Annotated in this window: 104 protein-coding genes and 4 tRNA genes; 75 read left to right on the forward strand and 33 right to left on the reverse strand. The window is 38.2% G+C overall.

Annotated elements, in window-relative coordinates:
- The first annotated feature begins 96 nt into the window (after window positions 1–96).
- The 5 genes from ACIQZG_RS11730 to ACIQZG_RS11750 all read left to right on the forward strand — a co-directional run bounded on the left by ACIQZG_RS11730 (window position 97) and on the right by ACIQZG_RS11750 (window position 1,990).
- Window positions 97–172 (forward strand) — tRNA-His (locus ACIQZG_RS11730).
- A 24-nt stretch (window positions 173–196) separates the two neighbouring features.
- Window positions 197–271 (forward strand) — tRNA-Gln (locus tag ACIQZG_RS11735).
- A gap of 6 nt (window positions 272–277) precedes the next feature.
- Window positions 278–349: transfer RNA gene (locus tag ACIQZG_RS11740), tRNA-Gly, on the forward strand.
- 16 nt (window positions 350–365) lie between these two features.
- A tRNA-Cys gene (locus tag ACIQZG_RS11745) sits at window positions 366–439 on the forward strand.
- Window positions 440–898: 459 nt separating this feature from the next.
- Window positions 899–1,990, forward strand: a complete 1,092-nt coding sequence (locus ACIQZG_RS11750; RefSeq protein ID WP_402755370.1) for an S-layer homology domain-containing protein — start codon at window positions 899–901, stop codon at window positions 1,988–1,990.
- Window positions 1,991–2,037: 47 nt separating this feature from the next.
- Here ACIQZG_RS11750 and ACIQZG_RS11755 read toward each other — a convergent pair whose 3' ends face one another.
- On the reverse strand, window positions 2,038–2,781 hold the full coding sequence (locus ACIQZG_RS11755) for an arylamine N-acetyltransferase family protein (RefSeq protein ID WP_402755371.1): 744 nt from the start codon (window positions 2,779–2,781) through the stop codon (window positions 2,038–2,040).
- Between the two features lie 214 nt (window positions 2,782–2,995).
- Between ACIQZG_RS11755 and nagB the strand changes: the two genes are divergently transcribed.
- Window positions 2,996–3,709 carry a glucosamine-6-phosphate deaminase gene (gene nagB, locus ACIQZG_RS11760; protein ID WP_402755471.1) on the forward strand — a complete coding sequence of 238 codons (714 nt, stop codon included), beginning with the start codon at window positions 2,996–2,998 and terminating at the stop codon, window positions 3,707–3,709.
- Window positions 3,710–3,752: 43 nt separating this feature from the next.
- Here the strand turns inward: nagB and ACIQZG_RS11765 are convergent, their stop codons facing one another.
- Window positions 3,753–4,631 (reverse strand): DMT family transporter, encoded by an 879-nt coding sequence (locus ACIQZG_RS11765; protein WP_402755372.1) that lies wholly within the window; start codon window positions 4,629–4,631, stop codon window positions 3,753–3,755.
- A 133-nt stretch (window positions 4,632–4,764) separates the two neighbouring features.
- Here ACIQZG_RS11765 and ACIQZG_RS11770 point away from each other — a divergent pair, with 133 nt between their 5' ends.
- A complete protein-coding gene (locus ACIQZG_RS11770) occupies window positions 4,765–5,667 on the forward strand; it encodes a S66 peptidase family protein (protein ID WP_402755373.1) in 903 nt (300 codons plus the stop codon).
- An 82-nt stretch (window positions 5,668–5,749) separates the two neighbouring features.
- Here ACIQZG_RS11770 and ACIQZG_RS11775 read toward each other — a convergent pair whose 3' ends face one another.
- The 3 genes from ACIQZG_RS11775 to ACIQZG_RS11785 form a co-directional block, all read right to left on the reverse strand.
- Window positions 5,750–7,336, reverse strand: coding sequence for a catalase (locus tag ACIQZG_RS11775; protein WP_402755374.1), 1,587 nt, complete (start codon window positions 7,334–7,336; stop codon window positions 5,750–5,752).
- A gap of 414 nt (window positions 7,337–7,750) precedes the next feature.
- On the reverse strand, window positions 7,751–8,899 hold the full coding sequence (locus ACIQZG_RS11780) for a site-specific integrase (protein ID WP_402755375.1): 1,149 nt from the start codon (window positions 8,897–8,899) through the stop codon (window positions 7,751–7,753).
- 51 nt (window positions 8,900–8,950) lie between these two features.
- Window positions 8,951–9,490 (reverse strand): helix-turn-helix domain-containing protein, encoded by a 540-nt coding sequence (locus ACIQZG_RS11785; RefSeq protein WP_402755376.1) that lies wholly within the window; start codon window positions 9,488–9,490, stop codon window positions 8,951–8,953.
- 108 nt (window positions 9,491–9,598) lie between these two features.
- On the opposite strand from ACIQZG_RS11785, the gene ACIQZG_RS11790 reads away from it, so the two are divergent.
- From ACIQZG_RS11790 to ACIQZG_RS11855, 14 genes are all read left to right on the forward strand, one after another.
- Window positions 9,599–9,796 (forward strand): helix-turn-helix transcriptional regulator, encoded by a 198-nt coding sequence (locus tag ACIQZG_RS11790; RefSeq protein WP_402755377.1) that lies wholly within the window; start codon window positions 9,599–9,601, stop codon window positions 9,794–9,796.
- Window positions 9,797–9,837: 41 nt separating this feature from the next.
- Complete coding sequence (locus ACIQZG_RS11795; RefSeq protein ID WP_402755378.1) at window positions 9,838–10,107, forward strand: DNA-binding protein; 270 nt, start codon at window positions 9,838–9,840, stop codon at window positions 10,105–10,107.
- Between the two features lie 64 nt (window positions 10,108–10,171).
- Complete coding sequence (locus ACIQZG_RS11800) at window positions 10,172–12,574, forward strand: phage/plasmid primase, P4 family (protein WP_402755379.1); 2,403 nt, start codon at window positions 10,172–10,174, stop codon at window positions 12,572–12,574.
- Between the two features lie 328 nt (window positions 12,575–12,902).
- The gene (locus ACIQZG_RS11805) at window positions 12,903–13,106 is read left to right on the forward strand and encodes a YozE family protein (protein ID WP_402755380.1); all 204 of its coding nucleotides are present in this window, start codon (window positions 12,903–12,905) and stop codon (window positions 13,104–13,106) included.
- A 2-nt stretch (window positions 13,107–13,108) separates the two neighbouring features.
- Window positions 13,109–13,312, forward strand: a complete 204-nt coding sequence (locus ACIQZG_RS11810) for a YozE family protein (RefSeq protein WP_402755381.1) — start codon at window positions 13,109–13,111, stop codon at window positions 13,310–13,312.
- Window positions 13,309–13,500 (forward strand): hypothetical protein, encoded by a 192-nt coding sequence (locus ACIQZG_RS11815; RefSeq protein ID WP_402755382.1) that lies wholly within the window; start codon window positions 13,309–13,311, stop codon window positions 13,498–13,500. The genes ACIQZG_RS11810 and ACIQZG_RS11815 overlap by 4 nt, the downstream gene beginning before the upstream one ends.
- A gap of 7 nt (window positions 13,501–13,507) precedes the next feature.
- Window positions 13,508–13,888, forward strand: coding sequence for an HNH endonuclease (locus tag ACIQZG_RS11820; RefSeq protein WP_402755383.1), 381 nt, complete (start codon window positions 13,508–13,510; stop codon window positions 13,886–13,888).
- Between the two features lie 147 nt (window positions 13,889–14,035).
- Window positions 14,036–14,497, forward strand: coding sequence for a phage terminase small subunit P27 family (locus tag ACIQZG_RS11825; RefSeq protein ID WP_402755384.1), 462 nt, complete (start codon window positions 14,036–14,038; stop codon window positions 14,495–14,497).
- On the forward strand, window positions 14,490–16,205 hold the full coding sequence (locus tag ACIQZG_RS11830; protein ID WP_402755385.1) for a terminase large subunit: 1,716 nt from the start codon (window positions 14,490–14,492) through the stop codon (window positions 16,203–16,205). The genes ACIQZG_RS11825 and ACIQZG_RS11830 overlap by 8 nt, the downstream gene beginning before the upstream one ends.
- 147 nt (window positions 16,206–16,352) lie before the next feature.
- Window positions 16,353–17,465: a phage portal protein gene (locus tag ACIQZG_RS11835; protein ID WP_402755386.1), complete on the forward strand. Its 1,113-nt coding sequence runs from the start codon at window positions 16,353–16,355 to the stop codon at window positions 17,463–17,465.
- Window positions 17,462–18,964: a phage major capsid protein gene (locus ACIQZG_RS11840; RefSeq protein WP_402755387.1), complete on the forward strand. Its 1,503-nt coding sequence runs from the start codon at window positions 17,462–17,464 to the stop codon at window positions 18,962–18,964. The genes ACIQZG_RS11835 and ACIQZG_RS11840 overlap by 4 nt, the downstream gene beginning before the upstream one ends.
- Before the next feature lie 62 nt (window positions 18,965–19,026).
- Window positions 19,027–19,323 carry a head-tail connector protein gene (locus ACIQZG_RS11845; protein WP_402755388.1) on the forward strand — a complete coding sequence of 99 codons (297 nt, stop codon included), beginning with the start codon at window positions 19,027–19,029 and terminating at the stop codon, window positions 19,321–19,323.
- Window positions 19,310–19,633 carry a phage head closure protein gene (locus ACIQZG_RS11850; RefSeq protein ID WP_402755389.1) on the forward strand — a complete coding sequence of 108 codons (324 nt, stop codon included), beginning with the start codon at window positions 19,310–19,312 and terminating at the stop codon, window positions 19,631–19,633. The genes ACIQZG_RS11845 and ACIQZG_RS11850 overlap by 14 nt, the downstream gene beginning before the upstream one ends.
- Before the next feature lie 71 nt (window positions 19,634–19,704).
- Window positions 19,705–19,872: a hypothetical protein gene (locus tag ACIQZG_RS11855; RefSeq protein ID WP_402755390.1), complete on the forward strand. Its 168-nt coding sequence runs from the start codon at window positions 19,705–19,707 to the stop codon at window positions 19,870–19,872.
- 65 nt (window positions 19,873–19,937) lie between these two features.
- On the opposite strand, the gene ACIQZG_RS11860 is transcribed toward ACIQZG_RS11855, so the two are convergent.
- Window positions 19,938–20,120 carry a helix-turn-helix transcriptional regulator gene (locus ACIQZG_RS11860; protein ID WP_402755391.1) on the reverse strand — a complete coding sequence of 61 codons (183 nt, stop codon included), beginning with the start codon at window positions 20,118–20,120 and terminating at the stop codon, window positions 19,938–19,940.
- A gap of 118 nt (window positions 20,121–20,238) precedes the next feature.
- Here ACIQZG_RS11860 and ACIQZG_RS11865 point away from each other — a divergent pair, with 118 nt between their 5' ends.
- On the forward strand, window positions 20,239–20,436 hold the full coding sequence (locus tag ACIQZG_RS11865; RefSeq protein WP_402755392.1) for a hypothetical protein: 198 nt from the start codon (window positions 20,239–20,241) through the stop codon (window positions 20,434–20,436).
- Window positions 20,437–20,452: 16 nt separating this feature from the next.
- Here ACIQZG_RS11865 and ACIQZG_RS11870 read toward each other — a convergent pair whose 3' ends face one another.
- A complete protein-coding gene (locus ACIQZG_RS11870; protein ID WP_402755393.1) occupies window positions 20,453–20,671 on the reverse strand; it encodes a helix-turn-helix domain-containing protein in 219 nt (72 codons plus the stop codon).
- 157 nt (window positions 20,672–20,828) lie between these two features.
- Between ACIQZG_RS11870 and ACIQZG_RS11875 the strand changes: the two genes are divergently transcribed.
- The 3 genes from ACIQZG_RS11875 to ACIQZG_RS11885 all read left to right on the forward strand — a co-directional run bounded on the left by ACIQZG_RS11875 (window position 20,829) and on the right by ACIQZG_RS11885 (window position 21,792).
- Window positions 20,829–20,954, forward strand: coding sequence for a hypothetical protein (locus ACIQZG_RS11875; RefSeq protein ID WP_402755394.1), 126 nt, complete (start codon window positions 20,829–20,831; stop codon window positions 20,952–20,954).
- Window positions 20,955–20,976: 22 nt separating this feature from the next.
- Window positions 20,977–21,354: a hypothetical protein gene (locus ACIQZG_RS11880; protein WP_402755395.1), complete on the forward strand. Its 378-nt coding sequence runs from the start codon at window positions 20,977–20,979 to the stop codon at window positions 21,352–21,354.
- Between the two features lie 219 nt (window positions 21,355–21,573).
- On the forward strand, window positions 21,574–21,792 hold the full coding sequence (locus ACIQZG_RS11885) for a hypothetical protein (protein ID WP_402755396.1): 219 nt from the start codon (window positions 21,574–21,576) through the stop codon (window positions 21,790–21,792).
- 245 nt (window positions 21,793–22,037) lie between these two features.
- Here the strand turns inward: ACIQZG_RS11885 and ACIQZG_RS11890 are convergent, their stop codons facing one another.
- Window positions 22,038–22,550: a hypothetical protein gene (locus ACIQZG_RS11890; RefSeq protein ID WP_402755397.1), complete on the reverse strand. Its 513-nt coding sequence runs from the start codon at window positions 22,548–22,550 to the stop codon at window positions 22,038–22,040.
- Window positions 22,551–22,562: 12 nt separating this feature from the next.
- The gene (locus ACIQZG_RS11895; RefSeq protein ID WP_402755398.1) at window positions 22,563–23,252 is read right to left on the reverse strand and encodes a B3/B4 domain-containing protein; all 690 of its coding nucleotides are present in this window, start codon (window positions 23,250–23,252) and stop codon (window positions 22,563–22,565) included.
- 104 nt (window positions 23,253–23,356) lie between these two features.
- Between ACIQZG_RS11895 and queG the strand changes: the two genes are divergently transcribed.
- Complete coding sequence (queG, locus tag ACIQZG_RS11900) at window positions 23,357–24,487, forward strand: tRNA epoxyqueuosine(34) reductase QueG (protein WP_402755399.1); 1,131 nt, start codon at window positions 23,357–23,359, stop codon at window positions 24,485–24,487.
- A 14-nt stretch (window positions 24,488–24,501) separates the two neighbouring features.
- Entirely contained in the window at window positions 24,502–24,975 is a 474-nt protein-coding gene (gene trmL, locus ACIQZG_RS11905) for a tRNA (uridine(34)/cytosine(34)/5-carboxymethylaminomethyluridine(34)-2'-O)-methyltransferase TrmL (protein WP_402755400.1), read from the forward strand.
- Window positions 24,976–25,042: 67 nt separating this feature from the next.
- Here the strand turns inward: trmL and ACIQZG_RS11910 are convergent, their stop codons facing one another.
- Window positions 25,043–25,888 (reverse strand): VOC family protein, encoded by an 846-nt coding sequence (locus ACIQZG_RS11910; RefSeq protein WP_402755401.1) that lies wholly within the window; start codon window positions 25,886–25,888, stop codon window positions 25,043–25,045.
- 396 nt (window positions 25,889–26,284) lie between these two features.
- On the opposite strand from ACIQZG_RS11910, the gene ACIQZG_RS11915 reads away from it, so the two are divergent.
- The gene (locus ACIQZG_RS11915; RefSeq protein WP_402755402.1) at window positions 26,285–26,464 is read left to right on the forward strand and encodes a hypothetical protein; all 180 of its coding nucleotides are present in this window, start codon (window positions 26,285–26,287) and stop codon (window positions 26,462–26,464) included.
- A 78-nt stretch (window positions 26,465–26,542) separates the two neighbouring features.
- Window positions 26,543–27,373 carry an aldo/keto reductase gene (locus ACIQZG_RS11920; protein WP_402755403.1) on the forward strand — a complete coding sequence of 277 codons (831 nt, stop codon included), beginning with the start codon at window positions 26,543–26,545 and terminating at the stop codon, window positions 27,371–27,373.
- 61 nt (window positions 27,374–27,434) lie between these two features.
- Here the strand turns inward: ACIQZG_RS11920 and ACIQZG_RS11925 are convergent, their stop codons facing one another.
- From ACIQZG_RS11925 to ACIQZG_RS11935, 3 genes are all read right to left on the reverse strand, one after another.
- On the reverse strand, window positions 27,435–29,606 hold the full coding sequence (locus tag ACIQZG_RS11925; protein ID WP_402755404.1) for a 5'-nucleotidase C-terminal domain-containing protein: 2,172 nt from the start codon (window positions 29,604–29,606) through the stop codon (window positions 27,435–27,437).
- 203 nt (window positions 29,607–29,809) lie between these two features.
- Window positions 29,810–30,652, reverse strand: coding sequence for an RluA family pseudouridine synthase (locus tag ACIQZG_RS11930; RefSeq protein ID WP_402755405.1), 843 nt, complete (start codon window positions 30,650–30,652; stop codon window positions 29,810–29,812).
- Window positions 30,653–31,034: 382 nt separating this feature from the next.
- The gene (locus ACIQZG_RS11935) at window positions 31,035–31,457 is read right to left on the reverse strand and encodes a disulfide oxidoreductase (RefSeq protein ID WP_402755406.1); all 423 of its coding nucleotides are present in this window, start codon (window positions 31,455–31,457) and stop codon (window positions 31,035–31,037) included.
- 245 nt (window positions 31,458–31,702) lie between these two features.
- Between ACIQZG_RS11935 and ACIQZG_RS11940 the strand changes: the two genes are divergently transcribed.
- Window positions 31,703–32,818, forward strand: coding sequence for a GAF domain-containing sensor histidine kinase (locus ACIQZG_RS11940; RefSeq protein ID WP_402755407.1), 1,116 nt, complete (start codon window positions 31,703–31,705; stop codon window positions 32,816–32,818).
- Window positions 32,819–32,831: 13 nt separating this feature from the next.
- Window positions 32,832–33,482, forward strand: a complete 651-nt coding sequence (locus ACIQZG_RS11945; RefSeq protein ID WP_402755408.1) for a response regulator — start codon at window positions 32,832–32,834, stop codon at window positions 33,480–33,482.
- 47 nt (window positions 33,483–33,529) lie between these two features.
- Here the strand turns inward: ACIQZG_RS11945 and ACIQZG_RS11950 are convergent, their stop codons facing one another.
- The 4 genes from ACIQZG_RS11950 to ACIQZG_RS11965 form a co-directional block, all read right to left on the reverse strand.
- Window positions 33,530–34,438 carry a cation diffusion facilitator family transporter gene (locus tag ACIQZG_RS11950; protein ID WP_402755409.1) on the reverse strand — a complete coding sequence of 303 codons (909 nt, stop codon included), beginning with the start codon at window positions 34,436–34,438 and terminating at the stop codon, window positions 33,530–33,532.
- Window positions 34,439–34,520: 82 nt separating this feature from the next.
- On the reverse strand, window positions 34,521–35,834 hold the full coding sequence (locus ACIQZG_RS11955; protein ID WP_402755472.1) for a hemolysin family protein: 1,314 nt from the start codon (window positions 35,832–35,834) through the stop codon (window positions 34,521–34,523).
- 423 nt (window positions 35,835–36,257) lie between these two features.
- Window positions 36,258–36,674, reverse strand: a complete 417-nt coding sequence (locus ACIQZG_RS11960) for a hypothetical protein (RefSeq protein WP_402755410.1) — start codon at window positions 36,672–36,674, stop codon at window positions 36,258–36,260.
- 165 nt (window positions 36,675–36,839) lie between these two features.
- Window positions 36,840–37,043, reverse strand: a complete 204-nt coding sequence (locus ACIQZG_RS11965) for a YheE family protein (RefSeq protein ID WP_402755473.1) — start codon at window positions 37,041–37,043, stop codon at window positions 36,840–36,842.
- A 223-nt stretch (window positions 37,044–37,266) separates the two neighbouring features.
- On the opposite strand from ACIQZG_RS11965, the gene ACIQZG_RS11970 reads away from it, so the two are divergent.
- The 3 genes from ACIQZG_RS11970 (at window position 37,267) to ACIQZG_RS11980 (ending at window position 39,617) form a co-directional block, all read left to right on the forward strand.
- Window positions 37,267–38,409, forward strand: a complete 1,143-nt coding sequence (locus ACIQZG_RS11970) for a DUF445 domain-containing protein (protein WP_402755411.1) — start codon at window positions 37,267–37,269, stop codon at window positions 38,407–38,409.
- A 16-nt stretch (window positions 38,410–38,425) separates the two neighbouring features.
- Entirely contained in the window at window positions 38,426–38,770 is a 345-nt protein-coding gene (locus tag ACIQZG_RS11975) for a YlbF family regulator (RefSeq protein WP_402755412.1), read from the forward strand.
- 184 nt (window positions 38,771–38,954) lie between these two features.
- Window positions 38,955–39,617: a ribonuclease H family protein gene (locus ACIQZG_RS11980; RefSeq protein ID WP_402755413.1), complete on the forward strand. Its 663-nt coding sequence runs from the start codon at window positions 38,955–38,957 to the stop codon at window positions 39,615–39,617.
- A 142-nt stretch (window positions 39,618–39,759) separates the two neighbouring features.
- Here the strand turns inward: ACIQZG_RS11980 and ACIQZG_RS11985 are convergent, their stop codons facing one another.
- The gene (locus tag ACIQZG_RS11985) at window positions 39,760–40,137 is read right to left on the reverse strand and encodes a hypothetical protein (protein WP_402755414.1); all 378 of its coding nucleotides are present in this window, start codon (window positions 40,135–40,137) and stop codon (window positions 39,760–39,762) included.
- Window positions 40,138–40,337: 200 nt separating this feature from the next.
- Here ACIQZG_RS11985 and ACIQZG_RS11990 point away from each other — a divergent pair, with 200 nt between their 5' ends.
- The 15 genes from ACIQZG_RS11990 to ACIQZG_RS12060 all read left to right on the forward strand — a co-directional run bounded on the left by ACIQZG_RS11990 (window position 40,338) and on the right by ACIQZG_RS12060 (window position 56,148).
- Window positions 40,338–41,843, forward strand: a complete 1,506-nt coding sequence (locus ACIQZG_RS11990) for a coproporphyrinogen III oxidase (protein ID WP_402755415.1) — start codon at window positions 40,338–40,340, stop codon at window positions 41,841–41,843.
- A gap of 185 nt (window positions 41,844–42,028) precedes the next feature.
- Window positions 42,029–43,159, forward strand: coding sequence for a glycerate kinase (locus tag ACIQZG_RS11995; protein ID WP_402755416.1), 1,131 nt, complete (start codon window positions 42,029–42,031; stop codon window positions 43,157–43,159).
- Window positions 43,156–44,331 carry an MBL fold metallo-hydrolase gene (locus tag ACIQZG_RS12000; RefSeq protein ID WP_402755417.1) on the forward strand — a complete coding sequence of 392 codons (1,176 nt, stop codon included), beginning with the start codon at window positions 43,156–43,158 and terminating at the stop codon, window positions 44,329–44,331. The genes ACIQZG_RS11995 and ACIQZG_RS12000 overlap by 4 nt, the downstream gene beginning before the upstream one ends.
- The gene (locus ACIQZG_RS12005; protein WP_402755418.1) at window positions 44,318–44,563 is read left to right on the forward strand and encodes a DUF3006 family protein; all 246 of its coding nucleotides are present in this window, start codon (window positions 44,318–44,320) and stop codon (window positions 44,561–44,563) included. The genes ACIQZG_RS12000 and ACIQZG_RS12005 overlap by 14 nt, the downstream gene beginning before the upstream one ends.
- A gap of 145 nt (window positions 44,564–44,708) precedes the next feature.
- Entirely contained in the window at window positions 44,709–45,497 is a 789-nt protein-coding gene (locus ACIQZG_RS12010) for an HAD family hydrolase (RefSeq protein WP_402755419.1), read from the forward strand.
- Window positions 45,498–45,819: 322 nt separating this feature from the next.
- Window positions 45,820–47,604: a XylR N-terminal domain-containing protein gene (locus tag ACIQZG_RS12015; protein WP_402755420.1), complete on the forward strand. Its 1,785-nt coding sequence runs from the start codon at window positions 45,820–45,822 to the stop codon at window positions 47,602–47,604.
- 190 nt (window positions 47,605–47,794) lie between these two features.
- Window positions 47,795–49,333, forward strand: a complete 1,539-nt coding sequence (locus ACIQZG_RS12020) for a 4-hydroxyphenylacetate 3-hydroxylase N-terminal domain-containing protein (protein ID WP_402755421.1) — start codon at window positions 47,795–47,797, stop codon at window positions 49,331–49,333.
- A gap of 22 nt (window positions 49,334–49,355) precedes the next feature.
- Window positions 49,356–50,321 (forward strand): catechol 2,3-dioxygenase, encoded by a 966-nt coding sequence (locus ACIQZG_RS12025; RefSeq protein WP_402755422.1) that lies wholly within the window; start codon window positions 49,356–49,358, stop codon window positions 50,319–50,321.
- A gap of 114 nt (window positions 50,322–50,435) precedes the next feature.
- Entirely contained in the window at window positions 50,436–50,915 is a 480-nt protein-coding gene (locus ACIQZG_RS12030; RefSeq protein WP_402755423.1) for a flavin reductase family protein, read from the forward strand.
- 10 nt (window positions 50,916–50,925) lie between these two features.
- On the forward strand, window positions 50,926–51,699 hold the full coding sequence (locus ACIQZG_RS12035; protein WP_402755424.1) for a 2-keto-4-pentenoate hydratase: 774 nt from the start codon (window positions 50,926–50,928) through the stop codon (window positions 51,697–51,699).
- Window positions 51,700–51,716: 17 nt separating this feature from the next.
- Window positions 51,717–52,592 carry an acetaldehyde dehydrogenase (acetylating) gene (locus tag ACIQZG_RS12040; protein WP_402755425.1) on the forward strand — a complete coding sequence of 292 codons (876 nt, stop codon included), beginning with the start codon at window positions 51,717–51,719 and terminating at the stop codon, window positions 52,590–52,592.
- Between the two features lie 25 nt (window positions 52,593–52,617).
- On the forward strand, window positions 52,618–53,631 hold the full coding sequence (dmpG, locus tag ACIQZG_RS12045; RefSeq protein WP_402755426.1) for a 4-hydroxy-2-oxovalerate aldolase: 1,014 nt from the start codon (window positions 52,618–52,620) through the stop codon (window positions 53,629–53,631).
- 21 nt (window positions 53,632–53,652) lie between these two features.
- Complete coding sequence (locus tag ACIQZG_RS12050; protein ID WP_402755427.1) at window positions 53,653–54,444, forward strand: 2-keto-4-pentenoate hydratase; 792 nt, start codon at window positions 53,653–53,655, stop codon at window positions 54,442–54,444.
- Between the two features lie 17 nt (window positions 54,445–54,461).
- Complete coding sequence (locus ACIQZG_RS12055; RefSeq protein WP_402755428.1) at window positions 54,462–54,659, forward strand: 2-hydroxymuconate tautomerase family protein; 198 nt, start codon at window positions 54,462–54,464, stop codon at window positions 54,657–54,659.
- A 13-nt stretch (window positions 54,660–54,672) separates the two neighbouring features.
- On the forward strand, window positions 54,673–56,148 hold the full coding sequence (locus ACIQZG_RS12060) for an aldehyde dehydrogenase (protein WP_402755429.1): 1,476 nt from the start codon (window positions 54,673–54,675) through the stop codon (window positions 56,146–56,148).
- Between the two features lie 658 nt (window positions 56,149–56,806).
- Here ACIQZG_RS12060 and serA read toward each other — a convergent pair.
- On the reverse strand, window positions 56,807–58,420 hold the full coding sequence (gene serA / locus ACIQZG_RS12065) for a phosphoglycerate dehydrogenase (protein ID WP_402755430.1): 1,614 nt from the start codon (window positions 58,418–58,420) through the stop codon (window positions 56,807–56,809).
- Between the two features lie 744 nt (window positions 58,421–59,164).
- On the opposite strand from serA, the gene ACIQZG_RS12070 reads away from it, so the two are divergent.
- The gene (locus tag ACIQZG_RS12070) at window positions 59,165–60,820 is read left to right on the forward strand and encodes an FAD-binding dehydrogenase (protein WP_402755431.1); all 1,656 of its coding nucleotides are present in this window, start codon (window positions 59,165–59,167) and stop codon (window positions 60,818–60,820) included.
- Between the two features lie 53 nt (window positions 60,821–60,873).
- Here the strand turns inward: ACIQZG_RS12070 and trhO are convergent, their stop codons facing one another.
- Window positions 60,874–61,845 carry an oxygen-dependent tRNA uridine(34) hydroxylase TrhO gene (gene trhO, locus ACIQZG_RS12075; protein WP_402755432.1) on the reverse strand — a complete coding sequence of 324 codons (972 nt, stop codon included), beginning with the start codon at window positions 61,843–61,845 and terminating at the stop codon, window positions 60,874–60,876.
- A 138-nt stretch (window positions 61,846–61,983) separates the two neighbouring features.
- On the opposite strand from trhO, the gene ACIQZG_RS12080 reads away from it, so the two are divergent.
- Entirely contained in the window at window positions 61,984–62,766 is a 783-nt protein-coding gene (locus ACIQZG_RS12080; protein ID WP_402755433.1) for an enoyl-CoA hydratase, read from the forward strand.
- A 58-nt stretch (window positions 62,767–62,824) separates the two neighbouring features.
- Here the strand turns inward: ACIQZG_RS12080 and ACIQZG_RS12085 are convergent, their stop codons facing one another.
- On the reverse strand, window positions 62,825–63,010 hold the full coding sequence (locus ACIQZG_RS12085; RefSeq protein ID WP_402755434.1) for a YhzD family protein: 186 nt from the start codon (window positions 63,008–63,010) through the stop codon (window positions 62,825–62,827).
- Between the two features lie 207 nt (window positions 63,011–63,217).
- Here ACIQZG_RS12085 and ACIQZG_RS12090 point away from each other — a divergent pair, with 207 nt between their 5' ends.
- Genes ACIQZG_RS12090 through yhaM form a run of 3 tightly spaced genes read left to right on the forward strand, consistent with a single transcriptional unit; the run spans window position 63,218 to window position 68,270 of the window.
- On the forward strand, window positions 63,218–64,435 hold the full coding sequence (locus ACIQZG_RS12090) for a metallophosphoesterase family protein (RefSeq protein ID WP_402755435.1): 1,218 nt from the start codon (window positions 63,218–63,220) through the stop codon (window positions 64,433–64,435).
- Window positions 64,432–67,335, forward strand: a complete 2,904-nt coding sequence (locus ACIQZG_RS12095; protein WP_402755436.1) for an ATP-binding protein — start codon at window positions 64,432–64,434, stop codon at window positions 67,333–67,335. The genes ACIQZG_RS12090 and ACIQZG_RS12095 overlap by 4 nt, the downstream gene beginning before the upstream one ends.
- Window positions 67,332–68,270 carry a 3'-5' exoribonuclease YhaM gene (gene yhaM / locus ACIQZG_RS12100; protein ID WP_402755437.1) on the forward strand — a complete coding sequence of 313 codons (939 nt, stop codon included), beginning with the start codon at window positions 67,332–67,334 and terminating at the stop codon, window positions 68,268–68,270. Before ACIQZG_RS12095 ends, yhaM begins: the two co-directional genes overlap by 4 nt.
- A 50-nt stretch (window positions 68,271–68,320) precedes the next feature.
- Here yhaM and ACIQZG_RS12105 read toward each other — a convergent pair whose 3' ends face one another.
- Window positions 68,321–69,283, reverse strand: coding sequence for a peptidylprolyl isomerase (locus ACIQZG_RS12105; protein ID WP_402755438.1), 963 nt, complete (start codon window positions 69,281–69,283; stop codon window positions 68,321–68,323).
- A 144-nt stretch (window positions 69,284–69,427) separates the two neighbouring features.
- Here ACIQZG_RS12105 and ACIQZG_RS12110 point away from each other — a divergent pair, with 144 nt between their 5' ends.
- Window positions 69,428–69,547 carry a YjcZ family sporulation protein gene (locus ACIQZG_RS12110; RefSeq protein ID WP_402755439.1) on the forward strand — a complete coding sequence of 40 codons (120 nt, stop codon included), beginning with the start codon at window positions 69,428–69,430 and terminating at the stop codon, window positions 69,545–69,547.
- Between the two features lie 60 nt (window positions 69,548–69,607).
- On the opposite strand, the gene ACIQZG_RS12115 is transcribed toward ACIQZG_RS12110, so the two are convergent.
- The 6 genes from ACIQZG_RS12115 to ACIQZG_RS12140 form a co-directional block, all read right to left on the reverse strand.
- Window positions 69,608–69,793 (reverse strand): hypothetical protein, encoded by a 186-nt coding sequence (locus tag ACIQZG_RS12115; protein WP_402755440.1) that lies wholly within the window; start codon window positions 69,791–69,793, stop codon window positions 69,608–69,610.
- Window positions 69,794–69,864: 71 nt separating this feature from the next.
- Window positions 69,865–70,410 (reverse strand): DUF3267 domain-containing protein, encoded by a 546-nt coding sequence (locus ACIQZG_RS12120; protein ID WP_402755441.1) that lies wholly within the window; start codon window positions 70,408–70,410, stop codon window positions 69,865–69,867.
- A gap of 203 nt (window positions 70,411–70,613) precedes the next feature.
- Window positions 70,614–71,174, reverse strand: a complete 561-nt coding sequence (locus ACIQZG_RS12125) for an HTH-type transcriptional regulator Hpr (RefSeq protein ID WP_402755442.1) — start codon at window positions 71,172–71,174, stop codon at window positions 70,614–70,616.
- A gap of 166 nt (window positions 71,175–71,340) precedes the next feature.
- Window positions 71,341–71,727 carry a YtxH domain-containing protein gene (locus ACIQZG_RS12130; protein ID WP_402755443.1) on the reverse strand — a complete coding sequence of 129 codons (387 nt, stop codon included), beginning with the start codon at window positions 71,725–71,727 and terminating at the stop codon, window positions 71,341–71,343.
- A 123-nt stretch (window positions 71,728–71,850) separates the two neighbouring features.
- Window positions 71,851–72,384 carry a tryptophan transporter gene (locus ACIQZG_RS12135; RefSeq protein WP_402755444.1) on the reverse strand — a complete coding sequence of 178 codons (534 nt, stop codon included), beginning with the start codon at window positions 72,382–72,384 and terminating at the stop codon, window positions 71,851–71,853.
- Window positions 72,385–72,510: 126 nt separating this feature from the next.
- Entirely contained in the window at window positions 72,511–72,924 is a 414-nt protein-coding gene (locus ACIQZG_RS12140) for an HIT family protein (protein ID WP_402755445.1), read from the reverse strand.
- Between the two features lie 151 nt (window positions 72,925–73,075).
- Here ACIQZG_RS12140 and ACIQZG_RS12145 point away from each other — a divergent pair, with 151 nt between their 5' ends.
- Complete coding sequence (locus tag ACIQZG_RS12145; RefSeq protein WP_402755446.1) at window positions 73,076–73,816, forward strand: ABC transporter ATP-binding protein; 741 nt, start codon at window positions 73,076–73,078, stop codon at window positions 73,814–73,816.
- Window positions 73,809–74,993, forward strand: a complete 1,185-nt coding sequence (locus ACIQZG_RS12150) for an ABC transporter permease (RefSeq protein WP_402755447.1) — start codon at window positions 73,809–73,811, stop codon at window positions 74,991–74,993. Before ACIQZG_RS12145 ends, ACIQZG_RS12150 begins: the two co-directional genes overlap by 8 nt.
- A gap of 161 nt (window positions 74,994–75,154) precedes the next feature.
- Here ACIQZG_RS12150 and ACIQZG_RS12155 read toward each other — a convergent pair whose 3' ends face one another.
- Together ACIQZG_RS12155 and ACIQZG_RS12160 are read right to left on the reverse strand one after the other, a co-directional pair.
- A complete protein-coding gene (locus ACIQZG_RS12155) occupies window positions 75,155–76,315 on the reverse strand; it encodes a M20 metallopeptidase family protein (RefSeq protein WP_402755448.1) in 1,161 nt (386 codons plus the stop codon).
- A 67-nt stretch (window positions 76,316–76,382) separates the two neighbouring features.
- Complete coding sequence (locus tag ACIQZG_RS12160) at window positions 76,383–76,904, reverse strand: antibiotic biosynthesis monooxygenase family protein (protein WP_402755449.1); 522 nt, start codon at window positions 76,902–76,904, stop codon at window positions 76,383–76,385.
- A 440-nt stretch (window positions 76,905–77,344) separates the two neighbouring features.
- On the opposite strand from ACIQZG_RS12160, the gene hemE reads away from it, so the two are divergent.
- The 3 genes from hemE to hemY all read left to right on the forward strand — a co-directional run bounded on the left by hemE (window position 77,345) and on the right by hemY (window position 80,869).
- Complete coding sequence (hemE, locus tag ACIQZG_RS12165) at window positions 77,345–78,394, forward strand: uroporphyrinogen decarboxylase (protein ID WP_402755450.1); 1,050 nt, start codon at window positions 77,345–77,347, stop codon at window positions 78,392–78,394.
- A 106-nt stretch (window positions 78,395–78,500) separates the two neighbouring features.
- Entirely contained in the window at window positions 78,501–79,421 is a 921-nt protein-coding gene (gene hemH, locus ACIQZG_RS12170) for a ferrochelatase (protein ID WP_402755451.1), read from the forward strand.
- A 23-nt stretch (window positions 79,422–79,444) separates the two neighbouring features.
- Complete coding sequence (gene hemY / locus ACIQZG_RS12175; protein ID WP_402755452.1) at window positions 79,445–80,869, forward strand: protoporphyrinogen oxidase; 1,425 nt, start codon at window positions 79,445–79,447, stop codon at window positions 80,867–80,869.
- A 207-nt stretch (window positions 80,870–81,076) separates the two neighbouring features.
- Here hemY and ACIQZG_RS12180 read toward each other — a convergent pair whose 3' ends face one another.
- Complete coding sequence (locus ACIQZG_RS12180) at window positions 81,077–81,550, reverse strand: hypothetical protein (RefSeq protein WP_402755453.1); 474 nt, start codon at window positions 81,548–81,550, stop codon at window positions 81,077–81,079.
- Here ACIQZG_RS12180 and ACIQZG_RS12185 point away from each other — a divergent pair.
- Window positions 81,528–84,008: a hypothetical protein gene (locus ACIQZG_RS12185; RefSeq protein ID WP_402755454.1), complete on the forward strand. Its 2,481-nt coding sequence runs from the start codon at window positions 81,528–81,530 to the stop codon at window positions 84,006–84,008. The genes ACIQZG_RS12180 and ACIQZG_RS12185 overlap by 23 nt on opposite strands.
- Window positions 84,009–84,376: 368 nt before the next feature.
- Here the strand turns inward: ACIQZG_RS12185 and ACIQZG_RS12190 are convergent, their stop codons facing one another.
- Window positions 84,377–85,474, reverse strand: a complete 1,098-nt coding sequence (locus ACIQZG_RS12190; RefSeq protein WP_402755455.1) for a tetratricopeptide repeat-containing glycosyltransferase family 2 protein — start codon at window positions 85,472–85,474, stop codon at window positions 84,377–84,379.
- A 160-nt stretch (window positions 85,475–85,634) separates the two neighbouring features.
- On the opposite strand from ACIQZG_RS12190, the gene ACIQZG_RS12195 reads away from it, so the two are divergent.
- The 6 genes from ACIQZG_RS12195 to ACIQZG_RS12220 all read left to right on the forward strand — a co-directional run bounded on the left by ACIQZG_RS12195 (window position 85,635) and on the right by ACIQZG_RS12220 (window position 92,167).
- On the forward strand, window positions 85,635–86,597 hold the full coding sequence (locus ACIQZG_RS12195) for a YncE family protein (protein ID WP_402755456.1): 963 nt from the start codon (window positions 85,635–85,637) through the stop codon (window positions 86,595–86,597).
- A gap of 2 nt (window positions 86,598–86,599) precedes the next feature.
- The gene (locus ACIQZG_RS12200; RefSeq protein ID WP_402755457.1) at window positions 86,600–87,283 is read left to right on the forward strand and encodes a response regulator transcription factor; all 684 of its coding nucleotides are present in this window, start codon (window positions 86,600–86,602) and stop codon (window positions 87,281–87,283) included.
- Window positions 87,280–88,668: a sensor histidine kinase gene (locus ACIQZG_RS12205; RefSeq protein ID WP_402755458.1), complete on the forward strand. Its 1,389-nt coding sequence runs from the start codon at window positions 87,280–87,282 to the stop codon at window positions 88,666–88,668. Before ACIQZG_RS12200 ends, ACIQZG_RS12205 begins: the two co-directional genes overlap by 4 nt.
- A 3-nt stretch (window positions 88,669–88,671) precedes the next feature.
- A complete protein-coding gene (locus ACIQZG_RS12210) occupies window positions 88,672–89,181 on the forward strand; it encodes a FixH family protein (RefSeq protein ID WP_402755459.1) in 510 nt (169 codons plus the stop codon).
- 122 nt (window positions 89,182–89,303) lie between these two features.
- On the forward strand, window positions 89,304–89,873 hold the full coding sequence (locus ACIQZG_RS12215) for a TetR/AcrR family transcriptional regulator (RefSeq protein ID WP_402755460.1): 570 nt from the start codon (window positions 89,304–89,306) through the stop codon (window positions 89,871–89,873).
- A gap of 104 nt (window positions 89,874–89,977) precedes the next feature.
- Window positions 89,978–92,167, forward strand: coding sequence for a YhgE/Pip family protein (locus ACIQZG_RS12220; protein WP_402755461.1), 2,190 nt, complete (start codon window positions 89,978–89,980; stop codon window positions 92,165–92,167).
- Window positions 92,168–92,525: 358 nt separating this feature from the next.
- Here ACIQZG_RS12220 and yhfH read toward each other — a convergent pair whose 3' ends face one another.
- On the reverse strand, window positions 92,526–92,651 hold the full coding sequence (yhfH, locus tag ACIQZG_RS12225) for a protein YhfH (RefSeq protein ID WP_402755462.1): 126 nt from the start codon (window positions 92,649–92,651) through the stop codon (window positions 92,526–92,528).
- A gap of 141 nt (window positions 92,652–92,792) precedes the next feature.
- Here yhfH and lplA point away from each other — a divergent pair, with 141 nt between their 5' ends.
- The 8 genes from lplA to ACIQZG_RS12265 all read left to right on the forward strand — a co-directional run bounded on the left by lplA (window position 92,793) and on the right by ACIQZG_RS12265 (window position 101,281).
- Window positions 92,793–93,785 carry a lipoate--protein ligase gene (gene lplA, locus ACIQZG_RS12230; protein WP_402755463.1) on the forward strand — a complete coding sequence of 331 codons (993 nt, stop codon included), beginning with the start codon at window positions 92,793–92,795 and terminating at the stop codon, window positions 93,783–93,785.
- A gap of 94 nt (window positions 93,786–93,879) precedes the next feature.
- Window positions 93,880–94,584, forward strand: coding sequence for a response regulator transcription factor (locus tag ACIQZG_RS12235; protein ID WP_402755464.1), 705 nt, complete (start codon window positions 93,880–93,882; stop codon window positions 94,582–94,584).
- Window positions 94,584–95,567, forward strand: a complete 984-nt coding sequence (locus ACIQZG_RS12240) for a sensor histidine kinase (protein ID WP_402755465.1) — start codon at window positions 94,584–94,586, stop codon at window positions 95,565–95,567. The genes ACIQZG_RS12235 and ACIQZG_RS12240 overlap by 1 nt, the downstream gene beginning before the upstream one ends.
- Before the next feature lie 11 nt (window positions 95,568–95,578).
- On the forward strand, window positions 95,579–96,010 hold the full coding sequence (locus ACIQZG_RS12245) for a hypothetical protein (protein WP_402755466.1): 432 nt from the start codon (window positions 95,579–95,581) through the stop codon (window positions 96,008–96,010).
- Window positions 96,011–96,021: 11 nt separating this feature from the next.
- Window positions 96,022–96,798, forward strand: a complete 777-nt coding sequence (locus ACIQZG_RS12250; RefSeq protein ID WP_402755467.1) for an ABC transporter ATP-binding protein — start codon at window positions 96,022–96,024, stop codon at window positions 96,796–96,798.
- Entirely contained in the window at window positions 96,770–98,704 is a 1,935-nt protein-coding gene (locus ACIQZG_RS12255; protein ID WP_402755468.1) for an ABC transporter permease, read from the forward strand. Before ACIQZG_RS12250 ends, ACIQZG_RS12255 begins: the two co-directional genes overlap by 29 nt.
- Window positions 98,705–98,846: 142 nt before the next feature.
- A complete protein-coding gene (locus ACIQZG_RS12260) occupies window positions 98,847–100,397 on the forward strand; it encodes a fatty acid--CoA ligase family protein (protein WP_402755469.1) in 1,551 nt (516 codons plus the stop codon).
- Between the two features lie 242 nt (window positions 100,398–100,639).
- Window positions 100,640–101,281, forward strand: a complete 642-nt coding sequence (locus tag ACIQZG_RS12265; RefSeq protein WP_402755470.1) for a VTT domain-containing protein — start codon at window positions 100,640–100,642, stop codon at window positions 101,279–101,281.
- The last annotated feature ends 135 nt before the right edge of the window (window positions 101,282–101,416 follow it).

Genomic DNA, 101,416 nt, shown 5'->3' on the forward strand with positions numbered 1-101,416 from the left:
GGGGTAGCGAAGTGGCTAAACGCGGCGGACTGTAAATCCGCTCCTTAGGGTTCGGCGGTTCGAATCCGTCCCCCTCCACCAGTTTTTAATTTTATGGCGGTTGTGGCGAAGTGGTTAACGCACCTGATTGTGGTTCAGGCATTCGTGGGTTCGATTCCCATCAGTCGCCCCATTTTTACTAATAATAATTAAATTTTGGGGTATAGCCAAGCGGTAAGGCAACGGATTTTGATTCCGTCATGCCCTGGTTCGAATCCAGGTACCCCAGCCATTTATTGCGGAAGTAGTTCAGTGGTAGAACACCACCTTGCCAAGGTGGGGGTCGCGAGTTCGAACCTCGTCTTCCGCTTAATTTAACTATTATTGGCGGCATAGCCAAGTGGTAAGGCACAGGTCTGCAACACCTTTACCACCGGTTCAAATCCGGTTGCCGCCTCCATAATATATTTTAATTACTAATCGGATTATCCGATTTTTTTATTTCTTAGCAACATACTATGGTAGCGGAATTGGCAGACGTGTATGACTCAAAATCATGTTTCTTCGGAGTACCGGTTCGGGCTTGACCACCAGTACACTTATATAAGTTACTAAATATTAAGGATTCTCATTTATTTGAGAGTCCTTTTTTGTTGTATGTAAAAGTAATAATAATCCATTGATGAATACTTTAAGTTTGTATAAAGGAGAATCTAGGGAAAGAATGGAATTGAGAAGATTAATTGCAGTATGTGAAGCAGACAAAGGAAATCATTAGGATTATTAAAAGGGGAAACTTTCAAGTAGTTTACAAAGTAAATTTATTTGGTATTTTTTTGAATTAATATAAAAAAGTGCTTTTATATAGAGTGGATGATGAGTATATTAGAATAGGGGAATAAAAAAAGGGGTGAGTGGTATGAGGCGAATTTTTATGGTGATATGTTTGGCTATAATCGTGATAGGGATGTCACCAAGTGGATTGGTCCAGGCAGCTAGCTTTAAAGATATGTCTAGAAATCATACATTAGTTACAGAGATTGATTATTTAATAGATAGAGATATTATTAAGGGGTATCCTGATGGCTCTTTTAGACCTAATGAGAATGTGACGAGGGCCCAAGTAGCTGTGCTATTAACACGTGCATTAGGAATAAGTACGGCTAATGTTAAAAATCCTAATTATCAGGATGTGCCAGTGACTCATGCTAATTATAAGGAAATTGCAGCGGCCCAGAATGCAGGGATATTTCAAACTGCACCAATATTTAATCCAAGTGGGACAGTTTCTAGAGCAACTATGGCCATTATTTTGCAGAGGGCGTTTCACTTAGAAGGTTCAGATGGGAATTATTTTGAAGACGTTACAGAACGTACAGATGGCTATCGGGCAATCTTAGCTATGGCGGATAATAACATTACAAGAGGATATCAAGATGGCACATTTAAGCCCAATGCAGTACTGACACGTGCACATTTCTCAGCATTTATGGCACGTGCCTTAACGCTTTCAAAATCAGTATTAATAAAGGATCGTAAGTATATGTACACGTATGCTTTTACATCAACAGAGGACAATCAGACGTATACATTAAATTATAAATATAGTCATAATGATGGTAAAAATGATGTATGGTCCATTACAAATACGACGAATAGTAAATTATTTAATGATGAGTTGCTATACTATGAGGATTTTGTATATGCGGAAGCGATAGCTCAAGAATTCAGCACTCATTATGATTTATTTGTAGAGCTTCCTTTAAGAATTGGTATTACTCTTCATGAAGATGATGGTGGAGTTACTAATGGCGTTCGTATAACAGTAAAGGATACAGCAGCTACACTTCAAGTCGGTGGCGTAACTTATAATAATGTAGCAATTCTTGAAGTAACGAATGTATTTAACAATGATGTGGACCTGTATTACTATGCAGATCATGTAGGGTTAGTAAGGCAGATGACAAATGGTAAGGTTATTTATGAACTTCTGAAACAAACAGTTAATTAAATGTAAAAAGATGCCTCTTCAATGTAAAGTTGAGAAGCATCCTTTTTTTACGTAATAGAAATATAGAAGTAACGTTTTAGCGCCTGTTGCCATTCTTGCGTTGAGTGAGTGGTATAGGTTGTTAGGGTGCTGTCTTCGTATATACGAAATTCATTATTCAACATCGTATTACGACCGCGAGCAGTACGAATCATAGCAATTTTATTTGGCTGGTTAGAAAGTCTTGGTGCAAACTTGGCATCACTTGCATCATCAGTAAAACTATAGAGCAAGCGCCAATTGTGTGAGGTTTGTTCGTACAGCATCCAGCCGTATGTATCGTCTTGCTCGACCTTATAGATCTCATTACCTTCACGGTGCTTATGTCCGGCGATAAGTGGAACTGGTTTGCAAGGAGCTAGTGCCCCAACTCCGACGTCTGTAATATAAGAGAGTCCTGAAAATGCCACGATGAGTAGCTGATGCATTGGTACATCTTCTTGTGGCGTATTGGCATTTATATTGCGCCAAAATTGAGCATAGCGATTCGTTACAGAAAAACCAAGTTCACGTAGTAGCCAACTAAATAGTATATTAAGTTCAAAGCAGTTACCGCCACGCTTATGAACAATGACCTTTTGAAAAAGATCAGAAATGTTGAAGGAAATATTATGTTTCATGGCAACGTCTAAATTTTCATATGGGATTGTATGTAGATGGTATGTTTGTAATTGACCTAGTAGTTTAATAGATGGTTCTAGAGGTCCCTGAAATTTAATATGTTCTAAATACTGTTGTATTTGTTTATTCATAAAAAGTCGCCTCACTTCCTTACTATTTAACATAACCGAATTTCGCAAAGAATACACGTCGAAAGTTCATGGAAGAAAATGATAGTAAAGTAGAAAGATAAATTGTAAAATAAAATTGTTAGCTTCTATGTGGTGGTATTATAGCCATTTTTAGTTAAAAACAAAAAATGCTTCTAAGGTAGGTAAATAGATGACTAGTGCAATGAAGAACGCCATTAAGTGGATTGAAGTAAATTCATATGATGAAATGAGCGAGGTTGCAGCGGATATTTTTACGAAGCAACTACAAGAAAAACCAGTTAGTGTTTTAGGATTAGCAACAGGTGGTTCACCAGTAGGCATGTATGAGGAATTAGTAAAGCGTCATCAAGCTGGAGCAATTTCATTTGAAAATGTGAAGACATTTAACTTAGATGAGTATGTCGGGTTAGAGCAATCTAATCCTGCAAGTTACTGGACGTTTATGCATGATGTTTTATTTAATCATGTAGATATGCAAGAGGATAATATTCATCTTCCCAATGGTAAGGCTACTGATTTAGCGATTGAATGTCAGGCATATGATGTACGTATTGCGGAAGCTGGAGGCATTGATTTGCAATTGTTAGGTATTGGTGTGAATGGGCATATTGGATTTAACGAACCAGGTACGCCGTTTACTTCATTAACGAATATTGTAGAGCTAACTGAATCTACACGTACAGAAAATGCAATCTATTTCGATAATCCAGCAGATGTTCCAACACATGCGATTACGATGGGTATTCAGTCAATTATGAATGCTAAGGCGATTGTATTAATTGCTTTTGGTGCGAAGAAGTTAGAGGCGATGGAGAAGTTACGTAGTGGTGTTGTGACTGAGGATTTCCCAGCGAGCCAATTAATAAATCATCCAAATGTAACTGTCATTTATGGCGGTACAAATTAAAAAATAAATAAGCGGAGACTTCGATAAAGAAGTCTCCGCTTATTTATTTTTTGCTAGATAACAGGACGCCAGCGACTACTGCAAGTCCACCGATAATTTGAAAAGCATGTAGTTGTTCGCCGAGAAAAAGTACAGCGAAGATGGAAGCAAACACGGGGATGAAGTTTAAGTAAATGCTAGCTTTATTGGCACCGAGTTGCACAACACCATTATTCCAACTAAGGAAGGCAACAATCGACGCTAGGGCACCAACATAAAGGATGGCGGCAATAGTGGACAATTGCCAGTGGATTGGCTCAGCTAATGTCAATTTTTCATAAACGTAAAATGGCAATAGCATAATTGTGCCTAAAAAGATTGTAATAAGGAAAGTTGATTGTCCGGGAAGACGCCCTGCATATTGCTTTATAAGTAATGAATAAATACTCCAACAGAAGACAGCCACAACAACGATTAAATCTCCCTTATTGAAGGAGAAGTCGAGTAAGTTAGCAAATGAACCACCAGAAATAATAAATAAAACACCACTGAGAGATAAGGATGTCCCGAGCATTTGAAATTTCGATAGTCGCTCTTTTAAAAATATAAATGACAGTATGTAGATCATAATCGGCGTCGATGAATTCATGAGGGATGCATTAATCGATGTTGTGTAATGTAAGCCGATATAAACAAGAGTATTGAACGCAGCAACACCTGTTAAAGCAAGAATAAGAACAATCGGCCAATGTGCTTTTAGCATACGCCAATCACGTTTTAAGCTGCTATATGCAATCGGTAAGAAGATAATGAAAGCAATACACCAGCGTAAGAAGGCGAGGGTAAGTGGTGGGATATCGCCACTAACTGCACGTCCAATAACAAAGTTACCACCCCATAAGAGTGTTGCGAGTAGTAATAGTACGAACGGTGGGATTTTCATGATGATAAAACTCCTTTAATAGTCAGAATACTATAGTCAATTATAGGCTCTCATATCATCAATAATCAATGGTATGAGGAGGCTCTGCGTAAGTGCATATGCTAGAATGGAGAAAAGAATAGGAGGGGTTAGGGTGAAAAGTACAGCACCACATTTAGTGAAGGGTGACACAGTTGGACTTGTTGCATTGTCGAGTGCCGTAGAGGTAGAAGAACTAGGCGAAGCACTGGCCTTTTTAGATGAGCTTGGCTTGCGTTATAAAGTTAGTTCAACAATTGGCGCAAAGCACAAGTATTTAGCAGGTACTGATGAAGAGAGACTTTCAGAGTTTCATGCAATGGTTGAGGATCCGGAAGTAAAGGCGATTTTTTGTGTAAAAGGTGGTTATGGTTCTGCACGTATCGCAGAAAAAATCGATTATGCATTACTGGCAGAAAATCCGAAAATTTTTTGGGGGTTCTCAGACCTTACATATATGCACGTAGCAATTAATGAGTTTTCAGATTTGGTGACATTTCATGGACCAATGATTATGGCACCACGAAAAATGGATGAGCTATCGAAGAAAATGTTTTTACAGCTGTTTACCCCGATGGAAGTTCAGTATACGGAAATGATTTCGCCTCTGACAACGATTTCGGCAGGCGTGGCACGTGGCCAGCTCACTGGAGGTAATTTACGACGTCTTGTTAGTACGCTTGGTACAAAATTTGAAATTCGTACGGATGGTAAAATTCTTGTTTTAGAAGATATTGCTGAAACAATTCCTCGTATTGATTCGATGTTGCAACAGTTAAAACAGGCTCGAAAGCTTGATCAGCTAGCGGGTGTTGTGATTGGCTCATTTACACAAACAGAAGCAGATGAGGATGAATTACTGATGTTAATGAATGAGTATTTCGCTGATTTAGAAATACCAGTAGTAGCGGGCTTTAAAATTGGGCATGAGACAACAAATATTGCTATTCCACTAGGTGCAGAGGCTATTTTAGACGCTCGGGAAAAGGTATTACGCATCTTACCAGGCGTACATTAAAAAGAAAAAGGAGCTGTCTCAAAAGTCATTTTGAGACAGCTCTTTTCTGTGTAAATGCGTTCTACATATCGAATCCTTATTTTTAATACGGTTGAGCATCGTGCCCTTTTTGAATGGCATCTCCAGGTGCATCGTCGCCGTCGATATTACCAAGTGGTCTTGAAGTAGAAGAATCCTTTTCAGCTTTTTGTAACCCTTCTTTTAATAAGCGACCATATTCTTCGTCTGCTTCTTCAGCAAGTGAAATCATAGCCTGTTGAATCCTTTGATCGCAGCTGGATAAGTCACGAATTAAATTGTTGAGTAGCTCGTCTTTTTCCCATTGTTCGAAGTTACGATAAGTTTCACCTGCTTGTTTTGTGTTGCTTTGACGGTCAATCGATTCACGGACAAGATTCCCCTCAATATGGGGTGTGTATTCCTTAGCACTTTGTGGCGCTTCTTTTAAGCCATCTAACATGGATGGTTCGTAGTTAATATGCGGGTTTTGCCCTGGTGCAAGATCACGTTTGTACATCATTTGCCCGCCGTGTTGATTGGTAGCAACACGTTTTTTAGGTGCGTTAATAGGAAGTTGTAAATAGTTCGCACCGACACGATGACGTTGCGTATCTGAATAAGAGAAGGTACGTCCTTGCAGCATTTTATCATCGGAAAAATCCAAACCATCGACAAGAACACCCGTACCGAAAGTTGCCTGTTCTACTTCAGCGAAATAGTCTTCGGGGTTTTTATTTAATACCATTTTCCCAACTGGATACCATGGAAATTTGTCATTTGGCCAAAGCTTTGTATCATCTAGTGGATCGAAATCGAGCTCTGGGTGAGGGCCATCCTCCATAATCTGTACATTTAACTCCCACTCGGGGTAGTCACTATTCTGAATGGCATCGTATAGATCTTGTGTTGCATGATTAAAGTTTTTTGCTTGTATTTCTTCTGCTTCTTTTTGTGTTAAATTTTTAATGCCCTGCAATGGTTCCCAATGATACTTCACAAGTACAGCTTTACCTTCACTATTTACCCATTTATACGTATTGACGCCAGAGCCTTGCATCATACGGTAACTTGCAGGAATGCCCCAAGGAGAATACACGAATGTTACCATATGGAAAGTTTCTGGAGAGCTTGCACAGAAATCAAAAAAGCGTTCGACATCTTGAATATTGGTAATTGGGTCTGGTTTAAAGGCATGAATCATATCAGGGAATTTCATGGCATCACGGATAAAGAAAATTTTTAAATTATTGCCGACTAAATCCCAGTTCCCATCCTCCGTATAAAACTTCACAGCAAAACCTCTCGGGTCACGCAATGTTTCAGGTGAATGGCCACCATGAATAACCGTCGAAAATCTGACGAAAACAGGGGTTTGCTTGCCCTTATCCTGAAAAACTTTTGCTCTCGTGTACTTCGAAATAGGTTCATTTCCAACGACCCCATACGTTTCAAAGTAGCCATGTGCACCGGCACCACGAGCATGGACGACTCGTTCAGGAACACGTTCACGGTCGAAATGGCTTATCTTTTCAAGGAAATCATAATTTTCAAGTGTTGCGGGTCCTCGATTACCAACAGTGCGCAAATTTTGATTATTTGTAATCGGGTGACCTTGTCGATTAGTTAACGTATTATCTTTTTCATTTGAATTTTCATGTGAACGATTCATTTTTAATGCTCCTTTCAATCGTACTTATAGTAGTTTGTCCGAGTAGTTGGAAAAATAGACATAAAAAAACTCTCTTACACACTAGGTGCAAGAGAGTTTTAAGGATGGCGTTTCGAATAGATTTCATGATCCTAAGTTTGTTTTATGCCATTGCCGTATAGTTGGTTATGGGTCATTGGTCATAAAGTAACAGGTTACATGTGATTGGTTGATTAAGTTGTCTACTTATTAAGTAGGGGTTTCGAAAACAGCGCATCCATCTCGGATTGGAGTCTCACCGCACCGAGTGACGCATTTCATGCTATTTCAATGAGAGCTAAAAGCATTGATATAACAGGCTTTTGCTACTACACATACTGCGTAGAATTTCATTTAACCGTATTCAACCGTAGTCAAAGACGTATTCATTTCAAGTTAGATATTCAAGTAATTAGAGAACTTTTGAGCAGCTTCATCTTTTGCTTTTTCGGTTACATGAGCGTATACGTCCATAGTTGTTTTTATATCGCCATGTCCTAAGCGTTCCTGGACTTCTTTAATACTTGCACCTGATTCAAATAATAAACTGCAATGTGTGTGACGTAAACCATGTGTTGTAATCTTATGCAGAGTATATTTTTCTTGTACAAAGAGTATCCATTTTCTCGTTATATTTGGTTCAAGATAAACATTAAGCCTATTGCTAAATACTAATTGATTAGGCTTTAATGTATTATAACCTAAAATTAGATAGTCTTGTTTTTGTTTTTTCTTCCATTCGTTCAAAATTCCCATTGTTATCTTATCCATTTTGATAGTTCGGATGGAATTTTCTGTTTTAGTTGTTTGTACAACCAATCTTGATTTTTCCCCACGTGTTAAGGTTTTATTGATTTTAATTTCGTTCTTTTTAAAATTAAGGTCATTCCACGTAAGAGCCAGGGCCTCACCTTTACGCATACCACTGAAAGCCAATAGCCTAAAAAACGCATAAGCTTTAAAATCATCTTCTTTTTCTAAGCAAGATAAAAACTGGATTAGTTGTTCTTTGGTATAGAAATTCTCTTTCTTCTCATCATTTGGATTTTTCTTTCGTTCAGGTACTTCTACCAACTTCATGGGGTTGTTTTGGGTGAAGCCGCGCTTTATAGCAAAGTCGAACACTTTAGAAGTATACGCCTTGATTGAGCGGTATTTAACTAATTTTCTAAACCATTCATCAACATGTTTTTCGCAAATATCTACATTGATTTTGTCGATCTTATATTTACCGAATAGAGGTAAAATATGAAGCCTGAAAATTTCTTCGGTTTTCGCAAAGGTACTTTCACTTACAGTTGCTTTATAACGTTCAAACCACATTTCATATACATCATTATAAGTTTCAGCCGTTTTTTTTCTGAAAGTCCCGTTGTCTATTTCGAGTTGCAATCGAGATAGTGCAAGCTGGGCTTCTTTTTTTGTTTTAAATCCTCGTCTGGTTGTACGCTGCTCTTTACCAGTGAGTGGATCTACACCAACATATAATTGGAATTGGTAACGCTTTTCACCATTTTGTAGTGAGTAGCTTTTAATTGTTGTCATACATATTCCTCCTAGACCGCTTGTGGGGGCAAGGTATGGGAGGTGAAAAAATTAAACTTCAAAGCCCATTTTTTTCACTCTATATGTTTTTTCATCCTGTTCAACATAAAATATTGCTATTTTTCCATTTTCATTTTTAGGATACTCAATTTGATTTAAAATTTCTTTTGCAGTACCTTTTAAAACATCTTCAAAGTCATGAGAATCTGTTTCAAAAATAAAATTTAGAAATAGACCGAAATCGCCATTCAATACCATCCATTCTCTTTGAATGAAATAAAACCCTGAAATATCGTATACGTTATTTTTCCTTGTATGAATTTTCACTGAAAATGAAGTATTTCCAATTCCGTTGTTCCCATCGATTTTCTTATCCCCTTCTAGTAAGAAATCCATCGTAACATTTCCTAATTCAGCTATCTGACGTAAACGGTCATTACTCGGAATATATTTTCCATTTTCCCATTTAGACACAGTACCTTTTGTTGCAACCGGAGAAAGACGCTTTCCGAATTCCTCCATGTTATTACCTAAACTAACTCGAATATTCTTGATTCTCTTTCCAATTGCAATGTTTTTATTTTCATCCATATAAATTCACCACCTTCAAGTTGGGAATTGTTTCTTGACATGATTATAAGTTACGCTTATACTTGTGTCAAACGAGTTGGGAAATGTTTCTTTTAGGAGGTGGATTATTTGAATAAAGTCGCTGGGTATAGAGTTATGTTGGGGTTAAAGCAATCCGAAATGGCCAGTTATATGAATATATCAAGACAAGCATATTCTCAAAAAGAAAAAGGGAAGATTCCATTTAAAGATTCGGAAAAAGTTTTTTTGAAAGATAAATTTAAAGTTATACGTCCTAACATTACAATTGATGAAATTTTTTTTTAGTTAACAAGTTGGGAAATGTTTCTTTCGAGGGGGGCGGTTGAATGAAAATTGAATTTGATGCAATTCCAATGCTTGAGGAACAAATTGAAGCGGTGGTATTAAATACTACGGAAAAAGCAATTGAAAAGTATCACAAGAAAAACACAGCTAAAGAATGGATGAGTATTAAAGAAGCATGTGAGTATATTGGGATATCATTTAATTCATTCTGTAAGCTAAGAAATCTAGGATTAAAAGTTTGCGAGATTAATGCAATAAAACGTGTAAGTAAAAAAGAAATTGACTCGTTTTTAGAAAAAAATAGTTATTAATTCGCTGTGGGGGCAAGAGGAAGGAGCAACAAGATTCAACGGAACAACGAAAGTAGGTGAACATGTGGAACAAGCGACAGTTATTCAAGAATTCACTCTTCCAGAAATAAAATCGGATTCTTATCATAATATTCCGCTAGAATTACAACAACTTAAAAATTGGGTTGTTTGGAAATACGAAATACGAGGTGGTAAAAAGACCAAAGTACCGTATCAATCAAATGGGGTTTATGCAAAATCGAATGACCCGAATACATGGGATAAATTCGAAAATGTCGTACAAGCTGCAAGAAGTGGTCAATATAGCGGTATTGGATTTATGTTTTCTCGAAACGATGGCTATATCGGGATTGATATTGATAAGTGTTATATCAATGGTAAGTTCAATGAGATAGCAGAGAAATTAATAAACTTACTAGATTCATATACAGAGTTTAGTCCAAGTGCTACAGGTGTTCATATCATTGTGAAAGGCACTTTACCAGAGTATGTAACGCAAACAGGCTTTAAAAATGAAAATTATGGTGTTGAAGTATATAGTTTTGGGCGCTATTTTACATTCACAGGATGTATAGAGAACGAAAACGAGATTCAAGAGCGTACAGATGAAGTTGCTGAAATTATTGATAAATACTTCACAAAAGAGCAGCTAGCACAATATACAGAAACCAGTTTTAATGCAGATCCTTTTAACCTTGAAGAAGATGCAGTAACATGGCGAAAAATGTTTAATAACTCCGTAACTGGTCAAGACGTTCAAGCTATGTATAAAGGTGAATTGATCCGTAATGGAGACCATTCAAACACAGATTATTACTTGTGTCAGGAGCTCACTTATTACTGCGATAAGGATTTTGTAAAGATGGATAGGATGTTTAGAGACAGTGGTCTTTATCGTGAAAAATGGGATAGACGTACTGGTGAAATGACTTATGGGGATTTAACGCTATTGAAGGCTGCTTCAAGTAAAAAGAAAACTATTTCTGATTATAAAAAGCAGAATAATGATATTCAATTATTTGAATGTGAAAAAGATTCCCCAAATGTAGACTTGCAAAAACTATTAGGAGAAAGACGTTACGTTGAACTGGAAAGAGCAATTACAATATGGGAAGAAGCGGGAGGAAAAGGAAAGAAACCGAGTGCCATCTCGCCTATCCGATGCGCAATCGTGCTGCAAGAATACATTTCGTTTGTATTGTTTGATTTAGAAGAAAATACACGACTCGCTATGTATCAACCATCAGAGGGAACGTACGCAAATAATACAACATTAATCAAGCGAGTGATTAGTTGGTTAGAGCCTTCTTTTAATGAAGCAAAAGCGAATGAAGTGATCTATCACTTGACGAACCAAGCACAAGTTAGAGAAAGAACAGCTAGTAGATTTTTGATTCCTGTTAAAAACGGAGTATTTAATCTGAAAACAAACACATTAGGACCATTTAACGCTAATTATGTTTTTACATCAAAAATTGCTACTTCATATATTGAAAATCCAGTTAATCCCACGATGGATGGTTGGGATGTGGAAAGCTGGTTAGATTCTATTGCTTGTGGTGATACGGAAATCGTTAATTTGTTGTGGCAAGTTATTAATGATTCATTGAATGGCAATTACACTCGTAAAAAATCCATTTTCCTTTTAGGTGAAGGGAATAACGGTAAAGGTACTTTCCAAGAACTCATTACGAATTTAATCGGTGTTCAAAATATTGCTACCTTAAAAGTGAACGAATTTGACGAACGTTTCAAGTTAAGTTTACTGGAAGGTAAAACTGCAGTAATTGGGGATGATGTGCCGGCGAATGTTTACATCGATGATAGTTCGAACTTTAATTCGGTTGTAACAGGTGATCGTGTAATTGTTGAGCAAAAAAACAAGCCTATTTATAGTACTGTATTTCGATGCAGCGTTATCCAATCAACGAATGGGATGCCTAAGTTCAAGAATAAGACAACAGGCACAATTAGACGAATTGTGATTGTACCATTCAATGCTAACTTCAATGGTAAGGTGGAGAACTTCAAAATCAAAGATGAATACATCAAAGATGAAAAAGTTTTGCAATATGTTCTCCATAAAGCAATCAATATGGACTTTGAAAAATTTGATATTCCAGCGGTATCTGAAATCGAACTTGAAGAATTCAAACAGGACAATGATCCGATTATGGACTTCAAAATAAACGTATTTGATGAATGGAAATTAAATGAAGTTCCGAAAACTATCGTGTATGAGATGTACAAGCGTTTCTGCAATGAAAATGGCTATAAATACATTTCGGATAGAAAATTCCACAAACAATTCAAAATGCAACTAACAGATGAATGGGCAGATGGGTTGAAGCGTTTTGATTGGACTGAATTAAACAAGATAGGTGACTTAGATTATATGGGTATCGGTTTCCCAGATAAAAGCAAACCACAGAAAACATATAAAAACGAAAAGCTTAAAGTCGTGTAACTGTAACTGAAATGTGTAACCGAAAAAAATATTTCAGTTACATTCATTCCCCTTGTGGCAGTGAGGTTCAAAGCACTTTGTAACTCTGTAACCGTAAATCTTTTAACTTCTATAAAAAAAGAGATCAACATCATTAATATGTATTCTATATAGATATAAAAATTAAGTGGAAATTACGGTTACAGTTACAAGAATGATTAAAAGCCTTATCGCTCTAAGGTTTGTCCGTGTAACTCAAATAAATGGTTCGGTTACAAGTACAGTTAATTTCAGTTACGAGTCTCAGAATACCATTATCAATTGTGGAAGATTGAAAGGTGGTGAGCCAATGACATTTAAACAATGGATAATACAATTCATAAACGAAGATTCTCCAAAAGGTGATTTAGCAGTAGATGTTAAAGGGGATAAGAATTTTCCTAATAGCAAGACGTATAAAAAGAATCGTGATTATCTGGATCGAGTGGATACGAGCGATTTATGCTTACAATCATTTGAGGAAGCGTGGAAAGAATATAAACAGGAGGAATAGAAATGACATTCAAAAATTGGTTAATAAATTGTTCAGATTACAGTAAATATGGTTGGTTAACAGCAGATGTTGAAAATGATAAAACATTTCCGAATACCGATAGTTATTTAGAAATGATGATCTATCTCATGGAGAATAACGCTGGTGAGATGTCTACAAGATTATTTAAAGAAGCATATGAAGAATACAAGGAGGTATCACAATGAAACATATTCACGAACAAGGTTACAAAACTATTATGAAAAATTTAAAAGAGTTGAAGCAGCATATAGCAGATGGAGAACAACAGTCAGCTTTACGAAAAGCCGATGACATTGAAGCGATTTTATTAGCGAATACAGATACTAAACCGAGAGCCACTAAAAGAGAATGGGATGATGAAAGATGGGACTGACAAGTAGGTGAAACCACAACATCAATGCAATCAATCTACATGCAGACGATTAATCGACTATGACCAGCAGTATTGCGAGAGCCACAAGCCACGCACACAGCGTCCGCAACAGTCCTATGCAGAACGTATGGAGAAGGATGGGCAATACAGACGGTTTTACAAAAGCAAGTCATGGCAAAACCTATCATTTCGTTACCGCCTATCCCATCCGGTATGTGAGGAGTGTATCCAACTAGGATTAGCAGTTAAAGCGGACGTAACAGACCATATTGTGGAGATTAAAGATGATTGGTCAAGGCGCTTAGATGAAACAAATCTACGCAGCTTATGTCATCATCATCATGCGATTAAGACAAAGCAAGAACAGATAAAACGTTCTTCTAAATAAAAGAGGGGGGCTTCATTTGTGGACGTGGGGACCGATAGGGGGTGCTCTCTGTGCATAAAACGCCCTTTATGGAGTTATTTTTGGTAATTAGATTATTATTAGTAAGTATAATGTGTTATACTATCAATAGAACAGGAGGTTGGGAGAATGGGTAAAAAAATCAAATTAATTGAGCCAACCAAAGGGCACATTTCCAAAGCCGAGCGGTTAGATCGTGAAGCTATGCGAGAAGAATTATTTGAATATCCCGACTTGAATACACAGCCTCCAACATTTTTGACAGGTGAGGCGCTAAATGAATGGAATCGAGTTGTGCCTTTATTAAAAAGTGATATACCTATTTCAGATTTAGATTATTCTCTAATCGCTTCTTATTGTGCAGCAGTTGGGACAATCATCGAATGTCAAAATCATATCAATGACAATGGTGCGATGTTGAAAGATGGGAAATCCAATCCAGCAGTGCGATTACAGTCACAAGCCATGAAGGACATGCGCATGTTGGCAAATTCATTGGGCATGAGTTTAGATTCACGAACGAAGTTAGCATTCAATAAAGCCAAAGAAAAGCCTAAGGATGCGTTTGAAAGTTTGATGTTCGATGATTAATTACGCATTGGAATATGCTAACAAAGCCATTTCAGATGAAATTGTAACGTGTCATAAAATTAAACAGGCTTGTAGGCGTTTCATAAGAGATTTAGAACGTTCACAGAACGATGATTTCCCTTATTATTTCGATGTGAAACGAGCGAACAAAGCCATTCAATTTGTTGAACTCATGCCTTCTACGGACGGTACAAAAATTAATGCCCTACTATTTCAAAAGTGGATTGTTTCAGAATTATATGGCTGGAAGGAAAAAGGCACAGGTAACAGGCGGTATAATCGAGCCTTTATATCAATGGCACGTAAAAATTCAAAAACATGGTTGGCTTCTTCTGTAGGTGGTCTATCGTTAATTGCAGAGAATAAACCAGCAGAGAGCCGTCAAATTCTTTTTATAGCAAATGCCTTAAAGCAAGCAAAGTTAGGCTATACGATGCTTAAAAACAACCTGAATAAAATTGTTAAAGAATCGGCATTCTTGCGGGATCAATTGAAAATCATGAATCAACAAATTCAACATTTACCATCCAACAGTTTTGCTACAGCTTTATCGAGTGATTTAAGCAGTCTCGATGGATATGCTGGCACAACTATCATAGTCGATGAGTATGCGCTACAGAAGAATCGTGATGTGATTGCAACACTAAAGAGTGGTCAACAACAGGAGCCAAACGCATTACTCGCTATCATTTCAACGGCTGGTGTAAATGTAAATTGTCCAATGAAGGAAGATTATGATTTTTTAGCAGATGTATTAGATGGAAAACAAGAGGCAGACCGTTATTTTATTGCGATTTACGAACTTGACGATGCCGAAGAAGCAACAACAAATGAAGATATGTGGATTAAAGCAAATCCCATTTTCGAGCATGAGGGAATTAAACAAACAATGCTTTCAGCTATTCGTGAAGATGTGGAATTAGGTGTAAAGCAAAATAACCTAAATGCGGTACTTGTTAAAAACTTCAACATGTGGTTACAAGCAAGTGAAGATTCTTATATTGCCGATGAAGATTGGAAAATTAGAGAGGCTGAAGATGTTCCTGATATTCGAGGGCGAGACATTTATATAGGTATCGACCTTTCGAAAACAAATGATTTAACATCTGTAAGCTGGTGTATTCCATTGATTGAAACAGGTCAATTATATTGTGATAGCCATTCGTGGGTTGGTACTAAGTATGGTTTAACACAAAAAATTAAACGAGATGGCATTAACTATGTAGCACTTGAACAAGAAGGTGAATGTTCCATCACAAAATTAGCAAGTGGCATTATCGACTACGAGGATATTTTTAATTGGATCATGCAATTTATCCAAGAAAACGAATTAAATGTACAAGCGATATGCTACGACAAATGGAATGCTAACACATTGATTACCAAGCTAGAAAAAGAACACCTTCCATTGGTGGAAGTTAGGCAAGGTGTATTCACATTAAACACACCGACCAGGACGTTTAGGGAACAGTTATATGATGGAAATATTATTCATTCCAAAAATAAGTTACTAACATATGCGGTCAATAATGCGATTTTAAAAATTGATAATAACGGTGTCATTATTAATAAAAATCGAAATAGCGAACGTATTGATCCAATAGCTGCATTGATGAACGCATACACACAAGCTATGTTCCATTTTGAAGATATAGAGGGGGCGAAAGCGAATAATGAGTTTTACGTTTCTGAAAACTTTAGTTTTTAGTCATTTACACACCGTTTTATTATTGCTAGGCATAGCATTTATTGTGGCAGCAGTACAGATTTTAACGAATGTCGGCTACACACTTTTAACCAGTGGCATATTCATTATAATTATTGCTCTCTTAATTGAAAGGGGGTGGAAAAATAAATGAGTTTCTTTAAAAGTTTAAACACTGTACAGGCACGTTCAGAGCCTTTTCTAGACCATCTAGTTAGCTTAACGTCAGATGATACAACAATCCAATATACAAGCGTTAGGGCATTGAGAAATAGCGATATTTTCGCAGCGGTAAAAATACTTGCTGGTGATATTGCTTCCAGTGAACTTGTGGGGAATGGACCTATTGTCAAGCTATTGAATAATAAGCCTAACACTTATACAGATAGCTGGCATTTCTTCTTTAGTATAGCGGCTAATGTTTTATTGAATGGTAATGCTTTTGCAGAAATTGAACGAGATTCAAGTGGCAAAGTAATAGCGATTCACCAGCTAACCAATAGTGTGAGTGTAAAGCAATTGGATAATGGCAGCATTATTTATGAAACAACCAATGATGATGGGAAACAGTACAAACTTGAAAGTGAGGATATTCTTCATTTCAAATACTTTACGACAGATGGATTAGTTGGTTTAAGCCCATTGCATGCTTTAAGTGGTGAATTGAAGTTACAAGAAGGTGGCAACAAACTACTTTCCGGCTTTTTCAATCGAGGTGTAAACGGTGGCGGTATTTTAAAAGTAAAGAAATCAGACTTAGATGCAACAGCTAAAGAAGCGATTCGAAAGAAATTCGATGAAGCAAATGGCAGCACAGATAAGGCACTTCAAACAATTGTGCTAGATGAAACATTTGAATACACGCCAATTCAGATTAATACGGAGATCCTTAAATTAGTGAATTCTAATGATTGGACAACCAAACAAATCGCTAAAGTATATGGGCTCTCTACGGATCGTTTAGGTGTGGAAGCAAATCATAGTAATACAGAGCAGTCCAACAAAATGTATTTACAAAACACATTAACGCACTATTTAAAAGCATTTGAAGGTGAGTTATTCAACAAATTAGGGGTAGAAATTACCTTCAATGTAGACCGTTTCAATAGTGATACACAAACCACATTTGAAAATGCGGTGAAGGCAGTTGAAAGTTCTATTATGACAATTAATGAAGCACGTCAGAAAATCGGTCTTGATCCTATTGAAAATGGAGATAGATTAATAGAAAAAAATAAAGTCGAAAGTGGGGTAAGTTTATGACAAATGAAGAAAAAGAAAAGCGTTTAACTGAAAATGCAGACCTGGAAGCACCGACCAAAGCACAAACAGGAGAAGCAGATTCAGAAAACGCTCAAAATGATGATACACAAGAAGAAAAAGAAACACAAGGTGAAAAGGTTATTAGTGGGTATGCCATTAAATTTGGCGCACCTTCTAAAGATTTAGGTGGCTTCGTAGAGGTCATTACACCTGAAGCGTTAAAAGAAGTAGACCTATCAAATGTAATCTTGCTACATGGCCATGATTACGGTAAGCCATTAGCCAGTGTAAAGGCCAATACGTTAAAGCTAGAAGTTGATGAAATCGGGCTTCGTTTTGAAGCAACTTTACAAGATACAACATATGCAAATGATATTTATAAAAATATTCAAGCTGGCATTATTGATTCAATGTCATTCGGTTTTGAAATCGGTGTAGAATCATTTGATAAAAATGAGGATGGGGTTATCACTCGTAGTATCGAAAAGGTGAAAGCATTACGTGAAATTTCAATCGTGACAGTTCCAGCTTATAACGAAAGCAATGTACAAGTGAATACACGCTCATATGAAGCGTGGTTAAATCAAAATACAAATAAAAAGGATGATAAAGATATGGCTAAAACATTATTAGATAACAAGAATACGGAAACACGTTCATTCGAGGACTATATTCGTTCACAAGGGCAAGTACGAGATGGATTAACAACAGTAAATGCAGATGTAGTCATTCCAAAAGATGTGATCGGTGAAGTATTCGACCTTAAACGTCAACGCTACAACCTAGCACAATACGCTACAGTAAAAGAGGTTTCAAACGGTCAAGGGAAATATCCAATTGCTACAAATCAAGAAGCTACACTTGCTACAAAAGCAGAACTAGCAGAAATCGCAGATGTGAATGCGGACATGTTCACACAAGTTGAATACAATGTACAAACTCGTGCTGGTAAAATTGCACTTTCAAATGAAGTGGTGGAAGATGCAGCGGTTGATATTGTGGGAGAAGTAAAAGCACAGCTTGAACAATTAGTAGTGAATACAGATAACACAAACATTATCACTCTGTTAAAAGGTTTCGCAAAAGTTGAAGCTGCTACCTTGGATGATTTAAAGAAAGTGAATAACGTAACACTAGATCCAGCGCTAGATAAATCTGTAATTGTAAATCAAGATGCGTTTAATTACCTTGATACATTAAAAGACAATGACGGACGTTATATCTTACAACCAGATGTGACAGCTGCAAGCGGTTATTCATTGTTCGGTAATCCTGTAATTGTTGTATCAAATAAATTATTACCTACACCAGTAGCTGGTACTTATCCAATGATTATGGGAGATATTAAACAATCGGTATTTGTTGCAAGACGTAATCAAGTTACAACGCAATGGGAAAAATTCGATTATTACTCACAAGGTTTAGCGGTTATTGTTCGCAATGACTATGAAGTAATTGATGCAGATGCTGCACGTTACATCGAAATTACACCAGCTTAATTTGATTCATAAAGGGATGGGCTTTGTGTCCGTCCCTATTTTTATAGAGAGGTAGGAATGATATGAATTTAGTAACCGCAACATTAGCAAACATTAAATTATCATTGCGTATAGATCAAGATTATGACGATGAAATAATAATGGCACTACTTGAAACAGCGAAGGAATACGTAAAAGATGCTATTGATAGCACCAGCACAAATGGCGTTATAGAGGGATATAAGCAGTATGATTGGGCGGTTAGCCTATTAACACAACATTGGTATGAAGGGCGTTTTGAAGCACCAAAAGAACACATTCCAACAACCGTACAAGCATTACTTCAACAGATGCGAGGGAAATACTATGCTGGCGAGTAATTATAGACATCGTATTCGAGTTTTAGAAGTAACTATTGAATTGGATGAACTTTTACAAGAGATTAAAGTGATTAAAGAAGTTGGTTCGTTTTGGGCTGATATTCGCACCTTAAAGGGAGAAGATATTCAAACAGTTGGTATGGAATTTCAAAAAAATACATTCCGTTTCATCATGCGATACAACCCAACGATCCGTAGCAACATGATTATTGAATATCAAGGGCAACGCTATGATATAGATGAAATCGTCAATGATAATATGAGGAATAAAACATTAACGATTATCGGAAGAACAAAAGTAGGACTTTAAAATATCAAATATGTGTGGTTTATTCTACCTTCTACTTTATTTACAATTGTAGATATATAGGAGGTGATTGAATGAGTATAGGAATACAATTAGGAGAGTTACATGATCGACTAGATTATGTAAAAAGTTTGTCTGAAAGTGATAAAGAAGAAATTGCAAATCTTATTAGACGTAACAATGAATTGTTAGAAGGTGATGTTATTGAACTAATCAAAATAACATTAAAAAATAATCGATGATAACCCTCTTAGACCAAAACAAAAACACTTTCAGCTGCATGTTGAGCCGAGAGTGTTTTTGTTTGTTATGATTCTCCATCAAGCCAACGATCTATTTTGTCTAAATCAAACAACAAAACCCTTGGTGCTGGACGATTTAATGGGATTTCATTCCGTTTAATTAATCGATATATTGTAGCTTCAGACATTGGGCAGTTGATAGATTTTAGATATTCAACTAATTCTTTGACACCTCTTACTTTTCTCAATTTAATTCCTCCGTTTCAACTGTAAACTCCTATTTGGGGTTTTATACCATTAAATATACTTTCAATTTTAATTTACATAAAGGCAATACTGAGAATAAAAATCATTGGAGTGATAATCATGAAGGGTTTAGAAGGGTTCAAAATGACAGAAGAAAAAGTGCGTAAATTAATGCCAATCGTCGAAAGTATTTGGTCACGTAAGTACAGTGTGGATTTAAAGCTAAATAATTTAACTGTTGGTGGAGTAACAGTAATTAAAGACAGAACAAAAGAAATATCGAATGATAATATGTGGAACAAAAAAAGTGACATATAAAAATAAGGACACCCGTTTATAGGGAGTCCTTTTTATTTGGTGTGAATTCGATTATATCAGTGATATCACAATCCAGAGCTATACATAAAGCATCTAAAGTATTTAAATCAATTCGTGTTACTTCATTCTTTTGCAAAGCATATAACGTATTCTTATTTAATCCACTTTTCTCTACCAATTGAGGTACTTTAATTTTCTTCTCAAACATAATTCTATCCAAAGTTATTTTTATCAATATAATCCCTCCTAAAATTAATTATACAATGAAGTTGGTATTTTTTCATAATTACTATTGACTAAATATTAACTAGTTAGTACAATGAAGTTAGTAAAAAGTACAATGAAGTTAGTATATTTCTGAATTAACTTAAATGACCATCAAGGGTTAGTCGGTGAATGGACTAGAAATAGCCGGCATTTTGAAAGGGGGAGAGAAAATGAAAGTAACAGCTAAAGAATGGCGTGTGATGTCTGATCATAACAAGCAATTACTTTTAAATGCGGTAGCAACTAAATAAAAACATATATAGAAGGGAAATGATGAACATGCAACAACAAACACAACACACTTTAAGAACAATCGCACATGAGAATAGTAACAACGCATATATTTTATCTGCACAGATGATTCAATTAGAGGTTATTCAAGGGGCAGTAGCGAAATTGTTAGAACGTATTGAGGATATTGTTCACAAAGGTTGGGATAAAGACCGAGGAATGGCTTGTCTTGCAATTAATGAAATTAAAGACACAGTACGTTTAATTGATATGGGCTTCCATCCTTTGTTTAAAGAAATGTCTGAAGAAGTAAAAAACCTTAATATTCATGCAGATGAATTATTCGAAACGGTAATTAAAAGCGAGAAAAATAAAAAAGCCGATGCGCTAACATCGACTAATGAAACATGTCCTAAATAGTATTTTAACACGTAGATGGGGGCTTGCTCAATTTTGAGCAGTCCTATTTTGGATTTTACGGAACACTTGCTACGGTATGTGTTTTTTATATTTATTAAAAATTATCTCGAAGTTAGTGTAGGGAATATAAAATATATCAGCGTTATTATTATTTTTCAAAAATCACTTTAGGAAAATAGTTCCTTTATAGTATAATTATATAGAGAAGGAGTGATAGGAATGAAAATCAAGGTTATTATGGATAGTGGTAAAGAATACATTTTAGAATATCCAGGTAATACTCTCCAACAGTTTATATCAAGCTTGTATAATGAGAATCAATTACCTATGGGGGCTGGTACTGTAAAGGTTCTAAAAAACAGTTTCTCGTTTTTAGATCCTGAAAGTAAAATAATGTTTAACCCTAGTCATGTTTCTTCAATTGAAATAATTAATTAATTTCTAAGCACTCTCATACAAGGGTGCTTTTTATATTGCATCACGCACCAACAAAAAAAAGATTGAAGCAATATGCCACAATCTCATTAAAACAAATATAAAAATTTGCCCCCAACAACGCTATTTTAGGTAAACCGTAGTCAAACCCGTATTCACTACTTTTAGAAAGGTGTCCGAAAACCCTTGAAAACATTGATATAACGGCACTTTCTTTAAAAATGATTTGGAGTCTCACCGCCCCGAGTTTAAAAATAGCGAGAATCATCGAATGCAATTTCAACTGAATAGTTTTTTGCATTGATTAAGTTCGATAGCTTATGTGCCTCTTTTTCAAGAGTAGCTGCACGTTCGCGGTAATCTTCAGGTTCGTAAAGTGCAATTTCATAAAGCATCGTACTATCACCATAACCCATACGCACTGTTTCTTTTTCATGCGTACTAAAGTGCTTACAAAGCTCAGCTTCAGCCCGTAGCTGAGTTGCTAGTTCAATCGCTTCGACAAGAGCAAGGTGCTCGCCTTTAAAGGCTACTGTATTTTGAATGTTTGCTTCGTATACAAGACGATCTAATGTACGGATGTCCAGTCGAACTTGTGCAAGATCAGCCTCAATCGTCGTCATTAAACGATTACTTGTTTTTGGTGTTTGACCTTTTTCAATCGTTACAAAGGCACTACGGTGTAGCTCACTAATAAGCTCCTGTACTTTTTTTGCTAAAACACTTTTCAATTTGACTGCTTCTGCAAGATTAATTGACATGCTAACACATCCTTATAGTGTAGTAGTTGGTGTTACAGATGTTAATAGGGCAGTAGTATAGTCACCGCCATGGATCTGATTGAACATTTTACCAGCAGAAGCTAGTAGTTTTTCTGCTTCTTCGTTAGAAAGTGATGGTCGTAGATAGAAAATATGTAAAGCTTCAGTTGCATTTTTTGTCACAGCTGTCCGTTTTGAATCGACGAATGGTGAGCCAAATGCACCTTTTTCATCAAGACTATATAGAATATTGTGTAGTGAGTTGAAGCGACCGTTTAACCCCTCATAGCCGGTTTCTTCAGCTCCAAGTGCGATTTCTACATTACCTTGAATATGAGCAACATCGTAAATACCGACTGGAATTTCGTATTGAAGCGAGAAGAAGTTATTTAAATCAACACCAGAATGAAACGGTGTTAAATAGTTTTGTTTACTAACGCGGCGCATTAGACTTTCTGCAGCGTGACGATAACGGTTTGGGTCAGCCCCAAGTTTTTTCCATAGTTTGCGCCATTCAGCAATTCCTGTGCGTTCTGTTACAGGTGTTTCTTGCATTTCTAAATAAAGATTTTCCTGATACAATTGCATACGTCCTTTAATCATTTGAGGCGATTCTGCTACGACTATTTTGGTATAATGGATAATGCCGATTTTGAGTTCGGGATGTTGTGTAGAAAGAGATGGATGTAGTGAAACTTCCATGAAATTATCACCTACTTTATATATTTATCTTCATTTAAAATCTGGATGCAATTACGCCGAGGCGTAATTGATATTATTGTATCATGTAAGGAGTTGGAAATGAAATGAACATACGTGAATTACAAAATGAATTTGTTGCGTATGCACAGTCCATTGGGGTCGATAAAATTGGCTTTACAACGGCAGCTCCGTTTACAGAATTAAAAAATCGTCTGCGACGTCAGCAAGAACTTGACTACCAATCGGGTTTTGAGGAAGCGGATATTGAAAAACGAACGGAGCCATTGCAACTACTGGACGAAGCAGAAAGTATAGTAGCAATTGCAGTAGCTTATCCGTCACGTATGCAAAATGCACCTGTCGGTAAGAAAGGCGCTAGACGTGGGATTTTTTGCCGCGCTTCTTGGGGTGTCGATTATCATACTGCTTTGCGTGAACGATTGAAATTGTTAACGGAATGGCTAGAAGAGCGCATTGAAATTGTGCGTATTGAATCGATGGTCGATACTGGTGCACTTGTAGATCGTGCTGTTGCAGAGCGTGCTGGCATTGGCTGGAGTGGCAAAAACTGTTCTATTATCACACCTGAATTTGGCTCTTACGTATATTTAGGTGAGCTCATTACGAATATTCCATTTGCCCCAGATACACCGATGGAGGATGAGTGTGGAGACTGCCGATTATGTCTAGATGTTTGTCCGACAGGTGCACTTATTGAAGGTGGGCAGCTTGATTCACAGCGATGTATCGCGTTTTTAACGCAAACAAAGGTGAGTTTGCCGGATGAATTTCGCTCGCATATAGGCAATCGCTTGTATGGCTGTGATACATGCCAAACTGTTTGTCCAAAAAATAAAGGTAAGATTAACTGGATACATGATGAATTTAAGCCTGATCCGGAGTTAGCCAAGCCATTACTTGTACCACTGCTTACTATTTCTAATCGCGAGTTTAAAGAGAAGTTTGGACATGTATCAGGATCATGGCGTGGGAAAAAGCCGATTCAACGTAATGCCATTTTTGCACTTGCTCATTTTAAAGAAGAAGCGGCAGTGCCAGATTTAGTGGCGCTACTTGAAAAGGATAGTCGTCCAGTTATTCGAGGAACAGCTGCATGGGCTTTAGGCAAGATTGGTGGAAACGTGGCAGAAGCTGCGTTACACACTGCGAAAAATAAGGAACAAGACGAGGAAGTGCTCGTCGAAATTGATAAAGGACTAAAATTTTTCAGGTAAGGAAGTGTGCCGTTATGCCATTGCATATCGTTTTATATCAACCAGAAATTCCAGCAAATACAGGTAATATTGCACGTACTTGTGCTGGTACAAATACATCCCTACATTTAATACGTCCACTTGGCTTCTCTACGGACGATAAAATGCTAAAGCGTGCTGGCTTAGATTATTGGCATAGCGTGAATGTAGTGTATCATGACTCGCTCGAAGATTTTTTAGAAGTATCGAAAAACGGAGATTTGTATTTAATCGAAACGTATAGCGATGAGCCTTTCACGACGCATGATTTTAGTGATAAGGATCGTGATATTTACTTTATGTTTGGAAAAGAGACAACGGGTCTCCCAAAGGATTTTGCTTATGAGCGTCGTGATATGTGTTTACGTATTCCACAAAGTGAGCATATTCGTTCGTTAAACTTATCGAATACAGCTGCAATTGTTATTTATGAAGCACTACGTCAGCAAGGGTACCCAGGATTAAATTGAAAATTGAAGGTAACAAAATGAAAAGGCAGCTCTCACGTAATGAATGTGAGAGCTGCCTTTACTTTATTTAAAATTTTAATAAGATGGTGTTCCCAGCAGGGTCTTCTGTTTGGAAACCACCTTCAAATTCGACTACAGGTGCACCAATAGCATGTAAATTTTCTTTTAATGTAGTGGCTTGATTGTCGTTATCTAAAAACAAAGAATATGTTTTTAGGCCAACTTGGTTTTCTCCAAGTTTTGGAGCGTTTTTAGAATGCCACGTGTTTAGACCGATATGGTGATGATAGCGACCAGTGGAGATGAATAATGCTTGCGTTCCATAGCGAGTGACTATGTCAAAGCCCAGTCCATTTGTATAAAATTCTTCTGCTTCATCTAAGTCTGAAACGGATAAATGGATGTGTCCCATTACAGTTTTTATTGGAAGTCCATTCCATTCTCCGGTTTCTTCCATTAAAATAGCTCGAATGTTTAGCGGCTCTGTCACCATATGCACTTGGTTAGATGTCCAAGTCCAATTTTCTTCTGGACGGTCAACATAAATTTCAATGCCATTGTCATCTGGATCTTGTAAGTAAAGTGCCTCACTTACAGCATGATCTGATGCGCCATAATAGATGCCTTTTCGATGGAAACGTGTAATGATGTTCGCTAAATCACCGCGAGTAGGTAAAAGTAATGCAAAGTGAAAGAGTCCTGTAGTTAATCTTGTTTTTTCTTCAACTGTTTCAGGTTGTACAAGTGTTAGTAGCGCTGTGTAGCCATCTGCTGTTAAGGTTGCTTTTTTTGATTCTTGATCTAAAATTTTAAAGCCAATTACTTCTTGGTAATATTTTAATGAACGGTGTAAATCGCTCACTTTAATTTCTACATTTGTAACATACATATTTGGTTTTTCATGAAAATGCATATAGGATAGCCTCCATATTTTAGTTATGATTAATTATCAACTTACTTTATGTAACTTAGTATATTTTATAAAGTTAAGTAAGTCAAGCAGTTATACTTTTTCTCGTAAATAAGAAAATCACTAAGTATGTAAACATACTTAGTGATTTTCTTGAGGTATTATTTGTCCGCTTTGTAATTGCCTTCGTAACCAGCAGTGAAAATAGCAGATAAGAAAGCAACTGTTACACCAATAATTAATAATAATTTCATGGAAGAACCCTCCTCATGTTTGTAAAGAAATCTCTTTTTAGTATAGCTTATCTCTTGTCAAAATGAAACGACATTAGTAAATAAAATATGTCAGAAATGGTTCGTCCTACAGATTTTCGGGAAAACTATACTAGAGGTGATGATAATGGAGAAGAAAGTTCCGAATATAGAAAACGGTACAATGGCAACAAATTTTGATGAAGTGAAAGAACTTGGTAAACAAATGGAACGGATGCGTGACGGTGTTGAATTGGCAGAAGATAATCGCATTGCAGATCCTATTCAGCTGAATGAAGACGAAAAACCAGATAATAAAAAATGCTAAATTCAGTGATGCTTTATTTCTTTTTTTAAATCCACTTTTTTGTATAATGGTACTAGGAAAAGAAAGGGGCTCAAAAGTATGAATTTACAATCATCGAAAATATTAACAAACGGTTTAGAAATGCCTCGTCTTGGCTTAGGGGTATATAAAATGACGGAGCGAGAAGAAACACTTCAGGCTATCGATAAGGCATTAAAGGTTGGGTATCGTGCGATTGATACGGCTTCTTTATATGGTAACGAAGTAGAAGTTGGAGAAGCCATTCGTTATTCTGGCATTGCGCAAGAAGATATATTCGTGACGACAAAAGTTTGGAATAGTGATCATGGTTATGATGCAACGCTACGAGCTTTTGAAGTGTCATTGAAAAAATTAAACTTGGAATATTTAGATTTGTATTTAACACACTGGGCTGTTCCTGAAACGTTTGAAGAAACCTATCGAGCGATTGAACGCTTGTATGATGAAAAATTAATTCGTGCAACAGGTGTCTCCAATCACCATGAGCATCATTTAGAGAAACTGCTAGCAAAGGCAAATGTAGCACCGATGGTTAATCAGGTAGAAGTGCACCCATACTTACAGCAAGATGCATTAAAGGCTTTTTGTAAGGAACATCAAATTGCTGTCACAGCTTGGTCGCCACTTGGGCGTGGCGGTGTGTTAAATGATCCTGCTATTCTAGAAATCAGTCAAGAAGTAGGGAAGACAGCGGCACAAGTTGTCCTTCGTTGGCATTTACAAAATGATACAATCATTATTCCTAAATCTGTGACGCCTAGTCGCATTGAGGAAAATGCTCAAATTTTTGATTTCGAATTATCACCGGTGCAGATGGATAAATTGCATGCTTTAAATCGTAATCAACGTTTTGGTCAAGATCCTGATAACTTTAAATTTAACTTTTAAGTACGATAATGATAAAAAATCCCGCTCTCAATTAATGAGAAGCGGGATTTTTAGTTGGTCTTTATTTGACTTCTTTTACATAAGGAATGTAATTAGAAAGCATTTTTGCCATATGCGCACGTGTTGCGTTGTTGCTAGGCATGAATTTACCATTTGAACCATTAGCAATGCCAAGATCATTCATTAGAGCGATGGCATTTTTCGTTTCAGCGTTATAAGCTGAGATGTCGCTAAAATCAGCTTTTAAGTCTTTTTTTGCATCATTTTGTAATTCATATGCACGCGCAAACATTAAAGCAAGCTGCGAGCGTGTTACTTTCGCTGTTGGATTAAATTTACCGTTTTGGCCTTTTACGATACCTGCTTCAGCAAGAGCCGTAATTTCTTTTTGAGTAGCCTCTTCTAAACTAGTAATATCAGAGAATGTTACTTTACCCTTAGCTTCAAGTTTTAATGCACGTGCTATGAATGAAGCAGCCTGTGCACGGGATAAGTTAGCATTTGGTGAATAAGTAGTAGCTGAAGTACCTTGTGTTAAATCACGATAATAAAGGTCACGTACATAATCTTCCGTTTCAGAGCCTTTTTTGATATCGGTGAACGGAATTGTGGCAATGATGCGACCTTCCACTTTAGCATCTACATTTTTCAGGGTATTTAAATGCTCGATGAACATTTCAAAATCAATCGTACCAGGTTCACTTACACGCCCATCTGCATAAACTTTCGCTAAAGTATCGTAACCATCGCCACCTTTAGCAGTGAATGTGTTAGTTGCACCTTTGTAGAAAGTACCTTTATCTAGCTCTTTACCATTTAGAGTAATAGATTTCACGCGTTTACCAGCTTCTGCTTTACCGTCAAATTGTACTTGTAAACCAGAGAAATGTAAGAAGCCTCCGAATTCTTTCGGGAAGTCTTTTACACTATGCTCAACCATTTCATAGATTTCAGCACCTGTCATTTTCACGATACCTAGTGCGTTACCGAAAGGCATTACAGTCATTACTTCACCCAAAGTGATGTCACCAGCATCGATACCAGCGCGGATACCGCCACCATTTGAGAAGGCAAATTGTACTTCAGGGTCAATTTTCTTAGCACCAGCTAGCATACCATCTGTAATAACGTTCCCAAGGTTTGTTTCACCAGTACGGACACCCCAAAGGCCACGTTTACCGTCTAATGCAGTTACAGCTGTGTTCCCAGTAGATTGTTGTTTCACTGCTGCAATTTTTTCTGTGTATGGGGCAAGGAGTGCCGCTGCTTCTGCATCAGCTTCTATCGGATTTTTTTCATCATTTAAGGCATGGAGTTGACCAAAGTATTCTACAACAGCGCCGTTATCGCTGAATGTGAGATCTAGCTCCCCTAAGTTTTCACTGTATTGTCCTGTTTGTACGATGATTGTTGGATTTTTGAATGGCGTTTTAGCTTCTACAGCCTTTGTTAATTTAGTATGTGTATGACCTCCTACAATAACATCGATACCTTCTACAGCTGAAGCTAGTAATTGGTCATTATCAAAGTCTTTTGAATCATCAAAGCCTAAGTGTGTAAGTGCAATAATTTTGTTAACACCTTGTTTTTCTAGTTCTGCTACAGCATTTTTTGCAGAATCGATGTATTTAGCAAATTGAACATTTGCTACACTTGAAATAGATGGTGTTTCTTCAGTAGTTAAACCGAATATGCCTACTTTCTCTCCACCGATTTCTTTAATAATACCGTTATAGATTTTGCCGTTTTCAAAGTCTTTTGTAACCGTTTGGAGTTGTAATCCATTAAATAATGAGTCTTTAGAGAAATCAAGGTTACTACCTAATAAGGGGAATTTAGCACCTTTTACAAATTTTGAAAGTGCTGCATGTCCTTCAGGGCTTGACCCTAAATCAAACTCATGATTTCCAAATACCATTGCATCGTAACCCATTAAGTTCATTAACTTCATATCAACTTCTCCGGTAAATTCGTTGAAGTATAGAGTCCCCGAGAATACATCGCCTGCGTCTAAAAGTAGTGAGTTTTCATTTGCTGCACGAAGTTCTTTCACCTTTGTAGCACGCTGTGGAGCAGCCTCTACATGTGCATGTGTGTCATTTGAATGTAGAATTGTTAATTTAAAACCGTCGTTAGTAGTCGTTGTTTCTTGAGCCTGTGCTGATTGGAACCCAGGTACTGCTAGTAAACTTGCAACAAGTGTAGTTGCAGCAATACTTTTAACCCATTTCATCAATGAACTCCTCCTTAATTCGCATTAGATATCTGATAATTCAATGTTATTCTATCACGAAAAAAATAACCCGTCATTACCAATTGAGGAAATATATTAATAATATTATTGTTAAATTCAAGTAAAAAATATAAAGATAATATATTTCTATTTTTAGGTATAAAAAAACCGCTAACTTAGTCCTGTTAGCGGTGGAATTAAGATTATTGTTCAGTGTCTTTTACAATGATGCGTTTATTTAAGAAAGGATGGTCAAATTCCAATTGAATCGCATGCAATTCGTAATCGCCACTTTCTGTTTCACGAGCACCATACATAGTATCTCCAATAATTGGATGCCCAATATGTGCCATGTGTACACGGATTTGATGTGTACGTCCTGTTTCTAAAATAAGGTGAACGACACAAGACTGTTTGTAGCGTGCGACTACTTCGTAATGTGTAATGGCATGCTGTCCAGTATTAGAAACGATACGACGAGTTGCATGATGACGATCTTTCCCGATTGATTCAGAAATCGTACCAGTTGTTGAACGTAAATTGCCTTGCACTTCAGCAGCATACATGCGTATGATTGATTTTTCTTCAATCATACGGTCAAAAATCGATTTTGCAAGTGGATGTTTAGCCACAAGTAGTAATCCTTTAGTACCTTGGTCAAGACGGTGTACATGTTCTGCATAAATACCGCCATTTTCTATAACATGTGCCATCACATGATTCATACAAGTATGTGTATCACGTGCATCATTTGGATGTGTGGACATGCCTTTAGGTTTTGATACGATTAAACAATGGTCATCCTCATATACAATATCAATGGCACAAACTGGAGTTGGTTTATAACTTGAAGCGGGGATAGGGAACGCGAACTTAACGATTGTTCCAGCTGGAAGTGGATCATTCCACTGAATTGGCTCACCTTCAGTAGTTGTAACAGCCTTAGTCATACGAAGCTCGTGTACAAGCTTTTTACCAAGACGCCAGTTGTTACGTAATAATTCTTCAATTGTTAATTTATTTTCGATGATTTCATATTGAAACATAAATATTCCTCCGTAAAAAAAGCCGTACTCCACATGTAGAACACGGCCCTTTAATAGTTATTACTCGATATAAGCAACATCACATTCAAAAAATACCCAATCTATTATAAAAGGGATTCATCACCATATAGTAGGGGATTTGCGTTCCAGCTGGGCGCTTTGCTCTGTAGCGAAAGGCGAATGCCGTAGCTACACTCGCCCAGCCTCCACTCCAAAAGCCTACTACTAACAAGCTCTTTAAAAGAATGTTTACATCTATTGTTAGAATCAGGTCAGTGAAAGCGTGAGATTCCTACGGGAAAGCGAGCGTTGGCGCGGGAAGCAACGACCACTTTATAAAATGGAAATAAGTGTTTTGTGATTTGCTCATTAAAAGTCATTATTATTCGGCCTTTACAGCTTTCATTAAATAGAAGCTTGCACCTATGATTAAAATGAATGCAGTTAGAGCTAAGAATGGGATGGTGATGAAACCAAGCCAGTTAATGTATTGGCCAGTACATGACACCATACCACAAGATGGTGCTGACTCTGATAAGAAGCTAAGCTTTTGAATACCATAATGATAAAGCGATACAGAACCACCCATGATTGCAAATACAGCAGTTGTTAGCGCAATACGTGCATTTTTTTGAATAAAAGCAATAGTCGTCATAATGACGATTGGATACATGAAAATTCGTTGGATCCAACACATTTTACAAGGCTCATAGCCACGGATTTCAGAAAAATAGAGTGATCCTAACGTTGCAACGATAGAGACAATCCAGATGAATAGTAAGCTATTCTCTACTTTTTTAGACACATGCAACTCTCCTTAAGTAATGCATTTACTTGTTCGATTATAGAGGTTTCGAATTTAGAAGTAAATTGATTTAACATAATTCAGCAGATGTGTAATGAGGCGGAAGCAAGCGATCGCAACAATTATATCTAGCAATTTACTGGAATTCATGAAATCAGTCAAAAGTATGAACGGCTTTCGCCATACGAAACAAGCAGGAAGTGATATGATAGAAGCAATAAATGCCGAAGAAGAGGTGCTTTTTTGTGAAAGAAGCAGAACATTCAAATATCAGTATATTGAAAGAAATAGCTGAATTATTAAATGAAGAAACTGAAATTATCTCGATGCTAAAAGAGGCACTTGTGAAATTTTTAAATGGGACAAATTTTGAAACTGGCTGGATTTTTTTTATTGATGAAAAGGGGCGCTCTGAGCTCGTTGTTCATGAAAATTTACCAGAGGCACTTGAACATAGAAGTTGTCATTACTTGCAAAAAGGTGGCTGCTGGTGCGTGTCCCGCTATCGTAACGAGAAGCTTGAAAAGGCCTCTAATATTATTGAATGTCAACGAATTGAAAGCGCGATAGCTGCGAATGTTGGTGATCATGCTGGTATTACGCATCATGCTACTGTGCCACTACAATCGGGGCAAGAACGTTTTGGATTGCTTAATGTAGCATCGAAGGATACTGTTCGCTTTTCAGAAGAGGAGTTGGCATTACTGGAATCTGTGGCTTTTCAAATGGGCTCTGCCATTAAGCGTATCTTACTAACAAAGCAGGAACAAGAAATGGCGCTAGTAAAAGAACGAAATCGTTTAGCGCGTGATTTACATGACTCTGTGAATCAGTTGCTATTTTCTGTTACATTAACGGCTAGAGCTGGTATTGAAATGAGCGAGGATCCTGAAGTAAAAGAAACGTTTAAAGAAATTCAGCATTTAACGCAAGACGCATTAACAGAAATGCGTGCATTAATCTGGCAGCTACGTCCAAAAGGTTTGGAGAACGGCTTGTTAGAAGCGATTAAAGTATATGCGGAAATGTTAGGTTTGAAATTACAGGTTACTGTTTCAGGTGTATTGCAGTTTCCATCACGCATCGAGGAGACGTTGTTTCGTGTAGCGCAGGAGGCACTTAATAATGTTCGGCGTCATGCCGGAGTAACAGATGTGGCACTTTATATTACTGTGACAGCAACAGATATTTTACTTGTGATTCGTGACGAAGGACGTGGCTTTGTTATTGATAAAAACGCCAAGCTTTTGTCAATGGGCCTTCAGTCGATAAAAGATCGGGCAAAATCTGTCGGCGGCACAGCGGATTGGGTTAGTGAAATTGGAAAAGGAACGGAATTATTAATCCGTTTGCCGTATTAAAGGGGGAACTAAAATGATACGTGTATTAATAGCAGACGATCATCATGTGGTCCGTCGGGGATTGTTGTTTTTCTTAAAAACGCAAAAGGATGTTGAGGTAGTTGGTGAGGCAAGGAATGGTTTAGAGGCAATCGAACTTGCGGAAAGCTTACAGCCAGATATAATTTTAATGGATTTAGTAATGCCAGAGATGGATGGAATTCAAGCAACCAGACGTATTAAATCAAAATTTCCACATATCGAAGTTTTAATGCTGACAAGCTTTTCTGATCGAGATCACGTTGTACCAGCGATGGAGGCAGGTGCGGCAGGCTATCAGCTAAAGGATATTGAACCGGATGAGCTTGTATTATCTATTCGCCGAATTATGCGTGGCGAAAATACGATACATCCTGAGGCGACGACGACACTTGAACAAAATCGTCAAGAAGCTGAAAACGCACCGCATAATGTAAATCCGTTAACACCCCGTGAGCAGGACGTGCTAGCAGAACTCACAAAAGGCAAAAGTAATCGTGAAATTGCCGCTTCACTATTTGTCACAGAAAAAACAGTGAAAACACATATATCGAATATTTTTACGAAGCTACAAGTACAGGACCGTACACAAGCTGCTCTCTATGCCGTGAAGCATGGGTTGACAGAGGGAAGCGGTATAGCGTAATAAATCAATAACTTTATAAGTAAACTAAAAAACAAGCCTCTTACCAATTATATGGTAGGAGACTTGTTTTCGTTTTCTGGGGGGCTTTCCTCTATATGTGGCTCGATATGCACAAACACATGACAAAATCGATTTTCTCGCATTACTGTATGTTCAATGACCTCTGTAATGCGGTGGCTTTCAAAGACATTTAAATATGGATTCACGGTGACTGTCACATCGATAAAGTACATATTGCCGTGTGCACGCCCTTTGAAATCGATGAGATTAATGACACCTTCTACATTTCGGATTAAAACAGATAATGTTTCCACTTCATCAATATTAAATGCATCAGTTAAGCTCTGTACCGCTTCCCAAAAAATCTCCACGGCTGTTTTAATAATGATAAAAGCAACGACCATTGCCGTAAGTGTATCGATAATAGGAAAGCCATAAATTGCTCCTAAAATTCCGATGGCTGTTCCGATACTTACGAGCGCATCTGAGCGGTTATCGTAAGCAGCAGCTTTGATGGCAGCACTGCGTATTTTTTTTGCTAGCGCCAAGTTATAGCGATAGACAACATACATAACGGCGGCACTTCCTAGTGCTACATAGGCTGTTAGTAGTGATGGTGTTGTACCAGCTGGTTCCCATAAACTTTTAAGGGAGTTTACAAGCACTTCTAAACCAACGATTAGCATGATGAAAGAGGCAACAAGTGATGCTACAGTTTCCGCACGTAAATGGCCGTACTGATGATTAGAATCAGGTGGCTTTTGCGAAATGCGCAAGCCAATAAGTACAGCAATCGATGCGATAATATCTGTTGTATTGTTGAGCCCATCAGCTTTTAATGCATCTGATGTACCGATATATCCGATTGTAAGCTTTGTTGAGCTTAGAAATAGATATGTACCAATGGACAACCAAGCACCTTTTTCCCCTTGACGTAAATTTGTATAGAGTTCCATTTTGTTTCCCCCTCGCAAAACTTTCGGACATTAGAAAACGACTCCCTTAAATGAAAGGAAGTCGTTTTAGCATGTAATTTATTTAGACTTTTAATTCTTCGTTTGATAAATCAAGTTCAGGTAATTTCAGAACTTCTAAGTATAAAATATGGTGACCGTCTAACTCTTTTACTGTAAATTCATGGCCTTGTTCTTCAATGCTGTCACCTTCAACAGCATCGAAACGTTTTGTCATGAACCAACCGCCAATTGTATCGATATCATCATCTTCTATGTCAGTACCAAGCATATCATTCACATTTTCTAATAGCATTTTCGCATCTAAAATATAATGATTGTCTGCAATCTCTTGTACTTCAGGAATTTCATCATCATCGAACTCATCTTGGATGTCACCGATGATTTCTTCGATAATATCTTCAATTGTTACTAAACCAGATGTTCCACCATACTCGTCCATTAAAATAGCCATATGAATACGTTCACGTTGTATTTTTAGTAATAAATCGTTAATTTGCATTGTTTCCATGACACGAATAATGGGCTGCATATACTCAATTACAGGTTTATCGCCATTTGCTGAGTCTTTAATGTAGGCAGTTAATAAGTGTTTCATGTTCACTAAACCGATAATATGGTCTTTATCGCCATCAATGATTGGGTAGCGTGTATATTGCTCAACACCCATTAAATCGAAAACTTCTTTAATCGTTAGCTCTTTGTCGATACCAACGATTTCAGTACGTGGCACCATGATTCCTTTTGCAAGACGACCAGAAAACTCAAAAATACTGTTTACATATTCATATTCTGAGTTATTAATTTCTCCACCTTTTAAGCTATCCGATAAAATCATACGAAGTTCTTCTTCAGTGTGCGCTACGTCTGATTCTCCCATCATTTTTAAGCCGAACATACCCGTTAGAGCACGGGCAGAGCCGTTTAATAATTTAATGATTGGATACGTAATGTTGTGGAATAAAATTAATAGCCCTGAAAATTTTAATGTTACTATTTCTGCTTTTTGGATGGCTAAAGTTTTTGGCGCCAATTCCCCAATAACGACATGCATAAATGTTACAAGCGAGAATGCAATAATAAATGAAAGTATAGATGAGACACTACCATTCAGATTCAAAAACTCAAACAACGGGTGTAAAATAATTTCAAATGTAGGTTCACCAAGCCAACCAAGACCAAGTGCTGTAATGGTAATACCTAGCTGACATGCAGATAAGTATTCATCTAAATCTGAAACAACCCTTTTTGCATTTTTTGCATTTTTATGACCTTCTGCAAGCAATTGATCAATTCGGGTAGCTCTCACTTTAACGATAGCAAACTCTGTTGCAACAAAAAATCCTGTCATGATAATGAGAAGGGCGAATGCCGCCAACCTTATGGTTATCTCCAATATATCTCCGTCCAAATAATTCCTCTGTTCCCGCCCGAATGAGGGAAGTAAACAAAGTGTACACCTCCTATGATTTAAAAAATTGTTGGATGTTTTAATCATAAATTATTTACAATAAAAACACAAATATTGACAACCTCAAATTTACCGCTAATGTATGGAGAAAATGTAATGAAAAAACTTTTATATCCATACGGCTAACGATTGAAAATAAGAAATCTATATGCTAACTTTATATGGAGCAAGAATAGTTTGTTTAGAGAAAGACGCAAATATATCTCATAATAAAACGACACGTCAAAATCTCAAGAGAGTTTTACTTGTGGATTTTTTTAGATGAATTATTTTCTATATGCAAAGAATAAAGGGTTATCTCAAATTATTTTGAGATAACCCTTTTCTTTTCTACTGATTAAAGCGTAATTTTAAGCAAGCTTTATCTAAATCATGAAGTGTTTCTCTTAATGGAACTTCTTCTGTAAATTTAGAAATAGTTACAGTTGCTTTTTCTGTCAAACCTTGTTGTGTCAAAACATAGTTTTCATTTTTGTAAGTTATGTACAAAATTTTACCTGAACGTTTGCCAATCATTGCGCTTGATGTCGCGTCAAAAAATATTTTTAGTTGGCTACAGTATTCGGTGTAAAAGTCGCTGTTGAACCCAGAATGAGTTTCAAATTCTTTACTAGTTAAAGAACCGGCTTGTTCTACTAAGCTGAAAATTTCATCGGAAAACTTTGAGAAATCTTCTTTCACTTTTGCACGTATTAATGCTTTCGAATTATAACTGTTCAAGTCACTCGAAATTAAGACTTTACCCATTAGAAATTGCCCCCTGCAAAAAAACATTTAATATATGATGGTATTTATTAAATGTATAAGAAAAAGGCAACAATATCAATATAAATACATTTTTATTAAAATATGTGGAAGTGGTTTGTAGTAAAATATGCATATTTACATTATTTTCTTAGTGTTAAAGATAAATTAATCGTAAACATGAAAGAGCATAAGATCGTGAATTAGTTTTTTTACATTTTCTTCATCTGGAGGAATAGTGCCAACCCACTTGATAGAACCATCTTTTTCATATTCGGCAGCGTAGCGTTCACGTTTATAAAAGAAGGAAATTGTCCAGCCAGGTAATTGTGTATTATCAAATAATGGTTTGAAGCTAAAATGTTGAATCATTTGCATACTCCATTCTTGAATGTTTTTGTTTATCATTATTCATGTGGAGCTGTAATTTTGCAACTATTCATTTTATTGGAGGGATTTCTTTCACTGATTTTCACTGCTCTGGTATAATGAGTGCAAGAGGCGGAGTCCATAAATTTTGGATTATAGTAAAACGAGTCAAAATTTAGATGACCATGTACGCCAAGTTGAATTTGATTGAAATGAGAGGGAGCTAATGGACAATTTTCTAGTGACATTACTATTCATGGCTATTATTGGTGCAGCAATCGGAGGTGTAACAAATCACCTCGCGATTAAAATGCTATTTAGACCACATGAAGCAATATATATTAAAAATTGGCGCGTCCCATTTACACCAGGGTTGATTCCGAAGCGTCGCGATGAGCTAGCAAAACAACTTGGTTTGACAGTTGTTAACTACTTATTAACACCAGAAACTTTTAGAAAGAAATTTTTCTCGAAGGATATCCAAGAGAAAGTAGAGCAATTTGCGCAAACAAAAATTGAAGAAACAATTTTTACGAATGATAAAACGATTCAAGATTGGTTGGATTTAGCTGGGCTTTCCAATGTACCGACGACCATTGAGAAAAAAGTGGAGAGTATCGTTGCTGTACAATTTGAATCAATGAAAAATACATTATCGACCAAATCTATTCGCACGCTATTATCAGCCGATATACAAGAAACAGTTGATGCTAAAATTCCAGTAGTAGTTGGCCATATTTTAGAAAAGGGAGAGGACTATTTTCTATCTCCAGAAGGCGAAATGACTATTAAGGCAATGATGGATGAGTTCTTAGCGTCGAAAGGTTCACTTGGCGGCATGATTAATATGTTTTTAGGTGATTCCTCATCACTTGTAGGAAGAGTACAGCGTGAACTTGTGAAGTTTTTACAATCACCAGGTACAACTACTCTATTAACGAAAATTTTTATGCAAGAATGGGATAAATTAAAAGATCGACCTGTAATGGATTTTCTAGAAGATATTCAATTTGAGCCGATTTTAGCTAATTTACAACGCTATGTGAAGGAACAATTGGCAGTGGCAGATCGTCTAAATTATCCAATCACGCATTACTGGCCAGAAGGTAGCATATGGATGAAGGAAAGTATTGTACCTCGAGTAGTAGATAAAGCTTTTATACAAGCTGAAGACAAACTTGAAGATGTACTGAAACGTTTGAATTTACAGGAAGTTGTGCGTGAACAAGTTGATTCGTTCCCTGTATCAAAATTAGAAGAACTTGTACTAGGTATTTCAAAGCGTGAATTTAAAATGATTACAGTACTTGGTGCGGTGCTCGGTGGTTTAATCGGGATTGTGCAAGGCATAATTGTTAATTTAATGTAAAAAGGAGAATGTGTTTATGATTAATATTTATAATGAAATTAACGCGTTAGAAGCGACTTTCCGTAAAACAGTGGAATTTGAGGCATTACAAGAAGCGGTAGCAGTGGTGAAAGCAGATGAAGATGCACTAAAGCTATTCCAAAACTTCCGTAAAGTACAAATGGATTTACAACAAAGACAAATGGCTGGCGAAGAATTACTGGAAGACGAACTAGTATACGCACAAAAAACAGCACAGCTCGCACAGCAAAATGAAAAAATCTTAGTAATGCTAGAAGCAGAAATGAAGTTAAGTTCAGTAATTGAAGAAGTAAACCGTATTTTAGTAAAACCTGTGCAAGCATTGTATGAAGGAATTTAAAATGGGGTAAAGGTACTTTCTAAGTAGTGATATCCACGTAAAACATATTTATAAAAAATAGAAGGTGTCTATAAGCCGAGGAGATGGTTTATTAGACGCCTTTTCTCGATGTGCTTTCATAATATAATACGCATTGGAGAAACTGTTAGTAACATATAGATTTACTGTTGTAGGAGGCTTATTGATGAAGATTCGTATCGAATGGACATACAGAACACCAAAAGGAGCTGAAATTACTTGTCGTTCTGAGGAGATGCCGGCGGCCCAGGGCTTGTTATTTGCTGAAGATATGGAGAAAACTGGACGTGCAAAACACATTACCTTTATAGATAGCTTTAACATTACATGGACAGTCAAAGAAATGAAGGCATATTTAAAAGAAGTGGAAACTGAGCCACATAATATTACCGTCTATTTTGATGGCGGCTTTGACCGTACTACAAGTGAGTCAGGTTTGGGGTGTGCAATTTATTATGAGCAAAGTGGAAAATCGTACAGGTTACGGAAAAATATATTTTCAGCTGAACTTAAATCAAATAATGAGGCCGAATATGCGGCACTTTACATGAGTATTGTAGAACTTGAGTTGTTGAATGTGCATCATTTACCTGTTTGTTTTCTAGGTGATTCACAAGTAGTGATCAATCAGTTGAGTGGAGAATGGCCTGCACTTGAGAAGGACTTGGCTGCTTGGGCAGACAAGATTGACGAGAAGTTAAAAGAACTTGGTATCCAACCTGAATACAAGGTAGTGTCGCGAAAAGAGAATACGGAAGCAGATCGACTGGCAACACAAGCGTTAAATGGTATTGATATTACGGGATTCAAGGAAATAATGAAAGATTAGTGCCATTTGTTAGTTTTCGCTAAGGTTTATGGACTGAAGTGAACGTGGATGTTTGGGTGTTAATTCCTTATTTAATTGGGTAAGACATAGAAGAAGCTGTCCAATTACGCCTTTTTAGGCGTAGTGGGCAGCTTCTTCTATACTATGTTGTTTTATTCGCCATAAATCTTGGATACTTTGAAGCAAATTGTTTGAAACTTCGTTGAAAGAATGTTGATTTAGAAAAACGATGTGCAAGCCTTAGTTCATCAGTGTACTTTAATGAATGATTAAATTGCTGTTTAATAAAGTGCACAGCTTGCTTATAATGTTCGTTGATGGAAATTGCTCCGTACATATCAGGTTTATCAAGTATATAAATAAAATCGCATAATACTTTGTTCGCTTTATATTTCAGCTCAACTGAAATATAGAATGTTTTCTCATCACAACGCTCTAAATTAAAGCTATGATAAGAGACATCTAGGAGATGAAAGAATTCTGGTAAATTTGTAGAATAGCGTTCTTGTAGGAGAACCATAGCAATCATTCCTTTTATTTGAATTATACAGGAGTTATAAAAAATGTCTATAAAATAAACAGTTTTTTCTGACAATTGAAAAGTGGTAATTATCATGCAGGCTTTGCAAATGGTTGAAGTTATTTGTTAAACTATTGAAAGATTCAACGGTAAATGCCCTGATTTATATGAAATACTGATAGAAAAGAGCGAGTAAATAGATGAGAATTATTCAAATAAATCAAAAGTATCCAGAAGATTGGATTCGTGTACTAAATCATATTGCGAACTTATTTTTTGAGGATTCAAAGTTAAAGGTAGATACAACAGAAGCGGATATGAAGGTGTCATTTCAATATCGTGTAGATGCAGATTTTTCTGTACATACCAGTGCCGTACTAGAGATGGATGGTAAAACTTATATGAATGACTATAGCATCCAGTATGACATAGATGTGCCGGAGCGTGAGCAAAAAATCCGTATTAAACGTGCTTTGTCACATGTGTTTTTAAATGTATTGGAGCAGCATACAGGTATGCATCAGCAGTGGGGCATTCTGACAGGGGTGCGTCCGACAAAGCTATATCATAAATTCCGACAGGCTGGTATGAGCGATTCTGAGATTGCAGAAATACTTAAGCGTGATTTCCGATTATCAGAAGAGAAAGTCGCGTTATTAAAAGAGATTGTGGCACGTCAATTAGTAACAATTCCAGATTTAGACGATATCGGCAAGGAAATTAGTGTGTATATTGGTATTCCATTTTGCCCAACAAAATGCGCGTATTGTACGTTCCCGGCTTACGCAATTGGTAGTAACCGCAAGCAAGGACGCGTTGCTACATTTTTAGATGGTTTGCATATTGAGCTACGCGAAATGGGTAAATGGCTGACAGAAAATAATATGAAAATCACTTCGATATATTGGGGTGGAGGGACACCGACTTCTATTGAAGCGGAAGAAATGGATGCATTGTATCAAACGATGTATGAATCATTCCCTAATCCAGAAACGATTCGTGAAGTGACAGTAGAAGCTGGACGTCCTGATACGATTACGCCTGAAAAATTAGAAGTGTTGAAAAAATGGGGCATTGATCGGATTAGTGTAAATCCACAGTCATACACGGATGAAACATTAAAAGCTATTGGTCGTCATCATACGGTACAGGAAACGATTGATAAGTTTTGGCTTGCACGTGAATCGGGCATGAACAATATAAATATGGATTTAATCATTGGTTTACCAAATGAGGGCATTGAGGAATTCCAAAATTCACTGGATGAATCAGCGAAAATGCAACCAGAGTCGTTAACAGTGCATACGTTGTCGTTCAAGCGTGCATCTGAAATGACCCGCAATAAGGATAAATACAAAGTAGCGGATCGTGATACGGTTGCTGAAATGATGCGAATGGCTCAAGTATGGACGAAAGAAAATGATTACGTACCCTATTATTTATATCGCCAAAAGAATATTTTAGGGAACTTAGAAAATGTCGGTTATAGTAAACCTGGTGAGGAAAGTATTTATAACATCGTTATAATGGAAGAAGTACAGACAATTTTAGGTGTGGGATGTGGGGCATCCTCTAAATTTGTTCACCCTGAAACAGGGAAAATTACGCAATTCCACAATCCGAAAGATCCAGCAGCCTATATCCTTACTTTTGAAGAAGCGATAGAGAAGAAAATTGAGTTATTGAATGATTTATATAAGAAATAATATTGTATGAAATGAGTGGTGTATGCTGCTCATTTTTTATAGTTTAAAAGAATAACCACTTCGGAAAATTTCCATCAAGTGATTTAAACTGCCTTTTTGTTAAACGGAAAGCGCTGATAGCTTTTTTGATAGGTAATAGAAGTTAGTCTACTCATTATGTGATTGATTATTTAGGGGGTGATTAGATGCGAGTGGTAGTATGTCCTGATTCATTTAAAGGGTCATTATCTGCAATTCAAGTTGCGACGATAATATCAAATGCTTTTCATGAAGTGGATGAAACGACTAAAGTAGATTGCGTACCGATTGCGGACGGTGGCGAAGGGACAATCGATGCGTTTTATGAGAGTATTGGGGGTACTTTATATGCCGTCATAGTACAAAATCCAATGATGGAAAAAATCGAAGCGTGCTATTTAGTATTACCAGATGGAACATGTGTGATTGAAATGGCACAATCAACGGGTTTACATCTAGTAAAAGAAGAATTACGTGATCCATTGGTGGCGACGAGCTACGGTATGGGGGAAATGATTCGTCATGCGCTTGATGCAGGTTATCGAAGATTTGTTGTTGGTATAGGTGGTAGTGCAACAAATGATGGGGGCTATGGTCTCCTTCGAGCATTGGGTATGCAGTTTTTCGATGAACAGGGCAAGGAACTAGCAGTGGATGTACTCGCGTTGCAAAAAGTAGCTCGCATCGATACATCTGAGTTTGACAAGAGAGTAAGAGAAAGTACATGGACTCTTGCATGTGATGTTGATAATCCGCTCCTTGGTGAAACTGGTGCGACAGCTGTATTTGGTCCTCAAAAGGGTGTGACAAAGGGGATGCGTCTACAATTGGAACAAGCACTGGCCCAACTAGCCAAAGTAGTAGAAAAACAGGTTGGCTTTGCTGTGCATGAAGTGGCAGGAGCTGGTGCTGCAGGGGGTGTCGGGATGGCATTGCTCGCTTATTTTCCGGTAGCCCTTAAACGTGGCATTGATGTTGTTAGTAGAACAACAGGGCTTGTTGATAAAATCGCTCATGCAGACTATGTTATTACAGGCGAGGGCTATTCTGATCACCAGACGTTGAATGGAAAAGCCCCGCTCGGTATAGCAAAATTGGCACAGCAGCTGCAAATTCCTGTCGTGTTATTGTCAGGCAAGGTAGCAGGTGAAAGCAGACAAGCACTACAAACGCATTTTTCTATTATTATGGCTGCAGCAGATGAACAAATGTCAACTGCCTTTGCGATGGACAATGCTGTAGATTTATTATTTGCTAGAGCTAAAAAACTAGCACAACAATTAAAGGAGACACTATGAAAAAAATAATACTCGTACTTGCCGTAATGCTTATACTTGCTGGCTGTACATCGAATCCAGATACAAGTAAAACACCAGCTAATGCTGGGGATGAAATGCGTGTGCATTTTATTGATGTAGGACAAGGTGATTCGATTTTTATTGAGTCGCCGAATGGTCAGACAATGGTGATTGACGGTGGCGTAAAGGGTGCTGGACCAGAGATAGTCGCTTACTTAAAAGAGCAAGGCGTGCAAAAGCTCGATGCCGTAGTAGCTACGCATCCTGATGCGGATCATATTGGTGGATTAATCGCTGTATTGAATTCGATTGAGATTGAGAAATTTTATGATTCGGGGAAAGTACATACATCACAAACCTTTGAAGAAATGCTAACGCTTATTGATACAAAAAACATTTCTTATAATGTACCGAAAACAGGTGACATATTAGCATTTGATGAAGCGGTATCAGTTAAAGTTTTAAGCGCGGATGAAACGGCATCGGATAATAATGATGCATCGATTGTTTTAAAGGTTACTTATGGAGATGTATCGTTTTTATTAACAGGTGATGCAGGTGTCGCGCTAGAAAAAGAAATGCTAACGCAAGATGTAAAAGCGACGGTATTAAAAGCAGGACATCACGGTTCTAACACAAGTAGTTCTCAAAGCTTTATTCAAGCAGTGCACCCAGAAGTAACTGTGTTAAGCTACGGTGAAGACAATAAATACGGGCATCCGCATGAAGAAGTTGTAGAACGTTTACAAGAAATTGATAGCAAAATTTATGCAACAGCCAAAGCCGGAACCGTTATTGTGTCTACAGACGGGGTAAACTATGATGTAGGTGCAAAGGAATGGTCGAATAATATCGCGACGACACCTCTTAAAAAAGAAGGCATAGATATTATTAGTAAAGATTTAGAGAATGAAATTGTGGCTATTCAAAATAATACTGCAGAAGCGGTGGACTTAAAGGATTGGCAACTCGTTTCAATTGAAGGTAATCAGATTTTTAACTTTCCAAATGTAATGTTACAACCTGGCCAGATAATTTATGTAACGAGTGGTTCGGCAGCACGTGAAGGACAAAATTATTTGAAATGGACGGGTAGACAGATTTGGCTGAATGATGGAGACGCGGCACAATTATTAAATGCGAAGGGGGAAATTGTTAGTGAGCTCGACTAAATACACATTAGATCGTATAGAAGATGGTTATGCTATTTTTTTGAAATATCCGGATGAGGAAGAGCATGTCATTATTGCATTGTCGGCGATTGATAAAGCGGTACAAGAAGGTGACCGTGTAATGATTGAAGAGATTGGTGACGCCGTTCATATTGAAATTTTAAAAGAGGAAACAACAGAGAAAAAAGAAGAAATTCAAAGTTTAATGGACCGATTACGTAATAAAAAATAGTCGCACAAGTTGCGGCTGTTTTTGTTTTTTTTAGATAAGGAACATGTGCAAAAACTCTACCTGAAAACTATGCTAACAATTCTGAAAGTATGCTAGAATAAAAGATATGGATTCTTTTATCCAACATGACCTAGGAGCTGAAAATATGCCAATTAACACAATTATTTTTGATTTAGACGATACACTGCTATGGGACAAACAATCAGTAAAAACTGCATTTGAAAAAACATGTGAATACGCAGCTACAATACATACACTTGACCCAGCTGAATTAGAAGAAGCTGTGCGTAAAGAAGCTCGCACACTTTATGAAGGCTATGAGACATATGATTACACAGTTTTAATTGGTATCAATCCATTTGAAGGATTATGGGGCACATTTGATGATCCAACAGATTCTTTCCAAAAAATGAAGGAAATCGTGCCAGGGTATAGAACAGCAGCTTGGACAAATGGCTTAGCGGCAGTTGGCATTGACGATGCTAACTTAGGGGCAGAGCTAGGGGAGCGATTTGTGGCTGAGCGTAAAGTGGCGCCATACCTTTATGAAGATACGTTTGCAGTGTTAGATGAGCTAAAAGGCAAGTATCAGCTTGTCTTACTAACAAATGGTGCACCGAGTCTACAAAATTTAAAACTAGAAATTACACCTGAAATTGCACCATACTTCGACCATATCATCATTTCTGGTGACTTTGGTAAAGGGAAACCAGATGCATCAATCTTTGAATTTGTCATGGAGAAAGCAGGCATTCAAGCGGAAGATGCTATTATGGTTGGTGATAACTTGAATACTGATATTTTAGGTTCTTCTCGTGTTGGTATGAGCAATGTGTGGATTAACCGCGAAAGCAATGTGCCAAATGGCGTTGTGACACCAACGTACGAAGTCGATTCATTAACAGCGTTATTAGAGCTTGTGAAAGAGCTTTAAATATATATGTCATAAATAATATTCCGAAAAATGCACTTATTTATATAAAATAAGTGTATTTTTATTTAGAGATTAAAATTGTCTGAAAAATGAATTTATACTATTATTATGTATACAAGTGAATGCTTTAACTCTAGTAATTACTTTCGATTGTAACTATCATTCTGTGAACTGTTTTGCTTTGTAATTGGAAAACGCTTACTTTAATTGAGCTAGGAAAGTATGTACAAGTCTTATTGATTTAGTCTTACTCATATAGCAACAAACAGAGGAACAATTAAGAGCATTTAGAACATTACTCATGCTTATAGGGGTGAACATGATGAAGGCAAATCGGCTAGTATTTGAGAATTCTATTGATGTTAATCCACGTTCGGGCATCATAAAGTTTAATGGTAATCGAATGGTACTAAAATCTGCAGAGGCATTAGGGTTATTTCGGCGTGATATTATACAAACATTAAATATGGAACGTGCAAAGGGGTTTTTATTACGTTACGGCTGGGCATGTGGTTATAGTGCGGGTGGTTCGATTGAAAAAATATATAACTGGAAAGAGATAAACGAGCTAATAATGGCTGGAGCCGCAATTCATACGTTGGAAGGCGTCGTTAGTGTGCAAATAGATTTATTGGAAGTAAGTGATGATAAATTTGAAATGGAAGGAAAATGGTTCCACTCTTATGAGGCTGAAGAGCATGTCCGCCATTTTGGTTTTAGCGAAGAAGGCGTATGTTGGACATTAATCGGTTATGTAGCGGGGTTTTTAGCAAAGGTTTATCCGAAAGAAGTTGTTGTTTATGAGGAAAAATGTCGTGGTAAACGCGATGAATACTGTAAATTTGTTGTCTGTACGAAGGATCATGCTACAGCAGAGCAATTAGACATACTACGTTATTTTAAAGACACTTCTTTAGCGGATGAATTAGATGCTACGTATAATGAATTAAAAATTTTAAATAATTCCATTGTTTATTCTGACTCCATTCATAAGCAAATGACACATGCAATGCTTGAAGGGTATACGTTAAATCAATTATTGCATTTATTAGGTGATGCCTTGAAATGTAGTGTAGCGATAGAACGCAGGTATTTAATGAAGCCGATTGGTTATTATTTTATGCATGAGGCTGATGAACATTTGTATGTAGGTGCCAGTCGTACGAAGAAAGAGTTTCGACATGAATATGAGATACTGACGATGAAAAAACAATTAGGAACCTTAGTTGTACTTAGTCATCAAGAAATGACACGTGAGCAGGAGATGATTATCGAGCGATCTGTTACTGTATTTTCGGTTTATTTATACACACAAATGCAAATTGCGCAATCACAGTGGAAACGGAAGTCCGATTTTTTAGATGAAATCATGAATTGGCAATCTTCAACTGAAGCACTTATTAAAAAAGCTCGAAATATTTTCTATTTTGACCCGAGTAAAAATAATCGAGTGATTGTTATTACTTCGGAACATGAAGAGCCAGAGACATTGCATAGTTTTTTAACGACTGAGTATTTAAATATAGAATGTTTTATTAAAAATCAAGAAGTGTTATTAATTCTTGAGGAATGTGAGCAAAATGATGCGTATATACCGAACTTTATCAAACAATTAACGACATGTTTAAAAGAGCGTTTTAAACAATCCGTATTTAAAATCGGTGCAGGGCAAAGTGCTGAAAAACTCGAAAAAATTGGCAGTAGTTATAATGAGGCAAGGCTAATTTGTCAATTTTTATGTTATGTAACTCCCTTGCAGACGCAATCTGCTATATATGAAAATTTCCAACATATTATGTTATTTTTAAAAACGACAAACCCAAGAGAGCTTTTACAGTTCTATGAGGAAGTCCTAGAAGATTTATTAAAGTATGATGTGCAAAACAATGCAACACTTATCTATACGTTAGAGGTTTATTTAAATCAGAATGGAAATGTTAATAAAACAGCTAAGGCTCTGAATTTATCAATTCCTGGTTTCCGCTATCGAATGGAGAAAATTGAGTCTTTATTACGAGATGATATACGTACAGGTGATGGACGTTTTCGTTGTCAACTTGCATTGAAGGTATATTATGCAATTGAGGCGTTAGGCATAAAAAAATAGGGCATAGAAGTAAAATGCAAAAAAGTCAGCTATTTAGCTGGCTTTTTTCTTATATTTGCAAATATTCCTTCAATTTATAAAGTAAAAGTAGAAAACACTATACTTTTTATAAGTTATCTAAAAAATCGGAATATATTAAACTGAAATAGACATGTCAAACAAGTAATAAATAGAGGTAGGAGGGAAGAGAATGGTTGTTCAACAAACTACTAAGCCATTAACAGGGCAAGAGTATTTAGAGAGTTTAAAAGATAGTCGAGAGATTTGGTTACATGGGGAACGTGTAAAGGATGTAACGACACATCCAGCATTTCGAAACTCAGCACGATCGATATCGCGACTATATGATGCCATGCATGACCCGAAATACAAAGATATTTTAACTTGTGAAACTGATACAGGAAGCGGCGGTTATACACATAAATATTTCCGTACCGCACGTAGTGCAGATGATTTAATTCAAGGACGAGATGCAATTGCTGCCTGGGCCCGTCTTACATATGGGCAGATGGGGAGAACACCTGATTATAAAGCTTCGTTCCTCGCAACGCTTGGTGGGAATCCAGAATATTATTCACCTTACCAGGAAAATGCAAAACGATGGTACAAGGAAGCGCAGGAACGTAATTGGTTCTTCAATCATGCAATTGTGAATCCTCCTGTAGACCGTCATAAGGAAGTGCATGAGGTAGGCGATGTCTTTATTCAAGTGGAACGTGAAACGGACGAAGGTTTAATCGTCAGTGGCTCGAAAATGGTCGCAACCGGTTCGGCTATTACAAACTATAATTTCGTAGGCACATATGGTTTACCGATTAAAGATAAAAAGTTTGCTGTTGTATTCATTGCCCCGATGGATGCTCCAGGTGTGAAATTAATTAGCCGTGCATCGTATGAAATGACGTCCGCAGTTATGGGTAGTCCATTTGATTATCCGTTAAGTAGTCGCTTTGACGAAAATGATGCAGTACTCGTATTTGAGCAAGCACTTATTCCATGGGAAAACATTTTAATCTATGAAGATATGCAAAAAACGACATCCTTCTTTGTCGAAAGTGGCTTCATTAACCGCTTTACATTCCAAGGTGTAACACGTTTAGCAGTGAAATTAGATTTCATAATTGGTGTACTCCTCAAGGCATTAAAAACGGCGGGCACCGACCAATTCCGTGGTGTACAGGTGCATGTCGGTGAAATTATTGCTTGGCGTCATATGTTCTGGTCGTTAAGTGATGCAATGGCACTGAACCCAGAGAAAAAAGAAAATGGTACAGTCATTCCGAATTTAAATGGAGGCCTAGCTTATCGTGTGTTTTTGCAGGAAGGCTGGCCGAAGATTAAAGGCATTATTCAACAACTTGTGGCTGGAAACTTAATTGTACAGCCATCAAGCGCCAGAGATTTCTTAAATGAAGAATTTCGTCCGACATTAGATAAATTATATCGTGGTTCAAATGGAATTGAGGCACTTGAAAAAATTAAAACAATTAAGTTGCTATGGGATTCTATTGGTACTGAATTTGGAGGTCGTAGTGAATTATACGAACGTAACTACGCTGGTAATCACGAAGATATTCGCTTACAAACCTTGTTTGGGGCACAGGGGAGTGGCAAAACAGATGAGTTAATGGCATTTGCTGAGAAATGTATGGCAGATTACGATTTATCAGGTTGGACAGACCCAACTTGGATAAATCCAGATGATGTTAATTATTTTGCAAATAAATAATCAAAAATAGGGGGAATATTTAATGGCAAATTTTGATGTTGCACAATTAGCACATGTGGAGCTTTACACGCCAAAGCCAGAAGAATCTTTAAAATTTTTTACAGACTACATGGGGCTACAAATTACGGCGCGTGAAGGACAATCGGTGTATTTACGAGGCTATGAAGATTTCTACCATCACACATTAAAGCTAACGGAAGCTAAAGAAGCGGGACTTGGGCATTCTGCATGGCGTGCAAGTTCTCCAGAAGCACTGGAACGTCGCGTTGCATCTCTAGAAAAAAGTGGTTATGGAAAAGGTTGGATTGATGGAGATTTAGGTCATGGTCGTGCGTATCAATTTGTAACACCAGATGGGCATAATCAAGAAATTTTATGGGAAGTGGATTATTTCCAACCTGCTGAAGATCAAAAAACTTTACTAAAAAGTCGTCCACAAAAACGTCCATTAACTGGGATTCCAGCACGACGCTTAGACCACATTAACTTAATGTGTAGGGATGTAGCGAAAAACCGTGAATTTATGTCTGAGCATTTAGGTTTTAAGCTTCGTGAGCAAATTGTCTTGGACAACAATGATGAAATTGGTGCATGGATGAGTGTTAGTCCACTTGTACATGAGGTGGCACTAATGGGCGATCAAACTGGTAATAGTGGTCGCTTCCACCATATTGCGTTTTGGTATGGCTATCCACAGCACTTAATGGATACGGCTGATATTTTTGTAGAAAATGGTATTCAAATTGAAGCCGGTCCTGGTAAACATGGTGTAAGTCAAGCGTACTTCATGTATGTAATTGAGCCTGGTGGTAATCGAGTTGAGTTATTCGGTGATTCGGGTTATTTAATTTTCGACCCAGATTGGAAGCCGCTGACATGGCGAGAGAATGAGTTGAACGAAGCGATTGTTTGGTACGGATCGCCACTACCAAATGAGTATTTCTTATACGGTACGCCAGATAGAAAAGCTAAAGTTTCAGTGAAATAAGTAAAAACCTTTGTTAAAACCCCTTTAACGTGTGGTAATACATTTTAACCAGCTGCCTCAAATGTTAATTTTATAGCGTTTGAGACAGCTCTATATCATGAGGAGGTTATTTTAATGGATGATCGTCTATTTAGAACTGCAATGGGAAAATTTGCGACAGGTGTCACTGTCATTACAACAAACATTAATGGCACTATTCACGGCATGACCGCAAATGCGTTCATGTCTGTTTCACTTGATCCAAAATTAGTTGTTATTTCTATTGGTGAAAAAGCTACGATGCTTGAGTTGATTCAACAAAGTGGTACATTTACGGTCAATATTTTATCAAAACAGCAACAAGAGATGTCGATGTTGTTTGCTGGACAAATAAAAGAAGAACGTAAAGTAAATTTCGGTGATCTACAAGGAGCACCGACCATTGAAGGAGCAATCGCTCAAATTAGCTGTGAGGTAGCAAGTGCTTATATTGAAGGGGATCATACATTATTTATCGGTCGGGTGAAAGAAATTCTCTTAGAAGAAGGGGAACCACTACTATTCTTTAATGGTCGTTACGGTGCATTGGCGACTGAAACAACAATGCAAGTTTAGGGGGTAGACAATGAATACACAGATATATGCGGAGAAATTACAGAAGGCCGAGGAAACGAAGCAACCAATTAAGCCACTAACAACGACTGTACCAGAAATAACTGTAGATGATGCTTATGCAATTCAGCTACACCAAATTGCTATCAAGCAGCAACAAGGGAAACAAATCGTTGGTAAAAAGATTGGCCTAACGAGTAAGGCTATGCAGAAACTATTTAATGTTACGGAGCCAGATTACGGTCATATTTTATCGGATATGGTGGAGGTAGATGGTGCGACAATCTCACTCAATCATTTAATTCAGCCAAAGCTAGAATTTGAAGTTGCGTTTGTATTAAAGAAGGATTTATACGGACCCAATATTACAGTGGAGGACGTTATTGAGGCGACAGATTACATCGTACCTGCATTAGAAGTTATCGATAGCCGGATTACTGATTGGAACATTCGTTTTGAAGATACCGTTGCTGATAACGGTTCATCTGCAATGGTGATTATCGGTGGTACTTCGACGAAATTATCGGATGTTGATTTACCTCATATTGGCATGAATGTTTATCGTAACGGTGAGTTGTTTGATAGTGCTGCCGCTGCTGCTGTTATGGGTAATCCATTACGCGCAGTTGCGTGGTTAGCCAATAAACTTAGTAAATATAATATTGGTTTGCAGGCTGGTGAATTTGTGTTGGCAGGCGCATTGACAGCTGCTGTAACGATTGAAGATGGTGATACGTTTACGGCAGAGTTTGCACATCTCGGCTCTGTGTCTGCCACGTTTAGGTAGAAGGAGGAGAAATGAAGATGGCGAAATTGAAAGTTGCGATTTTAGGCTCCGGTAATATTGGTACAGATTTAATGTACAAAATTGAGCGAAGTGATTATTTAACAATGAGCGTCATGGTAGGGATTGACCCTACTTCTGAAGGTATTCAACGTGCGAAGGACCGTGGTTATCATACGATAACAAATGGAATTGATGGCTTAGTTGCTTGTCCCGAATTGTTTGATATTGTGTTTGATGCGACAACAGCAAAGGCGCATCAAACACATAGTGAGAAAGTGATTACCCTGGGTAAAAAGATGGTTGATTTAACTCCGGCGGCTATCGGTCCATTTGTTGTGCCATGTGCCAACTTAGAAAAATATGCGACAGCGGACAATGTCAATATGGTGACATGTGGTGGGCAAGCGACAATTCCGATTGTTTATGCCATTAACCAAGTTGCTGATGTTGAATACGCAGAAATCGTTGCAACTGTAGCGAGTGAAAGTGCGGGACCAGGTACACGTGCCAATATAGATGAGTTTACTGAGACTACGGCAAAGGCATTAGAAGTGGTAGGTGGTGCAAAGAAAGGAAAGGCTATCATTATTTTAAATCCAGCTGACCCACCAATAATTATGCGTGATACCGTACACGTTTTAGTGAATGAAGGTAATAAAGAACAAGAAATTACACGAGCAATTGAAGAAATTGTGCGGGCTGTTCAACAGTATGTACCAGGGTATCGGATGACGAGTTCACCAATTTTTAAAGGTAACCAAGTATCTGTCTTTTTAGAGGTGGAAGGTGCAGGCGATTTCTTCCCGACCTATTCAGGAAATCTTGACATTATGACAGCAGCCGCTGTACAAGTTGGTAATGAAATGGCGAAGCAACTAAATGTGACGGTGTAATCAAAATTTACTGGAGGTGAGTATCATGACAAAACAATTAACTGTTTTAGATGTGACGTTGCGAGATGGGAGTCACTCGATGCGTCACTCATTTACAGAGCAACAAGTTCGAGATGTAGCACGGGGATTGGGAAAAGCAAAAGTGAAATATTTTGAAGTGTCGCATGGTGATGGCTTAGGTGGTTCATCTTTGCAATATGGCTTTTCTAAGGTAAATGAATTAAAGCTGATCGAGGCGGCAAGTGAGGAATGTGGTGATTCTGCTATTTCGGTCTTGATATTACCGGGTATAGGTGTTAAGGAAGATCTAAAAAATGCAGTGAAGGCAGGGGCCAAAATGGCACGTGTGGCAACGCATGTAACAGAGGTAGATGTAGCAGGACAGCATATTCACCTAAGTCGAGAGTTGGGCTTGAAAACAGTCGGCTTTTTAATGATGGCTCACATGGCTCCAACATCTGTATTAGTGGAACAGGCGAAATTATTCGAAAGCTATGGTGCTGAAATCATTTATGTGACTGACTCAGCAGGAGCTATGTTACCTCATGAGGTCAAGGAGCGAGTAGCTGCATTGAAGTTACATGTTTCGTGCGAAATAGGCTTCCATGCCCATAATAATTTATCACTGGCAATGGCGAATACGATGGCGGCAGTAGAAGCTGGTGCTACGTATATTGATGGTAGTTTACGTTGCTTAGGAGCTGGGAGTGGTAATACGCAGACAGAAGTGATGGTAGCTGTATTTGAACGCCTTGGTTTTGAAACAGGAATTGATTTGTATAGGGCGATGGATGTTGCCAACGACGTAGTTGCACCATTTATGCCACGCCCACAAGAAATTACAGGCTCTAGCTTAATGATGGGCTATGCTGGGGTGTATTCTAGCTTTTTATTGTTTACACAGGAAGCGGCAAAAAAATATAACGTAGATGAACGTGAAATTTTAGTCGAACTTGGCAAAATGAAAGCAGTCGGTGGGCAAGAGGATTTAATCGCAGAAATTGCGCGTAATATTGCTAAAAATAAACAACCGGTATAAATAGAATCGGAGGAACGAGCGATGATGAAAACTGATACGCTGGAGCAAATTGCATATGAGCTTTTTAAAGCAGAACATGATGTGTATGAGGTCACAAAGTTTGTCGAGCAATACCCTGAATTGACAGTGGAGACAGCCTACGATATTCAAGATAAATTAATTGACCTAAAGTGTAAGCAGGAGCAAACAAAAACGTCTGGGTTCAAGCTAGGCTTAACAAGTAAGGCTAAGCAGCAAATGATGGGAGTACATGAACCAACATACGGTGTGTTACTAGCCAATATGGAGTTAGATCCACAGCAACCAATTTCGTTAAAGACTCTCATTCATCCTAAAATTGAACCGGAAATTGCTTTCATATTTAAAAAGGATTTACCTGGTCCAGTTGTGACCGTTGCTCAAGTATTAGCTGCTACTGATTATGTCACACCTGCAATGGAGATTATCGATAGTCGCTATTTGAATTTCAACTTTACCCTACCAGATGTGATTGCAGACAATTCTTCTTCCTCACGTTACATAGTGAGCACGCAAAAATACGCGGTAAATGAAGTTGACCTTGTGAATATGGGTTGTATATTCACGCAAAATGATGAAGTGTTTGCGACGAGTACAGCAGGTTCTATAATGGGTCATCCAGCGCGAGCGATTGCATGGATGGCAAATAAATTAATTGCTCGTGGTCAAAAAATTCGAGCTGGAGATGTTGTGCTAAGCGGCGCGTTAACGGGCTCCGCGACAATGCATGCAGGGGATCAGTTTACAGTAAGCTTTGATGGGATGGAATCGTTATCGGTACGAGTTGCACAATAGAACTGGAGGAATCTAAAATGCCGTTTATACAAATGACATTGGTTGAAGGACGTACGCCAGAAAAAAAAGAACAATTAATAGAAGAAGTAAGTAAAACCGTTTCAACAGTATTAGATGCGCCACTCGAAACCGTTCGTGTGTGTCTGAATGAAGTACCAAGTACGCATTGGGGAATCGCCGGGAAGTCCATACATCGTCGACAAAATGAAGAATAAGGAGTTGTCTCTCATGGAGAATATACAAACGAAGTTGAAGGAAGTTAAGCTATTTATTAATGGCGAATATGTAGAATCATCTTCTCAATCATTATTCGAAGTGAAAAATCCAGCGACACAGGAAATTATTGCGAAGGTGCATGAAGCAAGCTTTGAGGATGTTGATCGGGCGTGTGAAGCAGCGCGTAAAGCTTTTGAAGAAGGGCCTTGGCGTACAATGCCAGTGTCTGAGCGATGTACAAAAATTCGTCGGATGGCAGAAATTATACTTGAACGAAAAGAAGAATTGGCACGCTTAGAGGCACTTGATGTAGGCAAGCCATATCAAGTAGCATTAGAGCGTGAAATTCCTCGTGCTGCGGAAAATTTGAAATTTTTTGCTGATTTCATGGAACAGCAAGGTGGTGAGGTATACCCAATGGATGATGCCTATCTAAACTATACGCGCTATGAACCGGTTGGAGTAGCAGCATTGATTACACCTTGGAATTTACCGTTCATGCTAACAACGTGGAAACTTGGTCCATGCTTAGCTTCGGGTAATACGGCTGTTATTAAACCAGCAGAAATTACACCATTGACGGTATCATTACTAGGTGAGATTGCTCAGCAGGCTGGTATCCCAGACGGTGTGGTCAACGTTGTTCATGGCTTCGGTGTACAATCCGCGGGGGAATTTATGACGACGCATCCTGAAGTAGATTTAATTTCCTTTACAGGAGAAACTACGACAGGGAAAGCAATTATGAAAAATGGTGCAGATTCGTTGAAAAAAGTTTCGTTTGAATTAGGCGGTAAGGCGGCGAATGTTATTTTCGAGGATGCGAATTTAGATAGAGCAATCCCTGTTTCGATTCAGGCAGCATTTATGAACTCTGGGCAAGTATGCTTAGCGGGCTCACGTATTTTAGTCCAGCGTTCGATTTTAGATGATTTCCTTGCACGCTTTAAAGAGGCGGCTACAGCATTGGTTGTAGGGGATCCACAAGATGCAAAAACGAATATGGGGCCAGTAGTAAGTGAAACACATTATAACAAAGTAACAAGCTACCTAAGTATTGCTGATTATGAAAATTCCAAGCTGATTTATGGGGGGAAACGCCCTGAATTACCAGAGCATTTAAGTATGGGTTATTATCTACAACCAACCATTTATTTACAAGAAAATCCGCAAGCGCGTGTTTGCCAAGAGGAAATTTTTGGTCCAATCGTCACAATTATTCCGTTCGATACAGAGGAAGAGGCGCTTGCGATTGCAAATGGTACGGAATACGGCTTAAATGCAGTGGTGTGGACAGAAAACTTACAACGCGCACATCGTATATCACATGATGTTCGTGCAGGCACAATTTGGGTCAACTGCTGGTTTGTACGTGATTTACGTGCACCGTTTGGCGGCTTTAAAAAGAGTGGTATAGGACGTGAAGGTGGTCATCATAGTTTAGAATTTTTCACGGAAGCGAAAAACATTTGTATTGCGTTAAAATAATCCTTCAAACGCCAATTTACGGAATCTCTTCAGACGGATAAAACAAAAAACCAGCGTACTTGCCAAGAATGAAGACGAGTACGCTGTTTTTTAGACTACAACTCTTTTTGAATACAAACGGATGATCTGAATGTATCTTCCTTGCAATGTTATTCCAACGACATGATTGACTTGTTATCTAGGCTCTTAAAAAATGTCGCCAAGACTTCCTTATAATTTGAATATAAAGTAGGGAATATAACTCTGTTTTTAAATGAAAGAAACGTAATCAATACTGCGAAAAAGTGTGAAGAAGATTTTTAGGAATATTTTTGTGACTTAAAACCTCGAAACTTTTCAAACTCTCGATTTCGGTATAATACATATTTTTATATAAGTGCCGCTTTAGGTCTTTAGTTCCTATTTTCACTTATTTATATTTAAGTCGTATATCAATTTTGACAAATGGGCTTTTTAACGTTTGAAAAGTAATCTATAAAAAATTTGCTGTTCAGTATTCGCCCGTGCAAAATGAATACGACCTCACGATTTGGGTATATTCAAAATATATGCGAATGTTTTGCAAGAACGGATTTTGGTGTAGAGCCAGGAAAGTATTATCTTTTTGAAAAAATAAAAAGCAGAGAGCCTTAAACTCTCTGCTTGAACAATTTAGAAATTATAGATTAATCGCTTTTACTTCATCGATATTTTCAAGTTGACCAACAAATGCTAAATCTTCGTCAGTTACTACATTATCTACTGTTAACATCATGATCGCTGTGCCGCCAACTTGTGCACGACCAACTTGCATTGTTGCGATGTTGATATCTTTTTCTGCTAGCTTTGTTGCTACACGACCAATTGCACCTGGTTTGTCAGTGTTTTTGATGTAAAGAAGGTGACCTTCAGGTACTACGTCTACTACATAGTTTTCAACTTTTACGATACGTGCGCCAAGGCCATTTAATAATGTACCAGCAACTGTATGCGTTTCGTTAGCCGTTTTTACTTCGATTGTAATTAAGCTAGTGAAGCCTTTAGCAGTAGTTGTTTTATGTTCGTTAATTTTCATGCCGATACGTTCAGATAAATAACGAGCATTTACGTCATTTACATGGTTACCGTGGTTTTTAGATAATAAACCTTTTAATGCGTTTGAAGTTAATGGACGAACATCATAGTTTGCTACTTCACCAGCATAAGATAAGTTGATTTCTTTAACAGGCTCAGTTGTAACTTGAGATAAGAATGAACCTAGTTTTTCAGCTAATTCGAAGAAAGGCTCTACTTGAGCAAGTAGTTCTTTCGGAATTGAAGGCATGTTAACTGGGTTAGTCACAGTACCTGTTTTGTAGAACTTAATGATGTCGTTAGATACGTCAACAGCTACAGACTCTTGCGCTTCAATCGTAGATGCACCTAAGTGAGGTGTTGCGATCACTTGTGGCAAAGTTAATAATTTATGATCAGTTGCTGGCTCAGAAACGAATACGTCTAGTGCTGCTCCAGCTACTTTACCTGCTACGATTGCATCATATAAATCATCTTCGTTGATGATACCGCCACGTGCACAGTTAATGATACGTACGCCGTCTTTCATCATTGCGAATTTATCTTTGTTAATTAGGTTGCGAGTTTCAGGTAGTAATGGTGTATGCACTGTGATGAAGTCAGCAGCTGCACAAATTTCTTCTACTGTCGCTTTTGTTACGCCTAATTCTTTTGCGCGTTCTTCTGTTAAGAATGGGTCATAAGCCATTACGTTCATACGTTGACCTTTTGCACGGTAAGCTACTTCAACACCAATACGGCCGAAGCCAACAACACCTAATGTTTTGTTTTTCAGTTCAACACCAACGTAAGATTTGCGATCCCATTTACCGTTTTTAAGTGTATTGAACGCTTGTGGAATGTGACGAGCAAGAGAAGTCATCATCGCAATTGTATGTTCAGCAGCAGAGTTTGTGTTACCGTCTGGTGCGTTTACTACGATAATACCGTGTTCAGTTGCAGCTGCAAGATCGATATTATCAACGCCAACACCAGCACGACCGATTAGTTTTAAGTTTTTCGCAGCTTCGATTACTTCACGTGTTACTGTTGTTTGGCTACGTACTAAAAGTACATCTATGTCAGCAATTTTTGCCATTAATTCTTCTGGGGCAAGACCTGTATCAATAATAACATTTAAATTTAAGTCTTTTTCTTGACGAAGAGGGAAAATACCATCTTCACTCAGTGGATCAGCGATAAATACGTTAATTGTTTTTGTAGCAGTAATAGTAGTCATGAATAATTAGCTCCTTTTAAGTAACTTAATGTGTGATTTTAAAACAAAATAAAAAGCCTTTCGCGCCTTACAAACACAAAAATAGTGTCGTAAGGGGCGAAAGGCTATATAAACTTGGTTCGCGGTACCACCCTTAATCACTGTCCAAAAAAAATATATATTCCAGTACAGTCTTGGCTATATGCGTAACGTGCATGTGACGGACAAGCATACTTTGGTATTTTCAGCTTATCTATTCGGGAGTGGAACTATATCGTAGAAATCACTGATTTGCACCAACCATCAGCTCTCTTTGGATTTTCTTGTGACTAGCATGTCTCCGTCAATATATTTATGTATGATTAAATTTGATACCATCATAATCCCTATTGTTCACCTTTGTCAACAATATTTCTGAAAAATATAAAAAACAATGACTTCAAATGTCAGAAAAAGATATATTTACGAACTTTATCTTTTTTATCGGTTATTAATGTTCGTGTTTTTAGAGAGGACAACGAAAGCGCTACCGAAGTGTGTAAAGACAGATGTTATAAAGGTTCAACGAGTTTTTATAGACGAAATTTATGTAATAAAAAAATGGTATAAAAATGATAAAATGAATAAAAAACACTTTGTTTTTAAGAAGAATACGAACATTTTTTTATTCAACACATTTTTTTGAATTGTTAGTATTAGGGGGAAGGGAAAGTATTGATTTAGACAGAATGTAAATAAAGTAAGGAAGATTTTGGGGGTGTAATGATGAAATACGATGTGGCAATTGTCGGTGCAGGGCTTGCTGGTTTAGTCGCGGCTTGTGAGCTAGTAGATGCAAAAAAGAGTGTTCTTATAGTAGATCAAGAGTCGGAAAATTCGATGGGAGGGCAAGCCTTTTGGTCATTTGGTGGTTTATTCTTAGTCGATTCTCCTGAACAACGTAGGCTTGGTATTAGAGATAGTAAAGAATTAGCGTGGCAAGATTGGCTTGGGGCTGCCGGTTTTGACCGTTTAGAAGACGAAGATTCATGGGCTATGAAATGGGCAAAGGCTTATGTCGATTTTGCGGCGGGTGAAAAATATAAGTGGTTAAAATCATTAGGCCTTAAGTTTTTTCCGGTAGTTGGTTGGGCGGAACGTGGTGGAGCGTTAGCGGGTGGACACGGTAATTCTGTACCCCGTTTTCATATAGTGTGGGGGACAGGTCCAGGCATTATTAAGCCATTTGTAGATAAAGTTAAAAAAGCCATGGAAACGGGATTGATTGATTTTAAGCCGAGGCATCGTGTAGATGAGTTTGAAAAGCGTGATGGATGTATTACGGGCATAAGTGGAACCGTTTTAGCTGAAAGCTTTGCACAGCGTGGAGAAAAGAGTTCGCGCATTGGTGTTGGTGAATTCACGTACTTGGCAGATGCAGTTGTAGTAGCGAGTGGTGGAATTGGGGCTAATCTAGATTTAGTACGAAAGAATTGGCCAGAGCGACTTGGAACGCCACCAAAAAATATGATATCTGGTGTTCCTGCGTATGTGGATGGACGAATGCTCGAAATTACCGAAGACATTGGTGGACGTGTCGTCAATCGGGATCGCATGTGGCATTATACAGAGGGCTTGAAAAATTGGGATCCTATTTGGCCAAATCACGGAATTCGCATATTACCTGGACCGTCTTCTTTATGGCTTGATGCACAAGGAAATCGTTTTGAATCGCCGAACTTTCCTGGATTTGATACATTAAGTACGTTAGAAGCTATTCAAAAAACAGGATATGATTATTCGTGGTTTATTTTGACGGAGAAGATTATCGAAAAAGAATTTGCTTTATCTGGCTCTGAGCAAAATCCTGATTTAACAAATAAAAGTATTCATCAGGTGCTAAAGCGCATATTGCCTGGGCCACCAGCGCCTATTCAAGCATTTAAAGAGCACGGAGAGGATTTTGTCATTGCGTATGATTTAAAGGAATTAGTAAAGGGCATGAATAAGCTTGCAGGAAATGAGCTGCTTGATTTTATGAGGATTAAAGAGCAAATTCTAGCCCGAGATCGTGAGATGGACAATAAATTTACGAAGGATTTGCAAGTTACTGCAATTCACGGAGCAAGGAATTATATAGGCGATAAAATTGTTCGTGTTGCTAAGCCACATAAAATTTTAGATACGAAGAACTGGCCACTTATTGCAGTGCGTTTAAATATCTTAACACGTAAAACACTAGGCGGTTTGCAGACGAATTTAGATGGTGCTGTATTAGGAGTCGATGGAGAACCGGTCCCTGGATTATTTGCTGCGGGTGAAGTTAGTGGATTTGGTGGTGGCGGTGTTCACGGCTATCGGGCTTTGGAAGGAACTTTTGTAGGGGGCTGCTTATTTAGTGGTCGGCAAGTAGGACGTTATTTAGGGAGAAATAATTTATAGAAAGAAAAAATGCGCTTGCCGTTAATATTGGCAGGCGCATTTTCATTAGTTAATTAGACTGAAGTTTTTTGACGTTCGTGGATTTTAGTAATTTGTTCTTCAATTTGCTCTGATGTCCACTCGTTTTCTTCTACAAAGAAGTTACGTTTGGCACGACGACAATCGTCTGAGCAGCTACGCATATAAAATGCTTCGTGTTTTTCCTCGCAAAGCATTAATTTATGACATTCGGGGTTAGCACAGTTTGTATAACGCTCTGTTGGTTCTCCTGTGAAAAAGTCTTTGCCAACAATTACGTGTTCTACTTGGTTAATTTGCACTGTACGGCGACGGTCAAAAACAAACATTTGCCCATCCCATAATTGACCCTTTACTTCTGGATCTTTTGCATAGGTTGCAATACCACCATGTAATTGACCAACACTTTCACCGTAGCCCTCACGCTTTAGCCAACCAGAAAATTTCTCGCAACGAATACCACCAGTACAATACGTTAAAATTTTCTTGCCGTCGAAATCAGCCTTATGTTCTTCCATCCATGTCGGTAAATCGCGGAAAGTCTCAATATCTGGGCGGATGGCACCACGGAAATGACCTAGGTCGAATTCATAGTCATTACGTGCATCAATCACAACCGTGTTATCTTCTTGCATACGAGTCATAAATTCTTTTGGTGATAAATAATCGCCTGTAATTTCTAATGGATTAATATCATCTTCTAGACCAAGATGGACGATTTCTTGGCGTGGGCGTACATGCATTTTTTTGAATGTGTGACCTTCTGCCATGTCAATTTTCCACATAATATCATGAAAGCGAGCATCTGCTTTCATATGATTCATGTAAGTATCAGTTTGTTCAATAGTACCTGAAACTGTACCATTGATACCTTCTTTACCGACCAAAATGCGACCAAGAAGTCCGATTTCCTTACAAAGTGCTAAGTGCTCAGCCGCAAAGGTAATAGGATCTTCAATGGTAATATATTTATAAAAAAGTAAAACACGATAATCTTTTTGTGTCACAAGTATTTACCACCTTTAATTCGATATTCGTCATTAAATATAGCATAAATAGAATTATTTTGAGTAGGAAAGAAGGGATTTTTAAGAAAAACACGAATAGTAATTGTTGAATGACTATTCATTTATGGGGGTGTAGGAATGGAATTTTCAACAATTAAATTAGAAAAATTAGAGCGCCGTGCTACGTTAACACTCAATCGTCCAGCTGCTATGAATGCCATGGATACGGTGATGATGGAAGAACTTGCGCAGTGCTTTGAAGCTTTGCAACATGAAGCGGATATTCAAGTACTTGTTATTCGGGGGGAGGGCAAGGTCTTTTCAGCAGGCGGGGATATTAAAGCGATGGTAGACCCCAATCAGCCTATGGATATTGATGCGGCAATGCAATGCCTAACTCGTATTGTGAAGGCTTACTATCAACTACCAATGATCGTGATTGCTGCTGTACACGGTGCATCAGCAGGGTTAGGCTTTAGTTTAGCGCTAGGTGCAGACATTGTCGTAGCTTGTGAAAATAGTAAACTTGCGATGAACTTTATCGGTATCGGTTTAATCCCTGATGGTGGCGGTCATTTCTTTATGAAGGAACGTGTAGGGAATGTGAAAGCGAAGCAAATGATTTGGGAAGGAAAAGTACTAACAGCTACAGAAGCACAAGAGGTTGGCTTAATTGATTATGTGGCACCAGATGGGACTGTGTTTGCTGTAGCGGACCAGCTTGTTGGTAAAATGCTTGCTTCACCAATCGCTTCGATGATTACGACAAAACAAATTTTGCATACTCAAAATTTACCGATGCTAGAAAATATATTAGCGATGGAGGCGGCAGGGCAATCAGCGATGCGTAAAACAACAGATCATTTAGAGGGCATTAAAGCATTCATCGAAAAGAGAACTCCTGTCTTTGCAGGAAAATAAGCTATTAAAAAGGCACGTAACTCAATAGAGTTCGTGCCCTTATTTATTCCTAGAAAAATTATACGTGGAATAAAATTAATTTGCCTGATGCATTCACAAGACGATGTGTTTTTTCCGCAACACCTTTTTCTTCGATTTGTTGTTGTCCGTTTTGCTTAGCAACCTCGTCGTTTTCAAATGTCCACGTTTCATCAAACAATGTTTCCCCAGTTTTTTCAAAAGCAGTAAAACGGTAATTCTCCATAAATAAACCCCACCCTTTGCTTGAAGATATATATCTATTATACATAGAAGAATTATAAACTTCACTGCATATCTAGAGAATATTTAGTCAATTTGCGTAAAAAAGGGAATTCTGACGATTGGAATTATTTTATTCTGAAACTATCTATGATAAAATTAGAACAAATATTCGCTTTTTAGGTGATTTTGAACTATTTGAGGTGATTGGATGTCAACAATTCGTTTTTTTCATATGGCAGATTTACATTTAGACAGTCCGTTTAAGGGATTGTTTGGCTTACCTGAGCAAAACTTAAAAAAAATTCGTGAAAGTACATTTGAAGCTTTTGACAAAATTATTCACAAGGCAGTTAAAGAAAAACCTGATTTTCTCTTAATCGTAGGAGATATTTATGATGGTGAAAATCGAAGTTTGCAAGCACAGCGTCGTTTTCAAACTGCAATGGAGACGCTATTTCATCATAATATTCCCGTTATTTTATCTTATGGTAATCACGATCATTTAAGTGGTTCCTGGACACGCTTTGCATTACCTAGTAACGTGTATGAATTACCAGCAGAAACAAGTATCGTGCAACTGAAAATTCGAGGGCAACTGGTAAATGTATATGGCTTTAGCTACGGAGACCGTCATGTGGCAACTTCTATGATGGATACCTATCCAGTAGCGCAAAATCCGGATGCGATTCATATTGGGATGCTCCATGGTAGTGAAGCGAGTGATACAACACATGCTGTTTATGCGCCATTTAGAAAGGAGCAGTTACTCGAAAAAAATTATCATTACTGGGCACTGGGGCATATTCATAAACGTCAGCATCTACATCAGCATCCTTCTATAGTCTATCCTGGCAATATTCAAAGCCGCCATCGTAAGGAGCAAGGGGTCAAGGGCTTTTACGATGTGACATTATCTCAAACTGAGGTGGATTTAACATTTGTGCCAACTTCATCGGTTGTATATAACACGGTGGAAGTAGATTGCAACGATGTTTTACATGCGAATGAACTACTGACAAAATGTGAAGAGGCATTAGCAATAAATCGCCAAGAGTATGGTGCCTCTGTTGTAGAACTTCAGTTGACCAACATTGACGAACAAGCAGAATCCCTTTTTGAGCATGCATCAGTAGAAGCATGGCTTGAAACCATTCGTGAAGTAGAAGAACAGATTGAGCCGATGTGCTGGGTACAAAAGTTAACGTTAGAAGCATCGACAGCGACTAATTATGAGCCAACCGTTGCTACGGATTCTGTAATAAATTTAATAGAGCACTGGGGAATCGCTGAGTGGAAAGATGTCTTAAAGGATCTTTATCAGCATGCGGGTGGTGCTCGTTTTGTAGAGCCTTTAACCGAGCAAGATATTGAGCAATTAAAAATCAACACGCAAGCATTGTTAGTAGACGAAATTCAAAGGGTGTGAGTAGGCACATGCTATCCATCAACAAAATCCAAATATATGGCTTTGGAAAACATGAAAATGTCTCGATTTCCCTGCATGATGGTGTCACAATTTTTTATGGCATGAATGAGGCAGGGAAAACGACAATCCAGCAATTTATTATACAAATGCTTTTTGGTTTTCCAACTAAGCAGCAAACATTACAAAAGTATGAACCGAAAACAGCGACGAAATTTGGCGGACAGCTTACGATTAGTCATCCAATTTACGGAGAATGTACGATAGAACGTGTCAGAGGGAAAGCTACTGGAGATGTAACCGTGTACTGCGAGGACGGTACAAAGGGACAAGATGAACTGTTAGCCAAAATATTGTACGGCTATTCGAGAGCATCATTTGAGGCAGTTTTTGCATTTTCTATTCATGAATTGCAGGGTATTGAAAAAATGTCCGAGGAAGAACTAACGCATTTACTACTTGCCTCAGGTACAACCGGTGTTCAGCAATTATCAGTCCTTGAAAAGAAATTAGAAAAAGACGCAGGGGAACTATTTAAAAAGTCGGGAAAGCTTCCGCAAATAAATCAAAAAATCGAGCACATTAAGCTGCTGGAAAAGAAAATCAAACAAGAACAGACTGCGATTAATACGTTTGAAGAAAAGTCACTCAAATTACAACAACTTGAGAAAAGACTTGATGAATTATTTGGACAGCAGGAAGTGCAACAACAAGAATGGCAACAGCTTACTATATTAAAACAAGCGATGCCTCTTATGGAAAAACAACAGACGTTAAAATATTCCTTGAAGAGTTATGCGCAAAGTCATTTTCCGGCAGAAGGAATAAGGCGTTACGAACAATTGAAGGATCGCTTGACACACGAAACGTTGCAAGTCTCAAAATTAAAAGAGCAGTGCCAGATGCTGCAAACAAAACTACAGCAAACCGTTAACGAGCAGACGATTGATGAAATGGCTCGACTTTTGCACCGGGAAGCATCTTGGAATCAGTTACTGGCCAAAGAACAAAAATTAGGTGACGAGCTTTTTTTATTAGAGCAGGACATTGAGGCACAGTTTCGGTTATTAGGCATACGGGAAAATTCATCACAGCAAGCATTGCTTGAGGAAACAGTTTCATTGCAGCAGGAAGAGGAGTATCAGCAACAGTTAGTAGCTTTACATGATGCTGAAGAAGAACTAAAGTTTCATCTCCGTACGTTAGAGCAAACGCAAGAAGAGTTAGAAGTGATTGCGGGGCAAAAAAAGCAATATGCACAGGATGCATTAACTGGGGATGAAGAACATATTTTAGCAAAGTGGCCACAGCAACAGAAAAAACTTGAACAATTGCGACAGATGAGGTCACAACGTTCTAAACAAAAGCAACCGGTGTTACTGATATTCGTTGCACTAGTGATGAGTCTACTTGCAGCGGTGTATGGTGTGACACAAAAAAACATTGCAGTTTTGGTTATTGGTGTAGCAATGACCATTTTACTGATTTTGTTTTTGAAAAAACTAAAAAGTGTAGAAGCAACGCCAAATGAAAATAATGCGCGGGTATTACATGATTTAGAGCAGCAAGAAAATATTGTTCACATACTTCTGTCTAAAAAACAACGATTTGAAGATCAACAGCTTCTTATAAACGAGAAGCAACAAGAAAAAGAGCGGCAATATGCGAAGCTTGAGCATAAAATTCAACAGTTAGAGCACGTAATAGCTGAAGCTGTACAATTACTACAACACTTTTTACTGCGTTTCAAGATAGATGGGACGGTAGCAAGGCCTTTACTGCCAGAGCTTTTTATGCGTATTCGAGGTGCTCAGGAGTTAGCGACAAAAAAGGCAAGTACAGTAAAGCTCCTAAAAGAAGTACAAACGCAAAAAAATGAACTTTATGAACAACTACAGCAAGTGCTGGGAGAATGTTATAGCGAACAAGAAATTTTCATGCATTTGCGTTCAACGTATTTAGCGGCGCAACAAGATCAGCAAACAATGGTACAAACAAAGGAGCAACTTGCTGCGCTTTTGCAACAGATTCAGGAAAGTCAGCCGCTAATCACGAACTATAAAAATGAAATTGAGCAATTATTTAAAATAGCGAATGTGCAAGAAGAAGTCACTTATTATGAGGCATTTACTAAGTTTGAGCGACATCAACAATTAGTCGCAGAGTTGCAAACTGTGGAAAGTCAGCTAGCTTCATTAGACGCCTTGCATGTTTTTACGCCTATTAACCAGGACCAACTAGAAATAAAGACTAAAACAATCGAAGAGACACGTTTAGAGCTACAGCAGCAAATAGATGTCTGCTTAGAACAGCGCGCTTCTTTACAAATGCAAAAAGAACAGTTATTAAATGATGAAAAGTACGGTGAGCTCCTACAGCAATTTGAACAGGAAAAAGCAATTTTACAACAGCTTGTAGAGCAGTGGTCGGTACAAAAAGTGTTAGCGACAGCGATTCATCAGTCATTATTCCAATTACGTGAAGAAAAGTTGCCACATGTACTTGCGCAAGTAAATACGATCTTTCAAACGTTAACAGGGGGGCGCTATGAAAAGCTTTCAATAACTGAGGAAGGCTATTTTAAGGCTAAAGCAATTACGGGCCTACGTTATCATGTGGCAGAATTATCGCAGGCAACGAAGGAGCAAGCCTATATTGCATTACGCATGGCACTTGCACAGACTCTTGTGTCAACTGCACCTTTTCCGTTTATTATGGATGATCCATTTGTCCATTTTGATCGAAACCGTACAAACAAAATGGTACAATTAATGAAAGAAGTAGGATGTAACCGTCAAATTTTATATTTTACTTGTCATGAAACGATGCTCGAGTTTTGGCAAAAAGAGCAAATTGTCGGTCTAGAATCACTAGCAAAAGAAAGGGGAGTGACGTCAACGTGAATGGAATTACGATGCTCCAAGCAGGAGAACCAGTTGATCAATTTTTACTTATCAAGCAAGCAACAAAAGGGGTAACAACAGTCGGTAAACCGTTTATGTCACTGTTATTACAAGATAAAAGCGGAGATATTGAGGCGAAGCTTTGGGATACGAATGAGGAACATGAAAAAACATATCACCCAGAAGCGATTGTGCGTGTTGGTGGAGAAATTCACGACTATCGTGGTAAAAATCAATTACGCATTAAGACGATACGTGTTGTAAAGCCGGAGGAAGGTATTTCTATTAATGATTTAGTACCATCTGCAGCAACGCCAAAAGAGCAACTTTATGAGGAATTAAATCAATTCTTCTTCGATATTAAAAATCCAAACATTTCGCGTATTACGCGTGCAGCCATAAAAAAACATCAAGATGCAATTTTAGTTTTCCCAGCAGCTACGAAAAACCATCATGATTATGCATCAGGTTTACTCGATCATATGGTGTCGATGTTAAAGCTTGGAAAGGCAATTGCTGATTTATATCCAACGTTAAATCGAGATTTATTGTATTCTGGTATCATTTTGCATGATATCGGTAAAGTGATTGAATTATCGGGTCCTGTGGCAACGATGTACACAGTTGAAGGTAATTTACTTGGTCATATTACAATTATGGTGAATGAAATTGCCAAAATAGCAAGTGAACTAGAAATCGAAGGCGAAGAAGTGATGCTGTTGCAACATCTTGTATTATCGCATCATGGTAAAGAAGAGTGGGGCAGTCCGAAAAAGCCGATGATTCAGGAAGCGGAAATCTTACACTATATTGATAATATCGATGCCAAGATGAACATGCTTACGCGTGCACTCGGTAAAACATCTCCAGGCGAATTTACAGAGCGTTTATTCCCTCTTGATAATCGTTCATTTTATAAACCTAATATTGATTAAAAAAGGGTTACGCCAGTTTGGCGTAACCCTTTTCATATAGAGGCTTTAAACTATTTTTCCTCTTTATCTTCTTTATCAGCCTTTTCAGCCTCTTCTTTATCAGCTTTTTCAGCAGCAGCTGCTTCTTCTTCATTTGTTGTTGTTAGGTAATCTATAGCCTCTTTTAGATCTTTATCAGATGTTTTTAAGTTTGCATCTTTAGCTAATTTTGCAACGATATCTCTAAGAAGTACTTGAGATTCACCAGTTTTCAATAATTTTTCAACCATATTTTCGCGAATTGCATCTTCTTCTTTTTCAAATTTACCAATATCTTTTACATCACGTTTATCAGTGATTTCGATGACATGATAGCCGTAGCTCGATTGTACAGGTTCGCTTAATGTGTTTAATTCAAGCTTATAGGCAGCATCGTTGAATTCGTCAACCATCGCACCTACTGTGAACCAACCAAGCTCGCCACCTTTTTCTGCAGAACCAGGATCAGATGAGTATTCTTTGGCAACATCTGCGAATGAAGCGCCACCTTTAATTTTTTCGATAGCTTCTTTAGCAGTCGCTTCATCTTCAACTAAAATGTGGCGACCGTTTAATTCTGTTTTCATTTGTTCGTAATATTTTTTTACATCTTCTTCTTTAATAGCTTGGTCTTTTAATGCTTTTTTCTGTAATAGTTCCAAAGGTAAGAAGTCACTTTTGAACGTTTCCACAGTAAGCCCTTGTTGTAAGATCGCTGCTTTTAAGTTATCTTCACCACCGAAACTTTCAACATAAGCATCGTATCCTGCTTTGATATCTTTATCAGTTACTTTATATTTGTTAGCAAGAACCTTCTCTGTTACCATTTGCTGTATTATGGAAGGACCGACTAAGCTTTTTGCCGTTTCAGTAAAATCGGCAACTGAAATATCTCCTACTTTAGAAGTAACTAAAGCTTTATCTTCAGCGCTACTACAAGCACCAAGCGCTAAAACAGATGCAGCTAGTGTTAATGATAAGACTGTCTTTTTCATATTGGATATTCTCTCCTAACTCTCATTTCTTGCAATTTTTACTATAACATAAACGATAAAAAAACAAAATGGTTCCCCCTTGGGTATCGCCTAAACTTCAAAATCCTAGACGCATAGGATAGAGAAAAGAAGGGGGGTGAGGTTATGAGCAGTGGTGGATATGGCGGCGGCGGCGGCGGCGGCTACGGTTCAGGCTCAGGCTTTGCTTTAATCGTTGTGTTATTTATTTTATTAATTATCGTTGGTGCAGCATTCCTGTACTAATTTAGACGATAAAAAGCTAAGGATATCGATATCCTTAGCTTTCTCCTATAAATGGAACAATTATACCGCAAATAAAATTTCTACATAAAAAGAAACAAGTAAAATCGTAATAAGTATATTTATTGTTCGGAATATTTTTGGCTGGTTTTCTTCGGGAATTTCACGTCGCATGCACAGTGCATAGGTCATGCGATTAATTTGAAATAAATAGAATACCGAGAATAGAACTACGATTGTTAATAGCAAGTCTATTCCTCCCCTCTTTCAGTACTTATAAGCATATCAAAAATGGTAAACAAAATACAAGCACAAGTAGCTCAACTAATAGTTGGTGGTACTAAAATTTCGTAGCCTTTTGGCGTTTCTTCGATTTGCGCGTCTTTTGGTGATCTCCATAAGTATTTCACATAAAGTATATCTATTAAACATAGGCCACAATGATAAGCTAATAGTAGTGTTCCATAATGTGTATAGGCAGGGAGCATCAAAGTCCCTAAAAATATAAGTGCATTTAAGAAGATAAAAGGCGTTAATAATGCGAAAATATAGCGATTTTTAGCTATTGGTTCACGTAGACGCATATGAAATACAGGGATAAAGTAAAATTGAATACGTACACGTAATGTAAGATGCTGACGCAAATCGTAAAGTGCCATATAGTGTATAAATTTATGAATTGGATAGAGAGCCAATACTGTTATGACAAACAGCCATAAGAAGCGATCTGTAAAATATTCGTCATGCGTTAGATTAAGCAATACATAAGATGTTGAAAAGACGGATAAAAAAATACTGACACCTAATAAAATTATGCGTGTTGTGCCGTATTGGTGTTGGATGTTTAATATTTTCCAGCAATGCATAGTATGTCAACTCCCATAAAGGCAATGTATTATACTAATGTAGAGTGATTTATATAAAAATGCAAGAATAGAAGTTATCTCTAAAGCAGTTGAGAAAACTTCTTTTTTATTTGGAAGTGTGTTTCGAGTTAGTCTTGATACTATTTCATAATAAAAGCTGTCCAGTAAGTACATAGCTAGTGGACAGCTTATTTTATATATTATTATCCTTTTACGGGTGATCGTTGTTCAAGTGTGTCAAAGGAATCACGGAAGTGTTGGAATGAACGCTCGAAAATATCGATAAAATCTTCTCCGTAAATGTTACGGATAACTGCCATAACATCTAGAAATTCTGGGAATCGTCCATATAAGTCTTTTAAAGCTAACGAACCTTCTAGTACAGAATGATAAGAATTATGATAATTGCTGTTCATTTCAATGATGAGATCAGTGCCAGATTCTGTTAACTCTACATAAGTATTACGTTTGTCATCATCACGCTTAGAAAATTTTAATAAACCACGTTCTTCTAACTTTTTTGAGAAGTTGAAGGCTGTTGAAACATGCATGACGCCGAATTTAGCCACATCAGAAATAGAAGCACCTTTTAAATGATAAGAAATCCATAAAATGTGGTGTTCATTAATGTTTAAATCGTAGGGTTTTATCCATTGTTGCCAATCTTTTTCAACAGCTTTCCATAACGCTTTTGACAATTGTGCAATTCTTTGACTATAAAGCATTGCTTCTTTTTGAGTGTATAATTCCTCTGACAAAGCCATCACCTACTGCTTTCTTTAACATTTTAGAAATATTATAGCAATAAAGGAAAAAAGTTTAAAGTTAGAAAAATTGAAAAAATGAAACGTGAGTGAAATTTATTCATATTTTTATATTTTTTAATAATAATACGATGCACAGCTGCATGTATAAGGTATTTAAGATTATTTATTTTTCCTGGCTTTTTTTCTTTTTGTCAGTGTATTGTGCGATGTTTTTCTCTATTACGCCGATTGAATTCTGTAACGCTTCAATTTCTTGTTGTAAGTTGTTTTTTGTCGGTTCGATTTCTGCAGAAAAGGTATTAATTGACTGTTTGAGGTCATTTATTATTTGAGGTATATTATTTTTTGCCTCATTTGTAAGCGTATTCACAGAGTCTTTGACATTGTTTACTTGCAATTTTACGTCTTGAAATTTTCCTTTTGTGCTATCAGTAGTCGATTTTAAAGTAGCACGTAGTTGTTGCCCTGATTGTGGCGTTGAAAAAAGAATAGCGATTGTTCCACCAACGATTCCAGCTGTTAATCCGATTAAAAATGGTTTTGCTTTCATGATGAATGCCCTCATTTCTGTATTTGTTGTATTATCTACTATTAAACCATGAAATGTCCATTTACAAAACGAAAAAAGAAGCTGACCGAGTGATTTTACATCACGGGTCAGCTTCTTGAATGTTTAAGCTTGTGAAATGGCTGTGCTGAATTTAGATCGTTTCACTAATTTTGTGACAATCGGATAAATAATCACGAAAGCTACAACGTTAAATGCGACTGCTGGTAATACAACACCTACGAATAAAACGGCGAATGTTGAACCGACGTTTGCATTAAATACAAATAGTGCAACTGATAGAAAAACACTACCAGATAAAATTGTCCCTAAACCAACCAATACAGCTGATACTGCAACATTGCTCACAACTTTTTTCAGCACAACAACCGCTGCTAAAAATACAAAGCCAGTCACAGCTTTATCAATAATATTTGGTGTTAGTCCTGCTGGGAATGTTGTAAACAAACCTGATAACACACCTGTAACTAATGAAAGTAAGAACGTTTCCTTTACCGTAGGGAATAGTAAAATTCCGATAAACATCATTGTTAACATAAAGTCTGGTTTCATACCATTCACCATACCTGGCGTGACCACATAAAGTGCAGCGCCGACACCTACTAAAAGTGCCATTAAAACTAAATTTTTCGTATTCATTTCTCATCTCTCCTCGACTCATCTGTCTAATCTTGTCGTCTCCTAACGTGTCCTCGTGACCGTTAGCGAAACTTAACTGTGATTGTACGCTAAAACGTGTAGATTTGCAATATAGTATTCTGAAAATTAAAGGTGAGCTTTAATGCTGTTAGCTACATCAACTAACTGTTCGGCAGTGTAACTTTGTGTTTGCCAATTTAAAGCTAGTCCTTCTTTTTCATCGTAGCGCGGAATAAAATGTAAGTGGTAGTGGAAAACAGTTTGTCCTGCTGCTTCACCATTATTATTAATTGTATTCATGCCGATTGGATTGAATGCAGCTTTAATGGCATTTGCTACTTTTGGTGCTGCTGCATATAAATTGCGCGCTACATCTTCTGGCATTTCGAAAAGATCTTTGCAATGATGTTTAGGAATTAATAATGTGTGACCTTTTGCGACAGGTGAAATGTCTGTGAAGGCATATACATGGTCGTCTTCATAAACTTTTGTACTTGGAATTGATCCATCAATAATTTTGCAAAATAGGCAATCGCTCATAGTAAAATCCCCCTTATTTATATAGGTAAGCTATTCATAAATGAGGGTAATGGGTCCCCATTTATGGAAGTTTCACTTTATTTTATCATACTCATAACTGAATCATTGGCTAATTTTTGATAAAATAAAACTAAGAAGAGGAGTGAATGGCATGGCGGTATTAGAAGTTCAACAGGTAACAGGTGGTTATACTAGAAAGCCAGTTATTAAGGATTTATCGTTTACGATTGGAAAAGGGGAGCTAGTCGGACTAATTGGTCTCAATGGTGCAGGGAAAAGTACGACGATTAAACATATTATTGGAACGATGCTGCCAAAAGAAGGAGACATTCGTTTAAACGGTGTTACGCTAAAAGAAAATATGGACAAGTATCGTACAGCGTTTTCGTACATACCGGAAACGCCCGTATTATATGATGAATTGACACTTCGTGAGCATTTACAATTAACAGCAATGGCTTATGGATTGGATGAGGCAACGCTTGCCGCTCGTTCTGAAATATTATTAAAAGAATTTCGTATGGAAAAACGCTTAAATTGGTTTCCTTCTCATTTTTCTAAAGGGATGCGTCAAAAGGTGATGATTATGTGCGCATTTTTAGTAAATCCAAGTCTTTATATTATTGATGAGCCATTTGTCGGTTTGGACCCACTGGGCATTCAATCTTTACTTGATCAAATGGATGAAAAGAAAAAAGAAGGCGCCTCTATCTTAATGTCGACGCATATTTTATCAACGGCAGAGAAGCATTGTGATCGTATTATTTTATTGCATGAGGGGCGTGTGCGTGCGCAAGGTACGATGGCGGACCTTCGTATAGCTTTCAAGATGCCTAGTGCTACATTAGACGATTTATATATTGCGATGACGAAGGAGCAGGACAATGAATAACTTGCGTGATGTGTGGTCTTCGCGCTTCGTGCACTATATCAGTGAAGTGCAAAAGTATATGCAGTTTATCTTTACAGGGCATATTGCGATTGTACTCGTGTTTCTAGTTGGTGCAGGGGGCTATCAATATAGTGAATGGCTAAAGGTAGTGTCTACTGATTTTCCAGCACAGACACTCATTGCAGTAATTGTTGGAATTATTTTAGCATTTAGTCGCCCAACGACTTTACTGCGCGAGCCGGACCAAGTGTATTTATTGCCATTAGAGTCGAAAATGCCGCAATATTTTAAAAAGGCACTTGCTTGGACGTTTTGGTCACAGGTATGGTTAGTAGCGATTGTTTACATTATAAGTATTCCATTGTTAAAGGCTGTTACAGCTTTAACTACTTTTGATATTTGGACAATGCTCGTCTTGATTTTGGTGCTGAAATATTTGAGTGTACAAGGGGAATTTAGTTATCGTTATAGTGCACGTGGTCACTTTATCTGGGGAGACAGATTTATACGTGCCATTATATTTGCGCTTACAGTGTATATGGGGCTACAAGCACAACTGATTTTAGCAATTGTGCTGACCGTAATTGCCTGTGTTTATGTAGTAGTGTTTCGTAAGAAGTGTGATGGTGAACCGGTTCCATATGAGCATTTTGTGAAGCTCGAACAAAATCGTATGATGAGCTTTTATCGTTTTGCTAATTATTTTACAGATGTACCGCATTTGCATGGTAGCATCCGTCATCGTAGTTGGCTTGATTGGCTATATAAATTTGTGCCGTATTCGAAGGGGAATGCACAGAAATATTTAGTATTCCGTACATTTATCCGCACAGATGATCACTTTTACTTATGGGTACGTTTAACGGCTATTTCAGCTGTTATTGTGGCATTCGTTGATATTCCTTTTTTGGCATGGGGTATGGCGGCAGCATTAAGTTTCGCAACAACTATTCAATTAAAGCAAGCGCTATTATCAGGTGGAGATTTCCGTATGGACATGCTATATCCACAACCTGAAAATGCGCGAAAGAAAGCTGTACAGCAAATCGTCCGTCTTGCGATGATAGTTCAAGCTATTATTGTAGGGCTGTGTGGTATTATGCAGCCGATGTTCTTTATTACTATTCTCGTAATTATTATCGTGAGTGAATTGACTGCAAAGATCACTAAGTCATGAGCTAATAGATAAGAGGGTGATAGCTCGGGTAGGACATAGGAGCGCTCAAGTATCAGCTGTTATCGCTCAGATAGTCCAACGTAACGCTCATGTGTGACATTTATTAAATAAAATAAAGCTCATTTTTACCAAATATACTGGTGAAAATGAGCTTTTAATATTTAATCTACTAACTGATAGTCAAGGGCGGCCGTTAACAACACTTTAGCTGCAACGAGCATGCCTTTTTCATCTATATCAAACTCAGGATGATGGTGAGGAGCATAATTTTTTGGTGCAGCACCAGTATAGAAAAAGGTACCTGGCTTTTCCTCTAAGTAATAAGAAAAGTCCTCACCGCCCATTGTTGGTTCCATTTCAAACGCATCACAAATACCCTGTGCAACATCGCGTACAAATAATGTTTCTTTTTCATGATTGACAATAGCTGGATAGCCACGTCGATAGTCTAGTTCAATTGTGCAATCATGGGCTATTTCAGTTCCTTGAATGATACGTTTGAATTCGCGTTCAATTGTGGCGCGTACATCCTTATTGAAAGTGCGTACGGTACCATTTAAGTATGCTGAATCTGCAATAATATTATCGGCATTTTGTGCAACGAAAGAACCGATAGTTACTACTGCTGATTCTGTTGGTGCCACACGACGAGCCACAAGTTGCTGAAGATTCATGACAAGCTGTGAGCCGATTACGATAGCGTCTTTTGTTTGATGAGGTTGTGCACCGTGACCACCTTTACCTTGAATTTTCATGTCAAAGCTATCTACAGCAGCCATCATTGGCCCAACACGGTAGCCAACTCTACCAGTTGGGTGGTTGGAAGATAAGTGTGTGCCAAATATCGCATCGACACCCTGTAAAGCTCCAGCCTTCACCATACCAATAGCACCGCCCGGGTCAGTCTCCTCTGCATGTTGATGTATTAGTACATAGTTACCCACTAGTTCATCACGCATTTCCCATAATAATTTACCGATGATTAACAAAGTGGCAGTATGACCATCATGACCACAAGCATGCATAACGCCGGGCACAGTTGATTTATAAGGTACGTTTTTTGCGTCTTGGATAGGTAATGCATCAAAATCGGCACGTAAGGCAATTGTTTTACCAGGCTTATTTCCATTAATACGTGCGATAAGACCATAGCCACTAACGTTTTCTTCTATAGGGACGCCCAGTTCTTTATAAAAATTTGCTATGTACGTTGCTGTTTCCTTTTCTTGAAAACTAAGCTCAGGATGCATATGAAGATGGCGCCGGATTTTTTGCATTGCTTCAAAATGGGCATCTACCTTTTTAAGTAACAATGGGTTCAATGTAAGGACTCCTTTGTGTTAATAGTATAAGACAAGTCCCGCTTAGACATAAAGGGGACTTGTTAAATTATTCCTCTTCTTCTTTTTTTGCAACAGTATAAGTCGATACGTAGGAAGCAGCAGAGAAAATATTTTGTTGGCGTATGCCTGATGTAGTTGTTTCTTTACGATCAGTGTGAGCAGTTTTAAAGGCTTGCGAACGTTTCCATGCTTCAAATGAATGAGGACCATTCCATTGCGTTAAAACAATATAGGTATCACCGTTTAATGGACGGAGCAATCGGAAGGCGATAAAGCCAGGTTCATTTTCAACGGTCCCTTCACGATTTAAAAAGCGGTGTTCAAACACAGGACGACCTTCATCGGTTACAGGAATATTGTTTAACACAAAGAAGCCTCGATTTTCTAAATCATTTGTGGACTCTAGCACTTCAAATTTACGAGGTGTCGCAAATACAGATTTACCCTCGGTTTCATGAATGAGTACAGAGTTTCCATCACCATGGATTAAAATCATATGCTCTTTTGGATATTTATTTTTTACTCGTTCCATAAATTCAGCTGTTCCTGAAGTTAAATAAATATGCATATTAACGTCCTCCTTTTCAGTTATGCCTCGGCGGTATTGTACCTGCCACTTCGCTTTCGGTACAAAAAACATCTGTTGCTGATGCTTCGCTTACGCACAAAAGATATCTGTGACATTCGCCGGAGGCTTTATCTTCATTCAGCCTATGTTTGGAAGTCCGCTGAAAAAAAGCTTAAACTGCATTCATCTCATTTCTTACTTAAAGATGGAAGCTTTGCTGAATGGAGATAAATATTTACAATACAATGATTATATCCATTTAAATTCATGTCTAACGCTTTGTCAAAAAAGAAGGATAGTAGAAAGAACAAATTTATGACATTTCATTAGGAAAACTATACAATAGTTAAGGAAGCGTTTACTATTGAAAACGGATATCAATAATTAGAGGTAAATGATTAAAAAATTGGTTAATTTTAACCGAGGGGAAGGAAATGTTCATGACAACATTTAATGATACACTTCTGCGTGCTGCACGTGGAGAACGAACAGAACATACACCAGTCTGGTATATGCGCCAAGCAGGACGTTCACAACCAGAATATCGTGAAATAAAAGAAAAATACTCTTTAGAGGAAATTACACACCAACCTGAACTTTGTGCGTATGTCACACGTTTACCAGTTGAAAATTATAATGTAGATGCAGCAATTCTGTATAAAGACATTGTGACGCCACTACCTGGTATCGGCATTGACGTGAAAATTAAAGCTGGTATTGGTCCTGTTATTTCAAATCCAATTCGTACAGTAGCAGATGTCGAAAAATTAGGGGAGTTTAATGCGAAAGAGCATACTCCGTTTGTTTTAGACACAATTAAACTATTAACAGAAGAGCAGCTAAATGTGCCATTAATCGGTTTTGCTGGAGCACCATTTACACTTGCAAGCTATATGATTGAAGGCGGTCCTTCTAAAAATTATAATAAAACAAAATCATTTATGGTATCAGAACCACAAGCTTGGTTTGCGTTGATGGACAAGCTTGCAGATATGATTATTGCAGATGTCACAGCTCAAGTTAAAGCGGGTGCGAAAGCTATCCAAATTTTCGATTCATGGGTAGGCGCATTAAGCGTTGAGGATTACCGAGTATTCATTAAGCCAATTATGACGCGTATTTTCGGAGAATTGAAAAAAGAAAATGTGCCACTTATTCAATTCGGTGTAGGCGCAAGTCATCTAGTGAATGAATGGCATGACTTACCACTCGACGTTGTCGGCTTAGATTGGCGTTTACCAATAAGAGAAGCGCGTGCAAAAGGCATTACAAAGCCAGTGCAAGGTAACTTAGATCCAGCTCTATTGCTTGCAGATTGGTCAATTATTGAAAAACGTACGAAGGATATTATTGACCAAGGTTTAGAGGTTCCTGGTCATATTTTTAATCTAGGTCACGGTGTATTCCCTGAAGTAGACCCAGATGTATTAAAACGTTTAACGTCACTTATTCACGAATACAGTGCACAGCAAATAAAAGCACAATCATAAAAAACAAACAAATTGCGCGTAATTTGCGCAATTTGTTTTTGTCACAATATTTACAAAAAATGCACGTGAATTAGAGTTTAATTATTATTGTAGAGGTGAAAGGTTAATGAAAGAAGTTAAAGGTTTATTAGTAATGGCTTATGGAACACCATACAAAGAAGAAGACATCGAACGATACTACACACATATTCGTCATGGACGAAAACCTTCAGATGAGCATCTAGAAGATTTACGTAGCCGTTATGAGGCAATCGGCGGCTTATCGCCTCTTGCAGCAGCAACAAAAGCACAAGCCGAAGCTCTTTGCGCACGTCTAAATGAAGTTCAAGATGAAGTGGAATATAAATTATTCATTGGCTTAAAACATATTGAACCATTCATTGAGGATGCTGTAGAAGAAATGGTAGCAGCAGGTATTAAAGAAGCGGTTTCTATTGTATTAGCGCCTCATTTCTCAACATTCTCTATTAAATCTTATAATGGCCGTGCAGCAGAAGCAGCGGGAGACCGTCTTGCTGTTACTTCTGTGGAATCATGGTATGACCAACCGAAGTTCATTCAATATTGGCAAGAAAAAGTGAATGAAACTTTTAATGCAATGTCACCTGAAGAACGTGAAAAAGCATGCTTGATCGTGTCAAATCACTCATTACCAGTGAAAGTAAAAGAAATGGGTGATCCATACGAAGATCAATTAATTGAAACGGCTCGTCTTATTCAAGAAGCAACGGGCGTAAAAAATGTAGAAGTTGGCTGGCAATCAGCAGGACAAACACCAGAGCCTTGGTTTGGTCCAGATGTACAAGATTTAACACGTGATTTATATGAACAAAAAGGTTATCGTTCATTTGTTTATACACCAGTAGGTTTTGTTACAGAACATTTAGAAGTTCTATACGACAACGATTATGAATGTAAGGTTGTTTGTGATGAGTTAGGGGCAAACTACTATCGTCCAGCGATGCCAAACACGCACCCGTTATTTATCGATGCAATGGTGGATGCTATTCATAAAAAACTAAGCTAAGCGAAAAGAAAGTGATGATGTAGGTGACTCAGAAAAGACGAAAGGTAGTTGTTGTGGGTGGCGGTATAACTGGCCTAACAGCTGCTTTCTATATGCAAAAGGAAGCACGTGCAAAAGAATTGCCGGTAGATATCGTACTTGTCGAGTCGTCACTACGTCTTGGCGGTAAAATCCAAACAATGCGAAAAGATGGGTTTATTATTGAACGTGGGCCGGAATCTTTCTTTGATCGTCATAATGATGTGTATGCGTTGGCAAAGGATTTAGGCATTGAGAATGAATTAATTACAAGTAATGCAGGACCAACCTATATTGCAGTAGGTAGTCAATTATATCCAATTCCGGGTAGCCTTATGTCAGGAGAAGCTCCGCATATCTCGCCATTTATAACATCAGGATTGTTTTCACTTAGTGGGAAAATTCGTGCTGCTGGGGATATTGTACTTCCTCGTTCTGCACAAAATGACGACCAATCTTTAGGTGGATTTTTTAGAAGAAGATTTGGCACAGAGGTTGTTGAAAATCTAGTAGAACCTTTACTTGCAGGAACTTTTGCTGGGGATATTGAGCAGATGAGTATGTATTCAACGTTCCCACAGTTATTTGATTTAGAGCAGAAACATCGTAGTTTACTTGTAGGGATGAAAAAGTCTGGAGCAAACTTTTTAAGTAACGATCGAGTTGTAAAAGATAAAGGGGTTTTCCAAACTTTTTCGAATGGGCTTGAAACAATTGTCGAAAAACTCGAAGAATCTCTACTTCCAGGGACAGTGTTGAAAGGTGTCAAAGTAGAAGAGATTGAACGTGGTAAGGACAATACTGTGCAAGTTATATTTAATAATTTTACACAAATAAAAGCTGATGCTGTTATCGTTGCTACACCATTTAACGTTACACAGCAGATATTTAGTAAACAGAATCTATTAACCGAGTTGAAAACGATGAAGGCAGCTTCTATTGCTACAGTGACAATGGCCTTTAAAAAGGAACAATTAGGCGACTTAGATGCACTTTCGTTTTTCGTCTCTCGAAACAGTGATTTTACAATTACTTCATGTACATGGAGCAATCGTAAATGGCCTAACACGACGCCTGTTGATTATGTACTTTTACGCAGTTACATTGGCCGTGTTGGAGATGAAGCAATCGTTGCGTTATCTGATTCAGAGATTGAAAAGACAGTATTACAAGATTTGAAGAAAACAATTGGTGTGGATGGGGCGCCGGTAGAAACAATAGTCTCGCGTTGGAAAAATGCAATGCCCCAATATACAGTTGGACATGAAGAAAAAATTGCTCGTGTGAAGCAAGAATTGCAAGAACACTTTCCGACGGTGAAGTTGTCAGGGAGTTCATATGAAGGAATATCTATTCCGGAGTGCGTAAAGCAAGGGCAAACAGTTGCTTATGAAATATTGAGCGAGTTATTTGAGCCAGATTCTATATAAAACAGTTTATCCCTATTTTTAATTTAATAATGAATCAAGATAAGTAGTACAAACAAAGGTTGTTTGTATTACTTTTTTAAAAAAAATCATAACAAGAAGAGAGCTTGTATTTAGAATTATTAAATAGAAAAAACATCCTTAAGGTAGGTACGTACCTTAAGGATGTTTTTGATAAGTTACATTGTTGCTTAGTAAATGTGAATCGTATTAACTGATTCTATGACATGACCAAACGATCCCGCCAGAGTTAGCGCCCCCTAATGTAAGTGCTATCGTTAAACCATTTGCATTGTAGAATAAGTCAATTGCGTCTCCTGCATTTAACTCGACTTCTCCAGCTAGTGTAATTGTGCCATTTCCTAAAACTGCTCGTAAAGTTAATACTAGAGCTACGTTTACATTTAGTACGGGGAATAATCCGCTTATTAAGCTGGTTGCCGCATTCCTTCGAATGGCAAATGAAGGATTTATACCTGCCCCTAAGGTAACACTTATGGCTGCCGTTGTAGAGTAGTTAATAGTTGCTTCAAAGCAATATCTCCCTGTTGTCGGAACAGTAAATATGCCAGTAGTTGGATTGAAAGCTGCAGTAGTGAAGTAAGGAGGTGCTACATTCCAGTTAGCAATTGTAGTAGAGCCAGTAACAGACAATGCATTGTTGAAAGCTGAGAATCCCTCCAAAAATGCAGGTCCAGTAGCCCCAGTAGGTCCTGTTATTCCAGTGCCACCGGTAGGTCCAGTAGCCCCAGTAGGTCCAGTTGGTCCGATGTCGCCGGTAGATCCGGTAACGCCAGTAGCGCCGGTAGATCCGGTAGCCCCAGTAGATCCAGTTGGTCCAGTGCCGCCAGTAGGTCCAGTACCACCAGTAGGTCCCGTGTCGCCAGTAGGTCCAGTACTGCCAGTAGCACCCGTGCTACCAGTAGGTCCAGTGCTGCCAGTAATGCCCGTGCTGCCAGTAGCGCCTGTGCTGCCAGTAGGTCCAGTACCACCAGTAGATCCAGTGTCGCCAGTAGGTCCCGTACTGCCAGTAGCACCCGTGCTACCAGTAGGTCCAGTGCTGCCAGTAATGCCCGTACCACCAGTAGGTCCAGTGCTGCCAGTAGGTCCCATGCTGCCAGTAGCGCCTATGCCACCAGTAGATCCAGTGCCGCCAGTAGGCCCCGTACCACCAGTAGGTCCCGTGTTGCCAGTAGGCCCAGTGCTACCAGTAGATCCAGTGCTGCCAGTAGGTCCCGTGTTGCCAGTAGCGCCCGTGCTGCCAGTAGGCCCAGTGCTACCAGTAGATCCAGTGCCGCCAGTAGGTCCGGTGCCGCCAATAATGCCAGTAGGTCCAGTACTGCCAGTAGGTCCAGTGCTACCAGTAGGCCCAGTGCTGCCAGTAATGCCCGTGCTGCCAGTAGCGCCTGTGCTGCCAGTAGGTCCAGTACCACCAGTAGATCCAGTGTCGCCAGTAGGTCCCGTACTGCCAGTAGCACCCGTGTCGCCAGTAGGTCCCGTACTGCCAGTAGCACCCGTGCTACCAGTAGGTCCAGTGCTGCCAGTAGGTCCAGTGCTGCCAGTAGCGCCTATGCCACCAGTAGATCCAGTGCCGCCAGTAGGCCCCGTACCACCAGTAGGTCCAGTGTTGCCAGTAGCGCCCGTGCTGCCAGTAGGCCCAGTGCTACCAGTAGATCCAGTGCCGCCAGTAGGTCCCGTACCACCAGTAGGTCCTATACCGCCAATAGAGCCAGTGCTGCCGGTAGGTCCAGTGTTGCCAGTAGATCCAGTGTTGCCAGTAGCGCCCGTGCTGCCAGTAGGTCCAGTGCTACCTGTAGGCCCAGTGCTGCCAGTAATGCCCGTGCTGCCAGTAGGTCCAGTGTCGCCAGTAATGCCCGTACCACCAGTAGGTCCAGTGCTGCCAGTAGCGCCCGTGCTGCCAGTAGCGCCTATGCCACCAGTAGCGCCCGTGCCGCCAGTAGGCCCCGTGCCGCCAGTAGGTCCAGTACTGCCAGTAGGTCCAGTACCACCAGTAGGTCCAGTGCTGCCAGTAGCGCCCGTGCTGCCAGTAGCGCCTATGCCACCAGTAGCGCCTATGCCGCCAGTAGGCCCCGTGCCGCCAGTAGGTCCAGTGCCGCCAGTAGGTCCAGTGCCGCCAGTAGGTCCAGTGCTGCCAGTAGCGCCTATGCCACCAGTAGCGCCTATGCCACCAGTAGCGCCCGTGCCGCCAGTAGCGCCCGTGCTGCCAGTAGCGCCCGTGCCGCCAGTAGGTCCAGTGCTGCCAGTAGCGCCTATGCCACCAGTAGCGCCCGTGCCGCCAGTAGGTCCCGTACCACTAGTAGGTCCCGTGTTGCCAGTAGGCCCAGTGCTACCAGTAGGCCCAGTGCTACCAGTAGATCCAGTGCCGCCAGTAGGTCCCGTGCTGCCGGTAGCGCCCGTGCTGCCAGTAGCGCCCGTGCTGCCAGTAGCGCCCGTGCTGCCGGTAGGTCCAGTGTTGCCAGTAGGTCCAGTGTTGCCAGTAGGTCCAGTGTTGCCAGTAGGTCCAGTGTTGCCAGTAGGTCCAGTGATACCAGTAGGTCCTGTGCCGCCAGTAGATCCAGTGCCGCCAGTAGGTCCAGTGCCGCCAGTAGGCCCAGTACTGCCAGTAGCACCCGTGCTACCAGTAGGTCCAGTGCCGCCAGTAGGTCCAGTGCCGCCAGTAGGTCCAGTGCCGCCAGTAGGCCCAGTGCCGCCAGTAGGTCCAGTACTGCCAGTAGCACCCGTGCTACCAGTAGGTCCAGTGCCGCCAGTAGGTCCAGTGCTGCCAGTAATGCCCGTACCACCAGTAGGCCCAGTACTGCCAGTAGGTCCCGTACCACCAGTAGGTCCAGTACTGCCAGTAGCGCCCGTGCTGCCAGTAGGCCCCGTGCTGCCAGTAACGCCCGTGCGGCCAGTAGCGCCTATTCCACCAGTAGATCCAGTGCCGCCAGTAGGCCCCGTACCACCAGTAGGTCCAGTGTTGCCAGTAGGCCCAGTGCTACCAGTAGGTCCCCTTAGACAACCCGAACACGCGCATCCGCACCCATGCGCAATTGGTCGAAGCACACCTCTTTGCTCTCTGAGACCATCTATACAACGGCATGGGAAGCTATTACATTTATTGCAGGGCATTTGTGTAAAATAATTTGCAAAATTCATTGTTTCACCTCCTTTCTTTCATATCGTATTCAGAAGGGAGGTAGAGGAAGCAGACAAGTAACTATTTGAGATAGTCAATAATATAAGAATGTAAAATATAATAATAATTAAGTTAAACAGAGGATTTAAATTTAAAGGCTATAGTTTAGGAATATCTGTCCGGTTAATAACTAAGTTCAAAAAACAACTGGCAAAAGGATAAAAATGATGTTTACAATCTCATGATATATATTATGAAAATATAGTTTTAGGATTTTCTAGTTATGAGGAATATAGAAAATAGGCAAAATAAACAGGCGTACCGTCAAAGGTATACCTGTAAAGTCTTTTTATTGTTAGCATTTTGTTTACGTACTAGGGGAGGTTTTTGGAAGGATCCTTCTCTTCTTTTAAGATTCGATTGAAGTAATCTCTGTTATATAGTATTTTTTTATCGTTTGGTATAAATGTACTTGCTAGTTCATTATGAGCATTGGCTATTTCATATTGTTGTAATCGATCGTAGAGGACACATAGTTGTAGATGAGGTAGCCACGTTGTAAAGGTGTTGTTTTGGAATGGTGCGTGAGGATTCTGCTTTATTAGTAGTGCTTGTTCGTACCAATGAATGGCCTCGTAATTTTTAAACTGTTCCATGAAATAATAGCCGAGTCTACAACACGCTTCCGGGCGAGGAATATCATATTCGAAGCTTCTTAGGATGGAGGTTAGGTAGTTTTCCTTGTCGTCTAGATGTGAATAACAATCGGCTAGTCTATAGCATGCTCGGATATTATCCTCTACCCAGCCTAATTTTGATGTTAGAAATTGTTCGTAGTAAAAAATAGCTTTTTCATATTGAGTATGGTCAAGAAGTTCATTGGCGTAATAGAATGTATCACGTGGTGACAATTGTTCGCCAGATTTAACTAATTGATTGTAAATCTCAATATTTCGATTGTGGTCATGACTTAAAGGTAAATGGCTTACGCCCACATCGCTATCCAATAGATGTCCACCAACTGATAAATATTCGTGGACAGCACCTATCCATTGGAATTGATTTTCTCGTTTTACTAAACGATATCTTCTTAATGAGGAACTAACATTACCTTCATCGTCAAAACTTAAATAATAGTTCATTGACACAGCATCAATGTCCGTTGTTAAGGATTCTTTTAAGGCTTTAAACTTTTCTCGCTCCTCGGCAGAGAAAACATCATCAGCATCGAGCCATAGGATGTATTCTGTTGTAGCTTGCTGAAAGGAAAAGTTGCGTGCTGCTGCGAAGTTATTTATCCATTGAAAATTAAAAATACGGTCGGTGTACGGTTCAACAATCTTTTTCGTGTTATCAGTCGAACCGGTGTCTACGATATTTATTTCATCTACTAAATCTTTTACAGATTCAAGACATCTTCCAATTACTTCTTCTTCATTTTTGACAATCATACACAAGCTAATTGTAACCATCTTGTATCCCCCTTAAAATAATCAAAGTAGTATATGTTGCCGAGATTTCTTTTTCTGGATGAAAGTAACTTAACTGTTCAATAATGGTGTTGTCATAAATTAATCTTTCAAGTTTCACTTAGATTTCACAATTATGAAGTATAGTAAAAAGACAGAGGTGATGACGTTGAAAAGATGGATGTTTCTTATTTTTTCATTGTTTCAAATTGTATGGTTAGCAGGCTGTACAGAAAAATCGTTTACGCCGATTGAACGTGGAGAATCGTTTGTTGCGTCGTTAAATATTCAAGAGCCTTCGCTCGACTTTATCGATGAAAATGGTGAGCTTATAGCGACCTGGTTATTCGAAAAGGCATATTCAGGCGCTGTACTAATAGGAGATGACCGTGTATTACTATATGGGAACCAAGTCGATACTTTCGATATATATGATTTAACAACAGGTCAAAAGCTTTACACGAAGAAAGTAGATTTGGGGACAACGAATGCTTATTATTCAGAAGCCACACATCAATTTTTTATCGCAAATAGTAAGACAAATACGGTAACGAGCTTTGATGAGAAAGGGGACGAGCTTGCAACGCAACAACTCGGCAATTACCCGATGGCAATGGCTTCCACAAGCGATAAGCTGTATGTTATCAATTTTAAAGATACTAAATTATCCGTATTAAATTTGGATGATTTAGTGGTAGAGCAGGAATGGCCTATTGCAAAATCATCTCATGGCATAGCGATAATTGAAGAGACAAATGAACTATGGATTGGTGGTCATGGGGAAGGGAGTAAACCAAATCGTTTTGTAAAACGATATGATTTATCCTCTGGTAAGCAATTAGGAGATATAGAAATGCCATTAATGCCCGTTGGATTGACGAAAACTAGTGATGAAATTTTAGTCGTTAGTCATGGTCACAATGAATTGTATGTTGCAGATTTTAGTGGTGCAATAAAATGGAATCTTAAAGTAGGGGCAAATCCATTTGGCGTGAATAAGTTGAATGATTTAATCGTCGTCGCAGGTTATGATGACCATACACTTTATTTTATAAAAGACGGCGAAGTGCAAAGAACAGTTGATGTAGGGAAAGGCTCCTTTCAGCTGTTAGTAAGGGAGGAATAAGTGTGACAACTGTATTAATTGTAGATGACGAGCAGGATATGCGATATTTGATCGAAATGATGCTTCAAAATTCTAATTTTGAAACATTTACAGTTGCGAATGGTACAGAAGCTTATGATATTTTGGTGCGTGAAAAAATTGATTTAGTGCTACTTGATGTGATGATGCCGCATGAAGATGGGTTTGTTGTTTGTCAAAGTATTCGTGCGATGTCTAATGTCCCAATCATTTTTCTAACAGCCCGAGATGCCAATGAGGATAAGGTGAAAGGCCTTACACTTGGTGGTGATGATTATATAGTGAAGCCATTTACAATAGATGAGCTTGTGGCACGTATTCATGCAGTACTTAGAAGAAGTGGTCTGGCAATTGCCGATTTACAGCAAAAATATCTTACATACGGCTCGATAAAACTAGATGAAGTTGCACGTAAAGTATCGGTCAATGAAAAGCCTATTCCATTAACATTAAAGGAATTTGATTTACTGCATTTATTTATGAAAAATCCAGGCAATGCGTACTCACGTGAGCAACTATTAGAACGTATTTGGGATATTGATTATGTAGGCGGTACACGGACTGTTGATACACATATTAAAACATTACGTTTGAAACTTGGAAAGGGGGCGGCCGAGCATATTCAAACTGTTTGGGGTGTTGGCTACCGTTTAGATCCGGTCGAATGAAGAAAATTTCTACGAGGATTTGGCTATTAATTTTTACGTTTTTAATGATAACGGTTGTCTTTATGTATGTGCTAACAGATTATTTATATGAACAACTTTACGTAGAAGATACGGCAAGTACGATGATTGAGGTCGGTACAAAGCTCCAAACGAAGTATGTTGCTGGTCAGGTGACAGATGCATTTATTGCAGATATTGAAGCTTATAATGATTATTCCAATTTAAATATTTTTGCGGTGCGAAATCCGCGTGAACTCAGTGCTTGTGTGCCTTTTGACATTGATTATGAAACATTAATTGGCACAGAGGAGAGGCAGCAATTACTAGAGGGAAAGTTCGTACAAAAAATCGGCTATGAGCCACGATTTGATCGTCAATTAATCTCAGTTATTTTACCACTTGTGGACCAAAATCGACTAGAGGGTATTATTTATATTTACTTCCCACTGGCTAAAATAAGTGAGCTTGCAAGTCAAGAAGTCGTATTTTTATTTGTGAGTGCATTTGTATTTTTACTTATTATGAGCTTTTTTGTCTACAAAGGAATTCGTCATATTATGCGTCCGTTACATGAACTACAAGTTGCTGTAGAAAAAATGTCACAAGGTAATTATGAAGCACGTGTACCTGTTAATTCAAGTGATGAAATCGGTAAACTATCGAGTACATTTAACGAAATGGCAGAAGCAATTCAACGCGAGGATGAAGCACAGAAAGCGTTTTTAGCGACAGTCTCACATGAATTAAGGACACCAATTAGTTATGTAAAAGGCTATAGTGAAGCAATACAAAATGGAATTATTACTGAGGAGCAAAAAGAAGAAACGATTCAACTGATCGTACGTGAAGCTAATCGAATGGAGCGGCTAACGAATGAGTTGCTACAATTAGCCCGAATGGAAAATGAGCAAACCGAGATTACTCTATACCCTATTCCACTAGCAGAGACGTTACGTGAAGTGGAGCAATTATTGATCCATCAAGCACAGAAAAAGCACATTACACTTAAGCTGTTGGTCGATGAGTCGTTAATAGTTGAAGCGGACGAAGTAAAGTTAAAGCAGATCTTCATTAATATTATTGAAAATGCGATAAATTATTCCGATGAACAGTCCTCAGTTGAAATATCGGCCTTTGAAAAGGATGGATTTGCACATATTTTAGTTAGAGATTTTGGCATAGGCATTCCAAAGGAGGACCTGCCGTATGTCACAGAACGCTTCTATCGCGTAAACAAAGCACGTAGCCGCTCAGATGGTGGAAGTGGATTAGGTCTATCGATTGTCGAGCAATTATTAAAACCGTTGCGAGCAAAACTTGTAATTGACAGTGAAATAGGAAAAGGCACGAAGGTAAGTATCACGATGCCATTAATGGAGGAATAAGAGATGAAAAAATGGTTATTAGCGTTAGTAGCAGTACCAGCATTACTAGTAGGATGTACAGAAAAAGAAAAGCCAGTAGAAACATCACAAGATGAGGAATTACAAATACCAGAAGTGGAAATCCTAACACCAAAAGAAGTGGCAGTGAATGAAAAAGTTGAACTTGCAGCATATGTTTTTCAAGGGAAGACAAATATTGATGATGCAAGTGTTAAATTTGAAGTATGGGAGTCAGGAAAACGTGACGAAGGTCAAATGCAGGAGGGTGTCTTAGATAAAGAGGGTGTTTATAAAGCTGATATTACATTTGATCATGACGGTGTATATTTTATGTATGCCCACACAACAGCTAACTCCATCCATGTAATGCCAAAGCAACAAATTACAGCAGGTAATCCAGATATGACGCAAGTTTTACCAGAAGGTGAAGATGACAAAATGAATACGATGGACCATGGTAAGGGTGCTTCTGATAATACAGAACATGAAAAAAGTGAGTCGAATCACAATTAAATACTTGCATTAAATTAAAAATAGGATTATTATAATGACCAGATGACCGAAATGGTTTTTTGGTCATTTTTGATTTCCATGTACGAAATATGTACATAACATAACAAGGAAGGATGACAGTAATGGATCGTAGGCAGGAAATTCTTGAAGCGGCTTCAAAATCTTTCACATTGTTTGGCTATAAAGCAACAACGATGGAGCAGGTGGCGAAAATCGCTAATGTCGGTAAAGGAACAATTTATACATTCTTTGCAAATAAAGAAATTTTATTTCAAGAAATTGCTATGTCTCTTGTGAGAGAAATGTGTGCAGAAGCAGATGCCGTGCTAGATACATCAGCAAGCTTTATGGACAATGCGCATAACGCTTTAATGAAAATGCTACAATTCCGTGAGAAACATCTTTTATTTGCAAAGTTAATCGAGGAAGAAAAAGAGTTGCGCACGCCAGCAGTAAAACAAGTTTTAATTCGCATCGAATCAGAGATTTTATCGTATGTAGCAGCGTTAATTCAAAAGCGTATTGATAAAGGCGAAATTCGAGAGTGTGATACAGCGCTTGTGAGCTACTTACTATTAAAAGCGTATTTAGCATTTATTGTTGATTGGCATGAACTTCATGATGACAAAATTCCTGAAGAAAAGATATTAAATCTTTTTAAGGAAACGATTTTTCGAGGACTTGTCCTTTAAAGAAGGAATCTACAGATTTCACTAGCAGTGGATTTTGAGATTTTTTTTGTAACAAAATGACCGAATGACGATTTCGGTCAAAACGTATAGGAGTGGAGAAATATATGATTAAAGCAGAGTGGCTGAAGATTTTCAAAACAAGAAAAATGCTTGTTTCGATTGTCGCTGTGTTATTCATCCCAGTAATGTACGCAGGGATGTTCTTATGGGCATTTTGGAACCCATATGCAGGTTTGCCTGATTTACCAGTAGCAATTGTAAATGAAGATAAAGGTGCAGAGATGGACGGCGTCAAGCTGACCCTAGGGGAGACCTTGGTCGAGAAGCTCGTCGACAGTAAACAGTTTAACTTTATCGAAGTGTCGAATGACGAGGCTGAAAAAGGTTTAAACGGTCGAGACTATTATATGATCTTAGAAATTCCAGCAAACTTCTCAGACCATGCTACAACCTTACTAGATGATAAACCTTCAAAATTAGTAATGAATTATATTCCGAACGAAGGATTAAATTTCTTAAGTTCACAAATCGGTGAAACTGCAATGGACCGAGTACGCGCAGAAGTGAATGCGCAAGTATCTACGACATATGCAGAAAAGTTATTTGATTCTATTGCAACTTTAGGTGATGGTTTTACAGAAGCAGCTGATGGTTCAGTGAAACTTGATGAAGGTGCACAAAAAGTTGCCAATGGTGCTAGTGATTTAAAAGGTTATCTAGAACAATTAGCATCGAGCACAATCGAACTTTCAGACGGTACCGATAAACTAGCCGCAGGCGCACAAAAAGCAGCAACTGGTGCTTCTGAATTATCAACTGGTTTAGTAAAATTGCAAGATGGTACTGTTCAGTTACAACAAGGTGCACAGCAAGCAGCAGCGGGTGCATCTAACCTTCAACAAGGTGTGAAACAGTATACAGTAGGCGTGGCACAAGTAGAAGATGGTCTTGCTACGTTAAATGAGAAACAACAGCAAATTATTGACGGTTCGGCATCAGTTGCCGAGAGTGCTAGTAAATTAAATGGCGCAGCAACAGAACTTACAGCAGGTTCTGCACAAGTAGAAGCTGGTATTAACGCATTAACCGAGCAATTAAAAAGTACATTGGATTCAATGCCACAAGAACAAGCTGCACCATTAAAGCAAACATTGGAGCGAATTCAAGCAGGTAGCACAAACGTTCATAATGGTTTGACTTCACTATCAGCAGGTACAGAAAAATTACAAGCCGGTGCAAATCAAGTAAATAACGGCGCATCACAAATCGCGGCTGGTCAAGCGAAAACTTTAGCTGGTGCCAACTCGTTAACAGCGAAAAGCAACGAGCTAATCGAAGGTGCTAAAAATTTACAAGCAGGTAATACAACACTTGCTGAAAAATTAAATGAACTAAAAGCAGGTGTTAACTCAGCTTCATCAGGCTCTCAACAATTAGTTGCAGGCTTAAATGAATTAGTAAGTGGTACATCTACGTTAAACGATGGTACAACAACACTTGCTTCAAAATCAGGTGAGTTAGCAGAAGGATCTACAACACTTGCAGAAGGTTCGACAGAGCTTGCAGATGGTACTGCAACACTTTCTGATAAATTAGGTGAAGCAAGTGAAAAAGCAAGTGAAGTGAAAGCGAATGAAGACACATATGATATGGTAGGTAGTCCAGTAGAAATAGAAAAAGATGCTTTAAATCCAGTTGCCAATTATGGTACAGGGTTTGCACCATACTTCATTTCTTTAGGTTTATTCGTTGGAGCACTTCTTATTTCAATCGTGTTCCCACTAGTTGAGCCAGCGATTCGACCGAAAAATGGTGCAGCTTGGTTCACAAGTAAAGTGGTTGTATTAGCGGTAGTTGGATTAATCCAAGCGCTATTAACTGTAGGCGTAGTGAAGTGGGGACTTGGTCTTGAAGTACAGAATGTGGGTCACTTCGTATTAACGGCCTTACTTACAAGCTATGTATTCTTAGCATTAATTCAAATGCTTGTATCGATTATGGGTGACCCAGGTCGCTTCGTAGCAATTGTTATATTGATTTTACAATTAACAACAAGTGCAGGTACGTTCCCACTAGAATTAATCCCTGGACCACTACAAGTATTTAATACATTATTGCCAATGACATACTCAGTTCAAGCATTTAAAGCAAGCATATCAACAGGCGATATGACATTCTTATTCCAAAACTATGCTGTGTTATTTGGTTACATGGTTGTCCTCTTACTTATTACATTTGGTTACTTTATGTTACTACACACAAAACGTTACTCAAAAGTAGCGGAAGAGAACTAAAATATTTTTACGGCACTCATCCTGACAAGGTGAGTGCTTTTTTTTGCGATTGCATATGTCGAATGATGACGTTGTGGAAGAATAGCAATCCGAAGTGCAGAAGAATGTTACGTTTGCGAGAGAAGTAATCAGATATGCCGAGAAAAAATCCACTTAGTTAAGATAACAGTATTAAAATGCTGGGATTTTCGCAAAAACTTATCATAAAAATGAAACAGAAAATCGCAACTGACATGAGCGTATCAGTTGCGATTTCCTAGTGTAAGAGATTTAATTAAGGGTTCATCAAAAATATGATGAGGATTGTCATTATTTCTACGTGTGGGGCACGTATGACAATTACAGTATAGGCAAATGCTTATAGGCAGTTACATTTTTCACAAGTGTTGCTGTAGCATTCGCTTTGTTCTTCGATTTGTTCACCGCACTCTGTACATTGCTTTGCAGGTAAATTCTTGAAAAATTCGACTACGTTTTCTAACATTGTGGACTCCTCCTTTAAGTTCATCTGTACTATTACTGTTTTGATATTACACAGTGTATTATAACAGATGCAAAACGTCAACACTAAATGCCTAATTTGCGTTAAAATAAATATGGATATTTTGTGAAGGAGGAAATGACTATGATTTTCGTTGATAATAAGGGGATTCATGACCCACGCATAAACCTAGCTATTGAGGAGTATTTACTAAAAACAATGGATGTCGAAAAAGAACCGATTTTGTTGTTTTACATTAATCAGCCATCAATCATTATTGGTAAGAACCAAAATACGATTGAAGAAATTAATACAGACTACGTAGAGGATAATGGCATAATCGTTGTACGTCGATTATCAGGTGGTGGGGCTGTGTACCATGATTTAGGTAACTTGAATTTCAGCTTCATCACAAAAGATGATGGGGATAGCTTTATGAACTATAAAAAGTTTACACAGCCAGTAGTCGATGCACTTGCGAAAATGGGCGTGAATGCAGAGCTTTCTGGGCGTAATGATATTTTGGCAGAAGGGCGGAAAGTTTCAGGAAACGCTCAATTTGCTACTCGTGGTCGTATGTTTACGCACGGGACACTGTTGTTTAATACAGAAATTGACGCTGTAGTCTCAGCTTTAAAAGTGAAGAAAGATAAGATTGAATCAAAAGGTATCAAATCCGTTCGTTCACGTGTAGCAAATATTTCTGAATTCCTAAATGATGAAATGACTGTGGAACAATTCCGCATGGAAATATTAAAATCTGTCTTCGGTGGTGAAGAGAATATTCGCTACTATGAATTAACAGAGGAAGATTGGACTAAAATCAACACACTATCTGAAGAACGTTACCAAGCATGGGAATGGAATTATGGGAAATCCCCACGTTTCAACATTCAAAAAACACATCGCTTCCCTTCAGGTGGGGTTGATATTCGTTTAGAAGTAAATAAAGGTGTGATTGAAGAAGCGCATATTTTTGGAGACTTTTTCGGCGTTGGCGATGTAGCGGACATAGAGGCTCGTCTTATTGGGACAAATTATGACCGCACATCAATTGCAGAAGTATTAAAGGATATTGATATACCAAAATACTTTGGTGGTATTACAGATCAAGATTTCTTACAGCTCATCTATTAACAAGTAAGTGAAACTATATTACAGAAAAAAGGGATTGTGACAATTATGTCGCAAGCTCTTTTTTTGATACAATATAGTTGAAAGGAGTGTGTATATGGATAAGCATCGAATATTTATCGTAGAAGATGATGTGAAAATTGCTTCATTACTCGCAGAAACACTTAGAAAATATCAATACGAAGTTGAAACGATTCAAGAATTTGATCGTTTAATCGAAGAATTTACAGCATTTAAGCCACACATGGTGTTGCTTGACATAAATTTACCAGCGTATGACGGCTATTACTGGTGTCGTCAATTACGTCAATATACAACATGTCCGATTATTTTTATTTCGGCACGATCAGGCGAAATGGATCAAATCTTTGCCCTTGAAAATGGTGGCGATGACTTTATTACGAAACCGTTTAATTATGAAATTGTGTTAGCGAAAATTCGTAGTCATTTACGTCGCACATATGGTGAGTATGCAGCAAGACAGGAAGAACGTACGATAAAGCAAGGACAGCTTGTCTTACATTTAGAACGTATGGAGCTGCATAAAAATGACTTAGAGATACCTTTACAGAAAAAAGAGTGTATTATATTAGAATTGTTAATGGGACAAGCACCGAAAGTGGTGACACGTGAGCAATTGCTTGAAGAACTTTGGGATGACCAGGCATTTGTTGACGAAAATACATTGAATGTTAACATGACGCGTGTAAGAAAAAAATTAGCAGACTACAATGTACAGTCAACAATCGAAACGGTAAGAGGTGCAGGATATCGTTTTATCGTAAGTGAGGGTGAGATGTGATGAGCTGGCGTTTATTTTTAAGAGATTATGCTAGTTTTATCATTTTTCAAATACTATTAGTCGGATTTATTATGGTGCTGTACTGGCTAGATGGCTTCCGCAATGTTGATACTGCGGTGTACACTTTTTCTATCAGTTTAGTATTGTTGGCATCTTTTTTACTTGCGCGTTATTTGATGCGCCAAAGTTATCTAACTAAAATTGCACAGTTACCAAAAACAATGGAAGATGCGTTGCAAAAAAATGCGAAAACTCCAGAAGCGGTGAAAGCTGAAAAGTATATGCATGAGCTATATCGTCTGTATCAGCATGAACTTCACGCGCTATATGCGAGTCAAAAGCGACATGATCAGTTCATGAATCAATGGGTGCACCAAATGAAAACGCCTATTTCAGTCATTGAGTTACTTTTGCAAGATGAACGAGCACTCGATAAAAATAGTGTGCAAGAGGAAGTAGATCGTCTACGTAGAGGATTAGATATGGTGCTCGTGAATGCTCGCTTGGAAAGTTTTGAAGAGGATATGCAGGTAGAGCGGGTGGCATTGAAAGCGATTGTGACTGCAACAGTTAATGAAAATAAACGTCTTTTTATTACTAAACGTGTCTTCCCAGAAATTCATATTGATGAGGATATCATTGTTGCAAGTGATTCAAAGTGGCTGCGCTTTATTATCGGTCAATTCGTGACCAATGCGGTGAAATATACATTTGAAGCTAATAAAAAAATAACGATTTCAGCCATTCAAAATGAAGAGCATATTCAGTTAGCAATTTGTGATGAAGGGATTGGGATTCCTACTTCTGATCTTTCGCGTGTAACAAAAGCCTTTTTCACTGGTGAAAATGGGCGTAAAACAGGGGAATCCACAGGGATGGGCTTATATTTAGCAAATGAAATCTGTGAAAAACTTGGCCATGAACTAGAGATTACATCTGAAGTTGGAAAAGGGACAGTTGTTACAGTGACATTTACAAACTAGGGGGAGCACGGATGAACGAGGTACGCGTTGAAAATTGGCTATTGAATATGGATAAAGAAAAAACAAAGGCTGTATATGAGACAGTTACTGAGGTATGTGAATGTATAACATGTCAAAACTTCCGTAAAGCGAGTTTGTTACTTGATGAGGAGGTATTGCATTTTTGCCGAGTACTTGGGTTAGACTTACATAAACCAAGTCAGTTGAACGCCTTTCCAGTAGAGAACGGTCAAGTTATGTATAGTGGTTATTATCATTTGTGTGGAGAAATTATCGATGGCGAATTTGATGAATGGGATATTGTTGTTGGTCAGCATTGCTTTAGCTTAGTGGAAGAAGAGGGCGGCATGCCTGAAATGCTAACAGCTCCATATTTTCAAATAGGATTTGAAGTAGTACTCCAATGGTTATTACCAGAGTCACTAGAATTAATGAAGAAATAAGGTGAATAGTTATGCCTATTTTGCAAATAAAAGATATTACGAAGGTTTATGAGGGGAAGGTTACACATCGTGCCCTCAATCAACTAAGCTTTGAGGTAGAAGATGGTGAGTTTTTAGCCGTTATGGGGCGATCAGGAAGTGGGAAAACAACCTTACTGAATATTATTTCCACTATTGACGAACCGACGAGTGGAGAAATCATTTTAGATGGTATGAACCCCCATAAGTTAAATGCAGCGGAACTTGCTTATTTTAGACGACGTCAACTGGGCTTCATATTCCAAGATTTTAATTTGCTGCATATGCTGACGGTTGAGGAGAATATTATTTTGCCATTAACACTTGATCAGCAGCCATTAGAAGTGATGGAAGAACGTCTCAAGGATATTGTAGAAAAGCTGGATTTAAAGTCCTTTTTACACAAACGTCCAAATGAAATTTCTGGTGGACAAGCGCAACGAACTGCAATTGGTCGGGCACTTATCCATAATCCGAGCTTAATCCTAGCAGATGAGCCGACTGGGAATTTAGATTCAAATTCTTCTCGTGATGTACTCGAATTATTAACAAAGGTGAGTAATGAACGGAAAACAACTATTATTATGGTGACGCATGATCCAATTGCTGCAAGTTATTGTGACAGAGTACTATTCATTAAAGATGGTGAGTTTTTCAATGAAATTTACAAGGATGATCGCCGTCAAATGTTTTTCCAACGTATTTTAAATGTATTGAGCTTACTAGGAGGAGGGCAAGTAGGTGACCTTTCGACAATTCGCTTACCGTAATGTCGTGCGGAATAGCCGTATTTACGGAGCCTTTTTTATGGCGAGCTTTTTTTCAGTAGCCGTGTTTTTTATTTACTCGATGCTGATGTTTCATCCTGATATTGAAAGTGGTATTTTAGGCGAAGTACCAATGGTTGGAATGGTAGGTGCAGAAGTAGTACTTGTCCTGTTTACACTGTTCTTTTTATATTACTCAATGAGTGCGTTTTTAGAGGCGCGATCTCGGGAATTTGGAATTTTACTACACCTTGGAATGGAAAAGCGCCAAATGAATAAACTCGTTTTTTTAGAAACGATGATTATTGGTGCTGCCTCTATTATTGTTGGTATTATTTTTGGTTTTTCCTTTTCTAAGTTTTTCTTTATGATTGTACGTGAAATTTTACACTTAGAGGAATTGCCTTTATATGTTTCTTGGGAGCCGTTTCTATTAACATTTGGTGTTTTTACGAGTGCTTTTGTCGTTATTTCTTTTATCAGCGTATACTTTACACGTGAGCGAAAAATAAGAGATTTAATGAAGGGTAGCAACTACTTACATAGCGCAACAACGTATTCAAAAATACGTGCGATTTATGGTATTGCATTAATTTTAGCGACGTATGTGTTGGCATTGATTGTGTCGTATACATCGATGATTGGTCTAACATTACTTATCCCATTTTCGGCGACCTTTGGCACGTATTACTTTTTGAGTGATTCGGTGCCTTTCTTTTTAGATGTAGCACGTGGTAAACGTAAATTTCACTGGCAACGCTATCGTCTACTATCGCTAGCCGACCAGACAAATATCATGCAGGAAAATGTGAAAATGTTCTTTGTGGTGACAATGGTATCGACGATGGCATTTTTATCAGTTGGTGTATTAGCAACGATGTCTTCCTATACAACACAGTATGAACGACTAAATCCACTCGGGTTAATTTATAAAGGGGATATAGATAACCCATATGAGAGTGAACATATTAACTCCCTTAGAGAGCAATTAGAGGAAAAGGGGTTATCCTATCATTTAACACGTTTTGTTGTGATCAAACAAACCTCTTCTTTTACTCAAAATGAGGTAGAGGTGTTTCGTGAGTCAGATATGAATACCTTATTATATTCTTTTGGCTATCCGATGCTGAAATTAACAGAAGGTGAAGCGGTATTTATCCCTTATTCGGAAGAGTCACTGAAAAAGCTAGAGGATACTGTTGTTCATACAGTGTTAGAGGAAAATAAGATTCCACTTACAATTGATAGTGTCTATCCTGAAATCGTCTTTCCGGGATCTATTGTGAGTGTCAACTCTATTGTCATAAGTGATGAGGATTTCGTGAAGCTGAAATATCCAATTGCTGATGTTAGTATGGTGCAACCTATTTATAGGCTATTCACATTTGATATCCCCCAGTGGATGGAAACGAAAGAAATAGGCAAAGAGATTGTTCAATTAGCAGAGAAAGAGAATTATTATAAGAAAGAAAATCGTGGTCCATTTTACTTTGAAAATGCCGGATTAAATTATTCTTATATATTAGCAACTTACTCATTATTTACATTAGTTGGCGTGTTAGTTGCGACAGTATTTTTACTAGCTGCTGGTAGCTTTATCTACTTTAAACTACACACGTCATTAGAACGTGAAAAACGTAAATTCGATGTTTTAAAGCGCATGGGTTTAACAGACGTAGAATTGAAAAAGCTTGTGAATCGTCACTTATTCCCACAGTTTTTCTTACCGTGGGGTGTGGCAATGATGCATAGTGCCTTTGCTTTTTTCATGGTGCAAAGTATTTTAAAGGACATTGCTAATATTTCTATTGTGAAAGAAGTATTCTTTGCTTTTGGATTTTTTGTGTTTATTCAAGTGGTCTATTTTTACTTAATTCGTTGGCGTTATATCTCTCATATTCGTTCTTGATAAAGTTGCGTTAAAGAGAATAAAATGAATTATTTAACAGAAAATAGCACGTGAAGTAAAAACACTTATTGTTTTCCAATTACATTTCTTGTATAATATTACTGAATAGGGATTCATTTTATACGACAAGGGGATGGTGTAATTGAATTTAGTTTCATGTGTACGTCAGCAAGCTGTTGAGCAACCTGAAAAAGTTGCGTATCATTTTATGGGGAAAGATACATCTTACGGAGAGTTTGAGCAAACAGTCAGTCGCTTTGCACAAGGATTACAAGATTTAGGGGTGGAAAAAGGGGATCATGTGGCGTTTTTACTCGGCAATACACCACATTATTTAATTTCTTTATATGCAACAATGCGCTTAGGAGCAACGGCAATTCCAGTAAATCCAATTTACACACCAGATGAAATTTCATATATTTTACGTAATGGTGATGTGAAAGTGATCATAGCACTTGACGCACTGCTGCCATTAGTAGAAATGGGTGTACAAGCATTTCCGCAAGTAGAAGCATTTATCGTGTGTGAGACAGCTGCTGATGCAGCTGAAAAGGTAGCTGGTTTATCGGATGCAGCTAGAGTAAAAACATATTTATTTTCACAAGTTGTCGCAACAGCTTCGGGCTCGTTAGAACCTGTAGATGTTTCAGATGATGACAATGCTATTATTTTATATACATCAGGAACAACTGGTAGTCCAAAAGGCGCGATGTTAACACATGGAAATGTCTATTCGAATGCGCGTGATGTGTCGACCTACTTAGGCTATAGAGATGATGATCGTGTTATTGCGACATTACCTGTATTTCATGTTTTTGCCTTAACCGTTGTAGTTAATGCGCCGTTACTTAGTGGAGCAACTGTTTTACTTGCACCGCGATTTAGTCCAACTGAAATTTTCACCTTAGCGAAGGAGAAAAAGGCGACTGTATTTGCGGGAGTACCAACGATGTATAACTTCTTATATCAATTACCTGACAGTAATCTAGATGATTTCTCGACAATTCGTCTAGCAATCTCAGGGGGCGCATCGTTACCTGTTGCACTATTACATAATTTCGAAGAGAAATTTAATGTACGTGTGTCAGAAGGTTATGGGTTATCAGAGGCTTCACCAGTAACTTGCTTTAATCCATTAGATCGTGATCGCAAAGCAGGATCGATTGGGACAAATATTAATAATGTTGAAAATCGAGTTGTGGATGAATATGGGCAAGATGTACCTGTGGGTGAAGTTGGGGAACTGATTGTTCGTGGACCAAATGTGATGAAGGGCTACTATAAGATGCCTGAGGAAACTGCGATAGCTATTCGTGATGGCTGGTTGTATACAGGCGATTTAGCGAAGGTGGATGAGGAAGGTTATTTTTATATTGTCGATCGTAAAAAAGATTTGATTATTGTTGGTGGATTTAATGTATATCCTCGTGAAGTAGAGGAAGTATTGTTTACGCATAACAATATTGTAGAAGCGGCAGTAGTAGGCTTCCCAGATCCTGACTTCGGCGAAGCGGTTCATGCTTATGTCGTGCTAAAAGATGTTTCAAAATCCACGACAGATGATATTTTAGCGTACTGTGCAAAGCATATGGTGAAATACAAAGTACCTAAAGTGATTGAGATATTAGATGAGTTACCGAAAAATACGACAGGTAAGATTCTACGTCGTTCATTAAAAGAAGTTAAAGTATAAAGGGAGAAGGGCTACTTGTGAGAGTAGCCCTTTTTATGTTATTTTTAGACAGTTAACATATTAATTGAGCGAATGTCCTGTGAGTGATAAAATCGTTCATGTATAAAAGTTAAGGACAAGACATTTATGTTGTAACATCTAGTGATATGATGTCTATGGAAACCTTTGAAGAAATACCATCGTCAAAGTTAAAAGTAAGCATAGTAGAAATGAATAAATTTGATTGAAAGAGAGCCTGCTACATGTCTATTATTTATGATTTGATTAGTTTTATCATGCATATTGATGTACATCTGAAAGAAATTATCGAAGATTTCGGTGTGTGGTCTTATGCGATTTTATTTGGAATTGTTTTTGTCGAAACTGGAGTTGTTATTTTCCCATTTTTACCGGGTGATTCATTACTTTTTGCAAGTGGTGCTCTAGCTGCAATTGGCGCATTTGAACTATGGATTTTAATCCCTGTCTTTTTAGCTGCAGCGATTCTTGGAGATACAGTCAACTATGAAATTGGTAAAAAGGTGGGAACATCGATACCGCCAAAAAGCTTTTTAGGACGAGTTATTAACCAAGAGCGTATGGATGCTGCACAGCGTTTTTTCAATAAACATGGTGGGAAAACAATTGTTATTGCCCGTTTCATGCCATTTATTCGTACGTTTATTCCGTTTATAGCGGGTGCGAGTCGCATGCATTACCGTTATTTCATTATGTACAACATACTAGGAGCGGTTTTATGGGTATTTAGCTGTACGTTATTAGGATATTTCTTTGGGAACATTCCTATCATTAAAGACAACTTCTCAACTGTGTTGATTTTAATTATTGTAATCTCAGTATTACCAGCAATTATTGGTGCATTGAAAGCTAGAAAGAACAAATAAAAGTGAAGCCTCGCGTTTATGAGGCTTCACTTTATTTAATGGTTCTATAATATTTGTTGGGGTTTTTACACAATTACAAGCATGAAAAAAACACAGATTCACCGATTTATATATACTTGAATTGTCAAGAAACAA

The sequence above is a fragment of the Lysinibacillus sp. NPDC096418 genome (genome assembly GCF_044762775.1).
GTDB lineage: Bacteria > Bacillota > Bacilli > Bacillales_A > Planococcaceae > Lysinibacillus.

Coding starts and splice junctions, on each gene's coding strand:
- ACIQZG_RS11750 (WP_402755370.1), top strand. CDS start 899: ATGAGGCGAATTTTTATGGTGATATGTTTGGCTATAATCGTGATAGGG.
- ACIQZG_RS11755 (WP_402755371.1), bottom strand. CDS start 2,781: ATGAATAAACAAATACAACAGTATTTAGAACATATTAAATTTCAGGGA.
- ACIQZG_RS11765 (WP_402755372.1), bottom strand. CDS start 4,631: ATGAAAATCCCACCGTTCGTACTATTACTACTCGCAACACTCTTATGG.
- ACIQZG_RS11775 (WP_402755374.1), bottom strand. CDS start 7,336: ATGAATCGTTCACATGAAAATTCAAATGAAAAAGATAATACGTTAACT.
- ACIQZG_RS11780 (WP_402755375.1), bottom strand. CDS start 8,899: ATGACAACAATTAAAAGCTACTCACTACAAAATGGTGAAAAGCGTTAC.
- ACIQZG_RS11785 (WP_402755376.1), bottom strand. CDS start 9,490: ATGGATGAAAATAAAAACATTGCAATTGGAAAGAGAATCAAGAATATT.
- ACIQZG_RS11795 (WP_402755378.1), top strand. CDS start 9,838: ATGAAAATTGAATTTGATGCAATTCCAATGCTTGAGGAACAAATTGAA.
- ACIQZG_RS11805 (WP_402755380.1), top strand. CDS start 12,903: ATGACATTTAAACAATGGATAATACAATTCATAAACGAAGATTCTCCA.
- ACIQZG_RS11810 (WP_402755381.1), top strand. CDS start 13,109: ATGACATTCAAAAATTGGTTAATAAATTGTTCAGATTACAGTAAATAT.
- ACIQZG_RS11815 (WP_402755382.1), top strand. CDS start 13,309: ATGAAACATATTCACGAACAAGGTTACAAAACTATTATGAAAAATTTA.
- ACIQZG_RS11825 (WP_402755384.1), top strand. CDS start 14,036: ATGGGTAAAAAAATCAAATTAATTGAGCCAACCAAAGGGCACATTTCC.
- ACIQZG_RS11830 (WP_402755385.1), top strand. CDS start 14,490: ATGATTAATTACGCATTGGAATATGCTAACAAAGCCATTTCAGATGAA.
- ACIQZG_RS11835 (WP_402755386.1), top strand. CDS start 16,353: ATGAGTTTCTTTAAAAGTTTAAACACTGTACAGGCACGTTCAGAGCCT.
- ACIQZG_RS11840 (WP_402755387.1), top strand. CDS start 17,462: ATGACAAATGAAGAAAAAGAAAAGCGTTTAACTGAAAATGCAGACCTG.
- ACIQZG_RS11845 (WP_402755388.1), top strand. CDS start 19,027: ATGAATTTAGTAACCGCAACATTAGCAAACATTAAATTATCATTGCGT.
- ACIQZG_RS11850 (WP_402755389.1), top strand. CDS start 19,310: ATGCTGGCGAGTAATTATAGACATCGTATTCGAGTTTTAGAAGTAACT.
- ACIQZG_RS11855 (WP_402755390.1), top strand. CDS start 19,705: ATGAGTATAGGAATACAATTAGGAGAGTTACATGATCGACTAGATTAT.
- ACIQZG_RS11865 (WP_402755392.1), top strand. CDS start 20,239: ATGAAGGGTTTAGAAGGGTTCAAAATGACAGAAGAAAAAGTGCGTAAA.
- ACIQZG_RS11880 (WP_402755395.1), top strand. CDS start 20,977: ATGAACATGCAACAACAAACACAACACACTTTAAGAACAATCGCACAT.
- ACIQZG_RS11885 (WP_402755396.1), top strand. CDS start 21,574: ATGAAAATCAAGGTTATTATGGATAGTGGTAAAGAATACATTTTAGAA.
- ACIQZG_RS11890 (WP_402755397.1), bottom strand. CDS start 22,550: ATGTCAATTAATCTTGCAGAAGCAGTCAAATTGAAAAGTGTTTTAGCA.
- ACIQZG_RS11895 (WP_402755398.1), bottom strand. CDS start 23,252: ATGGAAGTTTCACTACATCCATCTCTTTCTACACAACATCCCGAACTC.
- queG (WP_402755399.1), top strand. CDS start 23,357: ATGAACATACGTGAATTACAAAATGAATTTGTTGCGTATGCACAGTCC.
- trmL (WP_402755400.1), top strand. CDS start 24,502: ATGCCATTGCATATCGTTTTATATCAACCAGAAATTCCAGCAAATACA.
- ACIQZG_RS11910 (WP_402755401.1), bottom strand. CDS start 25,888: ATGCATTTTCATGAAAAACCAAATATGTATGTTACAAATGTAGAAATT.
- ACIQZG_RS11915 (WP_402755402.1), top strand. CDS start 26,285: ATGGAGAAGAAAGTTCCGAATATAGAAAACGGTACAATGGCAACAAAT.
- ACIQZG_RS11920 (WP_402755403.1), top strand. CDS start 26,543: ATGAATTTACAATCATCGAAAATATTAACAAACGGTTTAGAAATGCCT.
- ACIQZG_RS11925 (WP_402755404.1), bottom strand. CDS start 29,606: ATGAAATGGGTTAAAAGTATTGCTGCAACTACACTTGTTGCAAGTTTA.
- ACIQZG_RS11930 (WP_402755405.1), bottom strand. CDS start 30,652: ATGTTTCAATATGAAATCATCGAAAATAAATTAACAATTGAAGAATTA.
- ACIQZG_RS11945 (WP_402755408.1), top strand. CDS start 32,832: ATGATACGTGTATTAATAGCAGACGATCATCATGTGGTCCGTCGGGGA.
- ACIQZG_RS11950 (WP_402755409.1), bottom strand. CDS start 34,438: ATGGAACTCTATACAAATTTACGTCAAGGGGAAAAAGGTGCTTGGTTG.
- ACIQZG_RS11960 (WP_402755410.1), bottom strand. CDS start 36,674: ATGGGTAAAGTCTTAATTTCGAGTGACTTGAACAGTTATAATTCGAAA.
- ACIQZG_RS11965 (WP_402755473.1), bottom strand. CDS start 37,043: ATGATTCAACATTTTAGCTTCAAACCATTATTTGATAATACACAATTA.
- ACIQZG_RS11970 (WP_402755411.1), top strand. CDS start 37,267: ATGGACAATTTTCTAGTGACATTACTATTCATGGCTATTATTGGTGCA.
- ACIQZG_RS11975 (WP_402755412.1), top strand. CDS start 38,426: ATGATTAATATTTATAATGAAATTAACGCGTTAGAAGCGACTTTCCGT.
- ACIQZG_RS11980 (WP_402755413.1), top strand. CDS start 38,955: ATGAAGATTCGTATCGAATGGACATACAGAACACCAAAAGGAGCTGAA.
- ACIQZG_RS11985 (WP_402755414.1), bottom strand. CDS start 40,137: ATGGTTCTCCTACAAGAACGCTATTCTACAAATTTACCAGAATTCTTT.
- ACIQZG_RS11990 (WP_402755415.1), top strand. CDS start 40,338: ATGAGAATTATTCAAATAAATCAAAAGTATCCAGAAGATTGGATTCGT.
- ACIQZG_RS11995 (WP_402755416.1), top strand. CDS start 42,029: ATGCGAGTGGTAGTATGTCCTGATTCATTTAAAGGGTCATTATCTGCA.
- ACIQZG_RS12000 (WP_402755417.1), top strand. CDS start 43,156: ATGAAAAAAATAATACTCGTACTTGCCGTAATGCTTATACTTGCTGGC.
- ACIQZG_RS12010 (WP_402755419.1), top strand. CDS start 44,709: ATGCCAATTAACACAATTATTTTTGATTTAGACGATACACTGCTATGG.
- ACIQZG_RS12015 (WP_402755420.1), top strand. CDS start 45,820: ATGAAGGCAAATCGGCTAGTATTTGAGAATTCTATTGATGTTAATCCA.
- ACIQZG_RS12020 (WP_402755421.1), top strand. CDS start 47,795: ATGGTTGTTCAACAAACTACTAAGCCATTAACAGGGCAAGAGTATTTA.
- ACIQZG_RS12025 (WP_402755422.1), top strand. CDS start 49,356: ATGGCAAATTTTGATGTTGCACAATTAGCACATGTGGAGCTTTACACG.
- ACIQZG_RS12030 (WP_402755423.1), top strand. CDS start 50,436: ATGGATGATCGTCTATTTAGAACTGCAATGGGAAAATTTGCGACAGGT.
- ACIQZG_RS12035 (WP_402755424.1), top strand. CDS start 50,926: ATGAATACACAGATATATGCGGAGAAATTACAGAAGGCCGAGGAAACG.
- ACIQZG_RS12040 (WP_402755425.1), top strand. CDS start 51,717: ATGGCGAAATTGAAAGTTGCGATTTTAGGCTCCGGTAATATTGGTACA.
- dmpG (WP_402755426.1), top strand. CDS start 52,618: ATGACAAAACAATTAACTGTTTTAGATGTGACGTTGCGAGATGGGAGT.
- ACIQZG_RS12050 (WP_402755427.1), top strand. CDS start 53,653: ATGATGAAAACTGATACGCTGGAGCAAATTGCATATGAGCTTTTTAAA.
- ACIQZG_RS12055 (WP_402755428.1), top strand. CDS start 54,462: ATGCCGTTTATACAAATGACATTGGTTGAAGGACGTACGCCAGAAAAA.
- ACIQZG_RS12060 (WP_402755429.1), top strand. CDS start 54,673: ATGGAGAATATACAAACGAAGTTGAAGGAAGTTAAGCTATTTATTAAT.
- serA (WP_402755430.1), bottom strand. CDS start 58,420: ATGACTACTATTACTGCTACAAAAACAATTAACGTATTTATCGCTGAT.
- ACIQZG_RS12070 (WP_402755431.1), top strand. CDS start 59,165: ATGAAATACGATGTGGCAATTGTCGGTGCAGGGCTTGCTGGTTTAGTC.
- ACIQZG_RS12080 (WP_402755433.1), top strand. CDS start 61,984: ATGGAATTTTCAACAATTAAATTAGAAAAATTAGAGCGCCGTGCTACG.
- ACIQZG_RS12085 (WP_402755434.1), bottom strand. CDS start 63,010: ATGGAGAATTACCGTTTTACTGCTTTTGAAAAAACTGGGGAAACATTG.
- ACIQZG_RS12090 (WP_402755435.1), top strand. CDS start 63,218: ATGTCAACAATTCGTTTTTTTCATATGGCAGATTTACATTTAGACAGT.
- ACIQZG_RS12105 (WP_402755438.1), bottom strand. CDS start 69,283: ATGAAAAAGACAGTCTTATCATTAACACTAGCTGCATCTGTTTTAGCG.
- ACIQZG_RS12110 (WP_402755439.1), top strand. CDS start 69,428: ATGAGCAGTGGTGGATATGGCGGCGGCGGCGGCGGCGGCTACGGTTCA.
- ACIQZG_RS12120 (WP_402755441.1), bottom strand. CDS start 70,410: ATGCATTGCTGGAAAATATTAAACATCCAACACCAATACGGCACAACA.
- ACIQZG_RS12125 (WP_402755442.1), bottom strand. CDS start 71,174: ATGGCTTTGTCAGAGGAATTATACACTCAAAAAGAAGCAATGCTTTAT.
- ACIQZG_RS12130 (WP_402755443.1), bottom strand. CDS start 71,727: ATGAAAGCAAAACCATTTTTAATCGGATTAACAGCTGGAATCGTTGGT.
- ACIQZG_RS12135 (WP_402755444.1), bottom strand. CDS start 72,384: ATGAATACGAAAAATTTAGTTTTAATGGCACTTTTAGTAGGTGTCGGC.
- ACIQZG_RS12140 (WP_402755445.1), bottom strand. CDS start 72,924: ATGAGCGATTGCCTATTTTGCAAAATTATTGATGGATCAATTCCAAGT.
- ACIQZG_RS12145 (WP_402755446.1), top strand. CDS start 73,076: ATGGCGGTATTAGAAGTTCAACAGGTAACAGGTGGTTATACTAGAAAG.
- ACIQZG_RS12150 (WP_402755447.1), top strand. CDS start 73,809: ATGAATAACTTGCGTGATGTGTGGTCTTCGCGCTTCGTGCACTATATC.
- ACIQZG_RS12160 (WP_402755449.1), bottom strand. CDS start 76,904: ATGCATATTTATTTAACTTCAGGAACAGCTGAATTTATGGAACGAGTA.
- hemE (WP_402755450.1), top strand. CDS start 77,345: ATGACAACATTTAATGATACACTTCTGCGTGCTGCACGTGGAGAACGA.
- hemH (WP_402755451.1), top strand. CDS start 78,501: ATGAAAGAAGTTAAAGGTTTATTAGTAATGGCTTATGGAACACCATAC.
- ACIQZG_RS12190 (WP_402755455.1), bottom strand. CDS start 85,474: ATGGTTACAATTAGCTTGTGTATGATTGTCAAAAATGAAGAAGAAGTA.
- ACIQZG_RS12195 (WP_402755456.1), top strand. CDS start 85,635: ATGACGTTGAAAAGATGGATGTTTCTTATTTTTTCATTGTTTCAAATT.
- ACIQZG_RS12205 (WP_402755458.1), top strand. CDS start 87,280: ATGAAGAAAATTTCTACGAGGATTTGGCTATTAATTTTTACGTTTTTA.
- ACIQZG_RS12210 (WP_402755459.1), top strand. CDS start 88,672: ATGAAAAAATGGTTATTAGCGTTAGTAGCAGTACCAGCATTACTAGTA.
- ACIQZG_RS12215 (WP_402755460.1), top strand. CDS start 89,304: ATGGATCGTAGGCAGGAAATTCTTGAAGCGGCTTCAAAATCTTTCACA.
- ACIQZG_RS12220 (WP_402755461.1), top strand. CDS start 89,978: ATGATTAAAGCAGAGTGGCTGAAGATTTTCAAAACAAGAAAAATGCTT.
- yhfH (WP_402755462.1), bottom strand. CDS start 92,651: ATGTTAGAAAACGTAGTCGAATTTTTCAAGAATTTACCTGCAAAGCAA.
- lplA (WP_402755463.1), top strand. CDS start 92,793: ATGATTTTCGTTGATAATAAGGGGATTCATGACCCACGCATAAACCTA.
- ACIQZG_RS12235 (WP_402755464.1), top strand. CDS start 93,880: ATGGATAAGCATCGAATATTTATCGTAGAAGATGATGTGAAAATTGCT.
- ACIQZG_RS12240 (WP_402755465.1), top strand. CDS start 94,584: ATGAGCTGGCGTTTATTTTTAAGAGATTATGCTAGTTTTATCATTTTT.
- ACIQZG_RS12245 (WP_402755466.1), top strand. CDS start 95,579: ATGAACGAGGTACGCGTTGAAAATTGGCTATTGAATATGGATAAAGAA.
- ACIQZG_RS12250 (WP_402755467.1), top strand. CDS start 96,022: ATGCCTATTTTGCAAATAAAAGATATTACGAAGGTTTATGAGGGGAAG.
- ACIQZG_RS12265 (WP_402755470.1), top strand. CDS start 100,640: ATGTCTATTATTTATGATTTGATTAGTTTTATCATGCATATTGATGTA.